Below are 115,343 nucleotides of genomic sequence, written 5' to 3'. Positions count from 1 at the left end.
CCAGTCGCCCTTGAACATCTGGTGGTCGTACGGGCCCCCGGCGATGTGCGTGTTCGGCCCTCCGGTCACCGCGGGCATGAACCGGATGCGCTCCAGGCCCTCCTTGACGCCGGGGCCGGTCAGGACGGTCGCGCGGTGCAGCGCCTCGGCGACGACGGCGGCCATGTCGTACGCGAGTCCGGGTATGGCGTTGGGCCACATCCACGGGTCCTCGCCGTAGCGGGCGACGAAGCGCGCGTGGAACCGGTGCATGCGCGGATTCTCCGGACACCACTGGTCGATGCCCACCCAGCCTTCGAGTTGCTCGAAGCCCCAGATGTACTGCATGAAAGCGGTCGTCATGATGCGCGGCGGGTCCCAGCCGAGCTTGTCCAGCGCCTCGCGCACCGCGCCGGAGACGACCAGGCCGCCGTAGCCGAGCCAGGCCAGCGCGTCGGCGCCGGAGTCCCGCAGGACCCGGAACTTGGCGGTCAGTTCGTCGGTGGTCGTGGCGTTGTCGACCATCTCCACCGCGGCGACGGACACCCCGAGCCTGCGGCACTCCTGGCGGAAGAAGCGGAAGTACTCCTCGCCGATCGGCGACCACGGCGCGAGCACGGCGACCCGCGAATGCCCCTCCCGTTTGAGCCAGTTGACGATGAGCGCGGGGTCGCCGCCGACGTCGCCGTTGCCCATGCGGAAGCAGTACTCCCCGTGGAAGGCGTCGGTGCCGGCCATGCTGATCAGCGGTACCTGGCTTTCGTTGGCGTACTGCGCGAGGGCCATCGCCGAGTCGGTGTAGTTGGCGCCGACCACGGCCAGGCAACCCGCCTCGACCAGCCGCCGGTACGACTCCACCCCGCCCTTGGCGGTGCCCTGCGGCAGCCCGGCGTCGTCCTCGAACAGGAACTCGTACCGGCGGTCCAGCACCCCGCGCTCGACCGCCTCGTCGAACGCCATGGTGATTTCGCGCTCGAAGCGCCGCCATTCCATGCCGAGCCAGCCGACACGGACCGGTGCGAGCTTCAACCAGCGGTCCTCGATCGATGTCACGGGTGCCTCTCCTCGCCGGTCGGTGCGCTGCCGGGGGACGTGCCGTGGTGCGGAGGTCGTGGTGTGGGGTTCGTGGTGTGGGGTTCGTGCCGCTGCCGTGCGGGCCGCGAACCGCGTTTCGAAATGTCGAAATATTAGCGAGCTAATGTAATCCTAGCGATCCTGGCGAACGGCCTGTCAAGAGCGCCGGCCCTGGCGCGGACCACCACGGGGACGCACCGGACTTCGATAGGGACCGCGTACAGCGCATGCGAAGTCGGGCTGCGGCGCGCGACGTTGACACGTGTCACCAGGGCGGCCATCGAAGTCTCGCCAGCCGTAAGCTCGTCGTCGTTCCGGAGGCGCCTCGCCCCGAGGGGTGCGCCTCGCGCTACACGTGCTTCGGTGCGCTGAGTTCGATCGTCAGGCCGTCCGGGTCGGTCAGCCGCATGTTGTAGCTGACCGCTTCCTCGAAGATCTCGCCGACCGCGAATCCGCCCGCCGCGAGGTCCGCGCGCAGGAGTTCGAGTGCGGCGCGGTCGGGCACCGCGAACGAGAGGTGGTCGATGCCGGCCGTCGCGGTCCCGGACGGGTCTCCCGGAGCGGCGGTCTGCATGCCGACGACGAAGCCCGCGGTGGGATGGCGGAGTGCGGCGTACGGGCCGGAGTCGAGCACACCCGAGGCGAGGTCGCGCATCCCCAGGACACCGCGGTAGAACGCCGCGCTGGCCGCGACGTCGCGGACGACGAGCTGGATGTGCGAGAACCCCTGGATCACCCGCGCATGGTACGGCGCCGGACCCGCGACAACCAGGGCCGCGACCGCCGTACTTCGACACGTGCCGACCGGAGCCGACCCGCACCGACACCTGTCGACACCTGCTGACATCTCCTGACACCCGCCGACACGCGCGCCGCGCTGGACTCTCCCACTTGGGGAGACCTCATGCTGAGGCCATGAACGAAGATCTACTGGCGATCGGGCAGTTCGCCAGGCTCAGTCGGCTGAGCGTCAAGCAGCTGCGGCACTACGCGGAACTCGGGCTGCTGAAACCCGCGTACGTGGACGAGCAGACCGGGTACCGCTACTACCGGCACGAGCAGGCGCGCGACGCGCTGTCGATCGGGCTGCTGCGCTCCCTCGACGTGCCGCTCGCCGCCATCGCCCAGGTGCTCTCCGGCGCGACCGGCGCGCTCGACGGCGTGCACGAGCGCCTGGAGGCCGAACTGGCCCGGCGCCGTTCGACGCTGGCGGCTCTGGAGCGCGTCATGGCCGAAGGGCTGCCGTCCGTGCCCGTCACCATGGTGACCGAACCGGCGCGGCGTGTGCTGGTGGTCAGGGAGACGGCGGCCGACGAGACGGACCTGGGCCGGGCCACCTCCGCGGCCGTCGCACGGCTGCTGGCCGCGGCGTCCCAGGCCGGAGCGTCCACCGGGCCGCCCGAGCTCGTCGGCCTGTTCCCGCTCGACTTCGGCGAACCCATCGCCGTCGCCGTCGCCCTGGTCGCCGAGGGGCCGGCGCCGGGAGCCGAACTCGACGTCCTGCCGGGCGGCCGGTTCGCCCGCGTCACCCACGTCGGCCCGTACGACCAGATCGGGTTGACCGCGCACGCCCTGCTGTCCTGGTGCGCCGAACGGCGCCACACCGTCCGCGGCCCGCTCCGCGAGGTGTACGTGTCCGACCCGATGACCACGCCGCCCGACCGGCTGGTCACCCACCTGATGATCCCCCTGGAGGAAGCATGACCCCCGCGCCCGTCCGCCCCGAGCTCGTCCACCCCGAACCCGCCACGTGCCTCAACGTCACCGGCATGGGCGAACCCGGCGGCACCGAACACATGGCCGCCGTGCGTGCGCTGTACGCCGTGGCCTCGATGATGGGCGGTCCCGTCGGCCCCCTCGAAGGCCTGTGGTGGGCGGAGGACGCCGGCCCGAACCCCCTCGACGCACCGCGCGACCAGTGGCGGTGGCACCTGCTTCTGCCGCTGCCGGGTGCCCCCGAGCCGGAGGCCCTGGGCCGGGCACGCGAGCAGGCCCGCGCGTCGGGCGCGGCTGTCGACCGGGTGCAGGTGGTCAGCTTCGCCGAGGGCGAGTGCGTGCAGATGGTGCACGAGGGGCCGTACAGCGAGGAGAAGGCGTCGCTCGATGTGATGGACACCTTCATGACCGAGCGCGGACTCGTGCGCAACGGCCTGCACCACGAGATTTACCTGACCGACTTCACCGACCCCAACCCGCGGACCATCCTGCGCCAACCCGTGGCCCGCGCGGCCGGCTGACCCCCCGGCCGCAACCGACCCCGGGCGCGACCACACCGCCGCTTCCCACGTACACACGAAACGCACGGCGCCGGCGACCGCAGCACTACACGATGCGCGGGGACCGGCGCCGTCCGCCGCGTCCGCGCTGCTGTCCCACCAAGCGGAGACGCTTGCTCGTGGCACCCGGCCACTGTGCAGCGGCGACATATGCGGTGGCCGAAATACCGCCTCCGGCGTCACCTAATCCCGGCCTATGAGCACTATTTGTCCTGGCTTGCCCGGCTGACATAACCTCCATCAAGCCGAGCCTCGAAGCACACCTAGGCGCGCAAAATGTCCAAATTAACGGCATTTCCTCAGGCCCATTGCTGAAATTATTCATTCAAGATCTTGCTGTCTGTTCATCTGCATGCCAGATTCGGCAGTCGACAGTCACAGGTCCTCAGCAAGCGGTCGCCGCTTCGCCCCGCGAAGAGAGTGAGTCCATGCCGGTCGAACAAGATTCCGGGGCACGTCTCGCGATGGAGCGCCGGACCATCGAGGTCATCCCCGACGCCGAGCGCCACGGCACGCCGCTCAGCCAGTTCACGCTGTGGTTCGGCGCCAACATGCAGATCACCGCGATCGTGGACGGCGCCCTCGCGGTCGTCTTCGGCGCCGACGCCCTGTGGGCGATACCCGCGCTGCTCGTCGGCAACGTGCTGGGCGGCATCGTGATGGCGCTGCACTCCGCCCAGGGGCCGCGCCTCGGCGTACCGCAGATGATCTCCAGCCGCGCGCAGTTCGGCGTCTACGGGGCGGTGCTGCCGCTGCTGCTGGTGATCCTGATGTACCTCGGCTTCGCCGCCACCGGCAGTGTCCTGGCCGGCCAGGCGGTGTGCGAGATGCTGCACATCGACGACACCAACGTCGGCATCCTCATCTTCGGCGCGCTGACCGCGGTCATCGCGGTGACCGGGTACCGGCTGATCCACCTCGCGGGCCGGGTCGCCACCGTCATCGGGGTCCTGGGGCTCGGCTACCTGATGATCCGGCTGTTCACGCAGTACGACGTCGGCGCGCACGTCGGCGACAAGGGCTTCGACGCCGCGACCTTCCTGCTTGCCGTCGGCCTCGGCGCCGGCTGGCAGCTGACCTTCGGGCCGTACGTCGCCGACTACTCGCGCTACCTCCCCCGAGACACCAGCGACCGCGCGACCTTCTGGTCCACGTTCTGCGGCTCGGTGATCGGATCCCAGATCGCGATGACCCTCGGCGCACTGACCGCCGCCGTCGCGGGCAAGACGTTCCTGCCGGACCAGGTCGGCTTCCTCGGAGACCTGGCGGGCCCGGCGTTCCTCGCGTTCCTGATCTACCTGGTGATCGTGGTCGGCAAGCTGACCGTCAACTGCCTGAACGCGTACGGCGGCTTCATGTCGATCCTGACCATCGTGACGGCGTTCGACGGGCGCTCGCGGATCTCGTCGGCGGCCCGCGCCGCGTACATCGTGGGCTTCACCGCGGTGTCCGTGGTCATCGCGATGGCGGCCAGCGCCGACTTCCTCGACAACTTCAAGAACTTCGTCCTGATGCTGCTGATGGTCTTCACCCCGTGGAGCGCCATCAACCTCGTCGACTACTACGTCATCTCCCGCGAGCGCGTCGACATCCCGGCGCTGTACGACCCGCGCGGCCGCTACGGCAAGTGGAACGTCACCGCGCTCACCTGCTACGCCGTCGGCGTCGGCGTGCAGATCCCGTTCCTGGCCACCAAGCTCTACACCGGCCCGATCACCGAGAAACTCGACGGCGCGGACATCTCGTGGATCGTCGGCCTGGCGGTCACCTCGGTCATCTACTACCTGTGGGCACGGCGTACGGCCAATCCCCCGGCCGAGACGATCCGCCCCGCCGAACCCCGCCCCGACGAGCCGACCCCCGGCACCCACGCCCCGGCCCTGGCCGGCTGACCGGGACACCCCACCCCACCCCACCCCACCGGCCGCTGCCCACCGAGGCGCACCCGCCGCCGCATCGCCGCCTGATGCGGCGGCGGACCGCGCTCCGTAGGCTCGTCATCGGAAGCACCGGAACCCGGCGGCATACCGCCCCGGCCTTCCGGTCGTACCGAATGTGGAGCCGCTCATGACGACTGCCCGCGACCTGATCATCACCGCGATGGACGAAGCGGAACGCCGCGAGGCGGGCCAAGGCGAGTTGTCCCTCGCCTTGGCGGGCGCCGAACTCGTCGACCTGCTGGCCGCGTCCGCGGTCACCCTCGACGGCGACGCCATCGTCCCCGCCGGCACCCCCGCATTCGACGATCCGCTCCTCGAGCAGGCCGCGGCCGCGGTCGTGCGGCAGAAGCCGTACGAGTCCGTCGAGTACTGGCTGTGGCGGCGCGGCCGGGACCTGGCCGCCGCCTACGCGGCCGCCCTGGCGGAAGAAGGCAGCCTCGCCCACCGGCGCGGCCGCTCCCCGCTCGGCACCGGCCGCGTCGCCGTCGCCGACTCCGCCGACCACCGAGCCGCGCGCGACCGCTGGGCCGCGCACGAGCCCGTCCTCACCGCCCTGGCCACCTCCGCAGGCCTGCGCGACAAACCCGACGACGAACCCCCGGCTCCCCCGCGCGACCCGGTCGGCATCGTCCTCGCGGCAGTGGAGGACGCCGTGACCGAACTCGAAGCCGTACGCCAACGCCGCGCAATAGAACAAGCCGCCTACGACAACATCTGGCGCGCGCCCTGACGGAGCAGCCCTCTGCCGGAGCAGCTGTGTGACGGATCTGCCCTGTGACGGATCTGCCCTGTGACGGCGGCCCAGCCCCCCAAGGGCAGGGCCCCCTACGCGGGGGCCCGTTGGGAGGATTTGCGGATTTCCAGGCGGGTGGGGACTTCGACGCCTCGGGGGTCGGTGAGGCCCTGGTCGAGGACTTCGACGAGCAGGCGGATTCCGGCGTCGGCGATCAGGTTGGGCTGGACGCTGAGGGTGGTGACGGGCGGGGCGGTGTGTTCGGCGAGGCCGTCCTCGCTGGCGCATACGAGGAGGAGGTCGTCGGGGACGCGGTGGCCGTGTCGGCGGGCCACCTCCAGGACCAGCGGTGGGCTGACCTCGGTGAGGACGAACAGCGCGTCGGGGCCCTCCCCGGGGCCGGGGGCCAGGAGGTCGCCGATGGCTTCGAGGTTGGAGGCGTAGCCGGGGGTGTCGACCTGTACGACGCGGGTGCGGATGTCGTGCCGGGCTGACCAATCGGCTTGGGCCAGCAGGGCGTTGCGGGTGTAGAGCGCGTCGCTGGCGGCCATGACGAGGGCGATGTCGCGGGCGCCCTGTCCGGCGAGGTGGTCCAGGACCTCGCGTACGGCGGCGGCGTAGTCGGTCTCGACCCAGTAGCCGCCCGCTCGGCCTTCCACGCGGCGGTCGGTGACGACCGGGATGCCGGCCGCGAGGAAGTCCTCGACGAGCGGGTCGTCGACCTCCGGGTCGACCACGCAGATCGCGTCGAGGGGCAGGTCGGCCCACTCCTCGCGGGGGGCGTGGTTGGGCAGCAGCACGAGGGCGTGGCCGTGTTCGAGGGCGACGTCCGCGCTGGCGTTGGCGAGCCGGGTGAAGTACGGCAACTCCGTGTACGCCCAAGGCTTGTCGACGTACTCGCGCACCGCGAACCCGATGAGCCGCGCGTGCCCGGCACGCAGCAGGCGGGCCGTGGCGTTCGGGCGGTAGCCCATGCGGAACGCGGTTTCGCGGGCGTGGGCGCGTACGTCGTCGGACAGCCTTCCGGTGCCGTTGAGTGCGGCCGAGATGGTGGTCTTGGACAGGCCCGCCTCGCGGGCGACGTCGATCAGGCGCACCCTCGGGACGGCCTGGGAGCGTTTGCCCCGAGCCCGCGGCCCGCCGCGCGCTACCGCGCCCGGACCCGCACCCGGACCTGCGCCGGGCCCTGCGGACGGCCCTCCGGACGGCACCGCGGACGGTCCCGCATCTGACCCCGCGGCCGACCCCGAGAGCGGTCCTTCGGCTTCTCCCGGCACTTTTCCAACCCGACGTTCCGGTTCGTTCATGGCCTCGATCCTGACATGTTGACGGGCCGTCAGACAGCCCCGGGCGGCATTCTCACGACCCCCGAGAATCGTTCCCGCAAACCCTTGCGCGGGAACGTTCCCGCGTCAATACTCACCGGCACTCGTCCACGACGCGCATCCCTGGCATCCCTGCCGCGCCTCCTCCGTCCCTCGAAAGGGGTGGGTTTCTTGCGCATGCTCAGAACCGCCGCACTGGCCGCCGTAGCGGCCCTCGTCGCCGCCGGCTGCTCGGGCGGAGGTGGTGACAACTCGTCCGGCTCCGGCGCCGCGTTCGACGTCACCATCGACACTCCTGCCGCGAAAGGGCCGCTCGACAAGGTGAAGTGGTCGCTGTACGCCGAGCCCCAGACGCTCGACTACGCGTACGCCTTCGACTTCCCGATCAACACCGTGCTCGCGAACGTGTGCGAGAACCTGCTCCGCGTCACCCCGGACCTGAAGATCTCCCCCGGCCTCGCCAGCAAGTACACCAACCCCGACCCGCTCACCTGGGTCTACACCCTGCGCGAAGGGGTCAAGTTCCACGACGGCACCCCGATGGCCGCCAAGGACGTCGTGGCGAGCCTGACGCGGCACGCGGACCCGGAGGTCGGCTCCTCGTACAGCACGGTCTTCAAAGACGTCGCGTCCATCACGGAGACCGGGCCGCTCGAGGTCACCATCAAGCTGACCCGTCCCAACGTGCTGCTCAACGAGCAGTTGAGCGCGTCGCCCGGCATCGTCGAGAGCGCCGACTTCCTGGCCAAGGCCGGCAAGGACTACGGCAACCCGCAGGGCGGCGTGAACTGCACGGGGCCGTTCTCCCTCGAGGAGTGGAAGCCCGGCACGTCGATCACCCTCAAGAAGAACGACGCGTACTGGGACAGCACTCTGGCACCGAAGACGAGCGAGCTCGAATTCGTCTTCATCCAGGACCCCTCCGCCCGCGCCAACGCGCTGCTGACCGGCGAGGTCGACGGTGGCTACCTGCTTCCGACCACCTCGTTCGACAAGCTCGACGCGAGCGACGGCAAGCTCTACTTCGGTGCCATCACCGGCAGTTACTCGGCGGCCGTCACCAACCTCAAGGGCGCGCTCGGCGACCGGCGGGTACGCCAGGCCCTGTCGATGGCCATCGACCGCGACGGCATGGTCCAGGCCGCGCTGAACGGGTACGGCGCCCCCGCCAAGGCCCCCGTCCCCGCGGCCGGCTGGGCGACCGTCCCGGCGGAGCGCGCGCAGACCATCCACAACAGCCTGCCGGCCATCACCCAGGACCCGGTCGCGGCCAAGAAGCTGGTCGAGGAGGCCGGGGCGGTCGGCAAGAAGGTCGTCGTCGCCACCAGCAACCTGGCGCCCGAGATCAGCGTCGCCGCCAACGCCATCCAGGCCGCCGGCAAGGAGATAGGCCTCGACGTCGAACTGCGCACCATCGCGCCCGACGCGTACACGGCCCTGTTCACCGACCCCGCCACCCGCGAGGGCATCGACGTGCTGGTCACCAGCGGCTACGACATGACGCCCGACCCGCTGGAGTTCTACGCCGCGTTGCAGACCGGGGAGTTCGCCAACTACGGCAACTGGTCGAATCCCGAGTACGACCAGCTCGTCAAGGAGGCGCTCGGCACCACCGACCCGGCCGCGCGCGCCGAACTCACCGTGAAGCTCCAGGAGATCGCGCTCCGCGAGTTGCCCGGCATCCCCCTGTGGGACTCGCCCATGTCGCTCTACCTCGGCAAGCGCGTCACCGGGGTGACCCCGAACATCACCCACTTGTCGTACCCGTGGGCCGCGACCCTGGGATCCGCGAACTGATGAGCCGCTCTCTGCTCCGCTTCCTGCTGGGGCGCGTCGTGGGGCTGGTGCTCGTGCTGCTGGTGACCTCCTTCGTGGTCTTCAGCGCCGTGCACCTGGCCCCCGGCGACCCGGTGTCCTTCCTGATGCGCGGCCGGCCGGTCACCCCGGAGGCGCGCGCCGCGCTGACCGCCCAGTACCACCTGGACGAGCCGTTCCTGAACCAGTACTTCATGTGGCTCGGCGACGTGCTCGGCGGCGACTTCGGCCGCTCGGTGCAGTTCCGCCAGGACGTCGGGGACCTGGTCGCCCAGAAGCTGCCGATCACCGCGTTCCTGGTGGTGTACGCGATGGTCCTGGTCACGGTCGTCGGCCTGGCCCTCGGCGTCCTGTCCGCGCTGCGCCCCGGCCTGGTCGACAAGCTGGTGCTCGCCTGGACCGGCACGTCCATCGCCATCCCGTCGTACATCGCCGCGACCGTGCTCACCTCGGTCTTCGCGGTCAAGCTCGGCTGGTTCCCGCTCTACGGCGCGGGCGAGGGCTTCACCGACCGGCTGTGGCACCTGACGCTCCCGGCCGTCGCGCTCGCCCTCACGTTCGCGGGGCTGCTCGCCCGCGTCACGCGCTCGGCCATGCTCGACGAACTCTCGCGCGAACACGTCGAGGTGGCCCGCTCCCGGGGCGTCCCCGAGGGCCAGGTCATCGTGCGGCACGTGCTGCGCAACGCGCTCGGGCCCATCGTCACCGTGGTCGGGACCATGGTCGCGGGCATGCTCGTGGCCACCTCGATCGTGGAGACGGCGTTCAGCGTCAAGGGTGTCGGCTCGCTGCTGATCAACTCGGTGACCGTCAAGGACTTCCCCGTCGTGCAGGCGCTGACCCTGCTGGTAGTCGCGGCGTTCCTGGTCGCGAACCTGGTCGTGGACTTGCTGCAGCCGCTGATCGACCCGCGCCTCGCCCTGGGAGGTGACGAGAAGTGACGGCCTCGGCAACCCCGCTCCTGCCGGGCGGCGCCCCGCAGTTGCCGGGCGCCCGCCGCGGCGCACCCGGCCGGATCCGTACGCTCGCCGCCCAGGGGCCGCTGTTCACCGCGGCAGTGGTCGTCCTCGCGCTGCTGGTGCTCCTGGCGGTCTTCGCCCCGCTGCTCGCCCCCTACGACCCGAACGCGATCAACCTCAAGAACTCGCTGGCCGGTTCCGGCCCCGACCACTGGCTGGGCACCGACCAGTCGGGCCGCGACATCCTGTCGCGCCTGCTGTACGGCGCCCGCACCGGCCTGCTCGGCCCCCTCGCCGTCGTCGGCGTCTCCACCGTCCTCGGCATCGTCATGGGCGTGGTCGCGGCGTGGCGCGGCGGCTGGGTCGACTCGCTGCTGTCACGGTCGATGGACCTGCTGTTCGCGTTCCCGGCGATGCTGCTGGCCATCCTGTGCGTCGCCGTCTTCGGCACCGGGCTCACCGCGCCGGTCATCGCCATGATGGTCGCCTACACGCCATACGTCGGCCGCCTGGTACGCGCCATCGCCCGCCAGGAGAAGTCCCGCCCCTACATCGAGTCCTACCGTGTGCAGGGCTGGTCCGGCTGGTCGATCTGCGTGCGCCACCTGATCCCCAACATCACCCCGACCGTGCTGGCCCAGTCGGCGATCAACTTCGGGTACGCCCTGATGGAGCTGGCGGGCCTGTCCTTCCTCGGCTTCGGCGTGCAGGCGCCCACCGCCGACTGGGGCGTCATGGTCAGCGAGGGCCAGGGCCCGCTGCTCAAGGACGTCATGCTGCCGGCGCTCGCGCCCGCGACGGCCATCGTCATCGCGGTGGTCGCGTTCGGGATCGTCGGCGAGGGGCTCGCCGACCGCGTCGCGAAGCGGGAGAGGTGAGCGGCATGTTCGAGAAGACCGTGAGGAGCGGGGACGCTCCGCTGCTCGACATCGAGGGCCTGACGCTGCGCCTGCCCGACCACGCCGCCGCCCGGCCGATCCTGGACGGGGTCTCGCTGCGCGTCGGACGCGGCGAAACGGTGGGCCTGGTCGGCGAGTCCGGCTCCGGCAAGTCGGTGGCCTGCCGCACCGTCCTCGGGCTGCTGCCGCAGGGCTCCCGCACCGAGGGCGCGGTCCGCGTCGCGGGGACCGACGTACTCGGGCTCGGGCCCGCGGGACTGCGCGGCGTCCGCCGGCGGCAGGTCGCGATGGTGTTCCAGGACCCGCGTGCGTCGGTCAACCCGATGCGCAGGGTCGGCGACTTCCTCACCGAGGGCCTGCGCCTGCTCGGCATGTCGAAGACGCAGGCGCCGGCGCGCGCCGAGGAACTGCTCGCCGAGGTCGGTATCCGCGACCCGCGCGGGGCGCTGCGGCGCTTCCCGCACCAGTTCTCCGGCGGCATGCTGCAACGCGTCGTGATCGCGGCGGCGCTGGCCGGCGACCCGGCGCTGCTCCTCGCCGACGAACCCACCACCGCACTGGACGTCACCACGCAGGCGGAGGTCGTCGGCATCCTGCGGCGCCTCCAGGTCCGGCACGGCACCGGCATGCTCTTCGTCACCCACGACCTGGAGCTGGCCGCGGCGATCTGCGACCGCATCTACGTCATGTATGCGGGCCGTATCGTCGAATCCCAGTCCGCCGCGGCCCTGTTCGAGCATCCGAGGCACCCGTACACCGCGGGCCTGCTGGCCTCCACGCCGCGTCTGGAGGCGGACTCCGAGCCGCCGCGGGCGATCCCGGGACGGCCCGTGTCGCTCGCGGAGGCGCCGGAGGGGTGTGCCTTCGCGGAGCGGTGCGCGTTCGCGGTGGAGCGGTGCCGTACCGAGGTTCCGGCGCTGGTGCACGACGGCCCCGCGGCCGTGGCGTGCCTGCGCGCCGAGGAAGGGATCCTGACGTGAGCACCACCGCAGATGCGGCCGAGGCGGTACTCCGGGTCCGCGGCCTGTGCCGGACGTTCGGCGACCACAAGGCGGTCGACGACGTGGCGTTCACGCTGGCGCCGGGCGGCTCGCTCGGGATCGTCGGGGAGTCCGGCTCGGGCAAGACCACCACGGCGCGCATGCTCGTGGACCTGGAAACGCCGGACGCCGGGAGCATCACGGTCCGCGGCCGTGAGCGTGCCCGCCGCCCGCGTTCGCGCACCGAACGACTCGCCCGGGCGCGGGAGATCCAGATGGTCTTCCAGGACCCCTACCTGTCGCTGGACCCGCGCGTCGCGGTACGCGACTGCGTCGACGAGGTCCTGCGCCTGCACGCGCCCGACCTCGGCAAGCAGCGGCGCGCCGCGCGCGTCGCCGAACTGCTTGACCAGGTGGGCCTGGGCACCCGGGAGGCGGGTGCGCTGCCGCGCCGGCTCTCCGGCGGGCAGCGGCAGCGCGTCGCCATCGCGCGGGCGCTGGCGGCGTCCCCGCAAGTGCTGATCCTGGACGAGGCGGTGGCCGCCCTCGACGTGTCGATCCAGGCGCAGATCCTCGACCTGCTGGTGCGTGTCCGGCGGGAGGAGGGTGTCGCGTACCTCTTCGTCAGCCACGACCTCGCGGTGATCCGGCACATCACGGACGACGTCGTCGTGCTGCGGTCGGGCCGGGTCGTGGAGTCGGGGCGGACGGCGGACGTGCTGGCGGCGCCGCAACACCCGTACACCCGGCTGCTGATCGACTCGGTTCCGCGCGCGGGCTGGGACCCGGAAAGGATCGCGGAGAGCCGGAAGGCGCTCGCCGCACCGGACGCCTGACCGCCGTCGGCGTCCCACGGAGTCTTCACCACGACAACCCTGTTCAACCACCACACGCCTCCGCAACCTCCGCAAGGGAGTAACCATGCCCTCTGATGTATCCGCCGAACTCGCCTATCTGTCGGCGACCGACGCGCTCGCGGCGTTCCGCGCCCGCGAGGTTTCCCCGGTCGAACTGCTGACCGCGGTCGTGGACCGGGTGGACGCCGCGGATCCCGTCGTCAACGCCGTCGTCGAGTCGCTGCGCGACGAGGCCTTCGCGGCCGCGCGGGAGGCGGAGCGGCGCTACCTGGGCAAGGGCGCGGGAGAGGTACGCCCGCTGGAGGGCCTACCGATCGCGGCCAAGGAGGAGCACCCGATCGCGGGACGCCCGCACCAGATGGGGTCGCTGCTGTACGCGGACAACGTCGCGACGGAGACGCACCCGGTGATCGAGCGGATCACCGAGGCCGGCGGCATCATCCATGTGCGCACCAGCACCCCGGAGTTCTGCGCGGCGGCGTTCACCCAGTCGAAGCTGTGGGGTCTGACCCGTAACCCGTGGAACCCGGAGTTCTCGCCCGGTGGTTCGTCCGGCGGCTCGGGGGCCGCGCTGGCGGCCGGGTACGCGCCGCTGGCCACCGGTTCGGACATCGGCGGCTCGATCCGGATGCCCGCGTCGTGCAACGGCGTCGTGGGCTTCAAGCCGCCGTTCGGACGGGTCCCGGCGATGCCGCCGTACAGCCTCGACCAGTACTGCCACGACGGCCCGATGGCCCGGACCGTCGCCGACTGCGCACTGCTGGAGAACGTGATCGCGGGGCCGTGGAAGGGCGATGTGGTGTCGCTGCGGCCGAAGTTGGTACTGCCCGAGGCGTACGCGGGAGCGCGCGGCGCCGAGGGCCTGCGCATCGCGCTGTGCGTCAACCTCGGCGACTACCCCGTGGACCCGGACGTCGCGGCCAACACACGGGCCGTGGGCGAGGCGCTGCGCGCGGCCGGCGCGGTGGTCGAGGAGGTCGCGCTCGGATGGACGCGCGACCTGATCGAGCGGGTCCTGCTCGCGCACTTCGCGGCGGTGATGGGGGCCGAGGCCGGCGAGGCGACGGCGGCTGCGCCGGACCTGGTCACCCCGTACCTCCGGATGTTCCACGAGCAGACGGCCGCGTCCGAGCTGTCGTTCGCCGAGGGGCTCGCGCTGGAGGGCGAGATCTACGCCGAACTCGGCGAGCTGCTCGACCGGTTCGACGCGATGGTCTGTCCGACCATGGCCCTGCCCGCGTTCCCGGCGGGCGAGGACTTCACCGAGACCAAGCTGGTGGTCGACGGCGTGGAGACGGACTTCTACCTGCACGGCTCGCTGACGCCGCCGTTCAACATCTGCAGCCGCGTGCCGGTGCTCGCGGTGCCGTCCGGGTTCGCGGCGAACGGGGTGCCGACGGGCGTGCAGATCGTCGGGAAGACGTACGACGACGAGATGGTCTTCCGCGTCGGCGCCGCGGTGGAGGAAGCACGGCCGTGGGCGTACACCGCGGGGCGCCGTCCGGCGCTGTGAGCTGCCACCGGCCGCCCGGGCCGCCCGGCACCGCCGCCCTTCCCCGGGGCGGTGCCGGGGGCGACCGGAGCCGGCGGCCGGCAAAGTGGTTGACTTCGTCCATGAAGATCGATCCCCGGGCGAAGGTGCTTCCCGCCGTCCACCGCCTGCGCTCCGCCGTCGCGGGTACGGATCGGGCGCAGGGCGAGGTGACCGCCGTGCTCGCGCATGCCACCGGCTTCCACGGCCGGGTGTGGGAGCCGACCGCGCGCCGGCTGCCCGGTGTCGACTGCCACGCGCTGGACCTGCGCGGACACGGCGACACGCCGGTGCCCGAGGGCTATGACTTCCCGTGGGCGGCGTTCGGCGACGACGTGCTGGCGGTGGCCGACGACCTCGCGGCCCGCGGACACGGCCGACTCGTCGGCATCGGCCATTCGTGCGGCGGCGCGGCGCTGGTCCTCGCGGAGGCCGCGCGGCCGGGGACGTTCGACTCGTTGTGGCTGTACGAGCCCGCCGCGTTCCCGCCGCCCGCGGCCGGCGAGGTGCAGTCCAACCCGCTGGTGGAGCCGACGAAGCGGCGGCGCCCCGCGTTCGCGGACCGCGCGGAGGCGGCCCGCAACTACGCGTCGAAGCCGCCGATGGACGCCTTCGACCCGGAGGTCCTGGCGGCGTACGTCGAGCACGGCTTCGTGGCCGAGGGCGACCACGTCCGCCTCAAGTGCCGCCCGCTCAACGAGGCGCAGGTGTACGTCTCGTCGCTGGTCGCGGAGGTCTACGCGGCCATGGCCGAGGTGCGCTGCCCCGTCGTCCTGGTCCAGGGCGTCGAGTCGCCGAGCGGACGCTTCGACCGCCTCGCCGAGCAGTTCCCCGACGCCCGCCTCGAATCCCACCCGGACCTCGGGCACTTCGGCCCGCTCACCCACCCCGAGCGCATCGCCGCGTCCATCCGGTCCTGGCTCGCCGACCGCACCTGACGACGCACGATCCGGCAGTCGCTCCAGGCGTGTGTCGGCCTTCCGCGGCTTTGCCTGACCCGGATCAGTCCGTGATGGCACACTCCCAAGGAGCGCCGGAAGGAGCGGGACGCTGTTCCGCTCTCGGGGAGGGGCGTCCGGCAGCGACGACATGGCCTTGGGGGAGGGTGCATGCCCGAGCCGATGTCCGCCACCGACGACCAGTTGCGGCGTCTGGCTGCCGAGCGGGTGGACCGTTGGATCGACGACACCGATCGCAGACTGCGGACGGCCGGGGAGCCCGCGCGGATGCCTGCGCAGGCGTGGGCCGGCATTCCCGCGACGCGTCGCCCGATGTGGCTGGACCTGGTGCAGCACCTGGCGCGGACCGGTGCGGAGGCGTTCCGCAGGGCGGCCGCGCCGCGGCGGCCCGAGGTCGCGGCCCAGGCGTTCGCGTTGCTGCGGGACGCCGACCCGCGCCTGACCGAGCGCGACGCGGCGCAGCCGTCCGCTGCGGTCAGGGCGATGCTGGAGGGCCTTGCGGCGCGTACCGAAGCCGGGTCGGCGCTCGGCGCACTGGCCGCGGCCGGCGACGCGGCGGTGTCCGAGTTCGTCGAACGGGCGCCGGTCCTCGACGATCTGCGCGCCTCCAGGGCCGTCGAACTCGGTTATGTGCGGGACGCCTTGGTCGCACTGATCGCGCCGTTCGGGCAGGCCGAGGACGTGGTCGCAGGGTCGCATGCGCGGAAGCTGCTGCCCCTGCTCGTGGAGGAGACGGCCGCCGGTGCCGCCGCCCGGGCTGCGGTGCCGGACCTCGGACGGATCGAACGCGAGTGTGAGCGGGGCCTGAGGGACTCGCTCGGCAAGTCGCTCGGCGAGCAGTACCGGGCACTGGTGGGGCCGTTGGATGCCGCGCGAACCGCGGCACAGGGGGCTACGGCCCGTCTTGCCCCGGCCTCGGCGGCGTACGGCGCCATGCTCGCCGCGTACAAGGACCGATGGACCGACCCCCGCTGGGACAACCCTTACGGCGCTTTCGAAGACCTCTTCGGCTTCTACGGGCTGACGATGCTCCGGGCGATCCTGGCGATCTCCCCCGAGCACGCACGCAGGGTGCCGAACAGGTTGGACCCGCCTTATGACCGTCTGCGGCCCGACGTGATGCCGATCAACGTGACGCCGACCTTCCGCCGCGTCTTCCCGAAAGGCACCTCGGAACAGGTGCTGATCTGGGCTTTCACCGAACTGGCCACCACAACCATAGAACCCCACAGGTGGCTGGACACCCTGGAGCGACACCTGACGAGCGACCCCCCGACCACGCCATGGCCGCAAGAACTGGGCCCGCCCGCAGCCCCCGACATCTGATCCCACGCGGGCGCGACCGACGGGAGCCGAGTCGGCCTTCGGTCGGCGGCCGGTCACCGGAACTCGCCCGAACCCGCGACACAGCCAGCCTCCCGCGGGGCACCGCCGTGACCGTGGACAATCGAGCATGACCAACTCCCCCGCCGCGACCGATCTCCCACTCGACCAGCTCACCGCCGCGCTGCGCGCGGGCGCGGCAGGCCACCTGCCGAGCGAGGCGGCCGTCGCCCTGCTCGTCGAGCACGACGTGTGGCCCGGCCGCGCCGACTTCCGGGCGTTCGTCGACTACACGGATGACCCCGACGTCACCGACACCCCGCTCGCGACCGTGCGCTGGAACGAGGCCGTCGACGCCCACCTGCCCGGGGCCTCCGGGGAGACGCTGATGCTGCGCATCGCGGCGAGCCTCGCCGCGGGAACCCCGGTCGCGCTTGCCGAGGTCAGCGCGCTCGGCTGGCACAGCACCGGCCTGGTGCTGCGCGCCGTCGCGCACACCAGCGGCCACCGCACGGATATTGGTGTTGCCGCCCCGGAGACCTTCGCCCCGGACGCGCCCGGAGGCTGGACCGCCGAGGACCTGCACCGCTTCTGAGCGCCGGCCCGAGGAGCGGCGCGCGCGAGCGCGGCGTCCAACAGCGCAGCGGGACCGCCCGTCCGTGAGCGGCGCGAGGCGAACCCGGTAGCCGCCAAGCCAACCAGGACTACCGTACGACGCGAGTGTCGACGACGGCCACGCACCCGACGCCTCGGTTCGCCATTGATGATGTCCCTGTCGTGAGAAGCACAGCAGCAAACAAGGGGTGGGGCATGACCGCAACCGACGAAACCGCCGACACGTTCGGCTGGGGGATCGCAGCCACCGGTTCGATAGCCGAGACCGTCGGGCGGGTGATCGCCGCCGAGCCGGGCATGCGGATCGCCGCCGTGGGGTCGCGGAGCAAGGACCGGGCCGCCGAGTTTGCCGCCAAGGTGGGCGGCGGTACGGCGTACGGCTCGTACGCCGACATGATCGCCGATCCCGCCGTCGACGCCGTCTACGTCGCCACCCCGCACGCCCAGCACCGCGCGATCGTCGAGGCGGCCATCGCCGCCCGGAAGCCCGTGCTGTGCGAGAAGCCCCTCGGGGTGACCTTCGCCGAAGCCGAGGCACTCGTCGCGCAGGCCCGGGCCGCGGACGTGTTCCTCATGGAAGCCATGTGGATGCGTTTCAACCCGCTGATTCAGCGGGTGCAGGCCACCGTCGAGTCCGGCGCGCTGGGCGAAGTCCGGTCGGTGAGTGCGTCGCTCGGGTTCCCGGTGCCGTACGTCCCGCAGCACCGGCTGTGGAATCCCGCCCTCGGCGGCGGGGCGCTGCTGGACCTCGGCATCTACCCGGTCGCGCTGGCGTACCTGCTGCTCGGCTCCCCGGACTCGATGGCCGCGGTCGGCGTACTCGGGCCGAGTGGTGTGGACGCCGAGACCGCGCTGCTGCTCGGCTGGAAGGGTGGCGCCCGCGCGATGCTCGAGACGTCGCTCGTCGGCATGCTCCCGATGACGGCCACCGTCGTCGGCACGAAGGGCCGCATCGACATCGCACCCGCCTTCCAGGAGACGACCCACATCTCCGTGTACACCTACGGCGCGGACTTCCGGCCCGCGGTGCCCGAGGAGTTCCGGATCGACTCCTCCTCCGAGGCCTACGCCGCCCAGGCCCGCGAAGTCCGCGACTGTGTGCGCGCCGGACGCGTGGAAAGCCGCATCATGCCCCTCGACGCGACGCTGGGAGTGCTGAGGATTCTGGAAGACGCGCGTAGCTCACTCGGGTGACGCGGCAGGAATCCCCCGCTGTGAAAGCCGGTGATCCCGTCCCGCTCGTCGGCCATCACGGCCACGACGCCGCCGATTCGGCCGACCCGCGCCGGTCTGACCGCTGTGTCCGTTGCGCGCGGTCACTCCGGCTGGTGGGGCGGAGTGGCTGCCTGACGGAGGGACAGGCTGATGCGGCGTCGTTCCAGGGCGATGTCGATGATCTTGACGATGGTGTGGTCGCCGACTCGGACGGCCTGTTCGGGAGTTTCGACGGGCTGCCAGGCCAGTTCGGAGATGTTGCCACGGGTCTTCCTGCGTCGCCTTGAGCGACAACGCGACGCGCCCGCGGTCCATGTCGACGTCCAGGACCTCGACGTCGACCTGCTCGCCCACCTCGACCACTTCGCAGGGGTGGTTCCCCGCACCGCAGCAGCCGCCTGCTATTCCCGTCCGGTGCCGGAAGGTCAGCGCACGCGAGCTCTGACGATCCCGGTGTTCGGCAACCCGAACCGTGCGCTGGCTTGCGCGCGGCGCTCGGCGTCGTCACCCGCTGGCGGATGGTCGGTAGGTGGTGCGGGTTGCGGCTACGCCCTTGGCGGTGGGGCGGCGTTGTCGGTTGGGACGTCGGGTTCGTGGGACGCCTGCCGGGCGAGCAGCACACGTAGTTGCCGCACGGTCTGGGTGGCGCTCCCCTTCGGTGCGGGCTCGCCGACGCCGCGGAGTGCGTCGGTGAGGTCGCGCAGGTGCAGGGTGAGCGGGGCGGAGTACGGCTGCTCCTCGTCGGGCGCCGCCGACTCGTCCCGGCGCAGGCCGACGGTCTTCTCGACCGCCACCCCGATCAGTCCGGTCATGACGAAGGAGTACAGGCCGAGGAGCAGTACCGCGACCAGTTGACTGCCCGGCAGGGTCCACGAACCGCCGTAGAAGAGGCCCTTGGTGCCGGTCACGGCTCCGGTCGCGGCGAATCCCGCGGCGATCATGCCGAACAGGCCGCCCCAGCCGTGGATGCCGACGACGTCGAGGGTGTCGTCGACGCCGAAGCGGTACTTCCAGTGCACCGCGTACGCGCCGGTCAGACCCGCGACGAAGCCGATCACCGTGGCCCACACCGGGCTGACCCCGGCGGACAGCGGCGTCATGGCCACCAGCCCGATGATGGCGCCCATGCACATGTCGACGAGGCTGACGCTGCGTGCCTGGAGGTAGCGCGGGACCGCCCAGCCGGCCATCGCCGCGCCCGCGGCGAGCTGCGTGTTGAGGAACGCGACGGTGGTCGCGCCGGGGCCGGTGAGGTACGCGCCGGCGTTGAACCCGAACCAGCCGAACCACAGCAGGGACGCGCCGATGACGACGAGCGGCATGTTGTGCGGCCGGATCGTCCGGTCGGCGAAGTCGGCCCGCTTGCCCGCGACCACCGCGAGCGCCAACCCCGCGGCGCCCGAGCCGAGTTCGACGACGGTGCCGCCGGAGAAGTCGACCGCGCCGACCTGGTCGGCGACCCAGCCGTCGGGGTCGAAGACCCAGTGCGCCATCGGCACGTAGACCAGCAGCGTCCAGACGCACACGAAGGCGACCCAGCCGGTCATCTTGGCGCGGCCCGCGATCGAGCCGCTGATGAGTGCGGTGGTGACGACCGCGAAGCTCATCTGGAACGCCGCGTGCATCACCGTGGGCACGTCGCCCGTCGTGGTGGAGACGCCGACGCCGCGCAGGAAGGCGTGTTCGAAGTTCCCGATCACGCCCAGGTCGCCCGCGTCGGGGCCGAACGCCAGGGTGTAGCCCACGGCCCACCAGAGCAGGCTGACGCAGGCGAGGCATGCGAAGCACATCTTGAGCATCGCGACGACCTGGCCGGACCTGACCATGCCGCCGTAGAAGAAGGCCAGGCCGGGGGCCATGAGCAGGACCATGGCGGTGGCCATCATGAGCCACGCGGTGTTTCCCGAATCGACCGACGGTCCCATCGTCACTCCCCCGTCCGGTGCGGCGCGCGGCCCGGGACGGTCACTTGTCGACCTCCCGCTGCGCGACGAGATCGGCGATGTCCCGCAGCAGTTCGGCGTCCGTGGGGGCGCCCGCGGTCACCGGGGCCGGCTCGGCCCCCCGGGCGGCGGCCAGGCGTTCGCGGATCTCGTCGAGGGTGGCGTCGTCGTACGCGACCTCCTCGTCCCGCCCGGGAACGTGCGCGTAGTCGTCGGCGGCGCGGAACCCGACCGTACGGTGCACCGCCTGCGCGATCAGCCAGGTGACGACGAAGGAGAAGGTGCCGCACGCGAGGATCGCCACCACCTGGCGCCACAGCAGGTCGAATCCGCCGCCGTAGAACAGGCCCTTCTTGCCGCTCATCGCCGACGTGGCGAGCAGCCCGACGGAGACCACGCCGACGATGCCACCCCAGCCGTGCACGCCGACGACGTCCAGGGTGTCGTCGACATCGATGCGGTACTTGAGGTTGACGGCGAACGCGCACACGACACCCGCGACGAAGCCGATCGCGGCCGCGCCGAGCGGCGAGACCTCGCCGCAGGCCGGAGTGATGGCGACCATGCCGGCGACCGCCGCGGACGCCACGCCGAGCATCTCGACGCGGCCCAGCCGCCACTTGTCGACCAGCGGCCAGCCGATCATCGCGGCGCAGGCGGCCAGTTGCGTGTTGAGGAAGGTCGTGGGCGCACCGCCCTCGACCTGGAGGGCCGACCCGGCGTTGAAGCCGAACCAGCCGAACCACAGAAGGGCGAGGCCGATGATGACCAGCGGCAGGTTGTGCGGGCGGACGGAACCGCGGGCGAAGTCCTTGCGCTTGCGGACCACGATCGCCACCGCGAGGCCCGCGGCCCCGGCGTTGAGTTCGACGGGCAGTCCTCCGGCGAAGTCGAGCGCGCCGAGGTCCGCGTGCACCCAGCCGTCGTCGGCGAACACCCAGTGGGCGAGCGGGACGTACACCAGGAGGGTCCACGCCACCACGAACACCAGCCAGCCGCGCATCGTCGCGCGGTCCGCGATGGAGCCGCTGACGAGTGCAACGGTGATGATCGCGAAGGACATCTGGAAGCAGGAGAACAGCAGCGTGGGCACGGTGATGCGGACGTCGTCGGCGTTCAGCGTGCGCAGGAACGCGTAGTCCAGGTTGCCGATCAGGCCGCCGCCCGCGTCGGGTCCGAACGCGAGGCTGTAGCCGACCGCGAGCCAGATCAGGGTGACCAGGCTGAGGCACGCGAAGCTCATCTTCAGCATCACCAGCACGTGCTGGGTACGCACCATGCCGCCGTAGAAGAACGCCAGGCCCGGCGTCATGAGCAGGACCATGGCGGTACTGGCCATCAGCCACGCGGTGTTCCCCGTGTTCGCGGTCGCGGCTGTGAGCATGGCGTCTCCGGTCTCGCGTCGGGCGTCGGGCGTCGGGTGTCGGGTGTCGGGTGTCGGGTGTCGGGTGTCGGGTGTCGGGTGTCGGGTGTCGCGCAGATCGAAGCGCACCGCGCGGCGGCGGCCCGCCGCGCAACGCCGCCGCCGCCGAAGATCACCCGTCCGGCGCCCGCACCGGCACGGGCCGCCCGTCCCAGAGTCCGGTTCTTCACTCCGATGGCGGCGGTTGACCCGGTGTGCGGGTGGACACCGTGACGCAGGGCGCGGCGATTCCGACCGCGTGTCCAAGGCTGCGAGGAGCGACCTTGTCCGTGACGTCCGACCGGCCCGCCCCCGCACCGCCCGGGCAGGCCACGGCGCTCGGACTGGCCTGGCTGCGCGGCGTCGCGCAGGTGGACCTGCAGTCGAGTCCGCTCACCGGTGCGGTGATCCTCGCCGCGCTGTGGGTCGCGGGCTGGGAGACGGGGCTGTTCGCGACGATCGGGACGGTCGTGTCGACGGTGGCAGCGGCCGCGCTGCGCGCCGACCGGTCCTCGATCGCCCTCGGCCTCCAGGGCTACAGCGGCTGCCTGACCGGCATCGCCCTGGTGTCGTCGCTGGGCAACCACCCGTCGACGTACATCCTGGCGGTGGTCGGCGCGGTGCTGTGCACGCTGCTCGGGGCGGCGTTGACCACGTTCCTGAAGCCGTACGGCCTGACGCCGCTGACCGCGCCCTTCTGCGTGGTGTCCGGGGTCATGGTGGTCGGCGCACCGTCGTTCTCCCGCGTCTGGCACGACGGGAGTCCGGCCGCCGTGGCGACGACGACCACAGGTGACACGGGCCTGTCGTGGTCCGACCTGTGGCATGGGTTCTTCACCAACGTCGCGCAGGTCTTCCTCGTGGACACCTGGTACGTGGGGCTGATCATGCTCGTCGGCCTGGCCCTGGCCGGGTGGCGGGTCGCCGCGTTCGCCGCCGCCGGAAGCGTGGTCGGCATCGTGGTGGCGTGGGCGCTGGGCGCGCCGACGTCGCTGATCGAGAACGGCATCTACGGCTACAACGCGGTGCTGGTGGCCATCGCGGTCGGTGCGGTGTTCCTGCCGCGCACGGTGTGGTGCGGCGCGTACGCGTTGTTCGGCGCGGCCGTCACCACCGGCCTGACCGCCGCCCTCACGTCGTTCTTCAAGCCCTTCGGCGGCCACACCTTCACCTGGCCGTTCATCCTCACCACGTGGGTGCTCATGGCCGCCGTGCCGCAGCTGCCGCGATTCTCCTCCCCGGAAAGGCCCGCACAATGAACCTGGCACCCCGCGAGATGGACAAGCTGTGGGTGTACGTCGTGGCGGACCTGGCGCGCAAGCGCCGGGAACGCGGCCTCAAGCTCAACTACAGCGAGGCGGTCGCCCTCATCACCGAGGCGATCTTGGAGGCCGCACGCGACGGCAAGTCGGTGGCGGACTGCATGGAGCTGGGCCGGCACATCGTCGGCGAGGCCGACACGATGCCCGAAGTCCGGGGAATGCTGGGCCTGTTGCAGGTCGAGGCGACCTTCGTGGACGGCACCAAGCTGGTGTCGTGCCACGACCCGATCGGCGGCTGACGCGTGGACGTCGCGGTCGTGGCGGTCGGCGGCCACGAGAGCGCCGACGGCGCGGCACTGTCCGGCACCTTCGGCGCGGGCCTGGCCGCGGTCCCGTGCGGACGCGGACTGCACCAGCACGTGAGCGCCCTCCTCCGCGACACCGATTCGCCGGTATGCGTCGTGCCGATGACGCTGGGACGCGACCCCCTCATGGTCGCGGACACCGCGCGCACACTGCTCGCGCTGCCTCGCGAGGGCCGCGAACGGGTTGTGCTCGCCGACGGGTTCGGTACCACCGAACACCTGACCGGGTGGCTGCGGGCCGCCGCGTCGCGGGTGCCGGCCGAGCACGGGCTGCTGGTCGCCGCGCCGGCCGGCGACGCGTACGACGACGCCGAACTGTTCCGCGTCGCCCGTCTGGTCTGGCAGTACGGCAGGCACCGGATCGTCGAGGTCGCCCTCCTGGGCGGTGACCCGGATCCGGAACGCGGCGTCGAGCGCTGCCGCGCCCTCGGGGCCGCGCAGGTAACGGCACTGGCGGCGTCGTTCGTGGCGCCCGGGCTGCCCGACGCGCAGCCGCTGCTCTCCCCGGCCGCGGCCGCCCGGGTGTTGGCGGCGCGCGTCGACGCCGCGCTGCGGCGCATGCGGTCGGCCGGCGACGACGGCATCGGGTCCGCGCTGCGGGCCGCCGACCACCACGGGACGTCGCACAGCCACGGCGACGGGCACGGGCACGCGCACGGCCACGCCGACCCGCATGCGCACGCGCACTCACACGGCCACGCCGACGCGTACGCACACAGCCACGATCACGCACACGCCCACCCGCACCGCCACGACCGCGCCGCGCCCGCTCCCGTTTCCCCCGTCTCCTAGGAGCCCGGATCCCATGGTGTTTCGACAGCAGTACATCTACGGCGACGACCCGATCGAGCTGAACGCCGGCCGCCGCACCCTGACCGTCTCGGTGGACAACACCGGGGACCGGGCCGTCCAGGTGGGCTCGCACTACCACTTCTTCGAGGTCAACTCGGCGCTGTCGTTCGACCGTTCGGCGACCGTCGGGATGCGCCTGAACATCGCGGCGGGCACCTCGGTGCGCTTCGAGCCGGGCGGGACCCGCGAGGTCGAGCTGTGCGAGTTCGGCGGTACTCGCCGCCTGGTCGGGTTCAGCGGGTTGCTCAACGGCAGCGTCGTCTCATGGGCGGCCCGCGCGGAGGCCGCCCGCAGGGCGGTGGAACGCGGCTTCGCCGGCGCCACGGCCACGGTCCCCGACCCCGAGCCGCCCACCGTCCCCGCGAAGAAGGCGACCGCCAAGACGTCCGCCACGAAGACCGCCGCCAAGAAGGCCCCAGCCACCAAAGCCGTGACCGCCAAGGCCACGGCCAAGAAGAGCGCGGCCAAGAAGACCGCACCCAAGCCCGCACCCAAGAAGTCCGCAGCCAAGTCCGCCAAGAAGGGTGCGCGCTGATGCCCGTCATCCCCCGCAAGCAGTACACCGACATGTTCGGCCCCACCGTCGGCGACCGGTTCCACCTCGCCGACACCAATCTCGTCGTCGAGGTCGAGAAGGACTTCAACCAGGGCTTCTATGGCGAGGAGGTCGTGTACGGCGGCGGTAAGACCATGCGCGACGGCATGGCCGCCGACCCGCAGGCCACCTGCGCGCAGGGCGCCCTGGACACCGTCATCACCAACGTCGTCGTGCTCGACGCGGTGGTCGGCGTCGTCAAGTGCGACATCGGCATCAAGAACGGCTTCATCGTCGGCATCGGCAAGTCCGGCAACCCGCAGACCCAGAACGGCGTCGACCCGCGGCTGGTCGTCGGCCCCGGCACCGAGGCCATCTCCGGCGAGCACCTGATCGCCACCGCCGGAGCCATCGACACCCACGTCCACCTGATCTCGCCGCAGCAGGCCCAGCAGGCGCTGAGCAACGGCATCACCACCCTCATCGGCGGCGGCACCGGTCCCAGCGACGGCACCAACGGCACGACCTGCACGCCCGGCCCGTACAACCTCGGGCTCCTGCTCCAGGCCGTCGAGGACATGCCGGTCAACATCGGCATCATGGGCAAGGGCAACGGCAGCCTGCCCGGTGCGCTCACCGAGCAGGTCGAGGCCGGGGCCTGCGGGCTGAAGGTCCACGAGGACTGGGGCTCGACGCCCGCCGTAATCGACAACGCGCTGGCGGTCGCGGACGAGTACGACATCCAGATCTCGATCCACACCGACACCCTCAACGAGGGCGGCTTCTTCGAGGACACCCGGGCCGCGATCGGCGGTCGTACGATCCACACCTTCCACAGCGAGGGCGCCGGCGGCGGGCACGCACCGGACATCATCCGGGTCGCGGGCGAGCCGAACATCCTGCCCTCGTCCACGAACCCGACGCTGCCGTACACCGTCAACTCCGTCGACGAACTCCTCGACATGGTGATGGTGTGCCACCACCTGTCCCACGACATCCCCGAGGACGTCTCGTTCGCGGACAGCCGGGTGCGCGCCGAGACGATCGCCGCCGAGACCGTCCTGCACGACCTCGGGGTGATCAGCATCTTCTCCTCCGACTCGCAGGCCATGGGCCGCATCGGCGAGTCGGTGACGCGCGCGTTCCAGACCGCGCACCACTGCAAGGACCAGCGCGGCAAACTCGCCGAGGACAGCGAACGCAACGACAACGCGCGGGTGTTGCGCTACCTCGCGAAGCTCACCATCAACCCGGCCATCGCCTGCGGGGCGAGCGACCACATCGGCTCCATCGAGGCGGGCAAGCTCGCCGACATCGTGCTGTGGCCGATCAACTCCTTCGGTGCCAAGCCCAAGATGGTGATCAAGGGCGGGCTGATCTCGTGGGCCCAGATGGGCGACCCGAACGCCTCCCTGCCCACCCCGCAACCGGTCTACTACCGCCCGATGTTCGCCCAGCTCGGCCGCGCGATGCAGAGCACGCACGTCACCTTCATGTCGCAGGCCGGGATCGCCAACGGCGTGCCCGCCAAGCTGGACCTGAAGCGCCGGGTGCTGCCGGTCTCGCGCACCCGCACCGTCGGCAAGCGCGACATGGTCCGCAACGACGCGCTCCCGCACGTCGAGGTCGACCCGGAGACGTACAAGGTGACCCTGGACGGCGAGGTGGCCACCATCGCACCCGCCCGCTCGCTCCCGCTCAACCAACTGTTCTTCCTGGCCTGAGCCGCGTGTACCAGGACGCCGACACGACGTACGGACCGGGACCGGGGGCCATGTCCCTCAGTCCCCTCCTGGTCCAACTCCAGCTGACCGACTCCGCGTTCCCCAGCGGCTTCTACACGCTCTCGCACAGCCTGGAGGGCTTTGCCCAGGCCCGCGCGGTCACCCCCGACACGCTCGCCGACCTGCTCGCCGACCTTCTGCGGCACGGTGTCGGCCCCGGCGACGCCACCGCGCTGGCGCTCGCGCACCGGGCGGCGAGCGCGGCCGACTGGCCGCGAGTGCGTGCGGTCGACGAACGCCTGTACGCGTCCAAGCTGAACCGCGGCATGCGGCTCGCGGCCACGCGTACCGGCAGGCAACTCGTCGACCTGGCCGCCGAGGTCTTCGCCAGGCCCGGCATCGGGGAGTACGCGGCCCTGGTCGCCCGGCGCGAGACCCCCGGCACCCAGGCAGTCGCCGCGGGCGTCGTGTACGCCGCCACCGACGTCCCGGTGGAACAGGCCGTCATAGCGGACTTGTTCGCGTTCTGCGCGAGCTTCGCCGGGGCCGCCCTGCGGCTGCGGCTGACCGACCACCGCCGCGCCCAGGTGCTGCTGCGCGGCGCGGCCGAGGTCATCGAGGAGGTCGGTCGCGCCGCGCTCCGCCGCGACCTCGCCGACCTGGGCGGGCACACCTTCGCCGCCGACGTCATGTCCGGACGCCACGAGCGGGCCGAGGCCCGCCTGTTCGCCACCTGAACCACCCGCAATCTTCGGAGGAGAACCATGGACGACAACGTGCTGCGCGTCGGTATCGGCGGGCCGGTCGGTTCCGGTAAGACCGCGCTCATCGAGGCACTCGTGCCGATCCTGATCGAACGCGGGCACCGGCCCGCCGTCATCACCAACGACATCTACACCCAGGAGGACGCCCAGCACGTGCGGCGCACCCTCGACGGCGTCCTCGCCCCCGAGCGCGTCGTCGGCGTCGAGACCGGCGCCTGCCCGCACACCGCGGTACGCGACGACCCCACCATGAACCTCGCCGCGGGCGCCGAGATGCTGGAGCAGTTCCCGGACGTCGACACGCTGTTGTACGAGAGCGGCGGCGACAACCTCACCCTGACCTTCAGCCCGGCCCTGGTCGACATGTTCGTGTTCGTGGTCGACACGTCCGAGGGCGAGAAGATCCCGCGCAAGCGCGGCCCCGGCATCACCGAGTCCGACCTGCTGGTCATCAACAAGATCGACATCGCCAAGTACGTGCGCTGCGACCTGGGCGTCATGGAGTCCGACGCGCACCGCGTACGCGAGGGCCGCCCGGTCGCGCTCACCGACTGCCTCACCGGACACGGCCTGGCCGAGATCGCCGACTTCCTCGGGACCCGCCGCAAGGTCCTGCGCTGATGCCCTCCCCCACCGTGGACCGGCTAAGCCCCGAGTACTTCGAGCCCGCACGCGTGCCCCCGCGGCTCGCCGCGCTCGCCGGCCCGCCGGACACACTCCCCTCCGGTTCGCCGGCCAAGGTGGGCATCCTCGACCTCGCCTTCGAACACCAGGCGGGGCGGACCGAGTTGGTGGGCCGCTACCAGAAGTCGCCCCTGCAACTGATGCGCCCGCTGTACGTCGATCCGCACCTGCCGGACATGGCGTTCGTGTACGTCATGGCCACCGGCGGCGGCATCGCCCAGGCCGACCGCTACCGCATGGACGTGCGCTGCGGACCGGACACCCGTGTGCACGTCACCACGCAGGCCGCGACCAAGGTCTACGGAATGGAGCACGACTACGCGACGCAACTGGTCCGACTCACCGCGGAACCCGGCTCCTACGTAGAGTACCTGCCCGACCCGCTGATCCCCTTCGCGCGGGCGCGCTTCTACCAGCACACCTCGGTGACGGTCGCTCCAGGCGCGACCGCGGTGGTCGGGGAGACCGTCGCCGCGGGCCGCCTGGCCCGGGACGAGCGGCACGCGTACCACCACTTGGCCACCGACCTGGAGTTCCGCCGCCCGGACGGCGCGCTCCTGGCCGTCGACACCCTCCGCCTGGAGGCCGGCGCGGCCGCGGGGCCGGCGGTACAGGCCGGGCACGACCACGTGTCCTCGCTGTTCGTGGTGACCGACCGTGCCGCACCCAAGGAGATCGCCGACGCCCTGCACGCGGCACTGGCGTTCCTGGAACTCCCTTACGGCGTCAGCATCCTGCCGCACGACTGCGGGGCATGGATCCGGATCCTCGGCGACAGCCCGCCGAGGATCGCGGAGGCGCAGCATGCCGCCTGGTCCTCGGTCCGGCGCCTGCTGACCGACGGTCCGGTCCCCGACCTGCGCAAGCCCTGACCTCAGCGCACCGCCAGACGCCACAGGGAAGTCGTCTCGCGGGCCCTGGCGGCGTGAAGCGGGTCCGCGGCGTCCCGCGCCCGCGGATGCCGGGGAGCCGTGTCGAGCCGCCCCACCACCTCCAGGCCCGCCGCCTCGATGAGGGCCAACAGGTCGGCACGGCTGCGCAGCCCGAGGTGTTCGGCCAGGTCCGACAGCACCAACCAGCCCTCCCCGCCCGGTTCGAGGTGTACGGCCAGCCCGGTCAGGAAGCTCCGCAGCATCACCCCGTCGGCGTCGTAGACGCCCTGCTCCACCGTGGAGTTCGGCCTCCCGGGCAGCCAAGGCGGGTTGCAGACGACGAGGTTCGCGCGTCCCGCCGGGAAGAGTCCGGGATCCGCCACGTCGATGCGGTCCGCGAAGCCCAGGCGGCGTACGTTCTCCCGTGCGCAGGCCAGCGCACGCGCGCTGATGTCGGTCGCCACAACACGCGCCACGCCCCGCTTCGCCAGGACGGCGGCCAACACCCCGGTCCCGGTGCCCAGGTCGAAGGCGACAGCGCCGCCGGGAAGCGGCGCCTGTGCGACCAGGTCCACGTACTCCCCGCGCACCGGCGAGAACACTCCATAGTGCGGATGCACCCGTGCGCCGAGCGCCGGGACCTCCACGCCGCGTCGCCGCCACTCGTGGGCCCCGATGACACCGAGCAGCTCGGTCAACGAGACGGCCGTCGGCCCGGACGGCGGACCGTACGCCTCGGCGCACGCTTCCCGCACGTCGGGGGCACGCCGCAGATCCAGACCGTGACCGGCGTCCAACCGCACCAGGAGCCGCCCCAGCACCCGCGCCCGGTGCCGACGGGCCCGGCGGTGCAGATGAAAGGATTCCGCCGGGCTGCCACCGCCGCGAGGAACCTTGCGGTCGATGCGCCGGGCCATGGCCTGCATCAGCTGGCGCGCGTTGTGAAAATCGCCGCGCCACAAAAGAGCCGTGCCCTCGCAGGCAAGCCGGTACGCGGTGTCGGCTTTCGTACTGTCGTCCGCCACGACGACCCGCCGCGGCGGCGGCGCCGCGTTCTCGGAATGCCAGCCTGCGGTGCAGGAAGTCTCGGCTTCGGTCCAGCAGATCGTGGACACGGTGTACTCCTCGTGATCGAACGTGCAAGGGCACGAAGAGCACTTCGACGAGGAGCGGCCTCCGTGGCCTGTGCCGTGGCACAGACCGATGCGTCGTACTCGGCCTACCGCTCCCGCATCGAAGCGCGGGGGCGGGAGTCACCGAGAACCATGGCGAACGTCATGACCAGTCCCTTCCGAGAGACCACGACACTCGCACACCTGTATCTCCCAGGCAACCAGCAAGTAGCCATCCTGCGTGCCACCGACCACAAGATCGACAGCCCGTTAGGGTCGGTTCCATGACGACCTCCCTCGCCGGCAGCGCATACGACTCGCTCCGCCTCGACGCCGTGTCCGACCAGGAGACGCTGCGCCGGGTCTACGAACTCCCCAGTGCCGCGGCCGTGCGCAAGCAGATGGCCGAACTCACCGACCAGACACGGCGGTTGATCGCATGCTCGGCACTTGTCCTGGTCGCCAGCACGGACGCCGAAGGCAACTGCGACGTCTCCCCGCGCGGCGGCCCCCCGGGGTTCGTCGCCGTGCTGGACTCACGGACCGTGGCGATACCGGACGCGACCGGCAACAAGCGTCTGGACACCCTGCAGAACGTCATAGCCACCGGACGGGCCGGACTGCTGTTCGTCATCCCGGGCCGCACCACAACGCTCCGGGTGAACGGTCGGGCCTGCGTCTCCACCCGCCCGGAACTGCTGTCGCAGCTGACCGCCGTGGGCAAGCCGCCGGCCAGTGCGCTTGTGCTGGGCATCGACGAGGTCTACCCCCACTGCCCCAAGTCCCTCCTGCGCAGCGGGGCATGGAAGCCCGAGCAGTGGCTGCCCGAGGACGCCCAGCCGACCTCGGCCGAAGTAACCCTGGCCCAGCTGCGGATACCGGAGCTCACGATCACCGACATCGAGCGGGCCGAGGCCGACTCGCTGAAGTACCGCTACGAGTAGGGCCCACGCGCAGCTGAACAGCCAGTCCGCCGGGTCGGGGCCAAGGCCCCAGCTCGAAGTGTTCCCGTCGACGCCCGCAACGCTCCGCCCGGCGCCGGACCGCCATCCAAGCCGCCAGATCGGCCAGCGCCCCGTGGACCTCCACCGCCTCCCCCGCCCCAACGCGCCTTCACCGTGTCCACCACCGTGGCAAGGCAAAAGCGACCCGGCCGACCCCAGCCCCGGACCCACAACCCGAGGACCGCTTCCGCCCGCGTCCGTGCCCCAGACCCACGGGCCGGTTAAGCCCGTGTCGGTGCTGCACACCCACGGCCGGTTAAGCCCGTGTCGGTGCCCCACCCCCACGCGGCCGGAGGCCGCCGGAAGGTGTCGGTATGTCTCCGTGATCGACGAGCACAGCGAGGAGAGCGGCCGGAGGCCGCCAAGCAGACTTTCCTGCGCCGGAGTGAGCGCCAGCGAACGCAGGTGAAGGAAAGTCAGCGGTCGGAGTGCACATTTTCGTGACGGAGCGAGGAACGAGCGCAGTCACGAAAATGGGTGCTACGGCCGCACTCAAACAAAAGCGCCCACCCCTACCAAGACCTGACCAACCCCGAGAAAGGGCGTCAGCCACCCCGGGACCAGGGGTTCACCACCCCCGAAACCAGGCGTGAACCGCCCCCCGAAACCATGGGTCAACCGACCCGACCCCGCCCCCAGGCCTTACCCCAGCCCCTCACCACCCCCCTCTCCCACAACCCCCGGCACAATCCGGTAATCCCGCATGAACACCAGATTGTGCAACTCCGCAGCAGCAATCCCGCGCAGAACCGGAAGTTCGGCAGCGGCCTGCTCCTCCGTGAACACATTCAGCGGCCACTGCCCGACGGTCCCGCCCTGTAGGTGCGGGTGGTGGAACCCGGCCCCGTACACGGCATGTAGCAGGACCGGCGCAAGCCCCGCCGCACGCTGCTCAGGCCAGCCGAGTTCCCACCGCGCCTCCACCCCGCCAACCGCACCACCGCTCCCACCTCCGCCAATCTCACCCCCGCCAATCTCGCTCCCGCCCCGGCCCCCCACCACCCGCCGGACCCCCGTCGCGGTGATCTCCCCCGTCCCAAGAAGCAGTTCGCTGTTCATTTCCGCAAGGGCCAGCCGCGCATAGGGGTCGATCAGCCGCACCGCATCCGAGAACAAGCGCTCTTTCCCCCGCCTCGTCCGCTCAACAGCACCAGGCTCCTGCCCGTGCGTACCGTCGCGTAGATCGGCGAAGTGACGCAGGAGCGATGAATAGTGGTTCATCGTGCACTCCCATCGAACTGCCGGACATTGCGAATTTCCTCGTAGGCCACGCCCACCTGTCGCCGGAACTCCGGCGAGCCGAGGAACGCACCGTGCCCGACACCAGGCAATTCGTGCAGGGTCACCGACACACCGGCGGCCACAAGCGCATGCGCGTACGCCCGTACGTCGTCGACAACCGGGTCCAGCGCACCGACGACAAGAGCGGCGGGCGCCACACCCGCAACGTCCGTCGCCTCCGCCGGGGTGCTGTAGCCCGCGACCTCGCGCCCCGGACCGCCGCCGGTCCCCCGGCCTCCGCGGTACGCGCGCCACGCCGCCGCCAAGTCCGAGCGCCGCGGAAACGCCTCCGGGTCGCGGTGGTACGACGCCGCCCCGCGCGCCGGGTCGATCGGCGGGTACGCGAGCACCTGCCCAGCCAGCGGCAGACCCGCGTCCCGGCGTACCAGCGCCGCGGAAGCGGCGAGCGTGGCCCCCGCGCTGTCGCCGCCGACCACGACCGGGGCGCCGCCCGCTCGTTCGTGGGCCCATGCCACTGCCGCCAACACGTCCGCCAGAGGCGCGGGATGCGGATGCTCGGGGGCGAGGCGGTAGTCGACGCCGACCACGGTCGCACCGGTGAGCGACGCGAGGTGCGCAAGCGCGGGATGCCACTCGGCCACCGAACCGGAGTGCCAACTGCCGCCATGGGCCCAGACCAGGACACCCGGCGCACTCGAGCCCGCCACGCCGACCGGGCCTGCCGCGCCGGAACCGGACCGGTAGACGCGGGCAGGGACTTCGTGGTCGCCCGCGGGGATCACGGCCGACTCCCAGGAGACGTTGTACGGCATCACAAGATTTCCTTCCGTCACCGACGGTCCGAGGCTGGGACCAAGACGGAGCCCAACGACAGGGACCAAAGACAGGCAGGTCACATGAAGCAACCGGCATGACAAAGAAGTTGAACTGACGCCGGCGCGATGGGGTGGGGGTCCGCCGACCCGCCCACCCCATCGCCTCCAGCCACGCAAGCCGCCGTCACGCGATCGGCTCGCCGCCCCTGCCGCCGCCCCGCCCGGCACCACCGTCGACACCGCCACCGACGCCGCTCGCACCGGCACGCGCCGCACTGCCCGCAACACCCCGCCAGGTACCCCGCCCGCCGAGGAACAGCCCGGCCAGCACCGCCCCCGCGAGCACCAGCACCGCGTTGACCAGGATCGCCGTCGTGACGCCCGACAGAACAGCGTCCGCACCGGTACGCGCCCCCATCGCCGCCGTGGCGATCGCACTCATCACCGGGATGCCGAGCGTGATGCCGACCTGCTGCGTCATGGTGGCGAGCCCGGTGGCCAACCCCTGTTCGTCGTCCGGGAGTCCGGAGGTCGCGGTGACCATGAAGCCCACGATCACGAGCATGTTGCCGACACCGCCGACGAACGTGGCAACCAGCAGCAGCCAGATCCACGCGCCCGACGTCCCGAGCGCCACGAGGGCAAGCGTGGCCACGGCCTGCACCACGCCGCCGCCGACGATCGTCGACCGGTTGCCGAACCGCCCGACCGCACGGCCGCCGAGCGTGCCGCCCAGCACCGTCCCGATCCCCAGGACACCGAACGCGAGACCGGTGGCGAGCGGCGAGTAGCCCAGAACTTCCTGGAGGTAGAGCGTCAGCAGGAACACGAGGGACGTTTCGGTCACGAAGGCGACTAGCCCCGCCCAGTTGCCCCAGATCACGTTGCGGCGCTTCAGCACACGCGTCGGCACCAGCGGCTCCGTGGCCCGGTCCTCGACGAACCAGAAGCCGACCAGCAGCGCGAGGCCGACGACCAGCGAAACCAGGGTGGTCGGCGTCGTCCAACCGTGCTCACCGGCTTGCGTAAGTCCGAACACCAGCAGGAGCAGTCCGCCGGTAACGGTGATGGCGCCGGGTATGTCGAGCTTGGGCCGCCGCGCCGGACGGGAGTCGGTGATGACGGACGGCGCGAGGGCCACGATCAGCGCCGCGACCGGAACGTTGATGAAGAACGCCCAGCGCCACGACAGCAGGTCGGACAACAACCCGCCCAGGATCGCGCCCGCGGTGAACCCCGCGGACATGAGGGCTCCGTTGAGGCCGAGTGCCCGCTCGCGCAGCGGCCCTTCCTTGAACGCCGTGGTCAACAGCGCCAATCCGGCCGGAGTCACGGCCGCCGTGGCGAGACCTTGCAGAACACGCGCGACGAGCAGGACCTCGGGCGACGTGGCGAGTCCGCCGAGCGCCGAGGATAGTCCGAGGACGGCCATGCCGCCGATGAACAGGCGCTTGCGTCCGACGAGATCGGCGATGCGGCCGAACAAGAGCGTGAAGCCGGCCGCCGCGAGGGCGAACGAGGTGGCGATCCACTGCAGATTGGCGAGCGAGAAGCCCAGGCCCTCTCCGACAGCAGGCAGTGCGACGTTCAGAATCGAGAAGTCGACGGCGACCATGAACTGGGCGCCCAGCAGCAGGGTCAGCACGAGCTTCTGACGCCCCGTCATGCGGACCGCCCCAGGCGACCCGGGTGTTCCTGGCGAGCCGGGTATCTCCGGTACCCCAGCCCCAACGGGCGCGGAAGCCGCCGCAGGCGTCGCCGCGGCCTGAGGGCTGGTGTGTGTGGACGTTGTGGACATGGCGGGATCTCCCATTCGGGCAGGTCGGAAGTCGGGGTGCCGGGATCCGAGTCGAATGCACCCGGCCGCACAAGCGGCCAGGCACTGGTACCAAGCACCAAGCACCAAGCACCAAGCACCAAGCGAAACTAGAGCCCTTAACGGTCCTGGCGTCCCGTTAAGGTAGGATCACCGTAACACCATCGAGCGACTTAATGGAACAGGAGTCCCGTTATGACTTCCGACGTCGAGCCGGGCACCACTCGCCCCGGCGGACGTACCGCGCGCGTACGCGAGGCCGTGCTGCGCGCCGCGGGCGACGCTCTTGCCGAACACGGCTTCGAACGCCTCGACCTGGCCGACGTCGCACGGCGCGCCGAGGTCGGCAAGACCACGGTGTACCGGCGCTGGTCCACGACCACCGGCCTCGTCGCCGACCTGCTCGCCGACATGGCCGAGCAGTCCGTCTCCCGCAGCGACACCGGTACGCTGCGCGGCGACCTGCGCGAGAACGCCCGCCTCGTGGTGCGCACCCTGACCGACCCCCGGCAAGGGCCGCTGTTCAAAGCCGTCATCGCGGCCGCGACCTGCGACGAACGCACGGCCGAGGCGCTGCGCCGCTTCTACGCGACGCGCATCACCGAGTGGGCGGGGTGCGTCGACCAGGCCGTCGCACGCGGGGAGATCCCGGCGGACACCGACGGCCGCGAGGTGATCCGCGCCGTCTCGGCTCCCCTCTACTACCGTCTCCTCGCGAGCGGCGACCCCCTCGACGAGGCGAGCGCCGACCGCGCGGCAGACGCGGCCCTCGCCGCCACACTCGCGGGCGTCTACACCGCCGACACCCCCGACACGGCCACCTGACCTGCGGCGGCCGCGCGCTCCGCGCCGGATACGTTGGGATCCCGACCAGGAGGATGTGCTTCATGACCGGCTTCGCCGACGACCGCTACGACAAGATGGCGTACCGCCGCACCGGGCGCAGCGGCCTCAAGCTGCCCGAGATCAGCCTCGGCCTGTGGCAGAACTTCGGCGACGAGAAGCCGCTCGCCAACTCCCGGGCGATCCTGCGCCGTGCCTTCGACCTCGGTGTCACGCACTTCGACCTCGCCAACAACTACGGCAAGCCGTACGGCTCGGCGGAGACCAACTTCGGCCGCATCCTGCGCGAGGACTTCCACGGCCTGCGCGACGAACTGGTGATCTCCACCAAGGCGGGCTGGGACATGTGGCCGGGCCCGTACGGCGACCTCGGCTCCCGCAAGTACCTCACCGCGAGCCTCGACCAGAGCCTGCGCCGCATGGGCCTCGAGTACGTCGACATCTTCTACTCCCACCGCCCCGACCCCGACACGCCGCTCGACGAGACGATGGGCGCGCTCGACCGCGCCGTCCGCCAGGGCAAGGCGCTTTACGTCGGGATCTCCTCGTACACGGCCGAACAGACCCGCGAGGCGGTGCGCATCCTGCGAGACCTCGGCACGCCGCTGCTCATCCACCAGCCGGCGTACTCGATGCTGAACCGCTGGATCGAGCCCGACCTGATCGACGTGCTGGGCGACGAAGGCGTCGGGTGCATCAGCTTCTCGCCGCTCGCGCAGGGCCTGCTCACCGGCCGCTACCTGGAGGGCATCCCGGAGGGATCTCGCGCGACGCAGTGGTACTCGCTCTCCGCGGACCGCGTCACGGAGGAACTGCGCGCAAAGCTGCGGGCGTTGAACGACCTCGCCGCCAAGCGCGGCCAGACGCTCGCGCAGATGGCCGTCGCCTGGGTGCTGCGCGACCCGCGGATGACGTCCGCGCTCATCGGTGCGAGCAGCGTCGCGCAGTTGGAGGAGAACCTCGCCGCCCGCCGCAACCTCGACTTCGCGGACGACGAACTCGCCGCCATCGAAGCACTGCTGGCTTCCTGATCAGCCGAGGAGGAGCAGGCGCCGGAGCCGGCGCGTGCGGGCGTCGCGGGCGTCCCGGCTGATCGCCGCCTCCGGCGCAATGCCGTCGAAGCCGTGGTAGCCGCCCGACCACACGTGCAGTTCCGCCTGCCCGCCCGCCTGCAAGATCGCGTTCGCGTACGCCACGTCCTCGTCCCGGAACACGTCGGCCGAGCCGACGTCGATGTACGCGGGAGGCACCCCGGACAGGTCGGCCGCCCTGCCGGGTACCGCGTAGGGCGGCGGGTCGTCGGCATCCCGGACATCGCCGAGCGGATCGACGCCCAGTTCGTCCGCGTGCCGCACCATCCAGACGAGTCCCGCGTGGCAGTCGTCCAGCGGGGCCGGATACCGGACTTGCGGCGCCAGACGGTATTCGCCGGAGATGACGGCGAGTTGCAGCGGAAGGATCCACTCCCGGACTCTTGCCACTCGGCCAGGTTGTCCGGGGTCAGCGACTCGCGCGGCCCATCGCCCGACAACGACAGGGCCCGCAGCGCGACGCCGAGTTCGGGATCGAACGGCGGCACGGGCAGGCGGGACGCCTCCCACTCGTCCGACTCGTTCCCCGCTCCCCGCTCCTCATGCCTGCGGTGGTTGCCGCCGCCGTCATCGCTGCTGTCGCGTTCGCCCACGTTCACCCGCCGCGGCCCCGTTCGGTTGCCGCAGCCCCGTTCGGTTGCCGGTGTGTGATCACCGGCTCCGCGATCCTTCCGCGCGTAAACGTAGTCGGTGTCCGCGGCGAATCGCATGATGACGTGGGGCTGAGGGGGACGAAGGGCTCCCGCACGGCGGGCGCTGCCGCGGAGTCGAGTCCGAGCAGCCATCAGTTGCCCGAACTCCTCGACGCCTTCCGTGGCTCACCCGTCACTTACCCGTCACTCACCCGTCCTACGGCTGTGGGCCGGCTCCCCCGGCTTGCTCTCCCATTGAGCCTCGCCTTCCTCCGCTGCCTCCGCGTCCCGTACTTCCGGCGCGTCCGGGCGGAACGTGGGCGTCAGCATGCCAAGCCGCATCTCCTCAAGGCGCTTGGCCTGGTCCTCGGCACGATCGACGAGGCGATGCAGTTCGGCCTCGGACAGCCGGTCGTCGTGCTCGGCCACCGCGCGCAGGGTGCGCCAGCACGCCGCCTTCGTCTCGACGCCGGCGCGCATGGCCTCGAGTTCGACGACGGCACTCAGCGGGGAGCGGCTCATGAGACGGCCGTTCGGCTTGAGTCGCCCCGCTCGCTCGGCGACCCAGGCGAACGCGGATTTCGCCTGCGGCAGGGAGAAGCCGAGGTCGATCATCATGCGCCGCAGGGTCTCGCGGTCCTCCGCGATCTCCTGGGCGAACGCGGACAGCGGAGGTCCGTAGGCCTCGTTCTTGTGGACGTCGGCGATCCGGCGGGCGAGGGCCAAGCCGCCGGTAGCTCCGGCGAAGTGGTCGCCCAGGTAGATGCCGAGCAGGCGGTCGGCCTCGGCGTTGTCGTCGGCGCGGCGGTTCACCGGGAGCCCCCGGTACCACATCACCCTGGTGACACCGGGCGGTGCTGTTTGCGATTTCGGCATCGTACGTCCCGCCATGACGGCCTCCATCTGTCGTCTACGTCGTTGTTTCCGATCGGGCGGATACCCGCGTTGTGCGCGCTGATACGCGATCGCACCATCCCGTGCGCGGCGCGGTTTGGCGACCACGGCGCGCAACCCGGCGTCAGCGCGCGCCCTGGGTCTCCGCGACCAGCAGGTCCACGACGTCGTCGAGCCCCGTGTCGTCCGCGACGGCGCGCAGCCGGTGCGCCGCACCACCACCCGCAAGCTCGCGGTCGACAAGGTCCGCAACAGTCGCCCAGTCGCCGACCGCCTCCAAGGCGCCGCGGAAACGCTCCAGCAGAGTGTGTACGACCTGGGCCGCCGGCGCCGCCCTCCGGTCGATGGGATTCAGCAGGTCACCGCGCAGACCGGAACGAGCCGCACGCCATGTGGCGGCGCGCAGCCACTCGGGGCGCACCGCCTGAACGGTCGGCGCCGCCGGCGCTGCCGACGCCGCTTGCACCGCTGGCGCCGCACTCTCACCGGGGGCGGTACCGCCATCCCGCACTGCCTCGCACGCGTCGACGACCATGGCGCGGAAGAGCCCGGCGATCATCACCACCGTGTCCACGGCGGGGCACGCATCGCACACGCGCAGTTCCAGCGTGTCCTGGTGGGCCGACAGGCGGAGGTCGAAGTAGACCATGCCCGAATCGGCGATCACCTTCGCCTGTATCAGCTCGTCGACCATGGCTTCGTACTCCGCGGCCGAGGCGTACGCCCCCGGCGGTCCGGAGGTGGGCCACCGCTGCATGACCAGGTTGCGCCAGCTCGCGTACCCGGTGTCCGCGCCCAGCCAGAACGGCGAACTCGCGGAGAGGGCGAGCAGCACCGGCACCCAGGGGGCAAGCCGGGCCATGGCCTGGACGCCGGTGTCCCGGTCGGGCACGTCCACGTGCACCTGTGCCGCGCAGATCATTTGCTCGTCCGCGACAGCCGCGTACTCCTCCATCATCCGGGCGTAGCGCGATGTGGGGGTTGCGTCCAGCGTGCCGGTCCGGGTCTGCGGCGGGGCGCCCGCGGCCATGACGCCGAGGCCCAGCGGCGCCGCGGTCTCCGCCAGCAGCAGCCGGGTGCTCGCCAGGTCGGTGCGGAGCGAGTCGAGCGTGTCGTGCACGCGGCTGTTCGTCTCCACGACGGACTGCTGGAGTTCCCGGACGAACGTCCGGTCCGGCAGGCGTTCCAGCAGGCCGGACGCCGCGGAGACCGGCATTCCGGTGGACAGGTCCACGATGTGGAACTCTTCCTCGACCCCGATCCGGACCGGCACGACGCTCCTTCAACTTCAACTTCGGCCTTTCGGCCCTTCGGCCTTTTGGCCTTTTGGCCTTTTTCGGGCATTTCAGCTCTTCAGCTTCGGCGGACATACGCACGGCAGTCGACCCGGCGGCTCCGGCCGCACCCCTGGCAGCACGCCAACCGCAGCACCTCAGCTGCGCCGGCGTGCGGCTTCGTGGGCGCCTTCATGAGCGCCTGCGCGGGCGCCTGCGCCGCCGGCGGTCCACTGCCGGGCGCCGCCCTCATCCACGTACTGGTCGCGCAGTTCGACGTCGCCCTCCTGGTGGTAGCCGGGCGGGACCCCGAACCCGAACATCGACAGGACCTTGCCGAGCACGGCGCCAACCGCCGCCACCCCGACACCGGTCCAGAACAGCCACGGTTCGGCCAGCGGCAGTGCCACCGCGGCGACGACGCAACCCGCCAGGATCACGGCCACCCCGATCCAGGCGGCCGAGCTGTGGCCCGCGTTGCCGGTACGGATGTCCCCGCGCCCGTACCGCTCCCGCGCCCTCTCGCGCTGGTCGTGGCTCGTCATACGTGTGCCTCCATCCGTGAGCCTGCAGCTCCTCGAGCCCTGGACTTCCTCACCTCCCCGCGGAGCGCCGCTACCCGCCCGGGCCGATCCGATACGCATCCGACCCCGTTCACCGCAACCACGCCAATCCTCGGCGGCAACGGCGGCCACAGCAGCGCCGCCCGCCCCCGGCGATGTTTCGGTGCGGCGGCCATGGCCACCCGCACGGCACGAAGGCCCACAACAACGGGGGTGTCCTGTGGTTTCATTCGGATACCTTCTCGACACCGAGGAATTCACCCCCGCCCAGTTGCTGGAACAGGCCGATGGCCGAGGACGCCGGGTTCACCCACCTGGCCACGTCCACGCGTCCTGCTCAACGGTGCGTTCCGTGTGGCCCTCGGTACCGCGAGGCGTTGAACGAGCACATCCTCGGCGAAATCCCCTTGTGCTTATCAGGGTTCGGCGCGGAATCGGCGGCAATGGCGGGACGCGTCGGCGACGAATTCATCATCATGGGACCGGACACGGAGGCCCTTCGGCGCTTCCGCGATGCCGGCGGCGAGGACAAGCCGGTCCTCGGCGGGCTGAAGGCGCACTGAGGCACCGACCGCGCCCAGGCGGTCAAGACCGTGCACCGCCTGTGGCCCGACGAGCAACTGCCCGGGGAGTTGGGTCAGAATCCTTCCGACGCCTCGACACTTCCGAGCAGGCTGCGGAGTTGGTGACCGAGGAGATGGTGGGGCGCAACGTGCCGTGCGGCGACGACCCGGCGGAACACCGGGCGGCGGTACGGGAGTACGCGGAAGCGGGCTTCGACGAGTTCTACGTCGGCCGGCTCGGCCCCCAGCAGGAAGGGTTCTTCGACTTCTACCGGCCCGAAGTTCTGGCTGCCTTCGGGTAGTTGCGTCCGGCACGTACGTCTCCCGCCCCAGCTTCCGATGCATGTCAGCCGGTCCGATGTGCGTCGGCCCGAGTTCGTACGGCTGTTTCCCGAGTGGCTCCGCCGGCACCGGGTAGCGGCGTCGCAGAGGTACCCGGGACAACCGGCCGGACCGACCGTTCCGGCCTTGGTGCAGACAACGGGTCGTACCTTCGCCGTAGAACGCGTGCCGACCGGTCGCCATCGGGTCCTCACCGGATATGGACGGGCAGCGCTGCCCGCGGTTCCCGCGGGCAGCGCCCTGCCGCCACCGGCCGCTACCGGCCAACAGGCCTTCCCGGCCGACAGCCAGACCTCTCAGCCGTCAGCCGTCAGCCGTCAGCCGGGCCAGGTACCCGTCATCCGGCGCACCGCTGTCGCGCCGCCTCGGTCGGTGGCCGCCTTCACAGCCGCGAATATGGCGCCCTGCAGAGCCGCCGCAAGGAGCACCTCGCGCCACCGGCGGTCCTCGTCGGTGGCGTCAGGCGCGTCCTTCTCGTGGCCGAGAACCTTCCAGACTTGCTTGAACACGGCCCCCGCGGCCATCCCGCTCAGCGCCCCCGCCAGCAGACCCACCGGCTTGTACGCGATTTTCGCGGTGTTCATCGCACATCTCCCTCCACCCGTCGGCCGATCTTCGTCCGGCGGCTACCCGAGACACCGCACTTCACCCGCACTCGGACCCGCCGGTGACGCGCGTCCGCCGTCACTCACCCCTCCCCCGCACACCCTGTGGCGCGGGTCACATCAGCCCCATGTCACGAATCGAGGGCCGACTTCCATCTGGTGGTCATCAGCAAGCGCGGAACAGGCGCAGCACAGGCGCTAAAGGAGCGGACCGATGACCACACAGAACGAATCCACTGCCACCACCGCCCACCGCATCGTCGTACTGGGCGCGGGATACGCGGGGATGTCCGCGGCGGTCCAGCTCGCGGCCCGGACGAAGAAGCGCGAGGACGTGCAGGTCACCCTGGTGAACCCGGACGAGCGCTTCACCGAGCGGATGCGGCTGCACATGGCGGCCACCGGCCGGACGCTCGCCGAGCTGGACATCCGAAGCCTGCTGGAAGGCACCGGGGCCCGCTTCGTCCGCGGCTGGGTGACCGGGCTGGACGCGGACGCCAAGGTCGTTCGGGTCGACGACGAGCTGAATCTTCCGTACGACACCCTGGTGTACGCCCTTGGTGCCGCCTCCGACGTGTCGGCCGTGCCCGGCGTGGAGGATCACGCGTACACCCTCGGCGGCGCACACGACGCCGAGCTGCTGGCCGACCGGCTTGCCCGGCTGGCCGCCGGCGGCACGGCGGCCGTCGTGGGCACCGGGTTGACCGGCGTCGAATCGGCGGCGGAGATCGCCGAGCGTCATCCGCACCTGGACGTGGTGCTGCTGGGCCGCGGCGAGCCGGGCGCGGCCATGAACGCGAAGGCCCGGACGTACCTGCGCTCGGCGCTCGACCGCCTGGGCGTCCGGGTCCTGAGCGGCGTCGAGGTGGCCAAGGTGCTGCCCGATGTGGTGGAACTGTCCGACGGGGCGGGCATCGCGGCCGATGTCGTGCTGTGGACCGGCGGCACTCGGGTGTCACCGATGGCGGCCGCCGCGGGTCTGGCCGTCGACGAGCGTGGGCGCATCCGCACCGACGCGGCGCTGCGTTCCACGTCCCATCCCGCGGTGTACGCGGTGGGCGACGCCGCGGCCGTGCACCAGGGCTACGGCGTCATGCACGGCACCTGCCAGGGCGGCATGCCGACCGGGGTGCACGCCGCCATGTCGATCCTGCGCGAGCTGAAGGGCAGGCAACCCAAGCCGTTCCGGTTCGGGTACTACCACACGCCGGTGAGCCTGGGCCGCAACGACGCGGTCGTGCAGTTCACCCGCCCCGACGACAGCCCGCGGCGGGCGTACCTCACCGGCCGAAAGGCCGTCTGGTACAAGGAGACGGTGACAGCCGCACCATGGCCGACTTTCGACCGCATGAAGAAGATCCCCGCCTCGGGCGCGTTCTGGCCGCACGGCGGCCGCTTCACGCGGATCCGGGGCACGCGGTGACCCGGCGCGACGCCGACAAGGGCGCCGACACCGACACCAACGACGAGACCGACAGCAACAGCAACAGCAACAGCAACAGCAACAGGACCATCGACGGGGCCACCCCGGGGACGAACCCAGGGGCCACGGACGCCGACGTCTTCCACGACAACCGCAACCTGCTGTTCTCCGTGGCGTACCGCATCCTCGGCACCGCCGCCGATGCCGAGGACGCGGTCCAGGACGCCTGGATCAAGTGGGCCGCCGCGGACCGCACCCGGGTCGCCGACCCCAAGGCGTACCACACGCGCATCGTGTCGAACCTTGCCCTCGAACGGCTGCGGTCCACCCGGCACAAGCGGGAAACCTATGTCGGCCCCTGGCTTCCCGAGCCCGTCCTGACCAGCGCCGCGGCCCGCGACACCGTCGTTGCCGCCGGTACTGCCGACACCGCCGACCTCGTCGTCGGCGCCGAGTCCGTGTCGATGGCCATGCTGGTCGTCCTGGAGACGCTCAGCCCTCTGGAACGCGCGGTGTTCGTGCTGAAGGAGGTGTTCGGTTTCGGCCACGCCGAGATCGCCGGGGCGGTCGAGCGTTCCGAGGCCGCGGTACGCCAGGCCGCGCACCGCGCTCGCGAGCACGTACGCGCCCGGCGGCCCCGCTTCACCGCCGACCGGTCGCGGCAACGCGAGGTCACCGAGCGCTTCTTCGCCGCCGCGACCGGCGGCGACGTCAACGCCCTGATGGAGCTGCTGTCCCCCGACGTCACCTTGTGGACCGACGGCGGCGGCAAGGTACGCCAGGCCCTGCGTCCGATCTTCGGTGCGGAGACGGTGGCCGGCTGGTTCGCGGCGATCGGCACGGTCACCTACCAGGGCATCGACCCCGCCGACATGAAGGCCGAGTTGGCGGAGATCAACGGCGGTCCCGGCATGGTGTTCAGCGGTCCGGACCGGGTGATCGCCACGGTCACCTTCGACTTCGACGCCGAAGGCCGCATCACCGCCGTCCACAACGTCGCCAACCCCGACAAACTCCACGACATCGGCAGCGGCACCACACGTGAGCTGGGGACGAACTGACCGACCCGGACCCGGACCCGGGACACCGGGTCCGGTCCCCGCCGTCCGGCGCCCCCGGCACGCGGACGGACGGACACGGCCGACACGGACACGGCCGAAACGTGCCGGGGTGAAACGGGCAGGGTCGAAACGTGCAGGGCCGACAGCGGCGTGTCCGCTGTCGGACGACGGAACTACGCTGGCCCCGGTTCCGGTCCTGCCGCACTTCGGAGGCGCGCTGTGGGTGGTCGCTCGTTCATGCTCGCAACACGAATCCCGATGGAACGGGACGGGTTCGACGCCTGGCTCGCGGCACCGCTGCCCGGTCTCGACGCCATCGCCGACCCGCGGGCGATGTACGCCGGGTGGGGCGCCGACGGATCAGTCCCCGACTGGGACCTGACCGAACTCGCCGACTACCCGGCGGCGGTCGCCGCGATCCGCGCCGACCGGGAGAGGACACCGCTCGAACTGCTGGCCGCCCGCGCGGCCGGGGGCTTCACGCTGGCCCGCCACCACGATGGGGCCCTCGAGATCTACCTGTACGACTACCACGGCGAGTCGTCCACGACGCACACCGAGCTCCTGATGCTGGCCGGCGCGGGACGCTTCGCGCGGCCCGGCACCGAGTCGCCGGTGATGTTCTGGGGCGGTGACGTCGACCCGGGGCTGCCGCCGCGGGGCCACCTGCCGCTTGTGGTGATGGTCGTCGTCGGCAGCGGGCCGGCCCGGTTCGTGGAGACGTACCCCGTCCACGAACTGACGGACAGTCTGCGGACGGTCGAGCAGGCGTTCCTCGCCGCGGTCGTCGAGGGCGACGCCGAGTCGTACGGCTGGGACCCGTCCCAGGTGCTCGATCCGGCGATACGCGCCGTCGTGCCTGCCCGGGACTGAACTCAGGCCCCGTCGGTGTGCCCGGCACGCGCGCGACCGCGCAGCAGGATCGCGTACGACATCGCGCCGATCGCCGCGGTCGCCAACAGCGTGCGGACGATGTTCCAGGCGATCCACGGGTCCTCGAAGTCGGCGCGTACGGCCGCCGGGTCGGCTATCGCCGACGGCGCTCCGGCGTCGGAGAGGTCCTCGTTGAGCGGGATGTTGAACGCGACGGTGGTGACGATGCTGAGCGTGTACAGCACGAGGGCGGTCACGATCCACCGCCCCACCGGGCCGCCGCCGCGGCGCCGCTGCATGATCGCGGCGGCGAGCGGGACCAGGAACGCGCCGAGGAAGCTGAGGAAGAACACCGGGTTCTCGATCGTGTCGTTGACCCGCTGGAGGAAGTCGATGAAAACGCGGTCGTCGGCGTCCGCGAGCGCCGGCATGATCGCACACGTGAAGCAGTAGTAGACGCCCGCGATCAGACCTATGAGCACGGTCGATGTGATGAGCACGGCGTCGAGGGCGTCGCGGCCGGTGCGGTGCGGGGATGCGGTCGAGGTATCCATGTGTCCCATTCAAGCGAGCGCGGACGAGCCTTCCCATCGCTCAGAAGCCAAGATGCATGTGCATCCGTCTCGCTGTTCGCCTACGACTCGCCATCCGCCTGCCGATTCGTCGCGCGCATGCGACTTGGCGCGCCCGGCGAGCCACATGCGTGTTGATCATGGATTTACGAGGATGCCGTTTCAGATTCAGCAGAACCTGACAGCAACCTTCGTCGTTGCACCATCCGTGGACGAACAGCTTGACATCGTCGTGATCGGTCCCGTGGATGCGGTCGAACGCACCAGGGCCCGGCTGACGGAGACCGGCGACCTGGCCGACGCGGAGCCGGTGCTGCCCGACGCGGACGACCCGACGCACGGCTCGTGCTGGATCCGCCTGGTCCCCCCGGACCGGACGCAGCCGCCGCCCGAACAGGCCGTGCGCCGGGGCGAGCCGGTGGGCCTGTTCGCGGCGCTGACCACCCTGCTGCGCCCGCGCCCCGGCGGCAGTTCCGGTCCGGGCCGGCACCGCGCATCGGGCTCCGGACCCGGCCGCGACTCCTCCGGGCCTCGCCAATGACCGACCCGCCAATGACCGGGGCTCGCCAGTGACCGGGGCTCGCCAGTGACCGGGCCCCCGCCCGGGGCGGGCGTACCGCGGCCGGGCCCTCTGCACCACAATTTCCGCCATGGACACACCGGTTCGATGGCAGGTCTGGCGGCAGGACGACAACGGGGCGCGGTTCCTCATCGCGTCGTACGACACCGAGGACGAGGCGCGCGCCCGCCTCGCGGCCGTCGAGGCCACCGGCGGCCACCACAAGCAGCTTTACTGGATGAACCGCTCCGACCGGAACGTCCGCTGAGCCGCTGCGACCCGGGCGGCACGACTCCGCGATTCTGCGGTCGTTCGTGTGCTTCCGCGTAGTAACATTCCGGGCCCCTGCTGTTTTTACTCCGTTGGGGCGCCGCGCTGTTCGCGCGGGGCTCGGAACATGATCAGGGGCATGATCAGGGCAGGGAACGGGGCGGGAAGGGCCGATACGAATGGTCGTGGGAATCGTGCGGAGGCTCGCACCGGGCACCGGGAGCACATCGTGAGCGGCGACCGGCGCCGGAGCAGGGCCGCGACGGAGACGAAGGCCGACGGGGCACGTGTGCGCCGCCAGCGGTCGCAGCCGGGCGCCGCCGTTCCCGCGCTCTCCTCGGAGGTCATCGAGGCGGCGCTGTACCGGGCCGCCGAGGGCGAACCGGCGGCCGAGGCGACGGCGTACATCCTCACCGAGGAGGGCTCTTTCGTACGCCAGGCGGATCTGTACGCGCTCTGCCTCGAATGGTCCGACGACGGCCGCTACGCGACCGTCCGGTGGCCCGTACTGCGTGAGTTGGTCACCCGGCCGGAGTCCCCCTACCAGGACGGGCCGCTGCGCACCCTGCTCCTGCTGTGCTGCTCGCTGCACGACGACGGCCCCGTACCGCTGACGCGCCTGTCGTCCCTGGACACGACCGAAGCGCGCATCGTCTCGCGCGGGATCCACATCGCGACCGGCAAGCTCACCCTGGCCCAGGCCTTGGGCACCGCGTAGCTCCGCGCAGCACCACCCGTCGCGGGCACCACGCAGCCCCGTAGACCCGTAGCCCGGCATGACGCGCCACCGCTCGGCACCGCCTTTCGGCGGTGCCTTGCGGCGGAGTCGTCAGACCGCGCTCGGCATGAGTTCGTGTACGAGGGCCCGTGCCGCTTCCCGGTGTTCGGCGGCCGCGGCCGGGTCCGAGGCGTCGAGCAGCACCGCCAGGCCCTCGTGGGCCTGTGCTTCCTCGTGTCGGTAGCCGAGTTCGGGTGCCTTCGCCAGGGCGTGGGCGTACAGCCGGCGGGCCTCGTCGGTGAGCCCGGCCAGTCGGCACGTCTCGGCGTAGCCGTTGAGGAAGCGGACCTTCCAGTGCTCCTCGAAGAGCTTGTCCAGCAGGGCGAAGGCCTCGCGGTGCCGGGCGAGCGCCTCGTCGTACCGGCCCATCCGCCGGAGTGCGACACCGAGGCAGTTCAGACACCACGCCTCGTTGTTCATGTGGCCGTCGGACCGGGCCAGGTCCAGCGCCTGCTGCAAGTGCTCGACCGCCTGGGCGGGTTCGTCGTCGGCGACGGCCACGCCGAGCGTGATCCGGGCGGTGAAGGTGGGCGGCCATGCCGGGTCCGCGGTCGGGATGTCCAGGACGCCGCGCGCCAACCGTGCCGCCTCCTCGCGCTGTCCCAGTTGCAGCAGCGCCCATGCCTCGGACGCCGATGCGTGTGCCGCGCCGGTCGGGCAGCCGGCGGCTTCGTACGACCTCCCGGCCAGCCGGAAGAATTCGAGCGGTTCCTCCGCGTACCCCTGATCCCACGTCAGATAGCCGCGCCGCATGGCCAGTTCCGCCTGCCCCCGGGTGGCCCCGGCCTGCGACAGCCGTGGTTCGGCGGCCTCGTACGCCGCGACGGCCTCGGCCATCCGGCCCGCGTTGTAGCGCGCGAAGCCCAAGTCGCTCTGCGCCTCGGCCTCGTGCAGCGGGTCGTCCAGGCGCCGTGCGGCGTCGAGCGACCGCTCGAACAGGTAGTTGAGATGCGTCGTGCCGCAGCGGCGCGCGAAGTAGGCGCGCATGAAGCGCGGCAGTTCGCACACGTGCGTGTCGGCACCGATCGCGGCCGCCGTCTCGAAGACGCCGATCAGGTTCTCGTACTCCGCGACCAGCCAGGCGAGCGCCTGGTTCTTGTCCGCGAACGGCGGCAGTTCGGCCGGTGGCCGGCCTGCCGAGGGCGGGCGGCTGGGCGACAGCGCGGCCAGCGCGGCGTCCGCGGCGGCGGTCGCGTGGACGTAGAAGTCGAGCATCCGGCGCAGGGCGCGTTCCCGGTCGGCCGGAGCGTCCTGCTCGGCACCGGTCTGGCGGGCGTGCCCGCGTACCAGGTCGTGCAGCCGGTAGCGGCCGACGGTCGGCTGCTGGACGAGGTGCGCGTCGAGCAGGTCTTCAAGGATGATCCGGGCGGTACGCACCGGTACGTCGGCAACCGCGGCGACGACGTACTCGTCGAACGACGGCCCCGGCAGGATCCCCAGCATGCGGAAGAGCCGGGCCTGCCCCCGGTCCAACTGCCGTACCGACATGGCCAGTGCGGCGTCGACCTCGCCGGTGCCCTGGGACAGCCGCTCGGCCAGGATGCCCACGGTCCAGCCCGGCCGGTGGCGCAGCCGGGCCGCGGCCAGCCGCAGCGCCAGCGGCAGGTGGCCGCACAGGCGCAGCACCTCGGCGGCGGATTCGGGGTCGCGGGCCAGTCGGCCTTCCGGTCCGGTGGGATCACCGCTCGCCCGGGCGAGTAGTTCGGCGCTCTCCTCCGGGCTCAGCACGTCCAGCGACACCGGGGGCACCTCGTCGAGGCCGAGCAGCCGGTTGCGGCTCGTGACCAGGGCGACGGAGGGGCCGGCGCCGGGCAGCAGGGGGCGGACCTGCTCGGCGTCGACGGCGTTGTCGAGGACCACCACCGCCCGCCGTCCCGCAAGTTCCGACCGCCAGCACGCGGCGAGTTGCTCCAGGCCCTCCTGCGGGACGCGCTCGGACGGGACGTCGAGCGCGCCGAGCAGCATGCGCAGCGCGGAATCGGCGCTGAGCGGTTCCTGCCCCTCGGTGAACCCGTGCAGGTCCACGTACAGCTGTGCGTCCGGGAACTGCTCGGCCAGCCGGTGTGCGGCGTGCACCGCCAGGGAGGTCTTCCCGACGCCCGCCATTCCGTCCAGGGCGACCACGCGGTGGCTGTCGACGGCGGCGAGCACCGCGGCGAGCGGGGCTTCTCGGCCGGTGAAGTCGGGTACGTCGCGCGGCAGGTCGTTGCGCGGCCGGGGTTGCACCTGCCGACTGGCTTTCGGGGGTGCGGGCAGCGGGTTCGAACAGCGGTCCCACAGCGGGCGCAGCGGGCGGGGGTCGCGCTTGACGAGACGGCAGAGCGCGACCACCGCGGGCCACGGGGGCACGGTCTGGCCCCCGAGGTAGCGCGACAGGGACGACGAGCTCAGGCCGGCATCGCGGGCGAGCGCGCGTACGCCGAGACCCGACAGCTCCTGGAGCCCGCGCAACCGCGCCGCGAGCTCTTCCTGCGGGTCGGCCGCTGTCCCACGCGGTCGCTCATCCATCGGATCACGCCTCTCTGTCCCGTACTCAGGAAAACTCTCGGGCCCGCATCGTCGCTGGTCAAGCCCGTTCCGGCTGTCCCACGGTGTCCCACGGCCGTCGCCGTGCGGCGGCGGCCCGGCTGTGATGGAGGCACACCCCGGGGGAACGGGGCCGAACCGGAGAAACGGATCCGACGAACGGATCCGGGACCAGAAGTGGAGCACACCGAGATGCAGCCTCGTATGCAGAACCCCGCGATGGTGCTGTCCGGCGCGATGCAGCCGATCCAGGAGATCTTCAAGGCCGTGCACTCGGGCGGCGTACCCGGGCAGACGCTGGAGCTGGTGCACCTGCGGGTCAGTCAGATCAACGGCTGCGGCGCGTGCGTCGACGGCGGCACGAAGAGCGCCCGCCGCGCCGGCGTGAGCGACGAGCGGCTGGCGGCGGTCGTCGCGTGGCGGGACACCCCGTACTTCAGCGACGAGGAGCGCGCCGCCCTTGCGCTGGCCGAGGCCGCGACGCGACAGGCCGACCGGCCCGACGCGGTGGGCGATGACATCTGGGACGCGGCCGCCACCTACTTCGACGAGAAGCAGCTCGCCGCGATCATCCTCATGATCGGCGTCACCAACATGTTCAACCGGCTCAATGCCACGACGCGCCAGATCGCCGGCGCCTGGGGATGACGTGCGGGAGCACTCTCCGACACTCCTGGGTATTACCAACAATCACTGACAAAGCTCCAAAAACCCACCAATCCGAACTGGCATCCCCCGCGGATCACTTCCAAGGAGATCAATCATGACCGGCACCGCGAAGACCACGAAGTCCACCGCCAAGCGCGCCGCCTCGGCCGACCCGTCGTACGACGGCTTCACCGCCGAAGAGCGCGCCGCCATGAAGGAGCACGCCCAGGAGATGAAGGCGACCTCGCGCCGCCGCGGCTCCGCCGCGGACAAGGCCGCCGAGGCCGAGGCGGCGGTCGTCGCGAAGATCGCGGAGATGCAGGACTCCGACCGCGAGATGGCCGAGCGCATCCACGCCGTCGTCAAGAAGAGCGCCCCCGAGCTCGCCCCGAAGCTCTGGTACGGCATGCCGGCCTACGCCAAGGACGGCAAGGTCCTGTGCTTCTTCCAGAGCGCGCAGAAGTTCAACGCCCGGTACGCGACCTTCGGCTTCAACGACGTGGCGACCCTCGACGACGGCGCCATGTGGCCGACCGCGTTCGCCCTCACCAAGCTCACCGCCGCCGACGAGCGCCGGATCGCCGACCTCGTGAAGAAGGCGGTCGGCTGACACACCGGCAACGGCAGCAGATTGGGGATCGGGCAGGAAGCCGCGCAGCACATGCGCACGGCTCCCCGCCCGGTCCCCAAAGCCGTTTCTCCGGGCCGGTCGACCGGGACCTGGACCAGGTCAGCAGAGGCGGCCGGTGTAGTGCGCGCCCTGGATCTTGTCCGCCGGGCCGAGCCAGGTGCGGCCCGGTGCGACACAGCGCTCGTAGTCGGGCGCCAGGGCCACCCTGACCGTGATCACGATGCGCGAGCCGTCGGACGTGCAGTGGTTGTAGTACGCGTCGGAACTCGTCTCGTAGAAGCCGCACGGGTTGCGCAGTACGGGCGCCGCGGTGGCGGTGGCGGTGCCCGCGGTGGCGAGTACGAGGGCGGCGGCGGAGGCGAGAGCGCAGGCGGTCGCGCGGCGAAGGTGCAAGGAAGGCTCCTGAGCAGGCAGTTCGGGACGGCGGGACGTATGCCCGCTTCCCTCGCGGGTGGTCGGACACCGGCCATGATCGCGACGCCCGTACGCGTGGTCGACCCGACACCGCTCCGTTCACCCGGTGGGGCGAGCGGGGGTCGACCGTTCGGAGCAACGGTCCGGTTGTGGCTGTCCGCGGTCGCCCTCCGAAGACAAGCTCAGATGCCTCGCCTCGGTTGCCTTGTTCGTGCACCCGGCCCGACGGCCCGGCTCAGGCGCCGAGGCCCGCCGAGCGGGCGCGACCCGTGCAGTGACCCGGCTCAGGTGACCGGCTCCGGCGCCGGACCGGGACCGGGCAGCGGGCCGGGGTTCGGACCCGGTTCGGGACGCGGCGCGGGCGGGGGCTCGGGGTCCGGCCCAGGTTGCGGCGGCGCGGGCGGCACGGGGTCCGGGCCGCCGGGGCCGGGGACGGGTCCGGGCAGCGGGCCCGGTTCGGGTCCCGGCCCCGGGCCGGGAGCGGGAGTGGGATTCGGGGGGACGGGGTCCGGCGGCGTGGTCACGGGCGTGTCCTCTCGTCGTCTTCGCGGCGGGCGTCCCAGACGTCGGTGCTCGCCTGCGGGCTCGTCTCGGTCCCCGCCTTCTCCATCAAGGCCAGGAACTCGTCGAAGCTGATGGAGCCCGAGCCGTCCGCGTCGTACGTGCGCAGCAGGTGCTCGGTGCCCGCGGCCTCCTCGTCGCGGCCGAGGTCCTGCAACGCCGCCATCAGCTCCTCGGAGTTCAGCACTCCGTCGTTGTTGAAGTCGTGCCGATGGAAGGCCTCGAAATAGCGGACCCGGTCGTCGTGGCTGGTCATGAGCCCTGCGCTCCTCACTGTGCCGATTGCTGTGCCTTTTGCTGAGCCGCGGGTCGTGGTCGGCGCTCTGCGGCTGCCCGCTCGACGGCGCCGTACACGTGTCCTCCACGGCCCCCCCGGCGACGACGCCTCCGCTCCTAGCCGCGGTCACGGTCACGGTCACCGCCACGGTCGTCGATCGCCCGGTCGAGCGAGGCCCGGTAGCGGCGTGCGGCCTGCCGATCGGCGGTGCCGGCCCGCGTGACGTCCAGGAAGGAACACCTGGTCCACGTGCGGCCACGCGGATCGGATGGATTCCTTGAGGCGTACCGACATCGCGTCGACCGCGGCGCTGTCCAGGCCGTCCGCCAGATCGATGCGCGCCGCGAGCAGCGTGGAGTGCAGGCCGAGCCGCATCGTGAGCAGCTGCGTCACCACGTCGATCTCCGGCTGCGCCGCTAGTGCTGTGGCCGGGAAGGTTTGCCGGTTCCTGGTGTTCGGTGCCGTGCATCGCAAGGCGCAGGCCCGAAGCTCGTACTCGGTCGTACTCGCGAGGGTCTGCAACGCGGCGAGGTGGGGTGCCGGGCGCCGGGAACCGGTGAACCTTTCCGGTCACAGCACTAGATGGCGCAGGATCGCCCGCTGCAGCCCCACGTCGGCAGCCTCGCCGATCAGCGGGTCGCGTGCCGCCCTGCCCAGCTGGTACGCGATGAACACCAGCAGGAGCCCGATCGACCGGCGATCGAGTGCGCGGCCTCGGAGAGCAACGCGGGGGCACCGGCCACCGCACCCGCGACGGCCTTCGCGGCTGCGATGAGGATGTTGGCCGCGAGGGCCACCCACACGGTCAGGCGGGTCCGGCATCGTGCGAAGGCGGCTCCGCCGCAGTGGCTTCGCCGGAGTTGTCGCCGCTCACGACAGCGTCGCCACCGTACGCCTCCGCGGCATGCGATCTCCGCATCGTGCCGCGCGGCTGCTTGGGGTGGGCGTCAGCGGGTAGCCGCGCGGCGACGGACCGGCGAACGGCCGGCTCCGTGGTGGCAGACCGACGGGCCGACGCGTGCCGCACAGGGCCTGCCGCGGGTCGGGCACCGAAGGCGCCGGACGGACCGGACGCACCGAAGAGGCCCCAGACCATCCAGGGCACCCCAAGAGCCCAGAGCAAGCGAGCAAGAGAGCAGAAGAGCCATGATCTTCGTTGGACTCCTCATCGCAGCGGCGGCCGCCGCGTTCGCGGCGCTGCTCATCGCGTACAACACCTCGGGCGGGCCCGAGTACACCGTGAGCATGTTCGACCAGGACATAGTCACCCTCAACAGCCTGGCGATCTTTGTGTCCGGGCTGGCGATCGCACTCATCTTCTGCGCCGGACTCGCCCTTGCGGCGAGCTGGCCGCGGACCCGCCGCCGGCTGGGCATGCAGCGTACGACCGACGCCGAGTTGCAGGCACGGGCGCAGCGGCGCGCCGACACCCACGAGTGGCAGTCCGACCCGTCGGTCAGCCCCGTGCGTACCAGTGCGGACCAGGCGACCCGGCAGCCGGACGAGCCCGGTGCCCCGGGCACACGACGACCCGACGGATCGAGCACTCCGGGTGCCGGCGAGGAACCGCCCCCGGTCCGCTGACCCGGTGAGTTGGCCTGTTTGGCCGGCTCGGCCTACTCGGGCGACCCGGGCTCGGGCGACTCGGGCTCAGGCGACTCGGGCGGCCCGCGCGGCCCGGGGACTCAGTCGTGGTCGTCGGACCACTGATGGGTCATCACGTAGTTGAGCGGCGACGCCAGCGCCGTGTGGGCGAGAACGGCGGCCAGCCGCTCCCAGCCCGCGAGCGTGAAGTGCCCCAGCAGCCAGAAGACCTGGATGCGATCGCCGCAGGCCCACAGCGGGCGCGGGCCGCGCTCGGTCGCGAACTCGCGCGCCCGTGGCGGCTGACCGGCGGCGAGGCGCGCGGCGTCCTCGGCACAGCACGGCACCGGCCGAGGCAGCAGCTGCGGCGACGGCTGCCACAGCGCGCTCACTTCGGCCGGGGCGTGGTGGGGGTCGAACAGGCACGGGGCCGTGTACCGGCCCGAGGCGTCCGGGCCGAAGCCCTCCCCCGGCCCGGCCGGGAGGCAGGCGCGGGCCTGCGCGAGTTGCGCGGTGAACCACCCGACCGGCGTCGGGTCGAGGAAGAGATCGGTCGGGTCGGGGGCGGCCCGCCAGGCATCCCGGATGCCGGCGGCGGCCAAGGTGCGCGACACCGCCGCGGCAGGCGAACCGAGCCTGGCCACCCGCGCCTCGACGTCGGCCAGCTCGGCGTCGAAACCGTCGAGTACGCGCAGCAGCACGGCGCGGGCCTGTGCCGCCTCTCGGTCGTGTGCGGGCACGCGCGTACTCCTTGGAAAGGCGGCCGAAAGGCAGGCGGATCACGGACGGGCGCGGGCGCCCGGACAGATCATGCCGTGCGTCGCACGGCCCGCGCCGGTGATTCGGCACGCCGGTGCGATGAGTTTCCGCCCTCGTCCGAGTCATGGATGGCAGACACTGTGGGCGGGCGAAGGAGCAGCCGTGAAGGACAACGACGTCTGGTCGATCGTGCACGCCGAGCGGGCGGCGCTGGTCGACGACCTCGGTCGGCTCGACGCCGCGCAATGGGACGAGCCGTCGCTGTGCGACGGCTGGACCGTGCACGACGTCGCCGCGCATCTCGTGCACGGCGCCCGGACGACGCGCCTGAACTTCGTCACCAGTTTCGTGCGCGCCCGGTTCGACTTCGACAAGCAGAACGCCCGCGGCATCGCGCAGGTACGCGGTGCCACCCCGCAGGAGACCCTGGAGCGCCTCCGCGCCGCCGCCTCGCGGACGTCGGCACCGCCGGCGCCCCTGGACACCCGGTTCGTCGAGGAGGTCGTGCACGGCGAGGACATCCGGCGGCCGCTGGGGATCGGCCACACGTACCACGAGGACGCCGTCGTCCGGGCGGTGCGCCTGCAAACCCGCACCTCGGCGTCGTTCGGCGGGGCCAAGGAGTTGGTGGCGCGGGTACGCCTGACCGCGACGGACACCGACCTCGTGATCGGCGACGGTCCCGAGGTACGCGGAACCGCGCTGGCCCTGCTGCTCGCCGTCTCCGGGCGTCCAGTGGCGCCTGAGGTGCTCACCGGACCGGGGGTGCCCGCACTGGCCGCCGGAGCCTGACGCGTACGCGCGCCCCGTACGCGCGGCGGATGCCGCCCGGGTCAGTCGACCCGGGCTCCGGCGCCCTGCGCGCTCCACTCGGCGGACACGCGGTGTGCCTCGCGCCGGATCCGGAACGACGTGATCATCTCCACGATCCCGACCGCGATGAGCCAGCAGCCGACCACCACGGTCAGCACCGAGACCGACTCGAACGGGGACACCACCAGCACGACGCCCGCGACCGCGGTGACGACGCCGAGGAAGCCGTGCCAGCCACGGCCGGGCATGTCGGGGGCGGATGCGGCGGCCATCGCCTCCGCGATGCCGCGGAAAAGCCAGCCGATGCCGATCCACAGTCCGAGCAGGAAGATCGACTGGAGCGTGCCGCGGAAGCAGAACAGGCCCAGCAGGATCGACAGCGCACCGCTGATGAAGGCCATCACGCGGATCCCGGTCGTGGTGTGCGTGCCGAACGCCGAGGCCAGTTGGAAGATGCCGCTGACCAGGAGGTACAGGCCGAAGAGCACGCCGACGACGCGCAGCGACGGGCCGGGCCAGACGAGGACGACGATGCCGAGCGCCAGGGAGAGCAGGCCGGTGATGAACACCGCCTGCCACGCGCTGCGCGCGAGTTCCCGCCAGATGCCGTCGAGGGTTGGGGTCGGCTCGGTGTCCATGATGATCCCGCTTTCGCCATACGCCCGGGTGACAAACCTGAATAAATCGACTACATCAGGGCGAGGCTGCCTCCGCAACGCGGCGCGGTAGGCCCGAAAAGGGCCTTGGGACACGGCTCTGCGGCGGCGGGGCCGGCGGCAGCGAGGGGCCGATGGGCCGACGCGTCGGCTGGGCGGCGGCGAGTGCCTCAGTCGGTGCCGACGAGACCGTGGCCGAATTCCGCGGACACGCGGTTCGCCGCGTCCACCACGTGCTGGGCGTACTCGGAGACCCGCTGCCGGAAGCGGAACTGCGGTCCCGCCAGGCTCACCACGGCGATCACGCACCCGTCGTGGTCCAGTACGGGCGCGGCGACGGCGGCCGCACCCTCCTGGCGCTCCCCCGACGAGGTGGCGTACCCGCGCTTGCGGATGAGCCCGATCTCCTTGCGCAAGGCGGCGGCGTTGGTGACGGTGCGCTCGGTCAGCACCTCGAGCCTCGCCTGTCCGAGGTACGCGTCGATCTCGTCCTCGGTCAGGAAAGCGAGGATCGCCTTGGACGACGCCCCGGCGTGCAGCGGGAACGGTGTTCCGAGCGGGACCTCGATGCGCAACTCGCTGTTCGGCGGCACCTGGTCGACGTAGAGCCGGGTCTCGCCGCGGCGCACCGACAATGTGGCGGTCTCGCCGCACGTCTCGGCGAGGCGGCGCAACTCCGGTGCGGCCAGCATGCGCAGGTCGGTGCGGGCCAGGTACGCGCGGCCCAGCGCGACCGCGGCCGGACCCAGGGCGTACCGGCGCGTCGTCGGGTCGGCGGTCACCAGGCGGCGGCTGCGCAGCGCGGTCAGGATCCGGTGCACCGCGCCTTTGGTGATGCCCAGTTCCTGGGAGATCTCGGTGACGCCCAGGTCGGGGCGGCCGCTGCGTCCGAAGAACAGCAGCACATCGATCGCGCGCTCGACGGCGGCAATGGATCTGCCGGTCGTTTCCTCGACGTCGGCGGCGGCTGCGGGCACCTGTGGCTCCTCGGGCAGGACGGGCTGCCATCATAGCCACGACGCGATCGTTGTTCCACGGAGCGGAACACCAGCCTGCGCAACCCCCTTGGCCTCCTCGGGGTTTGCCCTCCGGAACGCTTGAGCGCCTGGTGGAACAGTGCCTACCATGGCGGCAGGTCGGCGGCCGTCCGCCCGCCGCCTCCGGGAGGGACGCCGCACATGACCGTTCGCCCCACCGCCCAACTCGGGCGATTCCCCCACGACTTCGTCGGCCGAACCGCCACCGCCCCCGCGGCGGCCGTCTGATGGCGCCCGGCAGGCGTCCCCTGGAGGACGTGCGCGTCATCGCGGTGGAACAGTACGGCGCCGGGCCGTGGGGTTCGCTGCACCTCGCCGACCTCGGGGCCGAGGTCATCAAGATCGAGGACCCGTCCGTCGCCGGAGACGTCGGCCGATACGTGCCGCCGTACGCCGAGGGCGAGGACTCGCTCTTCTTCGAGGTCTTCAACCGCAACAAGCGCAGCCTGTCGCTGGACCTGGCCTCGCCGTCCGGCCGCGCGGTCTTCGACGAACTCGTGCGCGCCTCCGACGCCGTCTACTCCAATCTCCGCGGGGACGTGCCCGCCAAGATCGGCATCACGTACGACGACCTCAAGCACCTCAACCCGCGCATCGTGTGCTGCTCGCTGTCCGGGTTCGGCATGACCGGTCCGCGCGTGGCGGAACCGGGGTACGACTACATCCTCCAGGGCCTGCTGGGCTGGATGGACGTGACCGGGGAACCCGACGGCCCGCCTGCCAAGTCCGGCCTGTCGCTTGTCGATTACTCGGCCGGGTTCGTCGCGGCCGTCTCGCTGCTCGCGGGTCTGCACGCGGCCCGGCGGGACGGCACCGGCATGGACTGCGACGTGTCCCTCTTCGACACCGCGCTGTCGCTGCTCAACTACCCGGCCGCCTGGCACCTCAACGCCGGGTACGAGCCCCGCCGCACGCGGCACTCCTCGCATCCCTCCCTCGTGCCGTTCCAGCTCTTCCGCACCGCCGACGCCTGGATCGTCGTCGGATGCCCGAAGGAGAAGTTCTGGCAGCGGCTGACCGAGGTCGTCGGACACCAAGAATGGGCACAGGACCCCCGGTTCGCCACCTTCGCCGACCGCGAGCGCAACCGCGGCGAACTCCTGGCGCTGCTGGAGCCGTTGTTCCGCACACGACCGGCGGCGGCGTGGCTGGACGCCCTGTCCGCGGTCGGCGTCCCCTGCGGCCCGGTCAACTCCGTCCCGGACGCGCTCACCGACCCGCACACCGCCGCCCGCGACATGGTCGTGACGACGGAGCATCCGCGCTACGGGCGAATGCGCCTTCCCGGCACGGCTGTCCGGGTCGGCCCGGATCCGCGGCCCGACGGCCGTGCGCCGCGTCGCAACGAGGACTTCGAGTACGTCCTGACGCAGGTCGCCGAATGCTCCGACGAACGGATCGCGGACCTCGTGCGCGCGGGCGCGTTCGGGCGCGCGGGCACCGTGCCCGGCATCCCTGACCGCTTCCGCACCGCTTCCCCTTCGGCTCCCGATTCCGCGACCGTGCCCCCTCCGCCTCCCACAACGCCCAGGACCGGCACGGGCGCGTAGTACGTCCGTCGAGGAGGGGACCGGATGACCACCGCAGCGGACGCCGCGCCACGCTCCCATCTGTACGTGCCCGGCGACCGGCCCGCGGTCCTGCGCAGGGCCGTCGCGCGCGGGGCGGACGCGCTCATCCTGGATCTGGAGGACTCCGTGGCGGCCGCCGCGAAGGAGAGGGCGCGCGCCGCCGTGGCGGCCTTCCTCGCCGAACGCCCGGCCCCCGTGGCAGCTGAACCCGCCCTGTGGGTGCGTGTGAACCCCGGTGCCGTCGGTCGCGCCGACCTGGCGGCCGTGGTCGGCCCCGCATTGGCCGGAGTGTGTCTGGCCAAGACGGAATCGGCTGCCGAAGTAGCCGAGGTCTCCTGGCTGATCGGCGCTCTGGAGTCCGAACGCGGACTCCAGGACGGCCGGATCGCGCTGTCTCCGCTGCTGGAGTCCGCGGCGGCCGTCTTCGCGGCACGGGAGATTGCCGCGACGCCCCGCGTGCGGCGCCTTCAGATAGGCGAAGCGGACCTGTGTGCGGACATCGGCGTCGAGCCGGGCCCGGACGAGCGCGAACTGCTGTGGGTCCGCAGCCAGGTCGTGCTGGCGTCGACAGCCGCCCGGATCGATCCGCCGGTCGGCCCGGTCAGCACGGACTACACCGACCTCGGCGCGTTGCGGGAGTCCACAGTCGCGCTGCGGCGCCTGGGGTTCGCCGGCCGAGCGTGCATCCATCCGGCGCAACTCACCACGGTCAACGAGGTATTCACCCCGACGCCCGGGGACGTCGAGCGCGCGTACGCGGTGGTCGCGGGCCATGAGGCGGCGATTGCCTCCGGGAACGGGGTGTTCGTCGACGGGCGCGGACGCATGGTGGACCTGGCCGTCGTACGGGGCGCCCGGCGTACGCTGGCGGCAGCCCGCCTGGCGGGTCTCCGCCCCCGGCCCGAGCCGCCCGACCTGACCCAGCCGACCGACCGGACCGACTGATCCGCCGGATCGCGCGGGATCCCGCCGATGCGACCCGCCCCGCGGGGTCCCGCCCCGGGTCCCACCCCCAGAACGTCCGGCACGGCGTCGGCCGTGCGGGCTCCGACCCGACGTCAATCGGCGGGCATCGTCAGGTCGAGTACGTGCCGGTAGTCCACGTTGCCCTCGGCCATCGCGACCACGGCGGCCAAGAGGCCTTCCGTCCGGTCCGGAGGCAGCGCGCGTACGGCGTTGAGGCGGAATTTCGCCAGGAGTTCCGTGCGCGACAACGGATGCTCCGGCCCACCCCGCGAACAGTCGACCCGGTGCTCCAGAACCCTGCCCGCGCACGTCGTGACCCGCAGCACCGCGGCGAAAGAGGCCGGGAATCGGGCTGTTGCCGACTCGTCCGCGACCACCGTCACGCGCTGCGCGAGGTCCGGCAGGCGCGGGTCGGCAAGCGCATCCTCGGAGAAGTCGTCCAAATGGAGTCCGAGTCCGCCGCCCCCGAGCAGCGCACGAGCCACGGTGTACGGTCCGCTGAATTTCGCGTGGTACCCGGTGGTCGGCCGGATCTTCAGCGCACGGGGTTCTGCGATGGTACGCAATACGGGTTCGGCGATGCCGAGTTCGGCGTGCTGGACCTCGTCCGCGGAGAGACCGCGGGCCCGGAGGGCCAGCGCGCAGTCGATCCCGGGGTGGGTGAAGTGGTTGCTGGGGTAGGGCTTGTAGACGGTGCGCAGCAACTCCCACCGCGTTCCCAGGTCGCCGGTGAGGGCGGCAGCGTCGTACTTGCCGTCCAGGTAGGCGTTGAAGAAGCCGAACCGGCCCTCCAGCACCGTGGGTGGCCCGGTGACGCCCTCGCGGGCGAGTGCCGCGGCCACGACTCCGCCGTGGGCCGCCCAGCCGCAGTGCACCCGCTTGACGGTGCCCCCGGTCCGGTTCGCCTCCAGGAGACCGGCACCCATGCTGGCGGCTATGCCCACGGCGGACGCCAGCGCTTCGGCGTCCAGACCGTACGCCAGGCCCGCCGCGGTCGCCGCCCCGAGCGCACCGCAGATCGACGTCGCGTGCAGGCCTTTGTCGAAGAACACCGAGTTGCCCAGTTCGGCGGAGTACGACGCCATGCCGAGACGATTGGTGACCTCGATGCCCGCCGCAACTGCCGCAAGCAGCACGGCGGTCGGTGCGTCCGCGGCTTCCGCGGCAGCCAAGGCCGCGGGCACGACGTTGGCGGACGGATGCAACACGCTCGGCAGGTGGGTGTCGTCGAAGTCCAGCAGGTGGGCGAACGTCCCGTTCGCCAGTGCGGCGTTCGGCGCCGGCAGGCGCACGCCGGACCCGACGGCCGTCGCTTCGCGGACCCCGGCCCAGCCGTCGACGAGCCGCAGCACGGCGGCATCGGGGGCGGCTGCTCCCTCGGATTCGGCGCGCCCCGCCAGGCAGTTGCCCAGCACGTCGAGGACCCGGTGCACGACATCGGCGGTCACTTCCCCGGGCAACGACTCGTCCCGACACGCGACGGCGAAACGGGCGAGTTCCTGAACGTGGGTTCGCACCCGCGACACCTCGGACGCCCCGGATACCTTGGAAACCGCGGGCACCCCGGGCACCCCGGACGCTCCGCGGGTCACGGCTTCTCCCCCGCGATCACACCCGCCTCGGCGAGCCGGTCCAGTTCCGCGGCGCCGAGTCCCGCGCGTTCGCCGAGCACGCGATAGGTGTCCGCGCCATGCGGACGGCCGGTCCAGGCGACGCGGCCGGGAGTCCGGGACAGCCGGTACAGCAGGTTCTGCATGCGCACCGGACCGAGGACCGGGTCCTCGACCGTGGTGACGGTGTCGAGCGCCTGGTACTGCGGATCGGCGAAGACGTCGGCGATGTCGTGGATCGGCGCGGCCGCCGCCTCGGCCGCCTCGAACGCGGCCATGACGTCGGGGAGATCGCGCTCCGCGATCCAGGCGGCGACGTACCCGTCGAGTTCCTCCGCGTGCGCGGCTCGGCGGACGCCCGAGGTGAACCACGGCCGGCCGACGACCTCGGGATGCCCGACCAGGCGCATGACGCGCTCGGCGACGCTGTGCGCGGACGTGGAGACGGCGACCCACTTTCCGTCCCGGCACCGGTAGGTGTTGCGCGGGGCGTTGTTCACCGAGCGGTTCCCGGTCCGCTCCTGGACGATGCCGAGTTGGTCGTACACGATGGGTTGCGGCCCGAGGATCGACAGGATGGGTTCGATGATGGCCAGGTCGACGACCTGGCCGCGGCCGCTACGGGTGTCGCGTTCGTAGAGCGCGGTCATCACCGCCTGGGCCGCGGCGAGCGCCGCGATTCCGTCGGCCAGGCCGAACGGCGGTAGCGTGGGAGGGCCTTCGGGCGTGCCGGTGATCGCCGCGAACCCGCTCATCGCCTCGGCCAGAGTGCCGAAGCCGGGTCGGGAGGCGTACGGTCCGAACTGCCCGAACCCGGTCACGCGCGCGACGACCAGCCGCGGGTTCAGCGCCATCAGGATCTCCGGGCCGAGCCCCCAGCGCTCCAGGGTGCCCGGCCGGAAGTTCTCCACGAGTACGTCGGCGCAGGCGGCCAACCGCCGCATGATCTCCGCGCCTTCCGGCGTGTTGAGGGCGAGGCCGACCGTGTGCTTGTTGCGCCCGAGAACGGTCCACCACAGGCCCACGCCGTCCTTGCCGGGGCCGTGGTCGCGGACGGGGTCGCCGCGCCTCGGGTGCTCGATCTTGACCACGTCGGCGCCGTAGTCCGCCAGAATCGTCGCGGCCATCGGCCCCGCGAACAGCGTTGCCGCATCCAGTACTTGCACCCCGGCGAGCGGTGGGTCGCGGGGTCCGTCGGCCGTGCGCGATTCGGTCGTCATGGAACGGCTTCTCCTCCGTCACCCTTGGCCGACCCGGTCAACGGTCGTATCGTCATCTTAGCCAGGGCATTCCATTGTCCGGAACGCTGTCTCACAATTGCGCTCCGGCTGCGACTCCGGCCCCGGCTGCGACATCGGCATCGGCACCGGCACCAGCACCAGCACCAGCACCAGCACCAGCACCAGCACCGACTCTTGCTTCTGCTTCTGCGGTACGAAGGGGGACGCAACGCGCCATGCCCCACTACGAACTCGTGGTCAAAGGCGGCACCGTCGTGCTCCCCGGCGGCACGCAACTGCGCGCCGACGTAGCCGTACGCGACGGCAAGGTCGCGGCACTGGCCGCGCACATCCCGGTCTCGCGGGCCGACGACGTGCTGGACGCCCGCGGCATGGTCGTGCTCCCGGGCGCCGTCGACGCCCACTTCCACATCGGCATCTACCGTGACCTCGGGCTCGACGCGTACGAGGAGACCCGGTCGTCGCTCGTCGGCGGGGCCACGTCCGTCGTCTCGTACTTCCGCACCGGCACGCACTATCTGAACCGCGCCGGCCCGTACCGCGAGATCTTTCCACAGGTCCTTGCCGCGGTCGCCGGCGAGGCCTGGACCGACTACGGGTTCCACCTCGCCCCGATGACGGTCGCGCAGATCGGGGAAATCCCCTATCTGGTCCGCGAACACGGCGTCACGTCGTTCAAGTACTACATGTTCTACAAGGGGTTCGACCTCGCTTCGAACAGCCGGGACGCGCGCGCGTTCACCATGGGCGACGAGTACGACCTCGGCCACCTGCTGCTGCTCATGGAGCAGGTCGCCGCGGCCCAGGACGCGAACCCGCAACTGCGTCTGTCCCTGTCACTGCACTGCGAACAGAGCGAACTGATGCGGGTGTTCATCGACCGCGTGCAGGCGGCCGGGGACCCGCAGACGCTCCGGGCGTACCACGAGGGACGCCCGCCGCTGACCGAGCGGGTGGCGATCGGCGAGGCGACTGCCATCGCGTCGCACACCGGCACGCGGATCAACCTGCTGCATCTCTCGGGCGCCGACGCGATCGACGCGGCGGTGCAGGCCCGGCTCGCCTACCCGCATACGGACATGCGCTTCGAGACGACGCTGCACCACCTTTGCCTGGACCACGACACACTCGACGCGCGCGGCGGTCTCGGCGGCAAAGTCAACCCGCCCATCCGCACCGCCGCCGACAACGAGGCGCTGTGGGCACGCTTCGCGGCCGGGGACATCGACTGGGTGGCTTCCGACCACGCTTGCTGTGCCGAGGAGTTGAAGGGCGACCGGCTTTGGCCTGCGGCCCCGGGCTTCGGGGGAACCGCCCTGCTGTATCCGGTGATGCTCTCGGAAGGGCACCTCAAGCGGGGCATTCCGCTGCCGCGGATCGTCGAGGCGGTGTCGGCCGCCCCGGCACGGGCGTACAACCTTGTGGGCAAGGGGAACCTCCTGCCCGGGTTCGACGCCGACCTGACCGTCGTGGACCTCGACAGGACGCAGACCGTGACCGCCGCGCTGTGCCGCTCCGGTCAGGACCACTGCCCCTTCGAGGGCGTCGAGTTGACGGGCTGGCCGGTGCACACCGTCGTGCGCGGACGCGTCGCGTACCGGGACGGCGAGGTCGCGGGGACGCCGACCGGCGCGTACCTGCGGCGCTGTTGACGGCCGGAGCGCATCGGATCGGAACACCGGCGGCGCAGGCTGCGACTCGGGCCCTGCAACCTGCGTTGTCAGATAAAAGCGGAACACGAAGAACACGAAGAACACGCAGAACACGCAGAACACACCGACTCTGTAAGGGACGTGGCATGCGACCCCACGTGGAGACCATCCAGGAGAAGGACTACATCTGGCACCGCGCCGAATTGCCGGGCGGCGAAGGCCCGGCGAGCGAACGCCGGTTGTCCGTCGACGAGGAGGACGGGTCCTCGTCGCTGCGCGTCGACTTCCACACCGAGTGGGGGCGTGGCCCGGGCGTCCACCACGCGGACACCGAGTACTACGTCCTCGAGGGCGAAATGCGGTACGGGGATCAGGTCCTGGGGAAGGGCGGCTACGTCCACGCCCCGAAAGGCGTGCCCGCGAAGGCGCTCCGGTTCACGGAGGGCTCCCGGATCCTGCACTACCGCGAGTACGGCGACGCCGGGTTCGACGCCGTGGACTCCGCCTCCGACCCCGGATGGCCGGACACCCGCGGCGAGATCACCGTGCGGGCCTCCGCCGAGAGCGACTGGCTGGCCGTGCCGAACGCCGGTCCCATGCCCGGGCTGTTCGTGAAGTACCTGCACGTCGACCCGGTCTCGGGGTTCTACACGCGCCTCGTGTACGCCCAGGAGGGCTGGGCGGACCACCGTCTTGCGCACCACCCGTGCTACGAGGAGGCGTACACCCTCGACGGCAAGATGGCCTACAACTTCGGCGACCTGGACGCGGGCACCTACTTCTTCCGGCCCGCCCGGGTCAAGCACGGGCACTTCGTGGCCATGGAGGGCGGCACCACCTGGCTCATGCGGTCGGACGGCGAACTGGAGAACTGGTACACCCAGAACGAATGGGTCCGCTGGGGCGGCGACGCGGTCAACTACGCGCCGGACGGCGGACGCATGACCTGGTCGTACTCCTCCCACGACCTCGCGGGTGGCGGCAGCCGGCGCACCGACGGCGACCTGCGGGTGCTGCGCACCGCCCTCAACTTCCAAAAGGAGCGGGGCGCGCCGGACACCGACTACGTGCAGCACGGCACCGGCAGCGACCAGAGCCTTGTCGCCATGGCGACGGCCTTCGACCTCGCCCGCCTGGGCCAGGGCCTCGGCCCCGGCCACAGCCCTGACCACGGCCCCGAGACGGCACCCGGGACCGCATCCGACCCCGGCCACCACCGCCACCACGGCCACGGCCACCACAGCCACGAGTCCGGAGCCGCCGAAGCGTCTGCGCACTCCCACGCCGCCCTCGGCTGGCCGGCGCCCGGAACTCTGGAGCACCCCGACGAACGTACCGGCGACCACGCCCACAACTGGGGCGTGGGCCGCCCGTGGAAGCGCGGCGTCGACCGGCCGCTCCCGCCGATTCTGTCCACCCTGCCGGTCCGCAGCCGCTCTCTCGGCCGCTGGGACGGGGACGGTATGTGACGCCGTCGCCGTCCCACGCGTCGATCACCAGGCACCGGGCCCGTTGCCCGCCGGGATTCGGCGCGCGTGCCGGTCAGGCGCCGCCCGGCCGTCCGGTCAGCGGCGCACCCAGATCTGGTTCGAGCCGCCGTGGCAGTCCCAAAGGACCATCTCCGCACCGTCGTTGGTCGCCCGGTTCGCGACGTCCACACACTTGTCGGCGGTCCTGGAGTACAGCGCGTTGCCGCGGAGCGTGAACTGCTGCGCCGGGTTGCCGCTGCAGTAGGCGATCTGCACGACGGTGCCGTTCGCCGTGCCGCCCCAGGCCGCGTCCAGGCACAGCACGCCCTTGATCTGGATCGTGCCGTTGGACTTGATGTCCCACTTCTGGTTCACGTTGCCGTTGCAGCCCCACAGGATCACGTGCGTGCCGTCCGAACCCGCCGAGCCGCTGAGGCACTTCCCCGAGGCCGGGTTCTGCAAGGGGACCCCCGGGAAGGTGGGCTGCTGCGGCGCGGGCTGCGCCGGTGGCGGAGGCGGGGCGGGTGCCGGCGCCTTGGGCGCCGGGGCCGCCGGGGGCCTGGTTGTCTGCGCGCGCGGCTGCGCGGCGGGCGCCGGCGGGTTCTGCCGCGCGGGCGGCTGTGCCGCCGGAGCCTGGGCCGCGGGTGCCTGGGGCGCCTGGGATGCGGGGTCCTGCGCGGACGGGCCGGCGGCCGGCGGCGCAGGGGCCCCCGGTGCCGCGGGCTGCTCGGGCGCCGGGTTGCCGGACGGCGTGGCGGCCGGCGTGCTCGCGGACGCGGACGGACCGCCGGACCCGGTGGTCGCGGGCCTGCCGTACGCCGGGTCGGTCGGCACCTGGTACTGGAAGACCGGTTCCGGCGCGGCCGCGACGGTGCTCGCCCCGCCGCCGCCCGAGCCGCCCTGCGTCACCACCGCGACGAGCCCGACCACCGCGGCCACGCTCGCCACGGCCCCGAGCGTGGTCCAAACGCGCCTCCCGGGCATCAGACCACGCGCCGGCCGCGCCGGTCTGCGGGCGAACGCCTCCGCCAGCGTGCTCGGCGCCGGCCTGCCCTGCGCTTTCGGTTCGTTGTCTGCGGACACGGGTTTTCTCCTTCGGGGACGAAGCGGCGGCCGGTGGGCGGGAGCCGTCAGTCGGCGCCGACCAGCCGCGGGATGTCCAGTTCGTCCAGGACCACGAGCTGCCGCTCGTCCGGACCGTCGATCTCGGCCATACGCATGGCCTGGCGCTCCGTCATCTGCTGGAACACCTGCCGGGCGGTACGGCCGTTGCCGAACTGCGCGTTGCGCGGCATGGCCGAGAACAGTTCGGCGAGCACCTTGCGGGCCGGTCCGCTCAGGTCGTAGCGGTGGCGCGACGCCTGGTGCTCGACGATGCGCACCAGGTCCTCGGCGGAGTAGTCCTCGAACAGCAGCGTCCGGGTGAAGCGCGAGGACAAGCCCGGGTTGGACGTGATGAACCGCTCCATGTCGCCGGGGTAGCCGGCCGCGATGACGACCACCTCGTCGCGGTGGTCCTCCATGAGCTTGACCAGGGTCGCGATGGCCTCACCGCCGAAGTCGTTCGCAACTCCCGCCGGCACGAGCGCGTACGCCTCGTCGATGAACAGCACGCCGCCGCGCGCCCGGTTGAAAGACTCCATCGTCTTCGGCCCGGTGTGGCCGACGTACTCGCCGACCAGCGCGCTGCGGTCGACCTCGACCAGGTGTCCGCGCTCCAGCAGGCCCAGCGCCTTGAGCAGCCGGCCGTACAGCCGGGCCACCGTGGTCTTGCCGGTGCCGGGGTTGCCCGCGAAGACCAGGTGGCGGCTGAGCGGCGGTGCGGGCAGCCCGGCCTCCTGGCGCATGCGGACCGTCTGCATGAGCTTGACCATGCCGCCGACGTCGCGCTTGACGCCGTCCAGTCCGACGAGTTCGCCGAGTTCGGCGAGCAGGTCCTCCAGCGTCTCGGGCTGGGGCGGGGGCTCGCCCAGGTCCGACAGGTCGACCAGGAGGGGTGCGGCGGCCGGCGGCGCCGTGCCGGCCGGGGCGGGGGTGGCGCCGCGGGGCCCGGTCGGCTGCTTCGGCGGCGTGTGCGGGGCATGCGGCGCGCGGTCGGCGGCGGTGGGCAGCGAGGCGGAGGCGACGCGGATGGAGACGCACTCCTCGAAGACGGGTTGCGCGTCCTCGGCGTATCCGACGTCCTGCGCGCAGTCGAAGACCCGGCAGCCGTGGAACCGCGGTGCGGCGTCGCGTCCCACGTGCAGCGCGGGGTACGCGCAGGAGGCGACGTCGACGTGCTCGAACACCCCGCTCGCGCCCGGGCCGAGCAGGATGCCGTTCTTGCCGGCCCCCTCGACGCGGGCGCCGCGGACGAGCGGTTCGGCGCCCTGCCCCACCACCATCCCGCTGCCGACCACCGCGAAGATCCCGCCGCCGTCCATGTGCATCCGTGCGCCGTTGTCGACGACGATGCCCGCGGTACCGGTCTCGGCGACCCGGGTGGCGTGCAAGGTGGCCAGGCCCTTGCCGCCCACCTCGACGCCTGTCTTGCGCTGCCCGGTCACCACGCATTCGCGCAGCTCGGACTCCGCGGAGGAGCGCAGGCGTACCCCGGTCTCGCCGCCCTGGACGCGTCCGGCGCGCATCGACACCGAGGCGTCGTCGGCGACGTGCACCCCGCACATGCGGGCGTCGGCCAACGTCGTCTCCCGGATCGCGGCGTGTGCCTTGTCCACCACCGCGACCGCGTGCTCGGCGCTGCCGTCGATGCGGCAGCCGGCCAGTTCGGCCGCCGCGCGACCGCCGACGTGGACCGCGGTGAAGCCGCTGCGCGCGAGTGTCGTCGAGGCCAGGGCCACCTTCGCGTCGCCCAGGGCCACGACGCCGTTGCCGGCCGGAGCGACCACGCGGCAGCCGCGCACGGTCAGTTGCGCGGTGTCGTCGGCGGCCAGCGCACTGCCCTTGGCGCCGGCGATGCGGCAGTCCAGGAGACGGACGCGGGCCTCGTGGCCGGCCTGTACGCCGCTGCGGCCGGGTTCCAGGATGCGGCAGTCCTCCATCACCACGTCGGCGCGGTCCTCCGCGAGCACTCCGTTGCGCCCGACCGCGATCAGCACGGTGTCGCGCGCCAGCAGCCGGGCGTCGCCCCGTACCCGCAGCCCCGACCCGGACGCGTCGCGCAGCCGCACGTGGTCGGCGAGCAGCACGGCATGGCCGGACAGGACCACGCCGATGCCGTCGACCGTCTCGACGGTCGTCTCCTCGAGCCGGGCCCGGGCGTCGCCGTGCAGGACGACCGCGGCGTGCCGGGCTCCGTGCAGCCGCGAACCGCGGACCACCAGGACGCCGCCGCAGGTCGGGTCGGCGAGGTCGGCGGCCAGGTCGTCGTCCGGGGTGAGTTCGGCGTTGCGGGCCCGGCCGGCCGCGTTGCCGGAGCCGAGCACGTCGACGCGGCCGTGCTCGACCGTGCAGGCGTCGACGGTGAGGCCGGCCGCGTCCTCGACGCAGACGACCGGCTCCCCCGGTTCGGCGCCGCGCAGGTGGAGGCCGCGCACCAGGCAGTCCGGGGCGGCGACGGTGAGGGTGACAGCGGAGGACGCGCGTACGACGACCTGTCCCGCGCCCTCCTCCGGGCGCAGCACCACGCGTCGTGCCAGGCGCAGGTTCTCGGTGTACTCGCCGGGTGCGACGGCGATCTCCGCACCGGCCGGCGCCGCGGCCAGGGCGGCCGCGATGGTGCGGTGCGTGCCCCGGCCTTTGGGGGCGACACGGACTACCTCCGGTATACCCATCAGAGATCTCCTGTCGGGATGATGAACACGTCGTCGGACGCGTTCATCCAGTCCCGTACGGCCGGTGTGATCAGGCGCAGGTTGAAGAGTTTCTCGGCGAGCTTGCCGATCCCGCCGACGACGAAGATGTCACCGAGGCCCTGCCGGTGGACGACCCGGCTGCCGATGCTGTGCTGGACCAGGGCGCGCAACGCGCCGATCGAGATGCCGTTGAGGACGCCGCTTGCGGTCGAGCTGAGGCCGAGGTACGCGGCGCCGCCGGGGGTGAACCGGACGAGGCTGCCGTCCAGTGCGCGTCCGCCGAAGATCGCGGCCTGCGAGGACCCGCTGACGAAGTTGGCGATCATGCCGGTGCCGAGGCCGAGGCCGAACTCGTAGGTGCCGCCGCGCCAGCGCGTCGGGCGTTCGGTGGCGCCCCACTCGGTGTTCCAGCTGTCGTCGTTGGGCCGCCAGCTGCCGGGCTGGCCGTAGTCGATGTTGGAGAAGTACACCTTCCAGCCCCCGCGGTTCGCGACCATGTGCGCCCCGCTGATCACGCCCTTGTTGAGCGCGCTCAGCACGGCTCCGTAGGCGGCGCGTGCGAAGTCCGTCGCCTCCCAGGCCGTGCCGGTCATGACCTTGACCGCCGCGGTGACGGCGAGGTTGACGACGAAGTCGAGTACGACCTCGTGGGCCATGTCGATGCCGAGGGACTGGAACGCCCTCAGTGCGAACGGGGTGTCCACCGCCTCGCCGCCGATCGACGGGCCGAACTCCCAGCGGTTGATCTCGCGGAAGGTCCGGTTGAGGCCGCGGTATTCGTTCAGGACGCCGGTGAAGTGGGTCTCGCGGCCGATGTGGAACGAGGAGCCGTCCGCGTTGTACTCGGAGATGTAGCCGCTGATCGGACGGTCGTTGATCGGCGTGATGCCGTTCACGTCGTAGCGGCGGGCCTGCTTGTTGAAGGCGTCCGTCTCCAGGAAGGTGCCGTCCGGGAGTTGGAACTTCTGGCGGGAGATGATGCCCTGGTCGGATTCCTGCCAGACGTGCGGGTTGAACGGGCTGTTGGTGGAGTTGACGTCGACGCCGTACTCGCGGACGCGGAACGGCTTGTCGGTGAACCACGCCTGGATCGTTCCGGCCGGCGGCTTGGGCGCCGGGATCTCCTGGATGACCCGGTTGCCGAGGTTGGCGAGTTGGTCGGACCACCGGGCGCCGGGCTCCCAGCGGGTGAGCTGGGTGCCGTTCGCGTCGAACCAGTGCCGCACCCGGTTGTTGACGTTGCCGCCGAAGTCCAGGATGTTGCCGTGCGCGTCGACCTTGTTCCAGTGCCAGGTCTCGGCGCCGGCGGGGCTGACGTTGCCGCGCCACGCGAACACGGAGCCGCCGCCGAGTTGCCGGTGGTCGCGGATGAGGCGTCCGCCGTCGAAGTCCTGGAACGACTCGCGGTCCCAGTGCCATGGGGTGATCTGTCGTTCGAACGCGGTGGTGCGGACCCCGCTGTTGCCGCCGACATGCCAGGTGAACGTCTTCGGGTTGGGGCCCATCCGGCCGATCACGTCGATGGTTCCGGCGCCGGTGGGGTTGGGGAACTGGTCGGTACGCGCCACGACGACGCCGTGCGGGTTGTACATCGTCCAGTTGCCGCTGTTCATGTTGACCGTACCGCGGTACTGCGCCAGGGAGTTGCCCGCGGTGCCGTCCGGACGGACCTGGGGGGTGGGCCGGAAGTCGAGGTACGTGCCGTCGGTGAAGCCGGTGCGGATGACGTGCCACTGCTTGCCGGCGTTCGGGGTGTACCAGTCGCCGTCGCCCAGGTTGGTGGTGTACCGGTCCTGCCAGGCGATCGTCCTGGTGCCCATGCCCGGGACGTTGGTGAAAGGTCCGGCGGTGAGGCGGTGGCCCGAGAGGCCGCCGTCTCCCTCGGACCACGGCAGGTGGTTGGCCACCGGGTTGGCCCGCACGCCGGTGGTGGTGTTGATCGGCGGCAGCACGTCGCCGACCGTGAGCGTGCGGCCGATGGACAGGTTGCGGGTCTCGCGGACGATGTCGCCGGTGCTCGCGACGTCGAACGTCGCCTTGTTGTTGGCGATGAAGTGGGATCCCCTGAGACTGCCGCCGCCCGCGGTCTCCTGGACCCAGGTTCCGACGCGGAAGGTGCTGTCCCGGAGCCACGGCACCCGGGACAGGTCGGTGTTGCGCATGTCGGAGCTGAACAGGTTGCGGAACGCCACGGGTGGGCGCTGCTCGGCGAATCGCTGGAAAACCAGGAAGTCCCCGTTCGCCAGCGTCTTGCCGAACCCGTTCACGTTGCCGTCCGGGTGGCGGGAGACGAACGACCGCTTGGGTATGCCGTCGGCGCCCATCTCGATCTGGTCGAACCGGCGGAAGTCGTGCAGGCTCGTCTGGAAGCGGCCGAACTTCTCCTGGACCTTGACGATGGTGCCGGTGACCGGGTGGTGCATGGTGTCGGTGAAGCCGCGGCCGGGGCCGCCGCCTCCCCAGGCGCGGTTGCCGGTGGCGATCGGCTGGAAGTCGGCGTCGAACCGCACCCATTGGCTGTCGGCGAGGCTCTGGGTGAAGGGGTGGTGGTTCAGGTTGGCCAGCACGTGGCCGCCGTCGGCGCTCGCCTGGAAGTGCCGGACGCGGATCGGCGTCCCCATGAAGCTGCGCACGTCGAAGTAACTACGGGTGCTCTCGCCCCAATGGCGGGTGCCGAACGCCACAAGGTTGCCGTTCGCGCCGAACTGCGTCCACGTGCCGCGCTGGTTCACGTGCGAGAACTCGCCCAGCGATCCGGTGGAGTGGTGCGCGTCGAGGAAGCCGTTGCCGGGCAGAAGGCGGCGTTCGAACACCGTGGTGCCGGTGTGGCTGACCAGGTGGACCCGGCCCGCGCCCGCGCCGGCCATGTCCACCGCGCCGCCCTCGAACCACTTGGACGCCCCGACCCGGGCGATCGGCTGGCCCATCATGTCCAGCTTGACCATGGTCCAGGTGGCGGAGCCGCCGGCCGGATGGTTGATCTCGAAGTACCGGCTGGGGTTGAGCTGCCCGTCGCCGCGGAAGATGTTCACGCGCTGCATCTCCAGGCGTCCGGCGCCGTCGAACCGGCGGAACTCGCCTGCCTGGAGGCCGACGCCGTCGATCTGGTACCCGCCGCCGGGCCGCAGCGTGACCGGGTTCGGCAGCACGTTGAGGTTGCCGTCGAGGGCCCGCAGCCCGCCGGCGGCGTTGTCGATGAACTGCATCTGCGCCGGGTTGTTGATCTGCGCGTCGGACAGCCGGATGATCGTGCACTGGGGGACGCCGGCCCCGTTGGTGACGCCGAGGTGGGTGTTCGGAACCCCGACGGACGTGGCCTGGAAGTCCAGTTGCCCGGCCCCGTTGAAGAGCCGGAACTCACCGTTCTGGCCTTGGATGTGGTGGCCGCCCCCGGGCCGCGAGCTGATGGTCGTGTGCGGCACCGCGGTGAAGTTCCCGTCCACCAGTTGGTGGAGCCCGCCGGGGTGGACGCGGATGTTCTGGCCCAGATGCGCGCCGACGCCGTCGGTGAGGCGCAGCACCCGGAAGTCGAACGCCCCGTCGGCCGCGTGGACGGATATGTGTGCCGGGGTGGTGAGCTGGAACGAGCCGTCCGGCCGCACGGCGAAGTTGACGGCCCCGAGCGGAGCGCCGTTCGGTCCGTGCAGCGAGGCCGGTTGGACGGCGGTGCCGACGGGGGCGTGTGCGGACGTGGTGAACACGAACTGGTTGATCGGTCGACCGTCGGCGCCGCGCAGCCCGGTGACGTCGAAGTGGGGCATGCCGTTCGGGTTGACGACCATGTGGCCGGCGGCGCCGCGTTCGACGCGGAAACCGCCGCCCGGCATGCCGATCTGTTCGACGGCCGTCGAGTTGCGGATGTTCGTGAGCTTGGGGCCGCTGCCCATGCGTACGGAGGTGGCGTCCACGCGGATGAAGTCCCCGGTGAAGGGGCCGGCCTGGATCCGGACGGCTTCGAACCGGAAACCCCCGCCTGGCGCGTGCTGCGTGTAGGAGCCGTCGGCGCGGGTGAGCCTGATGTCGGTGGTGACGGTGCCGACGGTGAGGTTGCCGTTGACGTTGCCCCGGACGTCCGTCGGGTTCGCGTTCGGGACGGCGGCCGGGCCGACCGGCGTGTGCACGTACCCGACCGGTGTGCCGTTGCGGCCGATCGGCACCGTGACGTCGTGGGTGCGTACGCCGCCGCTGGTCACCACGATGTTGCCGCCGGGGTGTTGCACCAGGTAGCCGCCGCCGGTCTGCGGCGTGACCGTCGTGTGCGGGATCGCGTTGCCGTTGCCGCGCGTGAGCAGCGGTGCCGGGTTGGCGGCGTCCGGCAGCCGGATGAAGCCGCCGGGTGCCCCACCGCCACCGGTGATCGGCACGGCCTGGTGGGAGAACGCGCCGTTCGGGGTGTGGACGTCCAGCACGTTGTTCGGCTGGCCGGTGTTGACGTGGAACGTGTTGTCGACGCGGGCGACCGTGGGGCCGGTCGTGTTGCCCTGGAAGTCGCGCGTGGCGGGCAGCGGGTCGCCCCCGGCGGCGGGTGTGAAGACGTATTGGCCGGCGCCGTTGCCGCCGTTGAGCGGGACGACGTCGTGCAGGCGGTTGCCCGCCGCGTCGACGTGGAACTGGCCGCCCGCATGCTGGATCCGGAAGTCGTTGTGGAGCTGCGGCGTGACCGAGGTGACGGGGACGGGCGTGCCGTCGCGGCCGGCCAATTGCGGGTTGGCCCCGTGCGGGTCGCGGATGTGGCCGCCCGGCACGCCCAGCCCGTCGAGGTTCGTCAGCGGCAGGGAGTTGTGCGAGAAGTGTCCGGTCGAGTCGAACACGCGGACGGTCGGGCCGGTGCCGTTCGGGACGACGTGGAACTGGCCGTTGGTGTTGGCGGGCGTGGTGACCGTGCCGAGGTTGTGCACCGCGTTGGCGCTCACGACGGTCGGGGCGCCGCCGCCGGTCGGGGTCAGGATGTGCAGCGGCATTCCGTGGCCGGCGCTGTCGACCAGTTGCAGGCCGGTGCCGGAGGGCAGGCCCGTCCCCGTGTCGTACAGGTGGAACCCGGTCGGGCTGGGCACCACGATGCCGGCTGCGTCGAAGTCGACCGCCCGCCCGCCGGGGTGCGGCACGGGGGTGCCGCCGGCGGTGTGCCGGACGCCGGTGGGCACGTCGTGCGCGTTGACGTCCACGGTGACGATCGACCCGTTGTGCGGGCCGCCGTTCAGCCGGAAGATCCGCTGGATGTCGGTGATCTGCCCGCCGGCCGCGCCCATGGTGATGTTCCAGCGGCGGATCTCGACGTTCGCGACCACGGTTTGGTCGACCTGTACGACGCTGCCGCCGGGGCCGGTGAAGTGCCGGGTGTTGAGGTTCGGCACCGGTGGCGCGCCCGAGACGCCGACGGACCGGATGCCCGCGATGCCGCCGTCGTGCGCGACCAGGACCTCCATCCGGCCGCCGGGCAGGTTGGGCAGGTTGACGAACTGCGGGGTGGGCGGCGGGGGCGGTGGGGGTACGTTGCCCGCGGCCATCATGTGCACCGCGATGTTCGTGCTTCCCGGCGCGGGGGTGGTGAGTTCGTACAGCTCGTCGTAGTGGCTGAGCAGCGGGTCCCGGTTCAGGCCCGGGATGTGGGTGAGGGCCGACTCGTTGTCCGGCCCGGAGACCGGGCCGGTCCCCTGGCCGTCGACGATCTCGTCCTTGAGCAGCTGGTGGTTGTTCTGCGCGTTGAGTTCGAAGTCCCAGCGGTGCACGGAACCCTTGCCCAGGGCCTGTTCGATGCGCAAGATGTGCCGGTCCCCGACGGTCATGGGGGTCGCGGTGACGTCGGTGCGGACGTTCACCGGCTGGATGTCGACGTCCAGGGTCTGGCCGTTGTGCATGCTCGGGAAGACCCGGACTTCGACGCCCGCGAGGCCGGGGATGTTGTCGAAGGTGTGCGCGAGGTCGTACTCGATGTGGGTCAGCGCGAACACCTGGAGGTTGCGGGCGCCGGGGTTCGCCGCGCTGGTGGACACGTTGCCGAACATTACCTGGCTGCCCTGCACGTCGATGTGCGTGTTGGCGGTGATGTCGACGTCGCCGGTACGGCCGCCGAGTCCGACGACCGTCGTGTCGCCGTTCCCGTGCGCGGCCGGGGTGTGCACGCTGAGGTCGGCGGTGTCCAGGCCGCCGGCGCCGTGGATGCCGCCCGCGTTCGGGGTCTCGATGTTCGCGCTCGGGGAGTGCGGTACGACGCTGTGGCTCGCGGCGTTGACGTGCACGACGTTGCCCAGCGCGGTGATGCCCGGGGTGGGGACCTGCCCCGGGGTGCCGACGGCGCCCAGGTTCGGGGTGACGGTGTGGCCGACGCCGGGGAGCGCGCCGACGTCCGGCATGGCGACGTGCGAGTTGACCGGCATTGCGGTGATGCCGTTGACGTCGACCGTCGCGTTGTCGCCCAGTCCCAAATTGGCCGGGCCGCCGAGGTTGTTGGTGGTCAGCGACGGTACGTCGACCAGCCTGGCGTCGACGGCGGGCAGTTGGATGCTGCCGAGCGCGGGTGTCTGGACGCCGCCCGCGTTGTGGCCGAGTGACGGGGTGAGCGATCCGTTCAGGTTGGCGACGGGGGTGGCCTGGACGTCCGGCAGGTTCATGTGCGGCATCGCCGTCGTGGACAGCTGCGGCGTCCCGACGTTGCCGAGCTGCGGCAGGTTGACCCCGTGCAGCGCCTCGATGTTGGCGGGGCTGATGGCACCGGTCGACGGCATGTCCGTGATCAGGTGCGGGGACGCCGGCATGCTGAGGTCGACCTTGTTCACACCGTGCGTCACGGTGTTCAGGTTGGGGATGCTGATGTGGCCGAGGGTGGCGGGGAGGGCGCCCAGTCCCCCGGCGCCGAGTCCGTTGACCGAGGGCGTCGAGCCGAGAATGCCCGCGATGTTGGTCAGGCCGAGGTTGTTCAGGCTCAGCATCGGCATGTCGGCGAACTTCGCCCCGAAGGAGCTGAACGGCACCACGGCGCCGAGGTTGCCCGCGTTGCCGAGGTGGGTGCCCAGCGGTGGGAAGTTGCCGAGGTTGAACCCGCCGTTGAAGGCGCCGAGGTTGGGGATGTTCACCGTGCTGAAGTCGCTGAAGGCGTTGGTGAACTGGTTGTTCATCGGTGGGATCCCGAACGAGCTGTTGAACGAGCCCAAATGGACCGCGCCCATGCCCTCGACGTTGATCTTGCCGAGGTTCGCGAGTTCGTTGCCCGGGCCGAAGGCGCCCAGGCCGGCTCCGACGCCGCCGGAGATTTTTGAACCGGCGCCGAGGAACTGGCCGTTGGCGAAAGCGCCGTAGCGGTACATCCCGAAGATGCCGCGGTCGATGAAGCCGATCCGGAAGGCGAGCCCGAGGCCCTTCCCCATCTCGTCGGCCGCCACCGGCAGGAACAGCCGCAGGCTCTTGGCGCCGCTCAGGCCGTTGACGACCATGCCGCCCAGGCCCTTGACGGCGTTGATGGCGGTGGCGATGCTGCGCAGCCCGAAGAACATCTTGGCGCCGGCCAGGTTGATCACGGTCAGCTCGGCGCCGAGCGGGAAGAAGCGGATCCCGTTGAACGTGCCGCCGAAGCGGGCGAGTTCGGGAATCGTGGTGAAGACCGGCCCCAGCTTGAGCCCCTGGATCCCGCCCTTGATCCAGGAACCTGCGGCACCGACCACGTTGTCGATCCCGAGTCCGGTGCGGACGAACAAGCCGAGCGAGTTGGCGCCGCCCAGGAACAGGTTCTTCGTACCGATGATGCCCCGGCCGGTGAGGGTCTTGATGACGTTCCACAGGTTGCCGAGGTGAAGTCCCTTGGTGGTGGGGGCGATCACGCCCAGCACCGCCAGGACGAGTTCCGTGACGCCGGCGTTGCCGTGCGCGAAGTCGATCGCCGTCTTGATCAGCAGGGCGACGTTCAGCCCGATCGCCAGGAGGGCGATCGGGCCGCCGAAGATGATCGCGGGCACGATGAGGATGATGGCGATCCAGGTGAGCGCCTTCCAGAACTCCTCGCACTCGTCGACCGGGGAGGCGATCGACTCGGCGGCGGTGTCGATCACCCCCTCCGCCGCGGTGGAGGCGTTCTCCAAGGCCTCCTTCGCGTTCTCGGCGATGGTCTTCTGCGCCTCGCGCCCCGTGTCGTCGTCCTCGGCCAGCGCCTGCGCCGCGGTGAGCGCGGCGTCCGCGCGTGCCTGCTGCTCGCGCATGGCCGCGACGTAGGTGACCAGGGCGCCGCGTACGTCCTCGTGCGCCTTCTTGTAGGTCGAGATGTAGTCGCGCAGCCGGCCGTCGATGACGCCGCGCAGGGCGTCCGCGGTCTTGCCGACGAAGATGGCGCTGGAGGTGTTCTTGACCTCGGTCAGGCCGCTGTCGATGGTCGTTGCGAGGTTGATGTACACCAGCTCGGCGGCGATCACCCGGTCGATGCGGTCGGGGTCGCCGGGGGTCGGATCGCTCGAGAGGCCGAGGGCGCTCCAGTCCGCCGGTCGAGCCATCGAACGTCCCCCTTGGTCGCAGTCGGGGCTACCGTGACCTTCTGTACGCACCGTTCGATCAGAAGGTTCAATCTATCGTCCGGAAGCGTCAGTTGAACCTTTGACCGTTCCGCCACGTACAAAACCGGAGGCCGTTCGCGTCGAGCGCGGTGAGTCATCAGGAGGACCGTGTGGCCGACTTCTCGATCGACTACAGCAACCTGTACGACATCCAGAGCAAGCTGCGGGCGCTCGCCCAGCAGGCCGACGACTCCGGCACGACGAACGCCTTCAGGGAACTGGGCGACGCCGTGGCGAGCGAACGGCGGGCCTGCCTGGGCACCGCCGGGCTGTCGTACTCGTTCAACAGCTTCTTCCACCACTCCAAGACCCGCACCTCGCAGGCCAAGGACGGACTCACCGAACTCGCGGACACCTTCAAGGCGGTGTCCGACGTGTTCTTCGACGCCGACTCGCAGATCTCCGGCGCCGCTGGGCTGCTGACCTCCAGCCTCAAACTGGACCAATGGAAGAACCAGAAGGCCGCGTACGACGCCTGGGCCGCGGACAAAGCCGCCTGGGACGCCTATCTGGCCGAGATCGGTGCCACCGACTACTTCCGCGACCACCCCGACGCGACGATTCGCGGCACCTGTCATGCGGACGACGCCCCCTCCTGGTGTGCCGCGTGGACGGCGAAGGGTGAGGACAGCGCACCGCCGAAACCCGGCGACGCGCCGCCGAAACCGCCCGACAAGCCGCCGACTTCGTGGCACTACCAGGACAAGAACGGCACGATCGACGTCAAGGTGGAGCTCGACAAGGACAACAACATCATCAAGGAGACGCAGTCGATCACCAATCCCCAGGGGCAGAAGTTCGAGACCACCACGACGTACAAGGGTGCGCCGGAATGGGTCGACCCGCCCGGCGGGGGAAGCAAGGACCGGTACGACGTCCGCGACTACACGATCACCACCACATTCGGGGACGGTACGTCGAGCACGTCCGAGGTCGTGATCAACCAGGACGGCACCGGGAAGATGACCGTCACCGGCGGCGACAAGACCGAGCACTACATACGCAACGGTCCGAAGGACAAATGGATCCCGGATCCCGCGTACGCAGAGGACGACGATCCCGATTGGACCGCCTCGGTCGGCGTCTGAACCACGAATCCGAACGACGAAGGGACCCGCGCATGCCCGCGAACATCAAGCTCACCTACGCCGAGATCACCCGGGTGTCCAACGTTCTGGACAACAGTGTGGACCACACCCTCGTGCCGCGGATGAACGAGGCGAAGGCCGAGGTCGACACGCTGCTCACCACGAACCTCGTGCTGACGAAGGCCAGTCCGGCGCTCATGACGCAGTACGAGAAGTTCAACACCGCTCTCACCGCCGCCACCGACAGCATCAAGGGCTACGCGACGCAGTTCCGCCAGATCATGCAGTCCGTGCAGGACATGGACAAGGAAATCGCCGACAAGGTCAACTCCGCGCAGTGACGGCCCGGCCGGTCACCGGACCGACCGGCACCTCGAACTCCCCTGATCCCGACCGTCACTTCCCCGGAGGAGGGCCTCATGGCCGACGTCAACATCGACTTCGACGAAATCGCCAACACCGCCAAGACCATGGGCACCAAGCTGAGCGACATCTCCAACGAACTCGGTGAGCTGGAGACCACGGTCAGCGGCCTGCTCCAGGACGGTCTGGTCTTCGAGAAGGCCAGCCCCGCGCTCAAGGAGGCGTACGACACGTTCAGCAGCCAGATGAAGACCTCGGCCGCGAACATCGCCTCGTACGCCGAGAACTTCAACCAGATCGCCACCTCGCTCGGAGAATCGGACACCAAGCTCATGAACGAGATCCGCAGCGCCATCGAGAAGATGAAGGCGGAGTTCCAGGACAGCAATTCCTAGTAGCCCTACGGCCGGTGGCGTCGGCACGCGGCCGGTCACGGCGGGCGAACCGCGGAGCGGGTGCCGCGCCGAACCCGAAGTCCCGCGAGGTCCTTCGGATTCGGGCGCGGCACCCGCTCCGGCGTGTGGGTCGGCGGACCTTCCGGCGTGATCTCCGGGGTCTTTTCCGGCCGCTTTCCGGCGTGTCGTCCGGTGCGACTTCCGGCGTTCCGGTCGGCCTGCCGGCGCTCAGCCGTCCAGGACCGTGAGCGGGATCTGCACCGCGATCGCCGCCCCGGCGTCGCCCGCGGTCCACGCCCGGCCCGGCGCCAATTGCGTACGCATCTGGTCGCCCGACAGGCGCGCCCCGATGAGGTCCCCTTCGGCGATGGTCTTCGGCCCCAGCAGGACACCCTGCCGCGACCGACGGGCCATGCCCACCCAGCCGAGAGCGCTCATCGACTCCGCGAGCCCGGCCAGCAGCAGTCCTCGGCCGTGGTCGCGGCCGGACGTCGCGACCTGCCGCAACACGCTGTCCGCCGCGCAGTTGAGCATCATGTCGGCGTCGTCGACCACGATCACGAGCGGCTTGCCGTCCGCCTCCGCCATGGCCGCGATCAGCAGGTCCGGGGACGGATCGGGGTCGGCGAGCACCGTGGCGAGGTTGTGTGCCGCGAGCTTGCGCAGTTGCGAGTCGCGCGGTGTGACGACGATCAACCGGGTGCCGCCCATCAGCAGCGAGACCGACATCGCGGCGAGCGTGGTGGTCCGCCCGCTGCGGGGCGGGCCGGCGACCATGAACGAACCGCCGCCCGCCGCGAAGTCGCAGCCGATCGGCTCGACCGCGTCGCCGCCGACGCCCAACAGCGCCCACAGCGGCCTGCGCTGCTGCGGCGGTACGCGGTCGTGCGCCTCCTGGAAGCCGAGGAGTGCCGGCATCTCGTTGACGCGGAACGGCCTTCGCGCCACCGGGACGTTGGTGTCCCGGATGGTGGCCCGGCGGGCCAGGTCGCGCATCGCCTCGGCCTGGTCGCTCTGGTCGGCGCCCGAGCGGTCCCCGGCGGTGTCCGGGTTCGCCGCCGGGTCCGTGACCGACGGCAGCAACGCGATCTGCGCCTCGATGGCACCGGGCGCGAGCCAACCGCGGCCGGGCGGAACGTTCGTCGGGACGCTGGTGCGCGGGATGCCGATGAGGGTGAAGTCGCTTGGATCCGACTGCCGCAGCAGCAACTTGCGGTCGTTGTGCGCCGACAGGCGCCCGCCCAGGAGCAGTCGCTCCGAGGTGGCGATCACGTGGATGCCGGCCCCCTGACCCTCGCGCAGCAGACGGACGATGTCCGCGTACAGTCGGCCGCCGTCGTAGTCGTCGAGCATGGTGCTGAGCGCGTCCCAGCCGTCCATCATGAACAGCAGGTGTGCCGGGCGCCGGTCCTTGGACACCTTGGCCCGCAGTTCGGTGATGTCGGCGCAGTCGTGTTGCGCGATCAGCCGCTGCCGGGCGGTGAGTTCGCGGACCAGGCGGTTGATGAGGCGTTCCATGCGCTCGGCGTCGTGCCGTGAGACCACGGCGCCGCAGTGCGGCAGCGTCTCCAGCACCGCCAAGCCGCCGCCCGCCGCGTCGATCGCGTAGATGTGCAGGTCCGAGCACGGGATCGTGAGGGCCGCGGCACCGGCGACGGTGCGCAGCGTCTGGGTGCGGCCGGAGCGCGGCGCGCCGATGACGTAGAGGTGGCCGAACGTCGCGAAGTCGATGGTGGCCAGCCGTCGGCTCTGCACCTGCGGGACGTCGAGCAGCGCGTACGGCACCATCGGCAACGCGCCCGGCTCGGGGTCCGGGATCGGCGGCAGGTCGTCGAGGCGCATGCGCCCGTCCAGCGGCGGCAGCCACGGGCTGGGCTGTTCGCGGTAGTCCGGCAGCCGGTCGGCGGCCTCGCGGATCGCGTCGACCAGCGCCCGCAGGTCGGTCGGGGGCTGCTCGGTGGTGAACGCCGCGGCGGCCGCGTCCGCTTCGAGGTCGTCGAGGTCGTGTTCGGCGAAGTCGAGGGGCCTGCCGAGGCGCTGCCACTCGATCTCGATGCCGCGCACCGGCAGGGCGACGGTCTCGGCGCCGGGCGGGGCGGCCGGGATCAGGCCGGGGCGTTCGCTGCCGACGTACGCGGTCTGGAACGGCGTGGGCGGGGCCTCGCCGCGGCGCACCAGGGCCCGGCCGGGGTTGTTGGGCGAGATGCCGGCGGCCTCGACGCTGTTGATGATGTCCTGGCTCTCCGAGCGGTCGGTCACCCGGAGCGCGATGCGCAGGTTGGTGTTGGCCTTGATCTCGTTGCTGACCGAGCCGCCGGGCCGCTGGGTGGCCAGCAGCAGGTGCAGGCCGAGCGACCGGCCGCGTTGCGCGAGGCTGATCAACCCCGGGACGAATTCGGGTTGTTCGCGAACGAGGGTGGCGAACTCGTCGATCACCAGGATGAGTCGCGGCAGCGGTGGCAGGGCGGAGTCGCGTACGCGCTTGGCGCGGTACTCGGTGTGGTCCTTGGCCTCGACCTCGTTCAACACGGTCTCGCGGCGCCGCAGTTCCGCGTCGAGTGAGGCGAGCGCCCGTTTGACGAGGTGGCCGTCGAGGTCGGTGATCATGCCGAGGGTGTGCGGCAGTTCGGCGCACTCGCGGAAGGCGCTGCCGCCCTTGTAGTCGACCAGGACGAAGGTGAGCTCGTCGGGCCGGTTGACCGCGGCGAGGGAGGCGATCATCGTCTGGAGCAGTTCGGACTTGCCGGAGCCGGTGGTGCCGCCGATGAGTCCGTGCGGGCCGTCGCGCACCAGGTCCAGGCGCAGCGTGCCCTCGTAGCCGCTGCCGAGCACGAAGGCGGTGGAGGCGGGGCGGCGCTGCCACAGCTGCACCAGCGCGTCGGGGTCCGGTGGTTCCTGGCCGATGGCGGGCAGCAGGGCCACCTCGGCCGGCAGCCCGGCGTCGGACTCCACGGTCACGTCGCGCAGCGGCGCGACGGCGCGGGCGATCTCGTCGCACCAGGCCTGGTCGACGAGATCGGCGCGTACGTCGTGCACCTCCGGCGCGTGCGAGACCTTGACGGCGAGGCGGTTGCCCGACGCGGTGACCACGACGTGGCACTCCTCGGGCAGCAGGTGCTCGCGCTCGTCGAGGCAGAGGCTGAACACGCGTACGCCGGGCCCGTTGGTGAGCACGTCGACGACGCCGGGCACGTCGCGCAGCCGGCGGGCGCCGTCCAGGATCACCAGGACGTCGGGTTCGCGCTGCAGGGTCTTGCCGAGTGCGGACGCGGATGAGTCGGTGCGCGCCTGGATGTCTGCGATGAGTTCGTTGACGCGGTGCGCGGTGCTCTCCGGGTCGGTGCCGATGGCGACGAGTGCCGCTTCGTGGCGGCCGGGCCGCAGGTGCGGGAGCCAGCGCACCCACGCCCAGTCCTCGGCGTGCTCGTCCTCGGTGAGGATCACGATGCGCACGTCGCGCGGGCTGTGCAGGACGGCGGTCTGGGCGACCGCCCAGCACGCGACGCGGCGCGGGACGCCGCCGGGGCCGGCGATGCCGACGAGGCCGAAGTCGGCGAGTTCGACGCCGAACGGCACGTCGGCGAGCCGCCAGTTGACCTGCCGGTAGTGGGTCTCGCGGGCCTGGTCGTCGATGCGCTTGAGGGACGCCCGGGTGAGGGTGCCCAGCCGGATCGTGAGGTGGTCGGGGTCGCGGCGGCGGCGCTGCCACAGGCCGAGTCCGGGCCCGGTCGCGGTGATCAGGAGTGCCGCGGGGTCGGGGAAGGTGGTGTTGCGCAGCCCGCGTTCGTCGACGGTGGCGCGGCGCATCTCCAGTTCGAGCATGCTGCGTCGGACGCGGTAGACGCGCAGGGACTCCTCGTACTGCTTGCGGCCGGAGCGCCGGCCGGAGATCCAGTTGCCGAGCGCCATGATCGGTGTGAAGAGCAGGAACACGACGAAGAACAGGCTGCGGAACAGCGCCATCATGGCGAGGCCCATCAGCATCGGGAAGATGACCATCAGGAACGGGAAGGGCCGCTTGGTGTTGTCGGTGGGCGGCCCCATCATCCGGATGGACTCGGTGTCGAGGTGCGGGGCGATGCGCGGCGGGCGGTTGTACTCGATGCCGAGGCCGTCGGCGGACGGGCGTACCGCGGCCTGGGCCTCGGTCGGCGAGCCGATGCGCAGCAGATGGTCGCCGAGCGACAGGTCGGCGTACGTCGGCCAGTCCAGCGAGCCGTCGTCGGGCGGCGGCAGTTGGCCGAACGGCGGCAGCGGGGGTTCGACCGGCAGTCCGTCGGGCCCGGGCTCCGGGGGTTCCACGGAGTGGCCGCCGGGGCCGCCGTCCGTGAGGCCGGCGGGTTCCTCCAGGGTGAGCGGGGTGCCCGTCACCGGGTCGACCGGGGGCGGCGGCGTGAGGCTGCGCAGGCCGCATGTCTCGGGGTCGGCATCGTCGGCCAGGCGCACGGTGACGTCGCCGTTCGCCCCGACGGTGATCCAGGTGCCTTGGGCGGGGGCGCCGCCGCCTGCCAGCCGCAGCGCGCACGCCCGGTCCGTGCCCACCTCGTGGCGGCCCGGGCCGAGCAGCCACACTCGGCCGGCATCGGGACCGGAAACGTGCCGGACCGACACGAGGGCGGGGTCCCCGGCGGGTGGTCGCCACGCCCGGGTCGCGGACGCAGTGGGCACCGGGCCGCCGAGTCCGATGAGGGCGCCGGCGCGTATCCCGCTGGCGGCGACGCGCTGGTCCGGGTTGAGCGGGCGGGCGCCGAGGAACAGGTCGGACGACCCGAGCACCGCGCCGAGGTCGGCCACGGTGGCGCCGTCGGGGATGTCCAGCAGGTGGTCGGCGCGTTTGCCGTGCGGGTCGGAGGTGGTGACGGCGAGGTTCACGGGCGTCCAACTCGTCGCTCGGAGGGGCTGGGGTGCTCGGGGCGCGCATGCTCGGGGCGGGGGATCTCGGCGGACGTGGGACTCCGCGGAGTACGCGGTGCCGGGCGGCCGGTCACGGTCGCGGGGATCCGGCGCCGGGGCCGGCGGATGAGCGCGACCGGGCGACGGAGGAGCCGTTCGACGGTTCCGGAGCCAGGTCGGCGGCCGACACGGCGGGAGGCGGGGACTCCTCTTCCTCGTCGTCCGGTGCGCGGGGAGCGGGGCGGGACGCGGGCTCCCGTGCGCGCTCCGGCTCGGGCCGGGCCTCGGTTTCGGGTTCGGGTTCGGACCCGGCGGCGGCCCCGGCCCTGGGGCCAGGGCCAGGTCCGGAGCTGTACTCCCCCGGTGGCGGGAACGACGCGAACGGCATTCCGCTGGGCGGTGGAAGGAAGTCGACCGGGTCCCCGGTCGGCGGCGGGTAGTCCGCTGCCATGGTCGGGGCCGGCGCCGCGGCTTCGGTGGGTTCCCACACGTCGGCGAGGCGCACGTACTCCCCCCCGGTCCGCGTGCCCGCCGTTTCGCCCGCCTCCTCGAAGAGTTCCCGGGTACCGGTCGCGGTGACCACGACCTCCGGGCCTTCTGCGGTCTGGCCGATCTCGTACGTCTCCTCGAAGAGGTCGGCGACCGCGGGTGCCGCACCCGCCGCGTCCGGCGCCTTGGTGCGTGCCGTCGCCACCACCTCCTCGAAGAGGTCGGCGCCCGCGATCCCCAGGTCGGCGTTCGGGTCCGGCGCGGGAGGGAGCACCGGCGGGATGTGGGGCAGCACCTTGGCGAGTGCGGCGCCGAGCGCATGGCATGTGACCAGCAGCGGAGTTCCGGGCACGGCGGCACGACCGTGCCTGTCGGTCAGCAGCGTCCGCACGTACCCGCGCCCCGGACCGCGCAGCAGGATCCGCATCTCCGTTACCTCGCGGGGCGGTTCGGCGAGTTCCGGGGGAAGCGGGTCGGGCAGGGCGGCGGTGATCAGGAACGCCGGTATGCCGAGTCGGGGCGGGGTCGCAAGTGCGGTGCGGTACGCGGCCCGCACCGGCTCACCGGCGAAGTCGGCGTGCACGCCTTCCGCGATGACGGCCTGCGGAGCGGGCAGGCGGGCGTCGACCTGTGCGGCGACGGCCTGGAACAGCGCGTTGCGGGAGCGCTGTTCGCCCTCCACCGCCACGGTCGGTGGGCCGATCGCCAGGTCGAGGAAAACGCAGCTTTGCCCGGCCTCCCCGAGCGCGACGACAATCGGTCGTACTCCCCCCGCGTCCGCGGTGACGGGCGGCAGTGCCGTCCGCGGCGCGGTCCATGCCGCGGGGTCCTCCTGGTCGGTCTGCCATATGCCCGATGCCGGGGGCATGTCGCGAGCGGCGAACAGCACGGTGACCGAGGCCGCGTCGACGTACACGGCGTACGGCTGGGCGGGTGCGGCGGCCGACCGGGCGTCCTTCAGGGCCTGTTCGGCGTCGCGCCAGGACGCGTGCGCGCCGAGGGCCAGGACGAGCCGCCGCGCCGACTGCCGATGACGGATCCACGACCGCACGGGGGCGCTGAAAGCGTACGCGGTGAGCGCTACTTCGCGGCACAACCGACGCCACGCGGCCCGCCAGCCGCCGAGGCGCATGGCGAAGAAGCGCACGATGAGGAACACCACCAGGGCGATGCCCAGGATGGCCGACCACCGGAAGATGATGTCGCGGTGCTTCTGGAAGAAGTCGAACGGGTCGGTATTCCTCATGCCGCGGGTAGCTCCCCTCTTCGGAGAATCTCCGGTCCCCAGGTTGGCCGCGCACCGGCGCGACCGGCGCTAGTCAGCATGCCCCATGCACCGTCTTTTGCGCCCTGTGCGGCGGCAATCCCGCAGGACCGCAACACGGCGGAAACACGCAGCCCACCGGCGTGTTCGGCGGTGCGGTCGATCTTGGCGTGCACGATTCCGCGCTCCTTCGCCGTCCGTGTCAGCTCGCCATCGGCTCGGCGAGTGACACCCTCAGGGTTCGGAAGGCGTAGTGGACGCGGGACTTCACCGTCCCCACCGGGACATTCAGGTAGAGCGCCGCGTCGCCCACGCTGCGGTCGCGCAGCATCGTCTCGACGACGGCCTCGCGCTGCGGCGGGGGCAGTTCCCGGACCGCGTCGGTCACCACCATGCGGCGGAGCATCGCATCGATGTGGTCTCGGCCGGGAAGGAACTCCAGTGGGTCCTGGTTGACTTCCTGCGGTCGTGCGCTGCGGGCCCGAAGATCGTCGATCACCAGCCTGCGGGCCACCGTGGCGAGCCACGGCATCATCGACGGTGCCTCAGGGTCCAGGTCGTCGGCATGCCGCCACGCCCGGACCATGGTCTCTTGCATCACGTCCTCGGCCCAATGCCGGTCCCCGCCGGTCAGATTGAGGCAGAAGGCCAGCAGCGGCGCCCGGTACTCGCTGTACAACGACTCCACGATCGCGGCGGCGTCGCGCCGACGCGCATGCTTCCTTCTTTGCGTCATGTCGCCCGTCCCCTCGCCTCGGCGGCACTTCTGGGCGAAACGTAGCGACGCGACGTTGCGCAAACGCTTCATCTGGGCGCGATTTGAGGTTTCCCTCGATGGCAACGACCCACTCCGGGTTCGCTTTAGCCGTGACCGCGGTTCGGTGCTCACCGCGGCGGTCGCGAGGCGAACACGGTGCTCCGGAAGAACGTCGAGGGCATCAACGGCTTCTCCGACCAGTTCAACGCGATCGTCAGGCGGGCGGCCTGTCGGCGTCACTCGGCGGAAACCTCAAATCACGCGCAGTTCAGACACTCGCATTCCTCGCCCGTGGCTAAGGTCCCGCGCCAGAGAAGATCGGCGAAGAGACGGGGCGGGGGCCGGGTTGGACGAGATGCCCGCTCGCGACGCGGCCTCGCCGGATGGGGACGCCGTGGCACGGCTGTACCGCGACTACCGGGCACCGTTGCTCTCGTTCTGCGTGAACCTCACCGGCGGGGACCGGCATTGGGCGGAGGACGTCGTGCAGGAGACGATGCTCCGGGCCTGGCGCAACGCGGAACGGCTCGACCCGGGAGCGCCTTCGCTGATGCCGTGGCTGGCCACGGTGGCCCGGCGCATCGTCATCGACGAACAGCGGGCACGTCGCGCGCGACCGCAGGAAGTCAGCCCGGAACCGCTCGAGTTCATGCCCGCGGACGACGATGTGGATCACCTGCTGAGCGGCCTGGCCGTGGCGCAGGTGTTGGCGCGGCTGTCCGCGCCGCAGCGGTACGCGGTCGTCGAGACGGTGCTCCGTGACCGCAGCGTGGGCGAGGTCGCGGCATCGCTCGGTGTGCCGGTCGGGACCGTGAAGTCACGTGTCCACTACGCGGTTCGTGCGCTGCGTGTCGCCCTCGACTCCGACATCATCCGCTGATCCCCTCGAACTTGTCGTCGTGGCATGGAAGTCCGCGTCAGGAACCCGTGCGCGCCAGAGCGTTGACACGCCTCCCCGACCGGTCCTATTTTCCTGGTCATTGGTTGTCAGGAAACCTAACTGACAGATTTCACAGGGCGGACGGGGAGGTCGCATGGACACCGGCAAGGCCGGCCGGCCCAGCCTCATGCGCGCGATCAACGACCGGGCCGCCCTCGACCTCCTGCTGCGCCACGGGCGCCTCTCGCGCGGCCAGATCGGTACCCTGACCGGGCTCTCCAAGCCGACCGCCTCACTGCTGCTCGCCCGCCTCGAACAGGCGGGCCTCGTCATCGCGGTCGGCACCGACGACGACGGCCGGCCCGGGCCCGCGGCGCGGCTGTACGAGATCAACCCCGCCGCGGCCCACGTCGCCGGTCTCGACATCACCCCGTCCCGCATCGACGTCGCCGTCGCCGACCTGGCCGGCCGCGTCATCGCGGAGCACCGGCTCGCGACGCCGCGCCGCTCCCCCGCCCGCGTCCCGGAGCGTGTCCGCGAAGCGGTGGCCGCCGCCGCCGCCCGGGCCGGCCTGGCTCCCGAGGACCTGTCCCACGTCGTCCTCGGCCTGCCCGGCGCGTTCGATCCGGGGACCGGACGCTTCCGGTACGCCCGCCATCTGCCCGGCTGGCACGCCCCCGGTGTCCTCGACGCCATCCGTGAATCCCTGAGCGCGACCGTCGACGTGGAGAACGACGTCAACCTGGCCGCCCTCGCCGAACAGCGCGCCGGCGCCGCCCTCGACGCCGAGGACTTCGTGCTGCTGTGGGTCGACGAGGGCATCGGCTGTGCCATCGTGCTGGGCGGCCGCCTGCACCGCGGGTTCACCGGCGGCGCGGGCGAGGTCGGCTACATGCCCCTGCCCGGCGCGCCGGTCACCCGCAACATCGGCCGCAGCAACACCGGCGGGTTCCAACAACTCGCGGGCGCGCCCGCGGTGCTGGCGCTCGCCCGGGCGCACGGCATCGAGGGGCGCGGCGCGGACGCGGCCGTCGCCCGTGCCGTCACGCACGTCGAGGCGGACCGGCCTGACGGGACGGACCTGCCGGACCCCGCGGAACGGCCGGAACGGGCCTGCGAGACCGGAGAGTCGGCCCGGGCGTGCGCGTTCCTCGACGAACTGGCGACCCGGCTCGCGGTCGGACTCGCCTCGATCGTGGCGGTGCTCGACCCCGCACTCGTCGTGCTCTCCGGGGCGATCCCGCTGCGCGGCGGGCCGCAGCTGCTCTCCCGCGTCACGGACCAGCTGCACGGCCTCGCGATCCCGCGCCCGCGCCTCGTGCTCGGCGAAGTGCCGGGCAACCCCGTGCTCTCCGGGGCCGTGCACGCGGCCCTGGACGTCGCCCGCGACAGCGTCTTCACCACACTCTGACCGGCGCCAACGGACCATCCGCCCCGCACGTCGTCCCGCCTCTCCGAGGAGGATCCAGTGCACCGACCCCTATTCCGCCGGTTCGCCGCGGCGCTCGCCCCCGTCGCCGCCGCCCTGCTGTTCACCGTCTCGTGCTCGGGCTCCGGTTCGTCCGGAACGGGCGCGGACGAGGACCCCGGCAAGAAGGTCACCATCAAGTTCTGGCACGGGTGGAGCCAGGACCGCGAAGTCGCGGCCCTCGACGGCCTCATCAGGAAGTTCAACGAGAAGCACCCGAACATCACCGTCAAGGCGACGTCCAACGTCACCGACGACAAGCTCATCCAGGGTGTGCGCTCGAAGAACGGCCCGGACGTCGTGTCGTCGTTCACCACCGACAACGTCGGGCAGTTCTGCTCGTCCGGCGGCTGGGTCGACCTCGCGCCGTTCCTCGCCAAGTCCGCGCTCGACCCCGCGGCGACCTTCCCCAAGGCCACCCTCGATTACACGCAGTTCGAAGGCCGCCGCTGCGCCCTGCCGTTCCTCGCGGACGCGTACGGGCTCTACTACAACAAGGACATGTTCGCCGCGGCCGGCATCACGGCGCCGCCGAAGACCATGTCGGAGTTCAAGGCCGCCGCGCTGAAACTGCAGCAGCTCAACCCGGACGGCTCCATCAAGGTCGCCGGGACCATGCCGGTCTTCCACGGCTACGAGTTCACCCCCGCGCACGTCATGGCCCAGTGGGGACCGACGTACGTGGGCGCGGACGGCAAATCCAACCTCGCCACCGACCCGGCCGCCGCGCAGTTCCTCGCGTACCAGAAGGAACTGGTCGAGGCACTGGGCGGGTTCGAGAAGCTGGAGAAGTTCCGCAGCGGCTTCGGCGACGAGTTCTCCGCGCAGAACCCGTTCCAGGTCGGCCAGGTGGCCATGCAGGTCGACGGCGAATGGCGGACCGCGAGCATCGCGGACGATGCGCCCGGCCTCAACTACGGCACCGCGCCGATGCCGGTCCCCGACGACCAGGTGGACAAGTACGGCCGCGGCTACCTGGCCGGCACCGTGATCGGCATCGCCCGGTCCAGCCACCACCAGGCCGCCGCCTGGGAGTTCGTGAAGTACCTGACCACCGACACCGACGCGGTCAACACCTTCGCGGCGACCATCCACAACGTGCCGTCGACGTTCGCGGCGCTGAACACCACGCCGCTCGCCGGTGACGAGCACTTCAAGACCTTCCTGGACATCTTCCGGAACCCGCACAGCAACACCACGCCCGCCAGCGTCAACGGCGGCCAGTACCAGGTGACTTTCCAGGAGTTCTGCTACAAGTGGGAGGCCGGGCAGGTGTCCGACCTCAAGGGCGGACTGCAGGGCGTCGACCGGCAGATCGACGCCGACAACGCCCAGGCCCGGCCGTGACAGCCGCGGTTCCGCCGGCGCTGCGCGCGCAGCGGCGCCGGCGGGCCGCCCGCACGGCGGCGTTCCTGTCACCGTGGCTGATCGGATTCTCGGTCTTCTTCCTGTACCCGCTGGGCGCGACCGTCTACTACTCGTTCACCCACTACGACCTCATCAACCCGCCGGTGTGGGTCGGCTTGCGGAACTGGCGCTACGTCTTCGGCGACTACCCCTATCTGGGGCAGGCGCTGCGCAACACGCTGTGGCTGGTCGCGATCATGGTGCCGCTGCGGGTGCTCTTCGGCCTCGGGGTCGGCCTGGTCGCGGTCCGGCTGCGGCGCGGTGCCAACCTGTTCCGCACGCTGTGCTACCTGCCGTTCCTGGCCCCGCCGGTCGCCGCGACCATCGCCTTCGTCTTCCTGCTCAACCCGGCCACCGGCCCGGTCGACCAGCTCCTCGACGGGATCGGCATCGGTACGGTCGGCTGGTTCAACGACCCGGACTGGTCCAAGCCCGGACTCACCCTGCTGGCGGTCTGGGGCATCGGCGACCTGATGGTCATCTTCGTCGCGGCGCTCGTCGACCTACCGCGCGAGCAGTACGAGGCGGCGGCCCTCGACGGGGCCGGCCCCTGGCAGCGCTTCCGCTACGTCACGTGGCCGGCGATCACTCCGATCGTGCTGTTCGCCGTGGTGACCGGGGTGATCCAGACGATGCAGTACTACACGCAGGCCATGGTCGCCGGAAAGGTCGCCAGCGGCATCGTGGGCGGCCCTGGGCAGAGCTTCGAGCCGGGATACCCGCAGGGATCGACGCTGACGCTGCCCCAACTGGTGTACGAGTCGGGGTTCTCCACCTTCGACACCGGGGTCGCGGCGGTCCTGTCCCTGATCCTGTTCGCCATCGCGATGGCGGCCACGGCTCTGCTGCTGCGCCGCCGTGCGGGCTTCCTCGGCCCCGACTGACTCCGGCTATCCCGGCGACCCCGGCCACCCGGCAATCGCCGCGACGCGATCGCGGCAACTCATCCGCGCACGACCAGCGACGAGAGGAGGTGGGCAGGTGACCGGGCGACTTGGTACCAAGGCCGCGCTGCACTGGGTGGCCGTACACGCCCTCGCGGTCGCGGCGGTGCTGTTCTTCGTCCTGCCGTTCGTGTTCCTGTTCCTGACCTCGGTCATGACCGACCGTCAGACACTGACCCGGGACCTGTGGCCGCACGAGTGGCGGTGGAGCAACTACGCCGACGTCTTCAACGCCCCGGGCTTCGGCACCTGGTGGCGCAACACCCTGCTGTACGCGGGCCTCGGCACCGTACTGTGCGTCGTGTCCAGCCTCCCGGTCGCGTACGCGCTCGCCCGCTTCCGGTTCCGATTCCGCGGGGCCGCGCTCATGCTCGTCCTCGCGGCGATGATGCTGCCCCCGCAGGTCGTCGTGATCCCGATGTACATCTTCTGGTCGGAGGATCTGGGCCTGTCCGGGACCCTGTGGCCGCTGATCATCCCGCTGGCCTTCGGCGACGCCTTCACCATCTTCCTGCTCCGGCAGTTCCTCCTCACCGTCCCGTCCGAATACCTCGACGCCGCACGGGTGGACGGCTGCGGCGAGGTGCGGATCCTGCTGCGCATCGTGGTGCCCATGATGCGACCCGCCCTCGCCGCCGTCGCGCTGTTCCAGTTCTTCTACTGCTGGAACGACTACTTCGGGCCGCAGGTCTACACCTCGGAGAACCCCGGCGCGTGGACCCTGTCCTACGGCCTGGAGTCGTTCAAGGGCGCCCACCACACCAATTGGAACCTCACCATGGCCGCCACGTTGCTCGTGATGGCCCCGGTCATCCTCGTGTTCTTCTTCGCGCAGAAGGTCTTCGTCGAGGGCATCACGCTGACAGGGGTGAAGGGTTGATGGCCAGGGCAATGAAGCTGGCAGTGGTGGGCGGCGGTTCCACCTACACACCCGAACTCGCGGACGGCTTCGGGCGGTCCGCCGACAGCCTGCCCATCGGCGAGGTCGTGCTGATCGACCCCGCCCTGGGCCGCACCGAGTTGGTGGCCGGCGTGGTACGCCGCATCCTGGCGCGGCAGGGCCACCCGGCGCGGGTGACCGTCACCGACTCCATCACGCGCGGCGCGGAAGGCGCGGACGCCGTACTGCTGCAACTCCGCGTCGGCGGCCAGGCCGCGCGGCACGGCGACGAGACCTGGCCGGTGGAATGCGGCTGCGTGGGCCAGGAGACCGTGGGTGCGGGCGGCCTCGCGAAAGCGCTGCGGACCGTGCCGGTGGTCTTGGACGTGGCCCGTCAGGTGCGCGAAGTGGCCCCGGACGCCTGGCTGGTCGATTTCACGAACCCGGTCGGCATCGTCACCCGGGCCCTGCTCGACGCGGGGCACCGGGCCGTCGGCCTGTGCAACGTCGCGATCGGCGTGCAGCGCCGGTTCGCACAGTGGCTTGGTGTGCCGCCGGACGAGGTCGAACTCGACCACGTCGGGCTCAACCACCTCACGTGGGTTCGCGGTGCCCGCGTACGCGGGACCGAGGCGGCCCGCGGGCGCGGAGCCGGCGGCGGAGACGTCCTGCCCGGGCTCCTGGAAGCGCACGGCGGCGAACTGGCGTCCGAGATCGGTCTGCCCCTCGAACTCATGCGGCGGCACGGCATCTTGCCCTCCTACTACCTGCGCTACTACTGGGCCCACGACGCGGTCGTCGCCGACCAGCGCGAGGCGGGCTCCCGCACGCGGGCCTCGCAAGTCGCGGCATTGGAGGCTCAGTTGCTCGACACATACGCCGATCCGTCCGTCGACACCAAGCCGGAGATCCTGTCCCGCCGGGGCGGGGCGTACTACTCGGAGGCCGCCGTCGACCTGCTCCGCGGCCTGCACGGAGCCCCGGTCGCCGACAGTGGGACCGTGCCGCGCGTGGCAGATGTCCGCAACAACGGCACCCTGCCCTTCCTCCCGGACGCCGCCGTCGTCGAAGTCCCGTGCGACATAAGCCCGAAGGGTGCCGTGCCGCGGCCGGTGGCGCCGCTGCCGCCGCTCCTCGCCGGGCTGGTGGCGGGCGTCGCGGCGTACGAGGAACTCGCCCTCGACGCGGCCCTGCGCGGTGGACGCCACCGCGTGTACGACGCGCTCCTCGCCCACCCGACGATCGGCCGGTACGACCTGGCCGACGCCCTCGCCGACCGCCTCGTCGCGGCGGGCCGGGAGCACCTGGCATGGGCGCGGTGACGCCACCGCGGGAGTCCCCGGACGCGGCACCGGTCCTGCTCGCGGTCGACGCCGGGAACTCCAAGACCGACGTGGCCGTCCTGCTCGCCGACGGCACGGTCCTGGCCACCGCCCGGGGCAGCGGCTTCGGACCGCAGCACCGCGGCGTGCCGGCGGCGGTCGACGGACTGGGCCGCATCGTCGCGAAGGCCGCGGCGAAGGCCGGCGTCCGGCTTCCCGTCCACCACCTGACCGCCTGTGCGGCCAACGCCGATCTGCCTGTCGAGGAGCGCAGGCTCCGGGCCGAGGTGGACGGCCGGGGCTGGGCGCACACCGCCGCGGTCACCAACGACACGTTCGCCGTACTGCGTTCCTGCACCTCCGCCGCGGACGCGGTCGCGGTGGTGTGCGGCGCCGGGATCAACTGCGTGGGGCGTACCTCGGACGGACGCACCGCCCGCTTCCCCGCGCTCGGTCGCACCACCGGCGACTGGGGCGGCGGGGCCTGGTTGTTCGAGGAGGTGCTGTGGTGGTCCGTGCGCGCCGAGGACGGCCGCGGCCCCGCCACCGCCCTCGCCCGGGCCGCCGCAGGGCACTTCGGCCGCGCGCAGGCGACCGATATCGCGGTGGACGCCCACCTCGGCACGCTCCCCTGGCACCGGCTCCACGAACTCGTCCCGGTGCTCTGCGCGGTCGCCGAGGCGGGCGACGAGGTGGCGCTGCGGATCCTGGACCGGCAGGCCGAGGAGGTGGCCGTACTCGCCACCGCCGCGCTCACCCGGCTCGGCCGCCTGGACCGGGCGACCGACGTCGCCCTCGGCGGCGGCGTCCTCGCCGCCCGCCCGCCGCATCTGCTGCGCGGCGTCCGCACGCGCATGGCCGCACGCGCGCCCAGGGCCCGGCTGATCGTCGCGATCGTTCCTCCGATCGCCGGGGCCGCGCTGCTGGCCCTGGACCATGCCGCCGAGGCGGGGACGATCACGCGGCAGGCGCACGCCGCGGCCGAGACCCGCCTCCGGGCGGCATTCTCCGACTCCCCGGAACGCGGCCAAGGAGGTCGCCGAACCCTCGCCTGAAACCGGTCGAATGCTGCCGTATCGCTGTCCGCCGGCTTCCGGATGTTCGACGAGAGGTAGGGGCAGGTTCGCTCCGACGCCAGACGTCCGTCTTCTTGCGTCGATGTGATCACCGGCGAAACCCTGTTTTCCGGACAGTGAGGCGGAGTTCCATGTCACGTCCCCAACTCTCCCGTCGCGGATTCCTCGGCATCTCGGCGGCCGGCACCGGTGCCGTCATGCTCGGCACCGGCGCCTGGTCGGCCTCGTCCGCCTACGCCGCACCGAGCGGCATGGGCCACCCCTTCTCCCTCGGCGTCGCGTCGGGCGATCCCACCCACGACGGCGTCGTGCTGTGGACCCGGCTGGCGCCCGACCCGTTCGCGGTGGACGGCCGCGGTGGCATGCCGGACCGCCCGGTGCGGGTGGCGTACGAGGTCGCCCTTGACCCGCGGTTCCGTGCCGTGGTGCGCCGCGGCAGCGTGGTCGCCACCCCCGAACTCGGCCACTCCGTGCACCCGGAGGTGTCCGGACTGGCCCCCGGACGGGAGTATTTCTACCGGTTCCGGGTTGGCAACGAGATCAGCCGCGTCGGCCGCACCCGTACCGCGCCCCACCCGTTCGCCATGCCGCGACGCCTGCGGTTCGCCTTCGCGTCCTGCCAGGCCTGGCAGGACGGGTACTACACCGCGTACGAGCACCTGGCGAACGAGGACCTCGACCTCGTCGTCCACCTCGGCGACTACCTCTACGAATACGGCGTCGGGACCAACAAGCGCGGGGTGGTCACCGACCCCCGGTTCCACACCGAGACGGTGGACCTGGCCCGCTACCGCCTGCAGTACGCGCTCTACAAGTCGGAGGCGCCGCTGCAGAACGCCCACGCCCAGCACGCGTGGATCCAGACGATGGACGACCACGAGGTGGACAACAACTGGGCCGCCGACATCCCGGAGAACCGGGACCCCAAACAGGGCAACGACACCACCGAGCGGTTCCTGAAGCGCCGCACCGACGCGTTCCAGGCTATGTACGAGAACATGCCGCTGCGCGCAGGCCAACTCCCCAAGGGCCCGAGCGTGCGCCTGCACCGGCGGCTGCCGTACGGCCGCCTCGCCGACTTCACCATGCTGGACACCCGCCAGTACCGCTCCGACCAGCCGTGCGGCGACGGCGGCGGCACCACTTGCGACGACCGGTTCGACCCGGACCGCACGATGCTCGGCGGCAAGCAGCGCGACTGGCTGCTGGACGGCTTCCGCGCGTCGCGCGCCCGCTGGCAGGTGCTCGGCAACCAGGCGCCGATGATCCAGACCGACCGCAACCCCGACCCGGCGGTCACCGACGTCTGGTACGACCCGTGGGACGGCTACGTCGCGGAGCGCAACCGGCTCCTCGCCGCCGCGCGCGAGCGCGGGGTGCGCAACCTGGTGGTCATCACCGGCGACCGGCACCAGAACTACGCCGCCAACCTGCACCTGGACTACGCCGACCCGCAATCACCCGTCGTCGGCTCGGAGTTCGTCGGCACGTCGATCACCAGCGGCGGCGACGGCTACGACGTCGACACCGCGGGCCAGGCGTTCCTGGACGCCAACCCCCACATGAAGTTCTTCAACGCGCAGCGCGGCTACGCCTCGGTGACCGTGACGCCCGACCAGTGGCGCACCGACTACCGCGTGCTCGACTACGTCACGCGCCCCGGCTCACCGATCCGCACACGCGCGACCTTGGCCGTGCAGGACGGCGTACCGGGCGTGCACCTCGCCTGAAGCCAGTCGCGAAGTCCGGTGCGCGGACGGGCCGCGCCCGCGCACCGGACCTCGCGGCACAGGGCTCGCGGCACAGGGCCCTCGGCACTCGGCGTCGTGGCACAGGCGCTTCTCTACGGCTTGGCGTCCTCGGCGGCGTACGACAGCAGGCGCTCGGCGCGCAGCCGGATCCACGCTCGGGGCCAGTCCCCCTCGACCACGGCCCGGACGTCCTCCGGAGCGTCCTCCAGCGGCAGCGTCTCCGTCGGCCCTTCGAGGATCACCACGATGTGCGCGTCGCCGTCGGCCTCGGCGACGACGAGTGTCAGCCAGGGCTGTTCGCGGAGGTTGCGGGCCCGCACCGAACCGGACACGGTCGGCAGCCAGAACGTGGTCCCGCGTCGGACGTACATCGACATCGCGGCGTGCGGGCGGCCGTCCGGGCGCGCGGTGCCGACGACGGCGTACGTGCGGCGGTCGAGGTACGCCGCCAACTGCTCGGCGGTCAGCCGCCGCTCGGGCGGGTAGGTGCTGTCGGTCGCGGGCGTGGCCTTGGCGAACGTCCGGTCCTGGAGGTCGGCGAGGGTGTGGCTCATGGCCGATCACTACCCCTCGCCGACCGTTGTGCCACACTCGCGCCTCCCCGACGCCCCTGGTGCCCGCGTCCGACGCGCGGGCGAGGTCGTGCGCTAACGGCTGCGGACCGCGCGTACGGCGCCGGCGCCGAGCAGGCCCACGGCCGCGACGGCGGCCCACAGCCAGGCGTTGCCCGGTGACAGCCAGCTGGCGTCGTCCGGTTGCTCGTCGGCGACCCGCACCGTGGCACCGCCGGGCAACGACGAGGTGCCGCCCGTCGGGACGGGAGCCGGCGTGGGCGGCGGGGCAACAGTCGGGGGAGGAACCGGGGGTGAGGCCGGAGCCGGGGGTGGCGGAGCCGCGGCCTCGGTCCGAGGCGGCGCTGCGGGGGCTGCCGGGGCTGCCGGGGCTGCCGGGGCTGCCGGGGCTGCCGGGGCTGCGGGAGCACGTACGGAATCCGGCCGGTTCTCCCCGTGCAGCATCACGCGCCATATGACGCTGTCGGCGCCCTCGCTGCCGAACAGCACCGCGGCGCCGTCCGGCCGGAAAGTGACCGACTCCCCCTGCCTCTGCACCGGGCTGTCGACACTGCCGATCCACTTGCCCGGCGCGGAGTACATGTCGGAGCTCAGGTAGCCGCGCAGGATGAACCGCGAACCGTCGGGTGAGTAGGCGCCGTCGGTGACCATGGCCGGCGCCTTTGCCGTCCGTGTAAGGGTGTTCACCGCGTCCGCGCGCAGCGGTCCCGAGGCCGTGTAGATCCCGCCGCCCGTGAGGGCCTTGGTCGCGACCAGGATGCGGTCGGTGGACGGATGGACCATCAGCGCCTCGGCGTCGCGAGGCCCGTCCTCGTAGGCAATGCGGTAGCGCACGGGCGTCAGTTGGGTGTCCCGCAGGACGTCCGGCTCGCGGACCCGGTAGATCGCCACGTCCGTACGCCGTCCCCGGTTGTCGCCGATGTCGGCGACGTACAGGGCGGGTTCGCCGTTCTCGTCCTTGCCGAGGGCGATCGCCTCCCAGTCCACGGCGTTCGCGCCGGCCAAAGTGACCGTCGCCTTGACGGTCCCGTCCGTGCCGACCGCGAACAACTGCGGCTTTCCGCCGCTGTCGTTGTGGGTCCAGAACACCCCGGGGTGCCGGGAACTCGCCGCGAGACCGCTGGACTCGGTGATGCGCGCATCGCTGATCGTCGCGACCTTGCCGTCGCTCTCCGCGGCAGCGGGTACGGCCGCGGCCAGGGCCAGCCCGACGGCCGACACCACAGCGGTTGTCCCTCGTCTCATGCCCGCCACTTTCCCAGGCATGGGAGCCGTCGCCCGCCCCGCAGCCGATCAACGCGAATCGTCCCACGCAATCGCCACCTTCGGAGCCGCTCACGAGGCGACCCGGCGCCCCCGCCGACCTACAGCGCTTGCCCGTCCACCGAGACCGCCGCCTTGGTGTCGTAGAAGCACAGGTGCCCCTTGATCAGGGCCACCTCCGCCAACGGCTCCGGATAGGCCCAGGCCACGTCCTCCGTCACCCGCCCGGCACCGTCCCGGTAGGACCAGTACGAGGCGTCGCCCTTGAACGGGCAGTGCGTCCGCGTGTCCGCCGGCTGCAACGCGTCCAGCGCCACGTCCTCCGGCGGCAGGTAGTACCGGACGGGCATGCCCGTCTCGTGCACCAGTACCGGCCGCCGCGACTCGGCCACCACCCGCCCGTCGATCTCGACCCTCACATGCTGCGCTCCCGCAACCGCCTTGACGGTGTGTCCTGCTCGCACCACAAGCCACTCCTCGTTCCCAGTAGTCCCGACGGCTCCGGGCCGCCGCACGCCTACCCCTCCCCAACACCCGCCCGACCGGGCCGATTCCCCGCCGCCCGACCACCGCCGCGGCTCGCCTCTGTCGGTCACGAAGTCCCTTGCACGGTAAGGGTTGTAGGTCGTCCGGACGACGGATATCCGGTTGGCGGGGCCCGAGGATCGCACGAAAGATTGGGGTCGGCCCCAGACTACGGATGGGACGCTTGTTACTGGCTATTAACTATGGTTGGTTGGGGAATGTCCGTGGTCCGTCGGGAGGGGCGTCGCATGACCGGGGAAATACGCTTTGCCGTGCTCGGTCCGGTACGGGCCTGGCGGGACAACTCGGAGCTCCGCACGGGCGCGCCGCAGCAGCAGGCGGTGCTGGCCGCACTCCTGCTGCGCGAGGGGGCACAGGTGTCGACGTCCGGGCTGATCGACGCGGTGTGGGGTTCGGTGCCGCCCCGGTCGGCGGCGGCGACCGTGCGCACGTACATCTACCGGCTCCGGCAGTCGTTGGACGACGGCGGCGAGCGGCTCATCGCGTCGATCAGCGACGGGTACGCCCTGCGGCTCGGCGCCGATGCCCTCGACCTGGCGCGCTGCCACGCGTGGCTGGCCCGGTCGCAGGCCGCGCGCGAGGAGGGCGGCACGGCGCTCGCGGCGGTGTGCCTGCGGGAGGCGCTCGCGCTGTGGGCGGGTACGCCGCTGGCCGGGGTGCCCGGGCAGTTCGCGGCGTCGTGGCGCGCCGCGCTGGCCGACCTGCGGCTCGCTCTGACCGAGGAACTCCTCTCGCTGGAACTGGAGTTGGGACGCCACGTGCGGGCGGCGGCGGAGCTGTCCACGCTGGTGGCCGAGAATCCGTTACGCGAGCGCCTGCGTGAACTGCACGTATTGGCGCTCTACAGTTCGGGCCGGCAGGCAGCCGCGCTCGCCGCTCTCGAAGACTTCCGGCACCTGCTCCGCGACGAACTGGGTGTCGACCCGGGGCCCGGGCTGCGCCGGGTCCAGCGCATCGTGCTGACCGGGCAGCAGACGTACGCCGAAACGTTTCCGGCCACGTGTCCCGCACCGCCTGCCCCGGCTCTCCCGGCCCCGCTGCCCGAAGGCCCGCCCCTGCCGCCGAGCGGTTGCCCGGGGCCGGGCCGGTGTGCCGCGGCGGCCGCCGCGGCCGCCGCACCGGGGTTCCCGGCGGTGCCGACGGCTCAGCCCACCGCGCCCGGCACGTCGCGCAGCGCCCCGTCCACGAGGGCGCCCGCCGCTCCCGTGTAGCGCTCCGGATCGCACAGGTCCCGCAGTTCTTCCGGCGGGACCAGCCCCTTGAGCTCCGCCGCGTCCGCCAGAACGTCGCCGAGTGGCAGCCCCGCCTTCCGCGCCTCGTCGGAGGCCTCGGAGAGCAGCCGCTTGGCGGCGGCCTTGCCGAGGAGCGGCGCGAGAACCGCGGCGATGCGCTCCGAGACGAGCTGCCCGCCCGTCAGGTCGACGTTCGCGCGCATCCGGTCGGCGTGGACCTCCAGTCCGGCGGCCAGCTCGACGGCGGTGTGCGTCGCGCCGCCGGCCAGACGCAGGCACTCGCGCAGGAGTTGCCATTCGGCCTGCCAGCCGCCGCCCGAACGTTCGTCCTCCGACACCAGGGACTGCGTCAACCCGGCGGCGAGCACCGGTACTTGCAGGGCCGCACTGCGGATCATCGTGGCCAGCACGGGGTTGCGCTTGTGCGGCATGGCCGACGAACTCCCGCGACCGGCGACCGCGGGCTCGGTGACCTCGCCGACCTCCGTCCGGGTGAGGATCTGCACGTCGACGGCGAACTTGCCGAGCGCGCCCGCGGTGAAGGCGAGCGCCGCCGCGAGGTCGGCCATCGGCGTACGCAGCGTGTGCCACGGCAGGCGCGGGCACACCAGGCCGGTCTCGGCGGCGAACTCCCGTGCCAGTCGCGCGTGGTAGGTCTCGCGTTCGGAGTCCGCCGGGTTGTCGACACGGGCGAACTCCAGGTATCCGGCGAGGGTGCCGGCGGCCCCGCCGAGCGAGATCGGCAGGCCTTCCCGGCGGACCCGGCCGAGCCGGTCCTCGGCGGCGAGCACCAGTTCGCGCCATCCGGCGGCCTTGAGGCCGAAGGTGGTCGGGACCGCGTGCAGGGCGAGCGTACGCCCGGCCATGACGGTGTCCCGGTGCGCCGCCGCGTGCCGACGCAACTCCTCGGCCACCGAACGGAGATCGGCGCGCATGAGGTCGAGGGCATGGGCCGCGACCAGCATCGCGCCGGTGTCGAAGACGTCCTGGCTGGTCGATCCCCGGTGCACGTATTCGGCGGCGACCGGATCGACCTCGGCGACCAGGCCGGTGAACGCGCGCACCAGCCCGACGATCGGGTTCGCCGTCTCACGTGCCGCCAACGCCAGTTGCCGCACGTCGAGTTCGCCGTTGCGGGCGACCGCGGAGATCACCTCGGCGGCCGCCGAAGGCACCACTCCCAGGCGCGCCTGGGCCCGCGCGAGCGCCGCTTCCGCCGCCAGCATCGCGGCCAGCCACGCGCGGTCGCTCACCGCGGCCTCGACCGGCGTACCAGCGCGCACCGGCGACAGCAGCCCCGCGTCGACCAGCACATCGCGGTCGGACAGTTCCCAGGTCACGTGACCACCCCCAAGTCGACCCGACGCCTCGGCCGCCGTCCGCCACGACGCGGCGGCCATCATCGTGCCATCACTTGGGCGCCTCCTGGAGGGGCTCGTGCCGGGGAGCGGGTTCGCCGTCGGTCTCGCGGATACCCCAACGGGCGTACCAGGGCCGGGCGAAGCGCGGGGCCCACCAGTTGTACTCGCCGAGCAGCCGCATGGTCGCGGGGACCAGCAGCACCCTGACGACCGTGGCGTCGACGATGATCGCGGTGGCCAGTCCGACCCCGATGATCTTCACGATGAGCAGGTCCGCGGTGGTGAACGCGCCTATCACCACCACCAGGAGCAGCGCGGCCGCGGTGATGATGCGGCCGCTGCGCTGCAGCCCGATCGCGACCGCCTCGCGGTTGTCGCCGGTGAGGTCGTACTGCTCCCGCACCCGGGAGAGCAGGAACACCTCGTAGTCCATGGAGAGCGCGAACGCGACGCCCAGGATCACGATCAACTGGACGACGTCGATGTTGCCGGCCGCTGTGAAGTCCAACGGTCCGCTCAGGTGCCCGTCCTGGAAGACGAACACCACGACGCCGAACGCGGCCAGCAGGTTCAGGATGTTCATCAGGATCGCCTTGATCGGCAGCACCACGGACCCGAAGGCGAAGAACAGCAGCACGAACGTGGCGACGACCATGATCGCCAGCATCCAGGGCAGCCGTTCGCCCAGCATGTCGAGCAGGTCCGCGAACACGGCGGTGTTGCCGCCGACGTGAGCCTCGCCGCCGGGCGGCGCCGGGACCGCGCGTACCGCCTGGACCAGGTCCCTGGCCTGCTCGGAGATCGCCTCGATGCCGAACCTCGCGTCGATCTTGGCGGAACTGCCGACCGCACCGGTCACCTCGGCCCCGGCGATGCCGGGTATCGCGCGCACGCGCCCGAGGTAGTCGTCGAGGGCGGCCCGGCCCTCCGGCGACTGCACCGGCGAGGCCAGCACCACGGCGATCTCGACCTGGTTGGTGATGTTCTTGCCGAACTCGGTGTCGAGCGTCTCCTGCGCCTGCCGGCTGTGCGAACTCGTCGGCATGATCCGGGAGTCGAGCCAGCCGTACGACACGTGGAGGTACGGCAGGCCGAGCAGCACCAGCAGCCCGGTCACCGCGACGGCGACCTGGATCGGACGCCGCATCACCGCGCGGGCGATGCGCTCCCAGTTCCCGGGCTTGTCGGCGGGCCGGACGCGCGCCCGCCGCGGACGCCAGGCGGCCGCGCGCGGGCCGAGCATCGCCAGCAGCGCCGGCATGACGGTGAGCGAGAAGACCACCGCGAGCAGCACCGCGGCGATGCCGCCCAGGCCGAGCGACCGCAGGAACGTCTGTGGGAACACGAACAGGCTGGACAACGCCACGGCGACGGTGACGGCCGAGACCGCGATGGTGCGGCCCGCGGTGCGCATCGTGGCGAGCAGCGCCTCGGGGACGTCGCGTCCCGCGTCCATCTCCTCGCGGAACCGGCTGACCACGAACAGGCTGTAGTCGATGGCCAGTCCGAGGCCGAGGAGGGTGACGATGTTGACGGCGAAGACCGACACGTCGGTGACGTAGGTGAGGGTCCGCAGCGCCGCGAGCGAGCCGACGATCGCGAGGATGCCGATGACGACCGGCAGCGCCGCGGCGCGCACGTTGCGGAACAGCACGATCAACAGCAGGAACAGCACGGGGAGCGCGAGGCTTTCGGCTCTCTTGAGGTCCTTGCGGATCTGCGTGTTGACCTCGTCGAACAGCGCGGCCGGTCCGCCCACGGTGACGTCGAGGTCGGGCGACTCGAGGAGGTCGGCGATCTCGGTGTAGTTGTCGGTGCGTTCCGCCTCGTCGCCGCCGGCCATCTGCAGCGCCGCGAAGGTGGTGTGCCGGTCCCGGCTGACCAGTTCGTCCCGCCGAGCCGTCCAGAAAGAAGTCGTCTTCTGGACGTGCTCGGCGGGCAGTCCGGTCAGCACCCGTTGGGCCGCCTGCTCGTACGCGGGGTCGTCGACCGTCCACCGGTCGCTCCGGAAGACCACGACGACGTCCGCGTCCGCCTGCCCGCCGGTGTCGCGGCGCAGTTCCGCGGCCCGCGAGCTCTCGCTCTCGGCGTAGGTGAACCCCGTCCCGGTCAGGTGGTCGAAGACGGTGGCCCCCCACAGGCCCGCGAGGGCCGCGAAGAGCACCGCGCCGACGACGATCGCGCGGCGGCGGCGGTAGGCGAGGCGTCCCAACAGGTCGAGCACCGCGTCAGGTCCAGCGTCCGATACCGATGCCCTTGGCCCCGAGGAGTTGCTCGCGCAGGTCGAGCCGGCGAACCTTCCAGGTGCCGGTCCTCGGGAAGTCGTCGAACGAGATCTGCCGGCGGGCCGCCAGCTTCGGCAGGTCGACGATGGCGTCGGCCCACTCCTGGTCGCCGATCGGCACGTCGTCGTAGGTGCTCACCACCGGCACCGGCAGCTCGCCGGCCTGCGGCAGGATGATCACCTCGGAGGTCTGCGGCAGCCGGTCGAGGATGACGTCCTCGATGGCGATGCCGCTGACCGCGTCGTTGTTTTCGTTGTCGATGCGGTCGACCTCGCGGTCCACCAGGCGGACCGCGCCCCACCGGTTCATCAGGCCGAGGTCGCCGGTGTGCCACCACCGGCCGTTGACCTTGATGTCGTGCCGCTCCTGCTCGGCCACGTACGCGAGGCAGCGGCCGGGCTGGCTGATCTCGATCAGGCCGATCTGGTTCGGCTTGAGCTTGCGCCCGGTCGTCGGGTCCACCGCGCGGAGCCGGCAGTGCGGGAAGAGCGCCCAGCCCAGCAGCTGCGTGGGCGGCGGCAGGTGGCCGCGCTTGCGCACCATGAAGCGCAGGTACGGGCGCATGCACAGCACGCCGTTCTCGCTCTGGCTCCACGACTGCACCCAGAACGGCAGCTTGACGTCCGTGGCGCTCATGAACAGCCGGATCGTCCGGGTGTGGATCGCGTCGAACGAGTTGAGGAACAGCCGGACCTGCTTGAACAACCGGGCCGGGTCCCGCGCCAGCGGCTCCCACGACATGTAGATGTTGGGGAGCGTCTCGACCAGGTTCGGCCGGTACTCCGCCAACATCCGGCGGGCGGTCTCGATGGACGGGTCGCCCACCCACAGCATGCGCGGCGTGGTCGTCGCGACCGCCAGCGTGAACGTGGTGAGGCGCTCGTGCGTGAACGGGTCGCAGAAGAGCATCGTGTCCTTCTTGCCGAGCCACCGCGGCCAGCGGTTACTCTCCACGACGCCCATCGAGTACACCGACTCGGCCGAGTGCATGACCAGCTTGGGGTAGCCGGTCGTGCCCGACGTGTGGGTGATGATCATCGGCTCCTTGTACTCGCGCAGGCGCGGCACGGCGGCCGGGGCGCCGTGGAACGACGCGAGGTCCTCGATGTCGGGCCGGTCCGGTGCGCCGTCCACGCTGATCGTCCTGACGGTGTACGTCGAGACGACCTCCTTGCTGATCTCGCAGCGCTCGATGTGCTCACTGTCGGTCAGCAGGAACGGCTTTTCCAGGCGCTCCAGCAGGATCCGCACGACGTCGCCGCCGTACGTCCCCGACAGCAGGGCCGGGATGGCCCCGAGGCGTGCCACCGCACTGGCGGTGACGAAGATGTCGAAGTGGTTGGACTTCATCACGGCGACCCGGTCCCACGGCCGCACCCCGGCGGCGTGCAGCCACGAGGCCATCTTGTCGACGAGCTCGGCCCATTGCACGTTGGTGCGCGTGCAGCCGTTGTCCGGGTCGATGTCCGGGGGCCGGTCGACGATCATCGTCTGGGTGGGGTTGCGCTGCGCGGTCACGTGCCAGAGCTCACCGAGCTTGGCGACGGCCGGCTTGCGGGCCCCGGGGTGCAGGGTCTTGGTGGCTCGGGTGGGCGTGAACTCGGTGAGGAAGCGCGGCTTGGGCCGCGCCTCCTCGACCGCGTCCCCCGCGAACGGTGTGGAGCCGTTGGGCTGTGTCACGGTGCTCTTCCCTCCTTGGGGGATCGGCGTGGGGTCAGGCGAGGGCGGAGGCAAGCCCCATGTCCTTGAGCCGGTTCTCGTGGATCCGGAACGTCATCTCCAGCGTCTTGCCGATGCGTTCGTCGGGCGTGGTGTCCAACAGCTTGCGTCCGGGCCACAGTTCGTAGTCGGCGAGGAGGTCGGCGTGCTGCTCCATGCCCTCCTGGAACAGCGCTTCCCAGGACTGCTGCTGCTGCATCACGGGGAGTTCGTAGAACAGGTGCATGCCGCCGCGCACGATCTCGGCGATGCGCTCGGTCTCGTCGGGGTTGTCCGCCAGGTGGCGGCGCACGATCGAGCTGCCCACCGCGAGGTGCCGGACCTCGTCGATCCCGGCACCCTTCTGGATGTCCGCCATGACCGGGTCGAGCGGCCGCCACTTGAGCTCGCTCTGCTCGAACGCCGGTGCCAGCACACCTTCCACCAGGGTGGTGAGCAGCACCACGGCGCCGTAGAAGTCGTGCTGGTCGCGGATCACCGGGAGGACGTACTCCTCCAGCGGGGTGATGATGGTCGCCCGGTCGTGGGCGTTGAGTTCGTCGAGGCGGGCGTCACGTTCCTCTCGCGGGACGCCGAGGTCCACCAGGTGCTCGCGGAAGACCATGGCGTGGCGGGTCTCGTCGATGAGCTGCGTCGCGTAGAACTCCATGCACGCCAGGTTCGGGGCGTCCAGGACCAGGTACCCCAGCGACCCGGCGGCGCGCTCCTCGGCGAGCGTGCGGAACGCCACCTCGCGGACCAGCACGTCGTGCAACGGCCCCGGCTCACGGACGAGTTCGGGGGTCGTCACGTCCGGCAGGTGGCCTTCGGCGTGCCCGCGCAGCGTGCCGTACGGCACGTTGTCGAACCAGTAGCGCAGCCCGCACTGCTCGGCGGTGAGCACGAGTTCGTCGCCCCCGTCGAACAGGGCGCGTGCGGTGTCCCAGTCCGCCTCCGGGGCGTACTTGCGCGTACCGCCTTCGGGTCCGGTGCGGTCGGTCATTGCTGGCTCCCGTCTGTCTGTCGTGCGCGTCGGTCGTGCCGTGGAGTCGGGCCGGGCACGGGTGCGGTCAGCCGACCAGCACCGGCCCGGTGCCTTCCAGGTAGTCGAGGAGCGAGGGCGCGGTCCGCGACCGGGACGGCGGATGGAACCCCAGGCAGTGGTACGCGGCGGCGTAGTAGGCGACTTCGTCCCCGCCGATGAAGGCCATGCCGCCCAGGAGTTCGATGGCCTTGGCGCCGGCGTCGTTGATGGCGTCCTGGGCGGCGTACCGGGCGATGAGCACCTCGGCCAACGCGTTGTTGCCGGCCGCCCCGTCGGCGATCCGCTGCGCGATCGACTCGAGGAGGAGCGCCGCGGACTCCAGCCGGCAGGCGACCGCCGACCGTTCGGAGGCCGAGCCGCGTTTCTCGTTCAGCGCGCGCTCGACCAGGGTGCTGACCGCGCCGAGGTAGCCGGCCGAGATGAGGAGTTCGAACCACAGGAAGCCGACGGTCTGGAGTTCGTCGAGGCCGTCGCCCTCGCGCGCCTCGGTGCGGACGACCAGTTGCTCTTCCACGTGGACGTCGGTGAGCCGCACCTCGTCGCTCTCCGCGCCGGCCAGCACCCGGCTGCCCCAGAACGGATGGCGGGTGATGCCCTCGGCGGTCGACGGGATGAGCAGCACCGCAAGCTCGGGCTCGCCGTCCTGGCCCGGCACCGTCAGGGCCGCGGTGAGCAGGTCCATGGAGTGCGCGAGGCTGCACGGCTTCTTCGAGCCGTTGACGCGGTAGCCGCCCTCGACCGGCACCGCGCTCATCGTCGGCGACAGGATGCCCTGCTCGGTGCGCCCCTCGGCGAAGCCGGACGCCACCAGCAGGTTCTCCTGCGCGACGGCCTCCAGAAGCGCCCACTCCAGCCCGGACTTCTGCAGGCTGTCGGCGAGGGTGAAGAGGGTGGCGACGGAGAAGTGGTGCATCGTCGAGGCGACCGCCAGGGACGGCGACGCCGCGCCGATCGCCCGTAGCGCGCGCATGGCCTCCAGAGGCCCCGCGCCCAGTCCGCCGTACTCGGTGGGGATCACCAGGGCGGGACCGCGGCTCTTGCGGAACAGTTCGATGACGGGGCTGCCCGGTGCCTCGCGTTCGGCGAGGGGGACGCGGACAAGGGCGTCGACCAGTCCGGGCAGGTAGCCCTCGCAGGTCTCTCTCGCGTGGTCCAGGGATCGCATGCGTCGCCCTCCAGTCAGAGCAGGTTGAGCGCCGCGGAGCGGCGCAGTTTGCCCGACGACGTCTTCGGGAGCGTGGCGGGCGGGAGCACCACCACACGGGCCGGGCGCACCCCGACGTCGGAGAGCACGCGCGCGGCGACGGCGTCGCGGATCCGCTCGGCGGCTTCGGGGTCGGCGTGCTGCCGGGACTCGGCCAGGACGGCGAACCCTTCCTTCTGGATGCCGCCGGCGCCGTCCTCGGCCACCCGTACCGCGATCACGTTGCCGGCCCGGACGCCCTCGACCGCGGTCGCGGCACGCTCGATGTCGGTCGGGAAGATGTTGCGGCCGCCCATGATGATGACGTCCTTGCGGCGTCCGCAGATCACCAGGCGGTCGCCGACGAAGTAGCCGTCGTCGCCGATGTCGAGCCAACCGTCGGCGTCCGTGGCGGGTACGACGCCGTCCTCGGTGCAGTACGAGCCGGTCACCGAGGCGCCGCGCAGCTGCACCCCGCCGACCTCCCGCTCGCCCAGCACCTCGCCCTTCTCGCCGACGATGCGCGCGCTGACGGACGGCAGCACGTAGCCGAGCAGCGGGAACCGGCGCACCTCGGACGGTGCGGCGCCCGGGTCGGCCGGCACCGCGCGGCGGTCCTTCTCCAGCGCGGCGGCGTCGACGGTGTCGATGATCACGCCGTCGCCTTCCGACGCCATCGTGATCAGGACGCCGTTCTCGGCCGCGCCGTACACCGGCGCCAGCACGCGCGGGTCGAGGCCGAACCGCGCGCCGACGGTCTCCAGCATGTGCATGCCGTCGGCGTCGATGGGTTCACCGCCGTTGCCCATGATGCGCACGCACGACAGATCGAGCGAACCGGGCTCGGTGTTGGCGAGTTGACGGGCCATGAGCAGGTATGCGAAGTTCGGCGCGGCCGTGATGGTGCCCCGGTACTTGTGCATCAGCTCCTGCCACAGACCGGGGTATCGGAGGAACTCCACCGGGGTGATCGCGACGAGTTCCATGCCGGAGACCATCGATCCGATGAAGCAGCCGACCATGCCCATGTCGTGGAACAGCGGAACCCACGACACCAGGACGTCGTCGGGGCGTCCGAAATCCCGGGCCCGGGTGAAGTCCCGGAGATTCGCCATCAGGTTGCCGTGCGTGATGCGCGCGGCCTTGGGCTCGGATGTCGAGCCGCTCGTCAATTGCAGGAGGATCGGCGCGTCCTCGCCCACCTGGACGGGAGCGAACGTGGTGTCCGCGTCGGGCCGTTCCAGTTCCTCGATGAGGCGCGCGTCGTATCCGCGGGCCCGCAGCAGCTCGGCGACCGGTTCGTAGGGTCTGCCGAGGAGCACCAGACTCGCGTCGACCGTCCGCAGTGCGTGCAGCGTCGACGCCTGCCAGGCCTCGGGATTCGCGCGATGGCCGGGTTCGTGCAGCATCGTGGTGCTGCCGCCGGCCAGCCACACGGACACCGCGGCGTGGACCGCCTGGGACAGTTCGGCGCCGAGTATGGCCACCGCGTCCCCGGGGCGCAGTCCGCTCGCCACGAGTTCCGCGGCGCCGCCGCGAGCCTTCTCGACAATTTCCCGCCACTGGCGCCGGACGGGCTGGTGCGGTTCGCCGGTCGTCATGCCCTTCGGCGTTTCGGCCGCCACGGCGACGATGGTTTCGATGAACGTGCTCACTGCCACGCCTCCCCGCACCATGCCCCGAACTCGGTGTCGGAACTGGGCCCGAACTCTGTGTCGGACCAGGAAGCTACCGCCCCAATCCACGCCATCGTCCATGTTTCGGTCACCGCCCGGTCTCGGTGCCCGGGGGGCGATCGGTTACCGGCAGATGGGTGCCGATCGGGCGAATCTCGGTAGCTTCCCCGGGAGGTGGTGTCGTCGATGCCGGGATCTTCCGTGGGGTCTGCCGTGGGATCTGCTTTTTCTTCTTCTTTCCGCCGTGATCTGGCGGCGGCTTCCGACGCCGAACGGGCACGGGCGCTGGTACGCCTTGTGCGCGAGAAGGCAGCCGAGGTTCTGGACCGGCCCGGCGCCGACTCCATTCCACCGGAACGGAGCCTTGAGGAACAGGGGTTCGACTCGCTCAGCGCGCTCGAATTCGCCGAGTCCCTCAGCAGTGTGCTGGGCCTGCGCCTGGCCGCGACGCTGGTCTTCGACTACCCGACGCCGGTGGCGCTGGCCGAGCATCTGCGAGCCGAACTCGCGGCGCTGGACGCGGAGTCGGCTCCGGATGCCGGTGCGGCGGTTTCGGACCCGGCCGCTGGCCCGGCTCAGGGGGCCGGCCGGGCCGGCGAGCCGACGGACGACGACCCGATCGCGATCGTGGCGATGGCCTGCCGTTTCCCGGGCGGGGTGCGCTCCCCCGACGACTTCTGGCGGCTGCTGGCCGAAGGCCGCGACGCCATCGGCCCGTTCCCCAAGGACCGCGGCTGGGACGAGGACGACCTGTTCGCGGCGGCCCCGGGCCGGATCCCGAAATCGGCCGTCCGGGAAGGCGGATTTCTCTATGACGCGGCGGAGTTCGACGCCGAGTTCTTCCGGCTCTCGCCCCGCGAGGCGATCACCATGGACCCGCAGCAGCGCCTGCTGCTGGAGACGTCCTGGGAGGCGCTGGAACGGGCCGGCGTCGATCCGGCGGCGTTGCGCGGCAGCCGTACCGGCGTCTTCGCCGGCGTGGTGCAGAGCGACTACGCCCTGAGCCCGGACGAGGTGTCCGAGGACCTGTGGGGCCATCTGATGACCGGGAACGCGACGAGCGTCATCTCGGGCCGGGTGGCGTACTCACTGGGGCTGGAGGGCCCGGTGTTCTCGGTCGACACGGCGTGCTCGTCGTCGCTCGTCGCGCTGCATCTGGCCTGCCGCTCGCTGCGAGAGGGCGAGTGCTCCATGGCGTTGGTCGGCGGCGTCACCGTCATGGCGACGCCCGTGGTCTTCACCGAGTTCAGCCGCCAGCAGGGCCTGGCGCCGGACGCACGCTGCAAGTCCTTCGCGGCCGCGGCGGACGGCACCGCGTGGTCCGAGGGCGTCGGCGTGGTCGTGTGCGAGCGGCTGTCCGACGCGCGGCGGGCGGGCCGCACCGTGCTCGCGGTCGTACGCGGCAGCGCGATCAACCACGACGGCGCGTCCAACGGCCTCACCGCACCCAACGGGCCCAGTCAGCAGCGGCTGATCGGGCAGGCGCTGGCGGACGCGGGGCTCGGGCCCGCGGACGTCGACGCGGTGGAGGCGCACGGCACGGGCACCAGGCTCGGCGACCCGATCGAGGCGCAGGCGCTTCTGGCGGCGTACGGGCAGGACCGGGAACGGCCCTTGCTGCTGGGGTCGGTGAAGTCCAACATCGGCCATGCGCAGGCCGCGGCGGGCATCGCGGGGCTGATCAAGACGGTGCTCGCGATGCGGCACGGGGTACTGCCGAGGACCCTGCACGTCGACGAGCCGTCGCCGATGATCGACTGGTCCGCCGGGGCCGTGGAACTCCTCACCGAGGAGCGCGCATGGCCGCGGTCCGGTCGGCCGCGCCGCGCCGCGGTCTCGTCGTTCGGCATCAGCGGCACGAACGCGCACGTCATCGTGGAGGAGGGCACCCCCGTCGCGGACGCGTCCACCGCCCCGCCGGACTCCGCCGCGTTCGCCGCGGCCGGTCCGGCCGAGCTGCGCTCGGGCGCGTTCCCGGTCCCCTGGCTGCTTTCCGGCCGCACCCGCTCCGACATGCGCACTCAGGCACGGCAGTTGCACGAGTACGTCTCGGCCCGGCCGGACCTCGGCACGATCGAGGTCGGGGCGGCGCTCGCCACCACGCGCTCGGCGCTGGAGTACCGCGGCGCCGTCGTGGGCGGCACCCGGAACGAACTGCTGTCCGCGCTCGGCATCCTGGCCGACTCCGACGTGCCGTCGGCCGACGCGGGGATCGCGGAGGGGCCGAGCGGTGACGGGCCTGTGGTGTTCGCGTTCTCCGGGCAGGGCTCGCAGCGGATCGGGATGGGACGCGAACTGTGTCTGGCTTCGCGTGACTTCGCGGACGCATGGGACGAGGTGTGCGAGGCGCTGGACGGACACCTGGACCGTCCGCTGCGCGACGTCGTGCACGCCGAGCCCGGTTCGGCCGACGCCGCGCTGCTCGACGAGACCCTGTACACGCAGACCGGCCTGTTCGCACTCCAAGTGGGGCTGTACCGGCTGCTCCTGGCCCGGGGCGTACGCCCTGACTACCTGATCGGGCACTCGATCGGCGAGCTGACCGCCGCGCACGTCTCGGGCGTGCTGTCGCTGCCGGACGCCGCCGCCCTGGTCGCGGCGCGCGGCCGCCTGATGCAGGAACAGACCGCGGGGGGCGCGATGTTCGTCGTCCGCGCCACCGAGGACGAGGTGCGTGCGGAAGGCGGCATCGGTCCGGACATCAGCATCGCCGCCGTCAACGGGCCCGCGTCCGTGGTGCTCTCGGGCGAGACGGACGCCGTGGCGGAACTGGCCGCCGCGTGGCGTGCCAAGGGCCGGCTGAGCAAGCGCCTGAAGGTGAACCGCGCGTTCCACTCGCCGCTCATGGACCCCATGCTGGCCGAGTTCGAGCGCGTCGCAGAGCGGTTGTCGTACACCGCGCCGACGGTGCCCATCGTGTCCAACGTGACCGGTCGTCTGGCCTCGGCCGGCGAACTCGCCATGCCGAGCCACTGGGTGCGCCACGTCCGGCAGACGGTTCGCTTCGCGGAGGGTGTCGCGTGGCTGCGCGGCCAGGGCGCGGCGGCGTACGTCGAGCTCGGTCCGGGCCGCACGGCGACCGCGATGATCCAGGACTGCCTGGACGGCGACCCCGCGCTCGTCACCCCGACCCTGCGCGCCGACCGGCCCGAACCGGTGGCGCTCACCGGCGCGTTGGCGCGGCTGCACAACCAAGGCACCCGCGTGGACTGGGCGGGGGTCTTCGACGGGGCCCGACCCGCGGAACTGCCGCCGCACGCGTTCGCGCGCAAGCCGTACTGGCTGACCAAGGTGCGGCCCGGTGCCGGCGACGTCACGGGTGCCGGTCAGCGCTCGGCCGACCACCCGCTGCTCGGCGCGCTGGTCGAACTCCCCGACGACGAAGGCCTGGTCCTGACCGGCCGCATCTCACTTGACACCCATCCGTGGCTCGCCGACCACGCCGTGCTCGGTTCCGTGGTGGTGCCCGGCACCGCGCTGGTCGAGCTGGCCCTGCAGGCCGCCGACCGGAGCGGCTGCGAACAGGTTCGCGAACTCCTCGTGCAGACCCCCCTGGTGATGCCCGCCGAGGACTTCGTGCAGCTGCGCGTCGTGGTGCGGGCGCCGGACGCGGACGGGCTGCGCCCGGTCGCGGTGTACGGCCGGGTGGAAGGCGCGGGCGCCGACGAGGCGTGGACCTGCCACGCCACCGGTCGGCTCGGTCCCGACGACTCCGACGAGATGCCGGGTCGACTGGCGGTGTGGCCGCCGCCCGGCGGGGTCGCGATGGCGCTGGAGGGCTTCTACGCCGGGCTCGCCGAGCGCGGATACCGCTACGGCCCCGGGTTCCGCGGCCTGGTGGCCGCCTGGGAACGCGGCGACGAGGTGTTCGCCGAAGTGGAGCTGCCCGAGGAACTGCGCGAGCAGGCCGGCGCCTTCGCCGTTCACCCCGCCCTGCTGGACGCGGCCTTGCACGCGGTCGGGGTCGGCCGGGACGCCGACGACGACCGGGTGGCGCTGCCGTTCGCGTGGACCGGTGTCCACGTGCACGCAACCGGGGCCGCCTCGCTGCGGGTGCGGCTGACGCGACTGGACGGCGAGCGCATGGCGCTCACGGTGGCGGACAGCAGGGGCCGGCCCGTGGCCTCGGTCGGCGAACTGGCGTTCCTGCCGGTCGCGGCAGACCAACTGCGTGCCTCGGGCGGTGGAGCGTACGAGAGCTTGTTCCGTGTGCAGTGGGGTCCGGTGGGCCGCGGCACGCCCAGGGCGGGCCGGTTCGCCGTGGTCGAGGACGCCCCGACGCCGCTCACCGAGGTGTGGGCGGGCCTGGGAGTGCCGGTCGCGGCGGGGCTCGCCGCCCTGCCCGAGCCGGCGCCGGACACCGTGATCGTGCCGCTGGCCGCCGATCCCGTCCTGGTCAAGGGCGGCGACGCCGCCGCGCAGGCACACGAAATCGCGGGCCGGACCTTGGAATTGGTGACCACCTGGCTCGCCGACCCGCGCTTCGCGGAATCGCGCCTGGTGCTCCTGACCTCGGGGGCGGTCTCCGCGGTACCCGGGGAGCCGGTGACGGACGCCGCGGCCGCGGCCGCGTGGGGCCTCGTCCGCTCGGCCCAGTCCGAGAACCCCGGGCGCTTCGTCCTGGTCGACACGGACGCGTCGGAACGCTCGGCGGGCGCGATCGGCGGGGCGCTGGGCACCGGCGAACCGCAACTGGCGCTCCGGGCGGGCGACGCGCTCGTGCCACGCCTCGGCCGGGTGGAACGCGCGTCGGCGGAGCCCGCCGAGGCCCCGTTCGGCAACGGCACCGTACTGATCACCGGCGGCACCGGAGCTCTGGGCCTGCTGCTCGCGCGGCACCTGGCCACCGCGCACGGGGTACGCAACCTCGTGCTCGCGTCCCGGCGCGGTCCGGACGCGGAGGGCGTCGCCGCGTTCACCGCCGAACTGGCCGCCGCGGGCGCATCGGTGCGCACGGTCGCCGTGGACACCGCGGACCGCGAGGAGTGTGAGCGCCTGCTCGCCGGCATCCCCGGGACGCAACCGCTGACGGCCGTGCTCCATCTCGCCGGCACCCTCGACGACGGCCTGGTGCAGTCGCTGACCAGGGAACGCCTCGACGCGGTGCTGCGCCCCAAGGTGGACGCGCTCTGGCACCTGCACGAACTCACGCAGGACCGCGCGGACTTGGCCGCCTTCGTGGTGTTCTCGTCGGCGGCGGGCATCCTCGGCTCCCCCGGTCAGGCCAACTATGCGGCGGCGAACGCCTTCTCCGACGCGGTGGCGCAGCTGCGCCGCGCGGCGGGACTGCCCGCGCTGTCGCTGGCCTGGGGTGCGTGGGAGCAGTCCGGTGGCATGGCCGACCGTACCGGGGACACGCTCGCCCGCCGGGCGGCACGCAGCGGCATGGCGCTGCTGTCCGCGGAGGAGGGCCTCGCGTTGTTCGACGCCGCGCTCGGCGTACGGGACTCCCCGAGCACCTCCATCCGGGACGCCCGCCTGGCCGGCCAGGCCGCCGCCAGCACGCCCACCAGCCCGGCGAGGACCAGGAACACCCCCATGCGC

General features: G+C 71.6%; 93 protein-coding genes and 2 pseudogenes (1 of these 95 running past the window's edge). 54 read left to right on the top strand and 41 right to left on the bottom strand.

Annotated elements, in window-relative coordinates; genetic code table 11:
- A protein-coding gene (locus tag ACWD12_RS12190) for an ABC transporter substrate-binding protein (protein ID WP_358359239.1) crosses the window boundary here: on the bottom strand, positions 1-1,032 show its 5' portion. The gene continues 72 nt to the left of window position 1, outside the view; the window shows 1,032 of its 1,104 coding nt (coding positions 1-1,032); the start codon lies at positions 1,030-1,032; its stop codon lies beyond the left edge, outside the window.
- A gap of 370 nt (positions 1,033-1,402) precedes the next feature.
- Positions 1,403-1,789 (bottom strand): VOC family protein, encoded by a 387-nt coding sequence (locus ACWD12_RS12185; RefSeq protein ID WP_450099463.1) that lies wholly within the window; start codon positions 1,787-1,789, stop codon positions 1,403-1,405.
- Between the two features lie 179 nt (positions 1,790-1,968).
- Here ACWD12_RS12185 and ACWD12_RS12180 point away from each other — a divergent pair, with 179 nt between their 5' ends.
- The 4 genes from ACWD12_RS12180 (at position 1,969) to ACWD12_RS12165 (ending at position 5,999) form a co-directional block, all read left to right on the top strand.
- A complete protein-coding gene (locus ACWD12_RS12180; RefSeq protein ID WP_450099462.1) occupies positions 1,969-2,757 on the top strand; it encodes a MerR family transcriptional regulator in 789 nt (262 codons plus the stop codon).
- Positions 2,754-3,290 carry a GyrI-like domain-containing protein gene (locus tag ACWD12_RS12175; protein WP_450099461.1) on the top strand — a complete coding sequence of 179 codons (537 nt, stop codon included), beginning with the start codon at positions 2,754-2,756 and terminating at the stop codon, positions 3,288-3,290. The genes ACWD12_RS12180 and ACWD12_RS12175 overlap by 4 nt, the downstream gene beginning before the upstream one ends.
- Positions 3,291-3,757: 467 nt before the next feature.
- Positions 3,758-5,221: a purine-cytosine permease family protein gene (locus ACWD12_RS12170; protein WP_450099460.1), complete on the top strand. Its 1,464-nt coding sequence runs from the start codon at positions 3,758-3,760 to the stop codon at positions 5,219-5,221.
- A gap of 175 nt (positions 5,222-5,396) precedes the next feature.
- On the top strand, positions 5,397-5,999 hold the full coding sequence (locus ACWD12_RS12165; protein WP_450099459.1) for a GPP34 family phosphoprotein: 603 nt from the start codon (positions 5,397-5,399) through the stop codon (positions 5,997-5,999).
- A 95-nt stretch (positions 6,000-6,094) separates the two neighbouring features.
- Here ACWD12_RS12165 and ACWD12_RS12160 read toward each other — a convergent pair whose 3' ends face one another.
- Positions 6,095-7,099 (bottom strand): LacI family DNA-binding transcriptional regulator, encoded by a 1,005-nt coding sequence (locus tag ACWD12_RS12160; RefSeq protein ID WP_358359224.1) that lies wholly within the window; start codon positions 7,097-7,099, stop codon positions 6,095-6,097.
- Between the two features lie 405 nt (positions 7,100-7,504).
- On the opposite strand from ACWD12_RS12160, the gene ACWD12_RS12155 reads away from it, so the two are divergent.
- The 10 genes from ACWD12_RS12155 (at position 7,505) to ACWD12_RS12110 (ending at position 18,459) form a co-directional block, all read left to right on the top strand.
- The gene (locus tag ACWD12_RS12155; RefSeq protein WP_450099647.1) at positions 7,505-9,124 is read left to right on the top strand and encodes an ABC transporter substrate-binding protein; all 1,620 of its coding nucleotides are present in this window, start codon (positions 7,505-7,507) and stop codon (positions 9,122-9,124) included.
- Complete coding sequence (locus tag ACWD12_RS12150) at positions 9,124-10,083, top strand: ABC transporter permease (protein ID WP_450099458.1); 960 nt, start codon at positions 9,124-9,126, stop codon at positions 10,081-10,083. Before ACWD12_RS12155 ends, ACWD12_RS12150 begins: the two co-directional genes overlap by 1 nt.
- Positions 10,080-10,979 carry an ABC transporter permease gene (locus ACWD12_RS12145; protein WP_450099457.1) on the top strand — a complete coding sequence of 300 codons (900 nt, stop codon included), beginning with the start codon at positions 10,080-10,082 and terminating at the stop codon, positions 10,977-10,979. The genes ACWD12_RS12150 and ACWD12_RS12145 overlap by 4 nt, the downstream gene beginning before the upstream one ends.
- Positions 10,980-10,984: 5 nt before the next feature.
- Positions 10,985-11,980, top strand: a complete 996-nt coding sequence (locus tag ACWD12_RS12140; protein WP_450099456.1) for an ABC transporter ATP-binding protein — start codon at positions 10,985-10,987, stop codon at positions 11,978-11,980.
- Positions 11,977-12,816, top strand: a complete 840-nt coding sequence (locus ACWD12_RS12135) for an ABC transporter ATP-binding protein (protein ID WP_450099455.1) — start codon at positions 11,977-11,979, stop codon at positions 12,814-12,816. The genes ACWD12_RS12140 and ACWD12_RS12135 overlap by 4 nt, the downstream gene beginning before the upstream one ends.
- Before the next feature lie 85 nt (positions 12,817-12,901).
- Positions 12,902-14,350 (top strand): amidase, encoded by a 1,449-nt coding sequence (locus ACWD12_RS12130; RefSeq protein WP_450099454.1) that lies wholly within the window; start codon positions 12,902-12,904, stop codon positions 14,348-14,350.
- Positions 14,351-14,451: 101 nt separating this feature from the next.
- On the top strand, positions 14,452-15,306 hold the full coding sequence (locus ACWD12_RS12125; RefSeq protein ID WP_450099453.1) for an alpha/beta fold hydrolase: 855 nt from the start codon (positions 14,452-14,454) through the stop codon (positions 15,304-15,306).
- Between the two features lie 171 nt (positions 15,307-15,477).
- Positions 15,478-16,653 carry a hypothetical protein gene (locus tag ACWD12_RS12120; RefSeq protein WP_450099452.1) on the top strand — a complete coding sequence of 392 codons (1,176 nt, stop codon included), beginning with the start codon at positions 15,478-15,480 and terminating at the stop codon, positions 16,651-16,653.
- 127 nt (positions 16,654-16,780) lie between these two features.
- Positions 16,781-17,245 carry a hypothetical protein gene (locus ACWD12_RS12115; RefSeq protein ID WP_450099451.1) on the top strand — a complete coding sequence of 155 codons (465 nt, stop codon included), beginning with the start codon at positions 16,781-16,783 and terminating at the stop codon, positions 17,243-17,245.
- 215 nt (positions 17,246-17,460) lie between these two features.
- Positions 17,461-18,459 carry a Gfo/Idh/MocA family protein gene (locus tag ACWD12_RS12110; RefSeq protein WP_450099450.1) on the top strand — a complete coding sequence of 333 codons (999 nt, stop codon included), beginning with the start codon at positions 17,461-17,463 and terminating at the stop codon, positions 18,457-18,459.
- 149 nt (positions 18,460-18,608) lie between these two features.
- On the opposite strand, the pseudogene ACWD12_RS12105 reads toward ACWD12_RS12110, so the two are convergent.
- From ACWD12_RS12105 to ACWD12_RS12095, 3 genes and pseudogenes are all read right to left on the bottom strand, one after another.
- Positions 18,609-18,858, bottom strand: a pseudogene (locus tag ACWD12_RS12105) (S1 RNA-binding domain-containing protein); the annotation flags it as partial.
- A 167-nt stretch (positions 18,859-19,025) separates the two neighbouring features.
- On the bottom strand, positions 19,026-20,405 hold the full coding sequence (locus ACWD12_RS12100; protein ID WP_450099449.1) for an ammonium transporter: 1,380 nt from the start codon (positions 20,403-20,405) through the stop codon (positions 19,026-19,028).
- A gap of 40 nt (positions 20,406-20,445) precedes the next feature.
- On the bottom strand, positions 20,446-21,807 hold the full coding sequence (locus ACWD12_RS12095) for an ammonium transporter (RefSeq protein ID WP_450099448.1): 1,362 nt from the start codon (positions 21,805-21,807) through the stop codon (positions 20,446-20,448).
- Positions 21,808-22,115: 308 nt separating this feature from the next.
- On the opposite strand from ACWD12_RS12095, the gene ACWD12_RS12090 reads away from it, so the two are divergent.
- The 8 genes from ACWD12_RS12090 to ACWD12_RS12055 are packed head-to-tail and all read left to right on the top strand — an operon-like array spanning position 22,116 to position 28,883.
- Complete coding sequence (locus ACWD12_RS12090; protein WP_358359256.1) at positions 22,116-23,084, top strand: urea transporter; 969 nt, start codon at positions 22,116-22,118, stop codon at positions 23,082-23,084.
- Positions 23,081-23,386, top strand: a complete 306-nt coding sequence (locus tag ACWD12_RS12085) for an urease subunit gamma (RefSeq protein ID WP_358359195.1) — start codon at positions 23,081-23,083, stop codon at positions 23,384-23,386. The genes ACWD12_RS12090 and ACWD12_RS12085 overlap by 4 nt, the downstream gene beginning before the upstream one ends.
- A 3-nt stretch (positions 23,387-23,389) precedes the next feature.
- On the top strand, positions 23,390-24,244 hold the full coding sequence (locus ACWD12_RS12080; protein ID WP_450099447.1) for a sirohydrochlorin chelatase: 855 nt from the start codon (positions 23,390-23,392) through the stop codon (positions 24,242-24,244).
- A 13-nt stretch (positions 24,245-24,257) separates the two neighbouring features.
- Positions 24,258-24,839: an urease subunit beta gene (locus ACWD12_RS12075; protein WP_450099446.1), complete on the top strand. Its 582-nt coding sequence runs from the start codon at positions 24,258-24,260 to the stop codon at positions 24,837-24,839.
- Entirely contained in the window at positions 24,839-26,563 is a 1,725-nt protein-coding gene (gene ureC, locus ACWD12_RS12070) for an urease subunit alpha (RefSeq protein ID WP_450099445.1), read from the top strand. Before ACWD12_RS12075 ends, ureC begins: the two co-directional genes overlap by 1 nt.
- A 50-nt stretch (positions 26,564-26,613) precedes the next feature.
- Positions 26,614-27,300 carry an urease accessory protein UreF gene (locus ACWD12_RS12065; protein ID WP_450099444.1) on the top strand — a complete coding sequence of 229 codons (687 nt, stop codon included), beginning with the start codon at positions 26,614-26,616 and terminating at the stop codon, positions 27,298-27,300.
- A 27-nt stretch (positions 27,301-27,327) separates the two neighbouring features.
- Positions 27,328-27,948, top strand: coding sequence for an urease accessory protein UreG (gene ureG, locus ACWD12_RS12060; RefSeq protein WP_358359186.1), 621 nt, complete (start codon positions 27,328-27,330; stop codon positions 27,946-27,948).
- On the top strand, positions 27,948-28,883 hold the full coding sequence (locus tag ACWD12_RS12055; protein WP_450099443.1) for an urease accessory protein UreD: 936 nt from the start codon (positions 27,948-27,950) through the stop codon (positions 28,881-28,883). Before ureG ends, ACWD12_RS12055 begins: the two co-directional genes overlap by 1 nt.
- Positions 28,884-28,885: 2 nt before the next feature.
- On the opposite strand, the gene ACWD12_RS12050 is transcribed toward ACWD12_RS12055, so the two are convergent.
- Entirely contained in the window at positions 28,886-29,998 is a 1,113-nt protein-coding gene (locus ACWD12_RS12050) for a methyltransferase (RefSeq protein ID WP_450099442.1), read from the bottom strand.
- Positions 29,999-30,279: 281 nt separating this feature from the next.
- Between ACWD12_RS12050 and ACWD12_RS12045 the strand changes: the two genes are divergently transcribed.
- The gene (locus ACWD12_RS12045) at positions 30,280-30,939 is read left to right on the top strand and encodes an MSMEG_1061 family FMN-dependent PPOX-type flavoprotein (protein ID WP_450099441.1); all 660 of its coding nucleotides are present in this window, start codon (positions 30,280-30,282) and stop codon (positions 30,937-30,939) included.
- A 702-nt stretch (positions 30,940-31,641) separates the two neighbouring features.
- On the opposite strand, the gene ACWD12_RS12040 is transcribed toward ACWD12_RS12045, so the two are convergent.
- The 3 genes from ACWD12_RS12040 to ACWD12_RS12030 all read right to left on the bottom strand — a co-directional run bounded on the left by ACWD12_RS12040 (position 31,642) and on the right by ACWD12_RS12030 (position 34,722).
- Positions 31,642-32,220, bottom strand: a complete 579-nt coding sequence (locus ACWD12_RS12040; RefSeq protein ID WP_450099440.1) for a hypothetical protein — start codon at positions 32,218-32,220, stop codon at positions 31,642-31,644.
- Positions 32,217-33,053 (bottom strand): alpha/beta hydrolase fold domain-containing protein, encoded by an 837-nt coding sequence (locus tag ACWD12_RS12035; RefSeq protein WP_450099439.1) that lies wholly within the window; start codon positions 33,051-33,053, stop codon positions 32,217-32,219. Before ACWD12_RS12035 ends, ACWD12_RS12040 begins: the two co-directional genes overlap by 4 nt.
- Positions 33,054-33,240: 187 nt before the next feature.
- Complete coding sequence (locus tag ACWD12_RS12030) at positions 33,241-34,722, bottom strand: MFS transporter (RefSeq protein ID WP_450099438.1); 1,482 nt, start codon at positions 34,720-34,722, stop codon at positions 33,241-33,243.
- 345 nt (positions 34,723-35,067) lie between these two features.
- Here ACWD12_RS12030 and ACWD12_RS12025 point away from each other — a divergent pair, with 345 nt between their 5' ends.
- Both ACWD12_RS12025 and mgrA read left to right on the top strand, forming a co-directional pair.
- The gene (locus tag ACWD12_RS12025) at positions 35,068-35,697 is read left to right on the top strand and encodes a TetR/AcrR family transcriptional regulator (protein WP_450099437.1); all 630 of its coding nucleotides are present in this window, start codon (positions 35,068-35,070) and stop codon (positions 35,695-35,697) included.
- A gap of 62 nt (positions 35,698-35,759) precedes the next feature.
- A complete protein-coding gene (gene mgrA, locus ACWD12_RS12020; protein ID WP_450099436.1) occupies positions 35,760-36,746 on the top strand; it encodes an L-glyceraldehyde 3-phosphate reductase in 987 nt (328 codons plus the stop codon).
- Here the strand turns inward: mgrA and ACWD12_RS12015 are convergent, their stop codons facing one another.
- The 4 genes from ACWD12_RS12015 to ACWD12_RS12000 form a co-directional block, all read right to left on the bottom strand.
- The gene (locus tag ACWD12_RS12015) at positions 36,747-37,196 is read right to left on the bottom strand and encodes an alpha/beta hydrolase (RefSeq protein ID WP_450099435.1); all 450 of its coding nucleotides are present in this window, start codon (positions 37,194-37,196) and stop codon (positions 36,747-36,749) included.
- Between the two features lie 446 nt (positions 37,197-37,642).
- Positions 37,643-38,329, bottom strand: coding sequence for a hypothetical protein (locus ACWD12_RS12010; protein WP_358363932.1), 687 nt, complete (start codon positions 38,327-38,329; stop codon positions 37,643-37,645).
- Positions 38,330-38,456: 127 nt separating this feature from the next.
- Positions 38,457-39,605, bottom strand: coding sequence for a carboxylate-amine ligase (locus tag ACWD12_RS12005; RefSeq protein WP_450099434.1), 1,149 nt, complete (start codon positions 39,603-39,605; stop codon positions 38,457-38,459).
- 159 nt (positions 39,606-39,764) lie between these two features.
- Positions 39,765-40,151 (bottom strand): HGxxPAAW family protein, encoded by a 387-nt coding sequence (locus ACWD12_RS12000; RefSeq protein WP_450099433.1) that lies wholly within the window; start codon positions 40,149-40,151, stop codon positions 39,765-39,767.
- 395 nt (positions 40,152-40,546) lie between these two features.
- On the opposite strand from ACWD12_RS12000, the gene ACWD12_RS11995 reads away from it, so the two are divergent.
- Both ACWD12_RS11995 and ACWD12_RS11990 read left to right on the top strand, forming a co-directional pair.
- Complete coding sequence (locus tag ACWD12_RS11995; RefSeq protein ID WP_450099432.1) at positions 40,547-40,732, top strand: hypothetical protein; 186 nt, start codon at positions 40,547-40,549, stop codon at positions 40,730-40,732.
- Between the two features lie 119 nt (positions 40,733-40,851).
- A complete protein-coding gene (locus tag ACWD12_RS11990) occupies positions 40,852-41,034 on the top strand; it encodes a hypothetical protein (RefSeq protein WP_450099431.1) in 183 nt (60 codons plus the stop codon).
- A gap of 357 nt (positions 41,035-41,391) precedes the next feature.
- Here ACWD12_RS11990 and ACWD12_RS11985 read toward each other — a convergent pair whose 3' ends face one another.
- Positions 41,392-41,658 (bottom strand): DUF4235 domain-containing protein, encoded by a 267-nt coding sequence (locus ACWD12_RS11985; protein WP_358363938.1) that lies wholly within the window; start codon positions 41,656-41,658, stop codon positions 41,392-41,394.
- Between the two features lie 235 nt (positions 41,659-41,893).
- Here ACWD12_RS11985 and ACWD12_RS11980 point away from each other — a divergent pair, with 235 nt between their 5' ends.
- From ACWD12_RS11980 to ACWD12_RS11970, 3 genes are all read left to right on the top strand, one after another.
- Complete coding sequence (locus tag ACWD12_RS11980) at positions 41,894-43,102, top strand: NAD(P)/FAD-dependent oxidoreductase (protein WP_450099430.1); 1,209 nt, start codon at positions 41,894-41,896, stop codon at positions 43,100-43,102.
- 89 nt (positions 43,103-43,191) lie between these two features.
- Positions 43,192-44,163 carry an RNA polymerase sigma-70 factor gene (locus ACWD12_RS11975; protein ID WP_450099646.1) on the top strand — a complete coding sequence of 324 codons (972 nt, stop codon included), beginning with the start codon at positions 43,192-43,194 and terminating at the stop codon, positions 44,161-44,163.
- A gap of 237 nt (positions 44,164-44,400) precedes the next feature.
- Positions 44,401-45,036 (top strand): hypothetical protein, encoded by a 636-nt coding sequence (locus ACWD12_RS11970; protein ID WP_450099429.1) that lies wholly within the window; start codon positions 44,401-44,403, stop codon positions 45,034-45,036.
- Positions 45,037-45,038: 2 nt separating this feature from the next.
- Here ACWD12_RS11970 and ACWD12_RS11965 read toward each other — a convergent pair whose 3' ends face one another.
- Complete coding sequence (locus tag ACWD12_RS11965; RefSeq protein ID WP_450099428.1) at positions 45,039-45,590, bottom strand: anthrone oxygenase family protein; 552 nt, start codon at positions 45,588-45,590, stop codon at positions 45,039-45,041.
- 172 nt (positions 45,591-45,762) lie between these two features.
- Between ACWD12_RS11965 and ACWD12_RS11960 the strand changes: the two genes are divergently transcribed.
- The 3 genes from ACWD12_RS11960 (at position 45,763) to ACWD12_RS11950 (ending at position 47,155) form a co-directional block, all read left to right on the top strand.
- A complete protein-coding gene (locus ACWD12_RS11960) occupies positions 45,763-46,149 on the top strand; it encodes a hypothetical protein (protein WP_450099427.1) in 387 nt (128 codons plus the stop codon).
- 109 nt (positions 46,150-46,258) lie between these two features.
- On the top strand, positions 46,259-46,435 hold the full coding sequence (locus ACWD12_RS11955; RefSeq protein ID WP_358354417.1) for an SPOR domain-containing protein: 177 nt from the start codon (positions 46,259-46,261) through the stop codon (positions 46,433-46,435).
- Between the two features lie 231 nt (positions 46,436-46,666).
- Positions 46,667-47,155 carry a hypothetical protein gene (locus ACWD12_RS11950; RefSeq protein ID WP_358354414.1) on the top strand — a complete coding sequence of 163 codons (489 nt, stop codon included), beginning with the start codon at positions 46,667-46,669 and terminating at the stop codon, positions 47,153-47,155.
- A gap of 111 nt (positions 47,156-47,266) precedes the next feature.
- Here ACWD12_RS11950 and ACWD12_RS11945 read toward each other — a convergent pair whose 3' ends face one another.
- The gene (locus tag ACWD12_RS11945) at positions 47,267-49,723 is read right to left on the bottom strand and encodes a tetratricopeptide repeat protein (protein ID WP_450099426.1); all 2,457 of its coding nucleotides are present in this window, start codon (positions 49,721-49,723) and stop codon (positions 47,267-47,269) included.
- Between the two features lie 210 nt (positions 49,724-49,933).
- On the opposite strand from ACWD12_RS11945, the gene ACWD12_RS11940 reads away from it, so the two are divergent.
- Both ACWD12_RS11940 and ACWD12_RS11935 read left to right on the top strand, forming a co-directional pair.
- Positions 49,934-50,389, top strand: a complete 456-nt coding sequence (locus tag ACWD12_RS11940; RefSeq protein WP_358354409.1) for a carboxymuconolactone decarboxylase family protein — start codon at positions 49,934-49,936, stop codon at positions 50,387-50,389.
- A 115-nt stretch (positions 50,390-50,504) separates the two neighbouring features.
- Complete coding sequence (locus ACWD12_RS11935) at positions 50,505-50,999, top strand: iron chaperone (RefSeq protein WP_358354406.1); 495 nt, start codon at positions 50,505-50,507, stop codon at positions 50,997-50,999.
- 120 nt (positions 51,000-51,119) lie between these two features.
- On the opposite strand, the gene ACWD12_RS11930 is transcribed toward ACWD12_RS11935, so the two are convergent.
- The 3 genes from ACWD12_RS11930 to ACWD12_RS11920 form a co-directional block, all read right to left on the bottom strand.
- Positions 51,120-51,413, bottom strand: coding sequence for a DUF6355 family natural product biosynthesis protein (locus ACWD12_RS11930; RefSeq protein WP_358354403.1), 294 nt, complete (start codon positions 51,411-51,413; stop codon positions 51,120-51,122).
- Between the two features lie 541 nt (positions 51,414-51,954).
- Positions 51,955-52,251, bottom strand: a complete 297-nt coding sequence (locus tag ACWD12_RS11925) for an EF-hand domain-containing protein (protein WP_358354400.1) — start codon at positions 52,249-52,251, stop codon at positions 51,955-51,957.
- A gap of 159 nt (positions 52,252-52,410) precedes the next feature.
- Positions 52,411-52,794, bottom strand: coding sequence for a hypothetical protein (locus ACWD12_RS11920; RefSeq protein WP_450099425.1), 384 nt, complete (start codon positions 52,792-52,794; stop codon positions 52,411-52,413).
- A gap of 624 nt (positions 52,795-53,418) precedes the next feature.
- Here ACWD12_RS11920 and ACWD12_RS11915 point away from each other — a divergent pair.
- Entirely contained in the window at positions 53,419-53,856 is a 438-nt protein-coding gene (locus tag ACWD12_RS11915; protein WP_450099424.1) for a hypothetical protein, read from the top strand.
- Positions 53,857-53,957: 101 nt separating this feature from the next.
- Here ACWD12_RS11915 and ACWD12_RS11910 read toward each other — a convergent pair whose 3' ends face one another.
- A complete protein-coding gene (locus ACWD12_RS11910; protein ID WP_450099423.1) occupies positions 53,958-54,596 on the bottom strand; it encodes a hypothetical protein in 639 nt (212 codons plus the stop codon).
- Positions 54,597-54,777: 181 nt separating this feature from the next.
- On the opposite strand from ACWD12_RS11910, the gene ACWD12_RS11905 reads away from it, so the two are divergent.
- A complete protein-coding gene (locus tag ACWD12_RS11905; RefSeq protein ID WP_450099422.1) occupies positions 54,778-55,407 on the top strand; it encodes a maleylpyruvate isomerase family mycothiol-dependent enzyme in 630 nt (209 codons plus the stop codon).
- 41 nt (positions 55,408-55,448) lie between these two features.
- Here ACWD12_RS11905 and ACWD12_RS11900 read toward each other — a convergent pair whose 3' ends face one another.
- Positions 55,449-56,066, bottom strand: a complete 618-nt coding sequence (locus ACWD12_RS11900; protein ID WP_450099421.1) for an HdeD family acid-resistance protein — start codon at positions 56,064-56,066, stop codon at positions 55,449-55,451.
- A gap of 188 nt (positions 56,067-56,254) precedes the next feature.
- A complete protein-coding gene (locus ACWD12_RS11895) occupies positions 56,255-57,061 on the bottom strand; it encodes an IclR family transcriptional regulator (RefSeq protein ID WP_450099420.1) in 807 nt (268 codons plus the stop codon).
- 317 nt (positions 57,062-57,378) lie between these two features.
- On the opposite strand from ACWD12_RS11895, the gene ACWD12_RS11890 reads away from it, so the two are divergent.
- Entirely contained in the window at positions 57,379-58,671 is a 1,293-nt protein-coding gene (locus tag ACWD12_RS11890; RefSeq protein WP_450099419.1) for a CaiB/BaiF CoA transferase family protein, read from the top strand.
- Positions 58,672-58,695: 24 nt separating this feature from the next.
- The gene (locus ACWD12_RS11885; RefSeq protein WP_450099418.1) at positions 58,696-59,637 is read left to right on the top strand and encodes an HpcH/HpaI aldolase/citrate lyase family protein; all 942 of its coding nucleotides are present in this window, start codon (positions 58,696-58,698) and stop codon (positions 59,635-59,637) included.
- A 113-nt stretch (positions 59,638-59,750) separates the two neighbouring features.
- On the opposite strand, the gene ACWD12_RS11880 is transcribed toward ACWD12_RS11885, so the two are convergent.
- The 3 genes from ACWD12_RS11880 to ACWD12_RS11870 form a co-directional block, all read right to left on the bottom strand.
- A complete protein-coding gene (locus ACWD12_RS11880; protein WP_450099417.1) occupies positions 59,751-61,175 on the bottom strand; it encodes an MmgE/PrpD family protein in 1,425 nt (474 codons plus the stop codon).
- 71 nt (positions 61,176-61,246) lie between these two features.
- Positions 61,247-62,488, bottom strand: a complete 1,242-nt coding sequence (locus ACWD12_RS11875) for a CaiB/BaiF CoA transferase family protein (RefSeq protein ID WP_450099416.1) — start codon at positions 62,486-62,488, stop codon at positions 61,247-61,249.
- Positions 62,489-62,545: 57 nt separating this feature from the next.
- The gene (locus tag ACWD12_RS11870) at positions 62,546-62,677 is read right to left on the bottom strand and encodes a hypothetical protein (protein ID WP_450099415.1); all 132 of its coding nucleotides are present in this window, start codon (positions 62,675-62,677) and stop codon (positions 62,546-62,548) included.
- A 47-nt stretch (positions 62,678-62,724) separates the two neighbouring features.
- Between ACWD12_RS11870 and ACWD12_RS11865 the strand changes: the two genes are divergently transcribed.
- Entirely contained in the window at positions 62,725-64,161 is a 1,437-nt protein-coding gene (locus ACWD12_RS11865) for a dihydroorotase (RefSeq protein WP_450099414.1), read from the top strand.
- A gap of 146 nt (positions 64,162-64,307) precedes the next feature.
- Complete coding sequence (locus ACWD12_RS11860; RefSeq protein WP_450099413.1) at positions 64,308-65,630, top strand: DUF4437 domain-containing protein; 1,323 nt, start codon at positions 64,308-64,310, stop codon at positions 65,628-65,630.
- A 96-nt stretch (positions 65,631-65,726) separates the two neighbouring features.
- On the opposite strand, the gene ACWD12_RS11855 is transcribed toward ACWD12_RS11860, so the two are convergent.
- From ACWD12_RS11855 to ACWD12_RS11845, 3 genes are all read right to left on the bottom strand, one after another.
- The gene (locus ACWD12_RS11855; protein ID WP_450099412.1) at positions 65,727-66,578 is read right to left on the bottom strand and encodes an RICIN domain-containing protein; all 852 of its coding nucleotides are present in this window, start codon (positions 66,576-66,578) and stop codon (positions 65,727-65,729) included.
- A gap of 182 nt (positions 66,579-66,760) precedes the next feature.
- On the bottom strand, positions 66,761-69,403 hold the full coding sequence (locus ACWD12_RS11850) for a right-handed parallel beta-helix repeat-containing protein (RefSeq protein WP_450099411.1): 2,643 nt from the start codon (positions 69,401-69,403) through the stop codon (positions 66,761-66,763).
- Positions 69,403-77,901, bottom strand: a complete 8,499-nt coding sequence (locus ACWD12_RS11845; RefSeq protein ID WP_450099410.1) for a hypothetical protein — start codon at positions 77,899-77,901, stop codon at positions 69,403-69,405. The genes ACWD12_RS11850 and ACWD12_RS11845 overlap by 1 nt, the downstream gene beginning before the upstream one ends.
- A gap of 170 nt (positions 77,902-78,071) precedes the next feature.
- On the opposite strand from ACWD12_RS11845, the gene ACWD12_RS11840 reads away from it, so the two are divergent.
- The 3 genes from ACWD12_RS11840 to ACWD12_RS11830 all read left to right on the top strand — a co-directional run bounded on the left by ACWD12_RS11840 (position 78,072) and on the right by ACWD12_RS11830 (position 79,807).
- Entirely contained in the window at positions 78,072-79,049 is a 978-nt protein-coding gene (locus tag ACWD12_RS11840) for a serine/arginine repetitive matrix protein 2 (RefSeq protein ID WP_450099409.1), read from the top strand.
- Positions 79,050-79,081: 32 nt separating this feature from the next.
- Entirely contained in the window at positions 79,082-79,390 is a 309-nt protein-coding gene (locus tag ACWD12_RS11835) for a hypothetical protein (RefSeq protein ID WP_358354351.1), read from the top strand.
- A gap of 78 nt (positions 79,391-79,468) precedes the next feature.
- A complete protein-coding gene (locus ACWD12_RS11830; RefSeq protein ID WP_358354349.1) occupies positions 79,469-79,807 on the top strand; it encodes a WXG100 family type VII secretion target in 339 nt (112 codons plus the stop codon).
- A gap of 228 nt (positions 79,808-80,035) precedes the next feature.
- Here ACWD12_RS11830 and ACWD12_RS11825 read toward each other — a convergent pair whose 3' ends face one another.
- From ACWD12_RS11825 to ACWD12_RS11815, 3 genes are all read right to left on the bottom strand, one after another.
- Complete coding sequence (locus tag ACWD12_RS11825) at positions 80,036-84,679, bottom strand: FtsK/SpoIIIE domain-containing protein (RefSeq protein ID WP_450099408.1); 4,644 nt, start codon at positions 84,677-84,679, stop codon at positions 80,036-80,038.
- 112 nt (positions 84,680-84,791) lie between these two features.
- Positions 84,792-86,435 (bottom strand): hypothetical protein, encoded by a 1,644-nt coding sequence (locus tag ACWD12_RS11820; RefSeq protein ID WP_450099407.1) that lies wholly within the window; start codon positions 86,433-86,435, stop codon positions 84,792-84,794.
- A 220-nt stretch (positions 86,436-86,655) separates the two neighbouring features.
- Entirely contained in the window at positions 86,656-87,189 is a 534-nt protein-coding gene (locus ACWD12_RS11815) for a sigma-70 family RNA polymerase sigma factor (RefSeq protein WP_450099406.1), read from the bottom strand.
- A gap of 415 nt (positions 87,190-87,604) precedes the next feature.
- On the opposite strand from ACWD12_RS11815, the gene ACWD12_RS11810 reads away from it, so the two are divergent.
- The 8 genes from ACWD12_RS11810 to ACWD12_RS11775 all read left to right on the top strand — a co-directional run bounded on the left by ACWD12_RS11810 (position 87,605) and on the right by ACWD12_RS11775 (position 96,917).
- Positions 87,605-88,090, top strand: a complete 486-nt coding sequence (locus ACWD12_RS11810; RefSeq protein WP_450099405.1) for a sigma-70 family RNA polymerase sigma factor — start codon at positions 87,605-87,607, stop codon at positions 88,088-88,090.
- Between the two features lie 154 nt (positions 88,091-88,244).
- Positions 88,245-89,501 (top strand): ROK family protein, encoded by a 1,257-nt coding sequence (locus ACWD12_RS11805; protein WP_450099404.1) that lies wholly within the window; start codon positions 88,245-88,247, stop codon positions 89,499-89,501.
- A gap of 57 nt (positions 89,502-89,558) precedes the next feature.
- Positions 89,559-90,905 (top strand): ABC transporter substrate-binding protein, encoded by a 1,347-nt coding sequence (locus ACWD12_RS11800; RefSeq protein WP_450099403.1) that lies wholly within the window; start codon positions 89,559-89,561, stop codon positions 90,903-90,905.
- Entirely contained in the window at positions 90,902-91,849 is a 948-nt protein-coding gene (locus ACWD12_RS11795; protein WP_450099402.1) for a carbohydrate ABC transporter permease, read from the top strand. The genes ACWD12_RS11800 and ACWD12_RS11795 overlap by 4 nt, the downstream gene beginning before the upstream one ends.
- Positions 91,850-91,946: 97 nt before the next feature.
- Positions 91,947-92,789, top strand: coding sequence for a carbohydrate ABC transporter permease (locus ACWD12_RS11790; RefSeq protein ID WP_450099401.1), 843 nt, complete (start codon positions 91,947-91,949; stop codon positions 92,787-92,789).
- Positions 92,790-92,800: 11 nt separating this feature from the next.
- Positions 92,801-94,111 (top strand): family 4 glycosyl hydrolase, encoded by a 1,311-nt coding sequence (locus ACWD12_RS11785; protein WP_450099645.1) that lies wholly within the window; start codon positions 92,801-92,803, stop codon positions 94,109-94,111.
- On the top strand, positions 94,099-95,166 hold the full coding sequence (locus ACWD12_RS11780) for an N-acetylglucosamine kinase (protein WP_450099400.1): 1,068 nt from the start codon (positions 94,099-94,101) through the stop codon (positions 95,164-95,166). The genes ACWD12_RS11785 and ACWD12_RS11780 overlap by 13 nt, the downstream gene beginning before the upstream one ends.
- Before the next feature lie 152 nt (positions 95,167-95,318).
- On the top strand, positions 95,319-96,917 hold the full coding sequence (locus ACWD12_RS11775) for an alkaline phosphatase D family protein (protein ID WP_450099399.1): 1,599 nt from the start codon (positions 95,319-95,321) through the stop codon (positions 96,915-96,917).
- Positions 96,918-97,030: 113 nt separating this feature from the next.
- Here the strand turns inward: ACWD12_RS11775 and ACWD12_RS11770 are convergent, their stop codons facing one another.
- The 3 genes from ACWD12_RS11770 to ACWD12_RS11760 form a co-directional block, all read right to left on the bottom strand.
- The gene (locus tag ACWD12_RS11770; protein WP_450099398.1) at positions 97,031-97,492 is read right to left on the bottom strand and encodes a pyridoxamine 5'-phosphate oxidase family protein; all 462 of its coding nucleotides are present in this window, start codon (positions 97,490-97,492) and stop codon (positions 97,031-97,033) included.
- Between the two features lie 93 nt (positions 97,493-97,585).
- Positions 97,586-98,755 carry a hypothetical protein gene (locus ACWD12_RS11765; protein ID WP_450099397.1) on the bottom strand — a complete coding sequence of 390 codons (1,170 nt, stop codon included), beginning with the start codon at positions 98,753-98,755 and terminating at the stop codon, positions 97,586-97,588.
- A gap of 119 nt (positions 98,756-98,874) precedes the next feature.
- Entirely contained in the window at positions 98,875-99,240 is a 366-nt protein-coding gene (locus ACWD12_RS11760) for a DUF427 domain-containing protein (protein WP_450099396.1), read from the bottom strand.
- A 306-nt stretch (positions 99,241-99,546) separates the two neighbouring features.
- Between ACWD12_RS11760 and ACWD12_RS11755 the strand changes: the two genes are divergently transcribed.
- A complete protein-coding gene (locus ACWD12_RS11755) occupies positions 99,547-100,530 on the top strand; it encodes an AfsR/SARP family transcriptional regulator (protein WP_450099395.1) in 984 nt (327 codons plus the stop codon).
- Here ACWD12_RS11755 and pcaB read toward each other — a convergent pair.
- The 6 genes from pcaB to ACWD12_RS11725 all read right to left on the bottom strand — a co-directional run bounded on the left by pcaB (position 100,464) and on the right by ACWD12_RS11725 (position 109,778).
- Entirely contained in the window at positions 100,464-101,891 is a 1,428-nt protein-coding gene (gene pcaB / locus ACWD12_RS11750; protein ID WP_450099394.1) for a 3-carboxy-cis,cis-muconate cycloisomerase, read from the bottom strand. The genes ACWD12_RS11755 and pcaB overlap by 67 nt on opposite strands.
- Before the next feature lie 70 nt (positions 101,892-101,961).
- A complete protein-coding gene (locus ACWD12_RS11745) occupies positions 101,962-104,136 on the bottom strand; it encodes an MMPL family transporter (RefSeq protein ID WP_450099393.1) in 2,175 nt (724 codons plus the stop codon).
- A 4-nt stretch (positions 104,137-104,140) separates the two neighbouring features.
- On the bottom strand, positions 104,141-105,877 hold the full coding sequence (locus ACWD12_RS11740; RefSeq protein ID WP_450099392.1) for a class I adenylate-forming enzyme family protein: 1,737 nt from the start codon (positions 105,875-105,877) through the stop codon (positions 104,141-104,143).
- 34 nt (positions 105,878-105,911) lie between these two features.
- The gene (locus ACWD12_RS11735) at positions 105,912-106,898 is read right to left on the bottom strand and encodes a VlmB-like protein (protein ID WP_450099391.1); all 987 of its coding nucleotides are present in this window, start codon (positions 106,896-106,898) and stop codon (positions 105,912-105,914) included.
- A 67-nt stretch (positions 106,899-106,965) separates the two neighbouring features.
- The gene (locus ACWD12_RS11730) at positions 106,966-108,105 is read right to left on the bottom strand and encodes an acyl-CoA dehydrogenase family protein (RefSeq protein WP_450099390.1); all 1,140 of its coding nucleotides are present in this window, start codon (positions 108,103-108,105) and stop codon (positions 106,966-106,968) included.
- Between the two features lie 14 nt (positions 108,106-108,119).
- A complete protein-coding gene (locus ACWD12_RS11725) occupies positions 108,120-109,778 on the bottom strand; it encodes a long-chain-fatty-acid--CoA ligase (protein WP_450099389.1) in 1,659 nt (552 codons plus the stop codon).
- Positions 109,779-110,012: 234 nt separating this feature from the next.
- On the opposite strand from ACWD12_RS11725, the pseudogene ACWD12_RS11720 reads away from it, so the two are divergent.
- Positions 110,013-115,343: pseudogene (locus tag ACWD12_RS11720) on the top strand (type I polyketide synthase); the annotation flags it as partial.

This window comes from Streptodolium elevatio (assembly GCF_053592165.1).
Note: the sequence above shows the minus strand (reverse complement) of the source record. Positions and strands in the feature narration are given on the sequence as shown.

What these genes read in the sequence shown, in the direction of transcription:
- ACWD12_RS12180 (WP_450099462.1), top strand. Translation starts at nt 1,969, where the DNA reads ATGAACGAAGATCTACTGGCGATCGGGCAGTTCGCCAGGCTCAGTCGG.
- ACWD12_RS12175 (WP_450099461.1), top strand. Translation starts at nt 2,754, where the DNA reads ATGACCCCCGCGCCCGTCCGCCCCGAGCTCGTCCACCCCGAACCCGCC.
- ACWD12_RS12170 (WP_450099460.1), top strand. Translation starts at nt 3,758, where the DNA reads ATGCCGGTCGAACAAGATTCCGGGGCACGTCTCGCGATGGAGCGCCGG.
- ACWD12_RS12165 (WP_450099459.1), top strand. Translation starts at nt 5,397, where the DNA reads ATGACGACTGCCCGCGACCTGATCATCACCGCGATGGACGAAGCGGAA.
- ACWD12_RS12155 (WP_450099647.1), top strand. Translation starts at nt 7,505, where the DNA reads ATGCTCAGAACCGCCGCACTGGCCGCCGTAGCGGCCCTCGTCGCCGCC.
- ACWD12_RS12150 (WP_450099458.1), top strand. Translation starts at nt 9,124, where the DNA reads ATGAGCCGCTCTCTGCTCCGCTTCCTGCTGGGGCGCGTCGTGGGGCTG.
- ACWD12_RS12140 (WP_450099456.1), top strand. Translation starts at nt 10,985, where the DNA reads ATGTTCGAGAAGACCGTGAGGAGCGGGGACGCTCCGCTGCTCGACATC.
- ACWD12_RS12130 (WP_450099454.1), top strand. Translation starts at nt 12,902, where the DNA reads ATGCCCTCTGATGTATCCGCCGAACTCGCCTATCTGTCGGCGACCGAC.
- ACWD12_RS12125 (WP_450099453.1), top strand. Translation starts at nt 14,452, where the DNA reads ATGAAGATCGATCCCCGGGCGAAGGTGCTTCCCGCCGTCCACCGCCTG.
- ACWD12_RS12120 (WP_450099452.1), top strand. Translation starts at nt 15,478, where the DNA reads ATGCCCGAGCCGATGTCCGCCACCGACGACCAGTTGCGGCGTCTGGCT.
- ACWD12_RS12115 (WP_450099451.1), top strand. Translation starts at nt 16,781, where the DNA reads ATGACCAACTCCCCCGCCGCGACCGATCTCCCACTCGACCAGCTCACC.
- ACWD12_RS12110 (WP_450099450.1), top strand. Translation starts at nt 17,461, where the DNA reads ATGACCGCAACCGACGAAACCGCCGACACGTTCGGCTGGGGGATCGCA.
- ACWD12_RS12100 (WP_450099449.1), bottom strand. Translation starts at nt 20,405, where the DNA reads ATGGGACCGTCGGTCGATTCGGGAAACACCGCGTGGCTCATGATGGCC.
- ACWD12_RS12095 (WP_450099448.1), bottom strand. Translation starts at nt 21,807, where the DNA reads ATGCTCACAGCCGCGACCGCGAACACGGGGAACACCGCGTGGCTGATG.
- ACWD12_RS12085 (WP_358359195.1), top strand. Translation starts at nt 23,081, where the DNA reads ATGAACCTGGCACCCCGCGAGATGGACAAGCTGTGGGTGTACGTCGTG.
- ACWD12_RS12075 (WP_450099446.1), top strand. Translation starts at nt 24,258, where the DNA reads ATGGTGTTTCGACAGCAGTACATCTACGGCGACGACCCGATCGAGCTG.
- ureC (WP_450099445.1), top strand. Translation starts at nt 24,839, where the DNA reads ATGCCCGTCATCCCCCGCAAGCAGTACACCGACATGTTCGGCCCCACC.
- ACWD12_RS12065 (WP_450099444.1), top strand. Translation starts at nt 26,614, where the DNA reads ATGTCCCTCAGTCCCCTCCTGGTCCAACTCCAGCTGACCGACTCCGCG.
- ureG (WP_358359186.1), top strand. Translation starts at nt 27,328, where the DNA reads ATGGACGACAACGTGCTGCGCGTCGGTATCGGCGGGCCGGTCGGTTCC.
- ACWD12_RS12055 (WP_450099443.1), top strand. Translation starts at nt 27,948, where the DNA reads ATGCCCTCCCCCACCGTGGACCGGCTAAGCCCCGAGTACTTCGAGCCC.
- ACWD12_RS12045 (WP_450099441.1), top strand. Translation starts at nt 30,280, where the DNA reads ATGACGACCTCCCTCGCCGGCAGCGCATACGACTCGCTCCGCCTCGAC.
- ACWD12_RS12040 (WP_450099440.1), bottom strand. Translation starts at nt 32,220, where the DNA reads ATGAACCACTATTCATCGCTCCTGCGTCACTTCGCCGATCTACGCGAC.
- ACWD12_RS12035 (WP_450099439.1), bottom strand. Translation starts at nt 33,053, where the DNA reads ATGCCGTACAACGTCTCCTGGGAGTCGGCCGTGATCCCCGCGGGCGAC.
- ACWD12_RS12030 (WP_450099438.1), bottom strand. Translation starts at nt 34,722, where the DNA reads ATGACGGGGCGTCAGAAGCTCGTGCTGACCCTGCTGCTGGGCGCCCAG.
- ACWD12_RS12025 (WP_450099437.1), top strand. Translation starts at nt 35,068, where the DNA reads ATGACTTCCGACGTCGAGCCGGGCACCACTCGCCCCGGCGGACGTACC.
- mgrA (WP_450099436.1), top strand. Translation starts at nt 35,760, where the DNA reads ATGACCGGCTTCGCCGACGACCGCTACGACAAGATGGCGTACCGCCGC.
- ACWD12_RS12010 (WP_358363932.1), bottom strand. Translation starts at nt 38,329, where the DNA reads ATGGCGGGACGTACGATGCCGAAATCGCAAACAGCACCGCCCGGTGTC.
- ACWD12_RS12000 (WP_450099433.1), bottom strand. Translation starts at nt 40,151, where the DNA reads ATGACGAGCCACGACCAGCGCGAGAGGGCGCGGGAGCGGTACGGGCGC.
- ACWD12_RS11985 (WP_358363938.1), bottom strand. Translation starts at nt 41,658, where the DNA reads ATGAACACCGCGAAAATCGCGTACAAGCCGGTGGGTCTGCTGGCGGGG.
- ACWD12_RS11980 (WP_450099430.1), top strand. Translation starts at nt 41,894, where the DNA reads ATGACCACACAGAACGAATCCACTGCCACCACCGCCCACCGCATCGTC.
- ACWD12_RS11970 (WP_450099429.1), top strand. Translation starts at nt 44,401, where the DNA reads ATGCTCGCAACACGAATCCCGATGGAACGGGACGGGTTCGACGCCTGG.
- ACWD12_RS11965 (WP_450099428.1), bottom strand. Translation starts at nt 45,590, where the DNA reads ATGGATACCTCGACCGCATCCCCGCACCGCACCGGCCGCGACGCCCTC.
- ACWD12_RS11960 (WP_450099427.1), top strand. Translation starts at nt 45,763, where the DNA reads ATGCCGTTTCAGATTCAGCAGAACCTGACAGCAACCTTCGTCGTTGCA.
- ACWD12_RS11955 (WP_358354417.1), top strand. Translation starts at nt 46,259, where the DNA reads ATGGACACACCGGTTCGATGGCAGGTCTGGCGGCAGGACGACAACGGG.
- ACWD12_RS11945 (WP_450099426.1), bottom strand. Translation starts at nt 49,723, where the DNA reads ATGGATGAGCGACCGCGTGGGACAGCGGCCGACCCGCAGGAAGAGCTC.
- ACWD12_RS11940 (WP_358354409.1), top strand. Translation starts at nt 49,934, where the DNA reads ATGCAGCCTCGTATGCAGAACCCCGCGATGGTGCTGTCCGGCGCGATG.
- ACWD12_RS11935 (WP_358354406.1), top strand. Translation starts at nt 50,505, where the DNA reads ATGACCGGCACCGCGAAGACCACGAAGTCCACCGCCAAGCGCGCCGCC.
- ACWD12_RS11925 (WP_358354400.1), bottom strand. Translation starts at nt 52,251, where the DNA reads ATGACCAGCCACGACGACCGGGTCCGCTATTTCGAGGCCTTCCATCGG.
- ACWD12_RS11915 (WP_450099424.1), top strand. Translation starts at nt 53,419, where the DNA reads ATGATCTTCGTTGGACTCCTCATCGCAGCGGCGGCCGCCGCGTTCGCG.
- ACWD12_RS11900 (WP_450099421.1), bottom strand. Translation starts at nt 56,066, where the DNA reads ATGGACACCGAGCCGACCCCAACCCTCGACGGCATCTGGCGGGAACTC.
- ACWD12_RS11885 (WP_450099418.1), top strand. Translation starts at nt 58,696, where the DNA reads ATGACCACCGCAGCGGACGCCGCGCCACGCTCCCATCTGTACGTGCCC.
- ACWD12_RS11875 (WP_450099416.1), bottom strand. Translation starts at nt 62,488, where the DNA reads ATGACGACCGAATCGCGCACGGCCGACGGACCCCGCGACCCACCGCTC.
- ACWD12_RS11865 (WP_450099414.1), top strand. Translation starts at nt 62,725, where the DNA reads ATGCCCCACTACGAACTCGTGGTCAAAGGCGGCACCGTCGTGCTCCCC.
- ACWD12_RS11860 (WP_450099413.1), top strand. Translation starts at nt 64,308, where the DNA reads ATGCGACCCCACGTGGAGACCATCCAGGAGAAGGACTACATCTGGCAC.
- ACWD12_RS11850 (WP_450099411.1), bottom strand. Translation starts at nt 69,403, where the DNA reads ATGGGTATACCGGAGGTAGTCCGTGTCGCCCCCAAAGGCCGGGGCACG.
- ACWD12_RS11845 (WP_450099410.1), bottom strand. Translation starts at nt 77,901, where the DNA reads ATGGCTCGACCGGCGGACTGGAGCGCCCTCGGCCTCTCGAGCGATCCG.
- ACWD12_RS11835 (WP_358354351.1), top strand. Translation starts at nt 79,082, where the DNA reads ATGCCCGCGAACATCAAGCTCACCTACGCCGAGATCACCCGGGTGTCC.
- ACWD12_RS11830 (WP_358354349.1), top strand. Translation starts at nt 79,469, where the DNA reads ATGGCCGACGTCAACATCGACTTCGACGAAATCGCCAACACCGCCAAG.
- ACWD12_RS11820 (WP_450099407.1), bottom strand. Translation starts at nt 86,435, where the DNA reads ATGAGGAATACCGACCCGTTCGACTTCTTCCAGAAGCACCGCGACATC.
- ACWD12_RS11815 (WP_450099406.1), bottom strand. Translation starts at nt 87,189, where the DNA reads ATGACGCAAAGAAGGAAGCATGCGCGTCGGCGCGACGCCGCCGCGATC.
- ACWD12_RS11805 (WP_450099404.1), top strand. Translation starts at nt 88,245, where the DNA reads ATGGACACCGGCAAGGCCGGCCGGCCCAGCCTCATGCGCGCGATCAAC.
- ACWD12_RS11785 (WP_450099645.1), top strand. Translation starts at nt 92,801, where the DNA reads ATGAAGCTGGCAGTGGTGGGCGGCGGTTCCACCTACACACCCGAACTC.
- ACWD12_RS11780 (WP_450099400.1), top strand. Translation starts at nt 94,099, where the DNA reads ATGGGCGCGGTGACGCCACCGCGGGAGTCCCCGGACGCGGCACCGGTC.
- ACWD12_RS11775 (WP_450099399.1), top strand. Translation starts at nt 95,319, where the DNA reads ATGTCACGTCCCCAACTCTCCCGTCGCGGATTCCTCGGCATCTCGGCG.
- ACWD12_RS11770 (WP_450099398.1), bottom strand. Translation starts at nt 97,492, where the DNA reads ATGAGCCACACCCTCGCCGACCTCCAGGACCGGACGTTCGCCAAGGCC.
- ACWD12_RS11765 (WP_450099397.1), bottom strand. Translation starts at nt 98,755, where the DNA reads ATGAGACGAGGGACAACCGCTGTGGTGTCGGCCGTCGGGCTGGCCCTG.
- ACWD12_RS11755 (WP_450099395.1), top strand. Translation starts at nt 99,547, where the DNA reads ATGACCGGGGAAATACGCTTTGCCGTGCTCGGTCCGGTACGGGCCTGG.
- ACWD12_RS11735 (WP_450099391.1), bottom strand. Translation starts at nt 106,898, where the DNA reads ATGACCGACCGCACCGGACCCGAAGGCGGTACGCGCAAGTACGCCCCG.
- ACWD12_RS11730 (WP_450099390.1), bottom strand. Translation starts at nt 108,105, where the DNA reads ATGCGATCCCTGGACCACGCGAGAGAGACCTGCGAGGGCTACCTGCCC.